103 protein-coding genes, 3 tRNA genes and 4 pseudogenes (2 of these 110 only partly in view) are annotated in these 113,690 nt (G+C 64.3%); 41 read left to right on the top strand and 69 right to left on the bottom strand.

Annotation, left to right across the window (positions count from 1 at the left end; genetic code table 11):
* Positions 1-410: the 5' portion of a histidine phosphatase family protein gene (locus tag MTX23_RS14420; protein ID WP_280977332.1), read on the bottom strand. Its footprint begins 298 nt before the window's first position; 410 of the gene's 708 nt are visible here — the first part of the coding sequence; its start codon is at positions 408-410; its stop codon lies beyond the left edge, outside the window.
* Positions 411-546: 136 nt separating this feature from the next.
* On the opposite strand from MTX23_RS14420, the gene MTX23_RS14415 reads away from it, so the two are divergent.
* Positions 547-1,332 carry an SDR family oxidoreductase gene (locus tag MTX23_RS14415; RefSeq protein WP_280977331.1) on the top strand — a complete coding sequence of 262 codons (786 nt, stop codon included), beginning with the start codon at positions 547-549 and terminating at the stop codon, positions 1,330-1,332.
* An 883-nt stretch (positions 1,333-2,215) separates the two neighbouring features.
* On the top strand, positions 2,216-3,388 hold the full coding sequence (gene argE, locus MTX23_RS14410) for an acetylornithine deacetylase (RefSeq protein ID WP_280977330.1): 1,173 nt from the start codon (positions 2,216-2,218) through the stop codon (positions 3,386-3,388).
* Positions 3,389-3,403: 15 nt separating this feature from the next.
* Here argE and MTX23_RS14405 read toward each other — a convergent pair whose 3' ends face one another.
* The 3 genes from MTX23_RS14405 to MTX23_RS14395 all read right to left on the bottom strand — a co-directional run bounded on the left by MTX23_RS14405 (position 3,404) and on the right by MTX23_RS14395 (position 7,147).
* Positions 3,404-4,318 (bottom strand): DMT family transporter, encoded by a 915-nt coding sequence (locus tag MTX23_RS14405; RefSeq protein WP_280977328.1) that lies wholly within the window; start codon positions 4,316-4,318, stop codon positions 3,404-3,406.
* Between the two features lie 320 nt (positions 4,319-4,638).
* Positions 4,639-5,697 carry a phosphotransferase family protein gene (locus MTX23_RS14400; RefSeq protein WP_280977326.1) on the bottom strand — a complete coding sequence of 353 codons (1,059 nt, stop codon included), beginning with the start codon at positions 5,695-5,697 and terminating at the stop codon, positions 4,639-4,641.
* 217 nt (positions 5,698-5,914) lie between these two features.
* The gene (locus MTX23_RS14395; protein ID WP_280977325.1) at positions 5,915-7,147 is read right to left on the bottom strand and encodes an acyl-CoA dehydrogenase family protein; all 1,233 of its coding nucleotides are present in this window, start codon (positions 7,145-7,147) and stop codon (positions 5,915-5,917) included.
* 298 nt (positions 7,148-7,445) lie between these two features.
* On the opposite strand from MTX23_RS14395, the gene MTX23_RS14390 reads away from it, so the two are divergent.
* On the top strand, positions 7,446-8,138 hold the full coding sequence (locus tag MTX23_RS14390; RefSeq protein WP_280977324.1) for a TetR/AcrR family transcriptional regulator: 693 nt from the start codon (positions 7,446-7,448) through the stop codon (positions 8,136-8,138).
* Between the two features lie 434 nt (positions 8,139-8,572).
* Here MTX23_RS14390 and MTX23_RS14385 read toward each other — a convergent pair whose 3' ends face one another.
* On the bottom strand, positions 8,573-9,799 hold the full coding sequence (locus tag MTX23_RS14385) for a CaiB/BaiF CoA-transferase family protein (protein ID WP_280977323.1): 1,227 nt from the start codon (positions 9,797-9,799) through the stop codon (positions 8,573-8,575).
* A gap of 279 nt (positions 9,800-10,078) precedes the next feature.
* On the opposite strand from MTX23_RS14385, the gene MTX23_RS14380 reads away from it, so the two are divergent.
* Complete coding sequence (locus MTX23_RS14380; RefSeq protein ID WP_280977322.1) at positions 10,079-10,336, top strand: hypothetical protein; 258 nt, start codon at positions 10,079-10,081, stop codon at positions 10,334-10,336.
* A 2-nt stretch (positions 10,337-10,338) separates the two neighbouring features.
* On the opposite strand, the gene MTX23_RS14375 is transcribed toward MTX23_RS14380, so the two are convergent.
* Genes MTX23_RS14375 through nirB form a run of 3 tightly spaced genes read right to left on the bottom strand, consistent with a single transcriptional unit; the run spans position 10,339 to position 15,798 of the window.
* Positions 10,339-13,002, bottom strand: coding sequence for a nitrate reductase (locus MTX23_RS14375; RefSeq protein ID WP_280977321.1), 2,664 nt, complete (start codon positions 13,000-13,002; stop codon positions 10,339-10,341).
* Positions 13,003-13,012: 10 nt separating this feature from the next.
* The gene (nirD, locus tag MTX23_RS14370; RefSeq protein ID WP_280977320.1) at positions 13,013-13,342 is read right to left on the bottom strand and encodes a nitrite reductase small subunit NirD; all 330 of its coding nucleotides are present in this window, start codon (positions 13,340-13,342) and stop codon (positions 13,013-13,015) included.
* Complete coding sequence (gene nirB, locus MTX23_RS14365) at positions 13,339-15,798, bottom strand: nitrite reductase large subunit NirB (RefSeq protein ID WP_280977319.1); 2,460 nt, start codon at positions 15,796-15,798, stop codon at positions 13,339-13,341. Before nirB ends, nirD begins: the two co-directional genes overlap by 4 nt.
* 627 nt (positions 15,799-16,425) lie before the next feature.
* Between nirB and MTX23_RS14360 the strand changes: the two genes are divergently transcribed.
* A complete protein-coding gene (locus MTX23_RS14360; RefSeq protein WP_280977318.1) occupies positions 16,426-17,685 on the top strand; it encodes an MFS transporter in 1,260 nt (419 codons plus the stop codon).
* Positions 17,686-17,868: 183 nt separating this feature from the next.
* On the top strand, positions 17,869-19,635 hold the full coding sequence (locus tag MTX23_RS14355; protein WP_280977317.1) for a bifunctional protein-serine/threonine kinase/phosphatase: 1,767 nt from the start codon (positions 17,869-17,871) through the stop codon (positions 19,633-19,635).
* A 48-nt stretch (positions 19,636-19,683) separates the two neighbouring features.
* On the opposite strand, the gene MTX23_RS14350 is transcribed toward MTX23_RS14355, so the two are convergent.
* The 8 genes from MTX23_RS14350 to MTX23_RS14315 form a co-directional block, all read right to left on the bottom strand.
* Positions 19,684-20,310 (bottom strand): hypothetical protein, encoded by a 627-nt coding sequence (locus MTX23_RS14350; RefSeq protein ID WP_280977316.1) that lies wholly within the window; start codon positions 20,308-20,310, stop codon positions 19,684-19,686.
* Positions 20,307-20,849: a c-type cytochrome gene (locus MTX23_RS14345; protein ID WP_280977315.1), complete on the bottom strand. Its 543-nt coding sequence runs from the start codon at positions 20,847-20,849 to the stop codon at positions 20,307-20,309. Before MTX23_RS14345 ends, MTX23_RS14350 begins: the two co-directional genes overlap by 4 nt.
* Positions 20,850-21,015: 166 nt before the next feature.
* Complete coding sequence (locus MTX23_RS14340) at positions 21,016-22,758, bottom strand: PQQ-dependent dehydrogenase, methanol/ethanol family (RefSeq protein ID WP_280978081.1); 1,743 nt, start codon at positions 22,756-22,758, stop codon at positions 21,016-21,018.
* A gap of 137 nt (positions 22,759-22,895) precedes the next feature.
* On the bottom strand, positions 22,896-23,507 hold the full coding sequence (locus MTX23_RS14335) for a copper chaperone PCu(A)C (protein WP_280977314.1): 612 nt from the start codon (positions 23,505-23,507) through the stop codon (positions 22,896-22,898).
* Positions 23,508-23,698: 191 nt separating this feature from the next.
* Positions 23,699-23,890 (bottom strand): hypothetical protein, encoded by a 192-nt coding sequence (locus MTX23_RS14330; protein WP_280977313.1) that lies wholly within the window; start codon positions 23,888-23,890, stop codon positions 23,699-23,701.
* 101 nt (positions 23,891-23,991) lie between these two features.
* The gene (locus MTX23_RS14325) at positions 23,992-24,447 is read right to left on the bottom strand and encodes a cupin domain-containing protein (protein WP_280977311.1); all 456 of its coding nucleotides are present in this window, start codon (positions 24,445-24,447) and stop codon (positions 23,992-23,994) included.
* Positions 24,448-24,536: 89 nt separating this feature from the next.
* Positions 24,537-24,923, bottom strand: coding sequence for a GNAT family N-acetyltransferase (locus tag MTX23_RS14320; RefSeq protein ID WP_280977310.1), 387 nt, complete (start codon positions 24,921-24,923; stop codon positions 24,537-24,539).
* Positions 24,924-25,121: 198 nt separating this feature from the next.
* Positions 25,122-25,195, bottom strand: a tRNA-Gly gene (locus MTX23_RS14315).
* Positions 25,196-25,637: 442 nt separating this feature from the next.
* Here MTX23_RS14315 and MTX23_RS14310 point away from each other — a divergent pair.
* On the top strand, positions 25,638-26,024 hold the full coding sequence (locus MTX23_RS14310; protein WP_280977309.1) for a YciI family protein: 387 nt from the start codon (positions 25,638-25,640) through the stop codon (positions 26,022-26,024).
* A 22-nt stretch (positions 26,025-26,046) separates the two neighbouring features.
* Here MTX23_RS14310 and MTX23_RS14305 read toward each other — a convergent pair whose 3' ends face one another.
* The 4 genes and pseudogenes from MTX23_RS14305 to MTX23_RS14290 all read right to left on the bottom strand — a co-directional run bounded on the left by MTX23_RS14305 (position 26,047) and on the right by MTX23_RS14290 (position 30,185).
* A complete protein-coding gene (locus MTX23_RS14305; protein ID WP_280977308.1) occupies positions 26,047-26,454 on the bottom strand; it encodes a hypothetical protein in 408 nt (135 codons plus the stop codon).
* A gap of 83 nt (positions 26,455-26,537) precedes the next feature.
* A complete protein-coding gene (locus MTX23_RS14300) occupies positions 26,538-27,341 on the bottom strand; it encodes a lytic murein transglycosylase (RefSeq protein ID WP_280977307.1) in 804 nt (267 codons plus the stop codon).
* A 328-nt stretch (positions 27,342-27,669) separates the two neighbouring features.
* Positions 27,670-28,424 (bottom strand): annotated as a pseudogene (locus tag MTX23_RS14295) (IS5 family transposase).
* A gap of 234 nt (positions 28,425-28,658) precedes the next feature.
* Positions 28,659-30,185, bottom strand: coding sequence for an FAD-dependent oxidoreductase (locus MTX23_RS14290; protein ID WP_280977306.1), 1,527 nt, complete (start codon positions 30,183-30,185; stop codon positions 28,659-28,661).
* A 264-nt stretch (positions 30,186-30,449) separates the two neighbouring features.
* Between MTX23_RS14290 and MTX23_RS14285 the strand changes: the two genes are divergently transcribed.
* The gene (locus tag MTX23_RS14285; protein ID WP_280977304.1) at positions 30,450-30,731 is read left to right on the top strand and encodes a hypothetical protein; all 282 of its coding nucleotides are present in this window, start codon (positions 30,450-30,452) and stop codon (positions 30,729-30,731) included.
* Positions 30,732-30,812: 81 nt separating this feature from the next.
* On the opposite strand, the gene MTX23_RS14280 is transcribed toward MTX23_RS14285, so the two are convergent.
* The 5 genes from MTX23_RS14280 to MTX23_RS14255 form a co-directional block, all read right to left on the bottom strand.
* Positions 30,813-31,028, bottom strand: coding sequence for a hypothetical protein (locus tag MTX23_RS14280; protein ID WP_280977302.1), 216 nt, complete (start codon positions 31,026-31,028; stop codon positions 30,813-30,815).
* Positions 31,029-31,117: 89 nt separating this feature from the next.
* Positions 31,118-31,327: a hypothetical protein gene (locus MTX23_RS14275; RefSeq protein WP_280977301.1), complete on the bottom strand. Its 210-nt coding sequence runs from the start codon at positions 31,325-31,327 to the stop codon at positions 31,118-31,120.
* Positions 31,328-31,479: 152 nt separating this feature from the next.
* On the bottom strand, positions 31,480-31,776 hold the full coding sequence (locus tag MTX23_RS14265; RefSeq protein ID WP_280977299.1) for a hypothetical protein: 297 nt from the start codon (positions 31,774-31,776) through the stop codon (positions 31,480-31,482).
* A 154-nt stretch (positions 31,777-31,930) separates the two neighbouring features.
* The gene (gene glk / locus MTX23_RS14260; protein WP_280977298.1) at positions 31,931-32,914 is read right to left on the bottom strand and encodes a glucokinase; all 984 of its coding nucleotides are present in this window, start codon (positions 32,912-32,914) and stop codon (positions 31,931-31,933) included.
* Between the two features lie 344 nt (positions 32,915-33,258).
* A tRNA-Tyr gene (locus MTX23_RS14255) sits at positions 33,259-33,344 on the bottom strand.
* Positions 33,345-33,539: 195 nt separating this feature from the next.
* On the opposite strand from MTX23_RS14255, the gene rlmB reads away from it, so the two are divergent.
* Positions 33,540-34,364: a 23S rRNA (guanosine(2251)-2'-O)-methyltransferase RlmB gene (gene rlmB, locus MTX23_RS14250; RefSeq protein WP_280977297.1), complete on the top strand. Its 825-nt coding sequence runs from the start codon at positions 33,540-33,542 to the stop codon at positions 34,362-34,364.
* Positions 34,365-34,421: 57 nt separating this feature from the next.
* On the opposite strand, the gene MTX23_RS14245 is transcribed toward rlmB, so the two are convergent.
* Together MTX23_RS14245 and MTX23_RS14240 are read right to left on the bottom strand one after the other, a co-directional pair.
* Positions 34,422-34,937 carry a hypothetical protein gene (locus MTX23_RS14245; protein WP_280977296.1) on the bottom strand — a complete coding sequence of 172 codons (516 nt, stop codon included), beginning with the start codon at positions 34,935-34,937 and terminating at the stop codon, positions 34,422-34,424.
* 45 nt (positions 34,938-34,982) lie between these two features.
* Positions 34,983-35,453: a hypothetical protein gene (locus MTX23_RS14240; RefSeq protein WP_280977295.1), complete on the bottom strand. Its 471-nt coding sequence runs from the start codon at positions 35,451-35,453 to the stop codon at positions 34,983-34,985.
* A 423-nt stretch (positions 35,454-35,876) separates the two neighbouring features.
* Between MTX23_RS14240 and MTX23_RS14235 the strand changes: the two genes are divergently transcribed.
* The 5 genes from MTX23_RS14235 (at position 35,877) to MTX23_RS14215 (ending at position 37,343) form a co-directional block, all read left to right on the top strand.
* Positions 35,877-35,951, top strand: a tRNA-Thr gene (locus MTX23_RS14235).
* A gap of 125 nt (positions 35,952-36,076) precedes the next feature.
* Complete coding sequence (locus tag MTX23_RS14230) at positions 36,077-36,259, top strand: hypothetical protein (RefSeq protein ID WP_280990755.1); 183 nt, start codon at positions 36,077-36,079, stop codon at positions 36,257-36,259.
* A 41-nt stretch (positions 36,260-36,300) separates the two neighbouring features.
* Complete coding sequence (locus MTX23_RS14225; protein WP_280977293.1) at positions 36,301-36,480, top strand: hypothetical protein; 180 nt, start codon at positions 36,301-36,303, stop codon at positions 36,478-36,480.
* A gap of 41 nt (positions 36,481-36,521) precedes the next feature.
* Positions 36,522-36,722 (top strand): hypothetical protein, encoded by a 201-nt coding sequence (locus MTX23_RS14220; RefSeq protein ID WP_280977292.1) that lies wholly within the window; start codon positions 36,522-36,524, stop codon positions 36,720-36,722.
* Positions 36,723-36,857: 135 nt separating this feature from the next.
* Positions 36,858-37,343 (top strand): hypothetical protein, encoded by a 486-nt coding sequence (locus MTX23_RS14215; protein ID WP_280977290.1) that lies wholly within the window; start codon positions 36,858-36,860, stop codon positions 37,341-37,343.
* Between the two features lie 164 nt (positions 37,344-37,507).
* Here the strand turns inward: MTX23_RS14215 and MTX23_RS14210 are convergent, their stop codons facing one another.
* Together MTX23_RS14210 and MTX23_RS14205 are read right to left on the bottom strand one after the other, a co-directional pair.
* Positions 37,508-38,356 (bottom strand): alpha/beta hydrolase, encoded by an 849-nt coding sequence (locus MTX23_RS14210; protein WP_280977289.1) that lies wholly within the window; start codon positions 38,354-38,356, stop codon positions 37,508-37,510.
* Positions 38,353-38,721, bottom strand: a complete 369-nt coding sequence (locus MTX23_RS14205; RefSeq protein WP_280977288.1) for a hypothetical protein — start codon at positions 38,719-38,721, stop codon at positions 38,353-38,355. Before MTX23_RS14205 ends, MTX23_RS14210 begins: the two co-directional genes overlap by 4 nt.
* A 529-nt stretch (positions 38,722-39,250) precedes the next feature.
* Between MTX23_RS14205 and MTX23_RS14200 the strand changes: the two genes are divergently transcribed.
* Positions 39,251-39,502, top strand: a complete 252-nt coding sequence (locus tag MTX23_RS14200; protein ID WP_280977287.1) for a hypothetical protein — start codon at positions 39,251-39,253, stop codon at positions 39,500-39,502.
* Positions 39,503-39,566: 64 nt separating this feature from the next.
* Here the strand turns inward: MTX23_RS14200 and MTX23_RS14195 are convergent, their stop codons facing one another.
* The 4 genes from MTX23_RS14195 to MTX23_RS14180 form a co-directional block, all read right to left on the bottom strand.
* Positions 39,567-39,764, bottom strand: a complete 198-nt coding sequence (locus tag MTX23_RS14195) for a DUF6719 family protein (RefSeq protein WP_280977286.1) — start codon at positions 39,762-39,764, stop codon at positions 39,567-39,569.
* Between the two features lie 222 nt (positions 39,765-39,986).
* Positions 39,987-40,706: an outer membrane beta-barrel protein gene (locus MTX23_RS14190; protein ID WP_280977285.1), complete on the bottom strand. Its 720-nt coding sequence runs from the start codon at positions 40,704-40,706 to the stop codon at positions 39,987-39,989.
* A 266-nt stretch (positions 40,707-40,972) separates the two neighbouring features.
* Positions 40,973-41,368 (bottom strand): hypothetical protein, encoded by a 396-nt coding sequence (locus MTX23_RS14185; RefSeq protein WP_280977284.1) that lies wholly within the window; start codon positions 41,366-41,368, stop codon positions 40,973-40,975.
* Positions 41,369-41,612: 244 nt separating this feature from the next.
* A complete protein-coding gene (locus tag MTX23_RS14180; protein ID WP_280977283.1) occupies positions 41,613-41,936 on the bottom strand; it encodes a hypothetical protein in 324 nt (107 codons plus the stop codon).
* A 277-nt stretch (positions 41,937-42,213) separates the two neighbouring features.
* Between MTX23_RS14180 and MTX23_RS14175 the strand changes: the two genes are divergently transcribed.
* Entirely contained in the window at positions 42,214-42,759 is a 546-nt protein-coding gene (locus MTX23_RS14175) for a tetratricopeptide repeat protein (protein ID WP_280977282.1), read from the top strand.
* 262 nt (positions 42,760-43,021) lie between these two features.
* On the opposite strand, the gene MTX23_RS14170 is transcribed toward MTX23_RS14175, so the two are convergent.
* The 8 genes from MTX23_RS14170 to MTX23_RS14135 form a co-directional block, all read right to left on the bottom strand.
* Positions 43,022-43,306 carry a hypothetical protein gene (locus tag MTX23_RS14170; RefSeq protein ID WP_280977281.1) on the bottom strand — a complete coding sequence of 95 codons (285 nt, stop codon included), beginning with the start codon at positions 43,304-43,306 and terminating at the stop codon, positions 43,022-43,024.
* Between the two features lie 78 nt (positions 43,307-43,384).
* Positions 43,385-44,134: a cation transporter gene (locus MTX23_RS14165; protein WP_280977280.1), complete on the bottom strand. Its 750-nt coding sequence runs from the start codon at positions 44,132-44,134 to the stop codon at positions 43,385-43,387.
* A 115-nt stretch (positions 44,135-44,249) separates the two neighbouring features.
* The gene (locus MTX23_RS14160) at positions 44,250-44,915 is read right to left on the bottom strand and encodes a cytochrome c family protein (RefSeq protein ID WP_280978080.1); all 666 of its coding nucleotides are present in this window, start codon (positions 44,913-44,915) and stop codon (positions 44,250-44,252) included.
* A 212-nt stretch (positions 44,916-45,127) separates the two neighbouring features.
* Positions 45,128-48,313, bottom strand: a complete 3,186-nt coding sequence (locus tag MTX23_RS14155) for an efflux RND transporter permease subunit (RefSeq protein WP_280977279.1) — start codon at positions 48,311-48,313, stop codon at positions 45,128-45,130.
* The gene (locus MTX23_RS14150) at positions 48,310-49,749 is read right to left on the bottom strand and encodes an efflux RND transporter periplasmic adaptor subunit (protein ID WP_280977278.1); all 1,440 of its coding nucleotides are present in this window, start codon (positions 49,747-49,749) and stop codon (positions 48,310-48,312) included. The genes MTX23_RS14155 and MTX23_RS14150 overlap by 4 nt, the downstream gene beginning before the upstream one ends.
* The gene (locus MTX23_RS14145; protein WP_280977277.1) at positions 49,746-50,153 is read right to left on the bottom strand and encodes a FixH family protein; all 408 of its coding nucleotides are present in this window, start codon (positions 50,151-50,153) and stop codon (positions 49,746-49,748) included. Before MTX23_RS14145 ends, MTX23_RS14150 begins: the two co-directional genes overlap by 4 nt.
* Before the next feature lie 97 nt (positions 50,154-50,250).
* Positions 50,251-50,622, bottom strand: a complete 372-nt coding sequence (locus tag MTX23_RS14140) for a hypothetical protein (RefSeq protein WP_280977276.1) — start codon at positions 50,620-50,622, stop codon at positions 50,251-50,253.
* Positions 50,623-51,416: 794 nt separating this feature from the next.
* A complete protein-coding gene (locus MTX23_RS14135; protein WP_280977275.1) occupies positions 51,417-52,991 on the bottom strand; it encodes a peptidase S10 in 1,575 nt (524 codons plus the stop codon).
* 257 nt (positions 52,992-53,248) lie between these two features.
* Between MTX23_RS14135 and MTX23_RS14130 the strand changes: the two genes are divergently transcribed.
* The 3 genes from MTX23_RS14130 (at position 53,249) to MTX23_RS14120 (ending at position 55,273) form a co-directional block, all read left to right on the top strand.
* Positions 53,249-54,028: an NAD kinase gene (locus MTX23_RS14130; protein WP_280977274.1), complete on the top strand. Its 780-nt coding sequence runs from the start codon at positions 53,249-53,251 to the stop codon at positions 54,026-54,028.
* Positions 54,029-54,130: 102 nt separating this feature from the next.
* Positions 54,131-54,676: a response regulator gene (locus MTX23_RS14125; RefSeq protein WP_280977273.1), complete on the top strand. Its 546-nt coding sequence runs from the start codon at positions 54,131-54,133 to the stop codon at positions 54,674-54,676.
* An 18-nt stretch (positions 54,677-54,694) separates the two neighbouring features.
* Positions 54,695-55,273 carry an Hpt domain-containing protein gene (locus tag MTX23_RS14120; RefSeq protein ID WP_280977272.1) on the top strand — a complete coding sequence of 193 codons (579 nt, stop codon included), beginning with the start codon at positions 54,695-54,697 and terminating at the stop codon, positions 55,271-55,273.
* Positions 55,274-55,344: 71 nt separating this feature from the next.
* Here the strand turns inward: MTX23_RS14120 and MTX23_RS14115 are convergent, their stop codons facing one another.
* The 4 genes from MTX23_RS14115 to folE form a co-directional block, all read right to left on the bottom strand.
* Positions 55,345-56,526 carry a DUF2336 domain-containing protein gene (locus MTX23_RS14115; protein ID WP_280977271.1) on the bottom strand — a complete coding sequence of 394 codons (1,182 nt, stop codon included), beginning with the start codon at positions 56,524-56,526 and terminating at the stop codon, positions 55,345-55,347.
* Positions 56,527-56,693: 167 nt separating this feature from the next.
* The gene (locus MTX23_RS14110; protein WP_280977270.1) at positions 56,694-57,701 is read right to left on the bottom strand and encodes a transglycosylase SLT domain-containing protein; all 1,008 of its coding nucleotides are present in this window, start codon (positions 57,699-57,701) and stop codon (positions 56,694-56,696) included.
* A gap of 116 nt (positions 57,702-57,817) precedes the next feature.
* Positions 57,818-58,246 (bottom strand): phosphoribosyl-AMP cyclohydrolase, encoded by a 429-nt coding sequence (hisI, locus tag MTX23_RS14105; protein ID WP_280977269.1) that lies wholly within the window; start codon positions 58,244-58,246, stop codon positions 57,818-57,820.
* A gap of 27 nt (positions 58,247-58,273) precedes the next feature.
* The gene (gene folE, locus MTX23_RS14100; protein WP_280977268.1) at positions 58,274-58,954 is read right to left on the bottom strand and encodes a GTP cyclohydrolase I FolE; all 681 of its coding nucleotides are present in this window, start codon (positions 58,952-58,954) and stop codon (positions 58,274-58,276) included.
* Positions 58,955-59,199: 245 nt separating this feature from the next.
* Here folE and MTX23_RS14095 point away from each other — a divergent pair, with 245 nt between their 5' ends.
* Positions 59,200-59,646: an iron-sulfur cluster assembly scaffold protein gene (locus MTX23_RS14095; RefSeq protein WP_280977267.1), complete on the top strand. Its 447-nt coding sequence runs from the start codon at positions 59,200-59,202 to the stop codon at positions 59,644-59,646.
* Between the two features lie 173 nt (positions 59,647-59,819).
* Here MTX23_RS14095 and MTX23_RS14090 read toward each other — a convergent pair whose 3' ends face one another.
* Positions 59,820-60,737: a hypothetical protein gene (locus MTX23_RS14090; protein ID WP_280977266.1), complete on the bottom strand. Its 918-nt coding sequence runs from the start codon at positions 60,735-60,737 to the stop codon at positions 59,820-59,822.
* A 298-nt stretch (positions 60,738-61,035) separates the two neighbouring features.
* Between MTX23_RS14090 and yidD the strand changes: the two genes are divergently transcribed.
* Entirely contained in the window at positions 61,036-61,329 is a 294-nt protein-coding gene (yidD, locus tag MTX23_RS14085) for a membrane protein insertion efficiency factor YidD (protein WP_280977264.1), read from the top strand.
* A 102-nt stretch (positions 61,330-61,431) separates the two neighbouring features.
* Complete coding sequence (locus tag MTX23_RS14080) at positions 61,432-61,599, top strand: hypothetical protein (RefSeq protein WP_280977263.1); 168 nt, start codon at positions 61,432-61,434, stop codon at positions 61,597-61,599.
* 88 nt (positions 61,600-61,687) lie between these two features.
* On the opposite strand, the gene MTX23_RS14075 is transcribed toward MTX23_RS14080, so the two are convergent.
* Both MTX23_RS14075 and MTX23_RS14070 read right to left on the bottom strand, forming a co-directional pair.
* Positions 61,688-62,899 carry a hypothetical protein gene (locus MTX23_RS14075; protein ID WP_280978079.1) on the bottom strand — a complete coding sequence of 404 codons (1,212 nt, stop codon included), beginning with the start codon at positions 62,897-62,899 and terminating at the stop codon, positions 61,688-61,690.
* 2 nt (positions 62,900-62,901) lie between these two features.
* On the bottom strand, positions 62,902-64,272 hold the full coding sequence (locus MTX23_RS14070) for an amino acid permease (protein WP_280977261.1): 1,371 nt from the start codon (positions 64,270-64,272) through the stop codon (positions 62,902-62,904).
* Between the two features lie 476 nt (positions 64,273-64,748).
* Between MTX23_RS14070 and MTX23_RS14065 the strand changes: the two genes are divergently transcribed.
* A complete protein-coding gene (locus tag MTX23_RS14065; RefSeq protein ID WP_348637570.1) occupies positions 64,749-65,876 on the top strand; it encodes an alpha/beta hydrolase in 1,128 nt (375 codons plus the stop codon).
* A gap of 123 nt (positions 65,877-65,999) precedes the next feature.
* Here MTX23_RS14065 and MTX23_RS14060 read toward each other — a convergent pair whose 3' ends face one another.
* Positions 66,000-67,139, bottom strand: a complete 1,140-nt coding sequence (locus MTX23_RS14060; RefSeq protein ID WP_280978076.1) for an MFS transporter — start codon at positions 67,137-67,139, stop codon at positions 66,000-66,002.
* 107 nt (positions 67,140-67,246) lie between these two features.
* Positions 67,247-68,509: a hypothetical protein gene (locus MTX23_RS14055; protein ID WP_280977260.1), complete on the bottom strand. Its 1,263-nt coding sequence runs from the start codon at positions 68,507-68,509 to the stop codon at positions 67,247-67,249.
* 255 nt (positions 68,510-68,764) lie between these two features.
* Between MTX23_RS14055 and thrS the strand changes: the two genes are divergently transcribed.
* Together thrS and MTX23_RS14045 are read left to right on the top strand one after the other, a co-directional pair.
* A complete protein-coding gene (thrS, locus tag MTX23_RS14050; protein WP_280977259.1) occupies positions 68,765-70,807 on the top strand; it encodes a threonine--tRNA ligase in 2,043 nt (680 codons plus the stop codon).
* A gap of 84 nt (positions 70,808-70,891) precedes the next feature.
* Positions 70,892-71,455, top strand: a complete 564-nt coding sequence (locus MTX23_RS14045) for a nitroreductase (protein WP_280977258.1) — start codon at positions 70,892-70,894, stop codon at positions 71,453-71,455.
* Between the two features lie 108 nt (positions 71,456-71,563).
* On the opposite strand, the gene MTX23_RS14040 is transcribed toward MTX23_RS14045, so the two are convergent.
* Positions 71,564-74,047 carry an EAL domain-containing protein gene (locus MTX23_RS14040; protein WP_280977257.1) on the bottom strand — a complete coding sequence of 828 codons (2,484 nt, stop codon included), beginning with the start codon at positions 74,045-74,047 and terminating at the stop codon, positions 71,564-71,566.
* A 181-nt stretch (positions 74,048-74,228) separates the two neighbouring features.
* Positions 74,229-75,299, bottom strand: coding sequence for a hypothetical protein (locus MTX23_RS14035; RefSeq protein WP_280978075.1), 1,071 nt, complete (start codon positions 75,297-75,299; stop codon positions 74,229-74,231).
* 224 nt (positions 75,300-75,523) lie between these two features.
* On the opposite strand from MTX23_RS14035, the gene MTX23_RS14030 reads away from it, so the two are divergent.
* Entirely contained in the window at positions 75,524-76,570 is a 1,047-nt protein-coding gene (locus MTX23_RS14030; RefSeq protein ID WP_280977255.1) for a patatin-like phospholipase family protein, read from the top strand.
* A gap of 4 nt (positions 76,571-76,574) precedes the next feature.
* Here MTX23_RS14030 and MTX23_RS14025 read toward each other — a convergent pair whose 3' ends face one another.
* The gene (locus MTX23_RS14025; protein WP_280977254.1) at positions 76,575-77,003 is read right to left on the bottom strand and encodes a CBS domain-containing protein; all 429 of its coding nucleotides are present in this window, start codon (positions 77,001-77,003) and stop codon (positions 76,575-76,577) included.
* Between the two features lie 188 nt (positions 77,004-77,191).
* A complete protein-coding gene (locus MTX23_RS14020) occupies positions 77,192-77,995 on the bottom strand; it encodes a rhomboid family intramembrane serine protease (RefSeq protein ID WP_280978074.1) in 804 nt (267 codons plus the stop codon).
* Positions 77,996-78,507: 512 nt separating this feature from the next.
* Here MTX23_RS14020 and MTX23_RS14015 point away from each other — a divergent pair.
* On the top strand, positions 78,508-79,062 hold the full coding sequence (locus tag MTX23_RS14015) for a PAS domain-containing protein (RefSeq protein WP_280977253.1): 555 nt from the start codon (positions 78,508-78,510) through the stop codon (positions 79,060-79,062).
* A gap of 872 nt (positions 79,063-79,934) precedes the next feature.
* Entirely contained in the window at positions 79,935-81,668 is a 1,734-nt protein-coding gene (locus MTX23_RS14010; protein WP_280977252.1) for an adenylate/guanylate cyclase domain-containing protein, read from the top strand.
* A 121-nt stretch (positions 81,669-81,789) separates the two neighbouring features.
* Here the strand turns inward: MTX23_RS14010 and MTX23_RS14005 are convergent.
* Both MTX23_RS14005 and MTX23_RS14000 read right to left on the bottom strand, forming a co-directional pair.
* A pseudogene (locus MTX23_RS14005) lies at positions 81,790-83,628 on the bottom strand (potassium transporter Kup); the annotation flags it as partial.
* Positions 83,629-83,777: 149 nt separating this feature from the next.
* Entirely contained in the window at positions 83,778-84,242 is a 465-nt protein-coding gene (locus MTX23_RS14000) for a hypothetical protein (protein WP_280977251.1), read from the bottom strand.
* A gap of 402 nt (positions 84,243-84,644) precedes the next feature.
* On the opposite strand from MTX23_RS14000, the pseudogene MTX23_RS13995 reads away from it, so the two are divergent.
* The 3 genes and pseudogenes from MTX23_RS13995 to MTX23_RS13985 form a co-directional block, all read left to right on the top strand.
* Positions 84,645-86,093: pseudogene (locus MTX23_RS13995) on the top strand (DUF4118 domain-containing protein); the annotation flags it as partial.
* The gene (locus MTX23_RS13990) at positions 86,090-86,779 is read left to right on the top strand and encodes a response regulator transcription factor (RefSeq protein WP_280977250.1); all 690 of its coding nucleotides are present in this window, start codon (positions 86,090-86,092) and stop codon (positions 86,777-86,779) included. The pseudogene MTX23_RS13995 and the gene MTX23_RS13990, both read left to right, overlap by 4 nt.
* Before the next feature lie 159 nt (positions 86,780-86,938).
* The gene (locus tag MTX23_RS13985; protein ID WP_280977249.1) at positions 86,939-87,211 is read left to right on the top strand and encodes a hypothetical protein; all 273 of its coding nucleotides are present in this window, start codon (positions 86,939-86,941) and stop codon (positions 87,209-87,211) included.
* A gap of 266 nt (positions 87,212-87,477) precedes the next feature.
* Here MTX23_RS13985 and MTX23_RS13980 read toward each other — a convergent pair whose 3' ends face one another.
* From MTX23_RS13980 to MTX23_RS13960, 5 genes are all read right to left on the bottom strand, one after another.
* On the bottom strand, positions 87,478-88,176 hold the full coding sequence (locus MTX23_RS13980; RefSeq protein ID WP_280977248.1) for an ABC transporter ATP-binding protein: 699 nt from the start codon (positions 88,174-88,176) through the stop codon (positions 87,478-87,480).
* Between the two features lie 11 nt (positions 88,177-88,187).
* On the bottom strand, positions 88,188-90,026 hold the full coding sequence (locus tag MTX23_RS13975; protein ID WP_280977247.1) for a branched-chain amino acid ABC transporter ATP-binding protein/permease: 1,839 nt from the start codon (positions 90,024-90,026) through the stop codon (positions 88,188-88,190).
* Positions 90,026-90,901, bottom strand: coding sequence for a branched-chain amino acid ABC transporter permease (locus MTX23_RS13970; protein ID WP_280977246.1), 876 nt, complete (start codon positions 90,899-90,901; stop codon positions 90,026-90,028). Before MTX23_RS13970 ends, MTX23_RS13975 begins: the two co-directional genes overlap by 1 nt.
* Before the next feature lie 59 nt (positions 90,902-90,960).
* Positions 90,961-92,268, bottom strand: coding sequence for an ABC transporter substrate-binding protein (locus MTX23_RS13965; RefSeq protein WP_280977245.1), 1,308 nt, complete (start codon positions 92,266-92,268; stop codon positions 90,961-90,963).
* 605 nt (positions 92,269-92,873) lie between these two features.
* The gene (locus tag MTX23_RS13960) at positions 92,874-93,260 is read right to left on the bottom strand and encodes an ester cyclase (RefSeq protein ID WP_280977244.1); all 387 of its coding nucleotides are present in this window, start codon (positions 93,258-93,260) and stop codon (positions 92,874-92,876) included.
* Positions 93,261-93,640: 380 nt separating this feature from the next.
* Between MTX23_RS13960 and MTX23_RS13955 the strand changes: the two genes are divergently transcribed.
* The 5 genes from MTX23_RS13955 (at position 93,641) to MTX23_RS13935 (ending at position 98,285) form a co-directional block, all read left to right on the top strand.
* Complete coding sequence (locus MTX23_RS13955; protein ID WP_280977243.1) at positions 93,641-93,844, top strand: DUF3311 domain-containing protein; 204 nt, start codon at positions 93,641-93,643, stop codon at positions 93,842-93,844.
* Between the two features lie 80 nt (positions 93,845-93,924).
* The gene (locus tag MTX23_RS13950; protein WP_280977242.1) at positions 93,925-95,475 is read left to right on the top strand and encodes a sodium:solute symporter; all 1,551 of its coding nucleotides are present in this window, start codon (positions 93,925-93,927) and stop codon (positions 95,473-95,475) included.
* Positions 95,476-95,818: 343 nt separating this feature from the next.
* On the top strand, positions 95,819-96,427 hold the full coding sequence (locus MTX23_RS13945) for a tetratricopeptide repeat protein (protein WP_280977241.1): 609 nt from the start codon (positions 95,819-95,821) through the stop codon (positions 96,425-96,427).
* Between the two features lie 223 nt (positions 96,428-96,650).
* Positions 96,651-97,790, top strand: a complete 1,140-nt coding sequence (locus MTX23_RS13940) for a DJ-1/PfpI family protein (protein ID WP_280977240.1) — start codon at positions 96,651-96,653, stop codon at positions 97,788-97,790.
* A gap of 72 nt (positions 97,791-97,862) precedes the next feature.
* Positions 97,863-98,285 carry a cupin domain-containing protein gene (locus MTX23_RS13935; RefSeq protein WP_280977239.1) on the top strand — a complete coding sequence of 141 codons (423 nt, stop codon included), beginning with the start codon at positions 97,863-97,865 and terminating at the stop codon, positions 98,283-98,285.
* Between the two features lie 15 nt (positions 98,286-98,300).
* On the opposite strand, the gene MTX23_RS13930 is transcribed toward MTX23_RS13935, so the two are convergent.
* Positions 98,301-99,458, bottom strand: a complete 1,158-nt coding sequence (locus MTX23_RS13930) for an acyl-CoA dehydrogenase family protein (RefSeq protein ID WP_280977238.1) — start codon at positions 99,456-99,458, stop codon at positions 98,301-98,303.
* Positions 99,459-99,823: 365 nt separating this feature from the next.
* On the opposite strand from MTX23_RS13930, the gene MTX23_RS13925 reads away from it, so the two are divergent.
* Positions 99,824-102,181: an Orn/Lys/Arg decarboxylase N-terminal domain-containing protein gene (locus tag MTX23_RS13925; protein ID WP_280977237.1), complete on the top strand. Its 2,358-nt coding sequence runs from the start codon at positions 99,824-99,826 to the stop codon at positions 102,179-102,181.
* Between the two features lie 18 nt (positions 102,182-102,199).
* Positions 102,200-102,760, top strand: a complete 561-nt coding sequence (locus tag MTX23_RS13920) for a GNAT family N-acetyltransferase (RefSeq protein WP_280977236.1) — start codon at positions 102,200-102,202, stop codon at positions 102,758-102,760.
* A 203-nt stretch (positions 102,761-102,963) separates the two neighbouring features.
* On the opposite strand, the gene MTX23_RS13915 is transcribed toward MTX23_RS13920, so the two are convergent.
* On the bottom strand, positions 102,964-103,185 hold the full coding sequence (locus tag MTX23_RS13915) for a dodecin (RefSeq protein ID WP_280977234.1): 222 nt from the start codon (positions 103,183-103,185) through the stop codon (positions 102,964-102,966).
* Between the two features lie 251 nt (positions 103,186-103,436).
* On the opposite strand from MTX23_RS13915, the gene MTX23_RS13910 reads away from it, so the two are divergent.
* Together MTX23_RS13910 and MTX23_RS13905 are read left to right on the top strand one after the other, a co-directional pair.
* Positions 103,437-104,009 (top strand): HdeD family acid-resistance protein, encoded by a 573-nt coding sequence (locus tag MTX23_RS13910; protein WP_280977232.1) that lies wholly within the window; start codon positions 103,437-103,439, stop codon positions 104,007-104,009.
* A gap of 225 nt (positions 104,010-104,234) precedes the next feature.
* Positions 104,235-105,179, top strand: coding sequence for a dehydrogenase (locus MTX23_RS13905; RefSeq protein WP_280977231.1), 945 nt, complete (start codon positions 104,235-104,237; stop codon positions 105,177-105,179).
* 107 nt (positions 105,180-105,286) lie between these two features.
* Here MTX23_RS13905 and MTX23_RS13900 read toward each other — a convergent pair whose 3' ends face one another.
* The 3 genes from MTX23_RS13900 to MTX23_RS13890 are packed head-to-tail and all read right to left on the bottom strand — an operon-like array spanning position 105,287 to position 108,928.
* Entirely contained in the window at positions 105,287-107,584 is a 2,298-nt protein-coding gene (locus MTX23_RS13900; RefSeq protein WP_280977230.1) for a xanthine dehydrogenase family protein molybdopterin-binding subunit, read from the bottom strand.
* Positions 107,581-108,063: a (2Fe-2S)-binding protein gene (locus MTX23_RS13895; RefSeq protein WP_280977229.1), complete on the bottom strand. Its 483-nt coding sequence runs from the start codon at positions 108,061-108,063 to the stop codon at positions 107,581-107,583. Before MTX23_RS13895 ends, MTX23_RS13900 begins: the two co-directional genes overlap by 4 nt.
* Positions 108,064-108,067: 4 nt before the next feature.
* Positions 108,068-108,928 (bottom strand): xanthine dehydrogenase family protein subunit M, encoded by an 861-nt coding sequence (locus tag MTX23_RS13890; protein ID WP_280978073.1) that lies wholly within the window; start codon positions 108,926-108,928, stop codon positions 108,068-108,070.
* A 498-nt stretch (positions 108,929-109,426) separates the two neighbouring features.
* On the opposite strand from MTX23_RS13890, the gene MTX23_RS13885 reads away from it, so the two are divergent.
* Positions 109,427-110,911, top strand: coding sequence for an ABC transporter substrate-binding protein (locus MTX23_RS13885; protein ID WP_280978072.1), 1,485 nt, complete (start codon positions 109,427-109,429; stop codon positions 110,909-110,911).
* A gap of 355 nt (positions 110,912-111,266) precedes the next feature.
* On the opposite strand, the pseudogene MTX23_RS13880 reads toward MTX23_RS13885, so the two are convergent.
* From MTX23_RS13880 to MTX23_RS13870, 3 genes and pseudogenes are all read right to left on the bottom strand, one after another.
* Positions 111,267-112,030, bottom strand: a pseudogene (locus MTX23_RS13880) (glucose 1-dehydrogenase).
* Positions 112,031-112,052: 22 nt separating this feature from the next.
* The gene (locus MTX23_RS13875; protein WP_280977228.1) at positions 112,053-112,820 is read right to left on the bottom strand and encodes an SDR family oxidoreductase; all 768 of its coding nucleotides are present in this window, start codon (positions 112,818-112,820) and stop codon (positions 112,053-112,055) included.
* Between the two features lie 624 nt (positions 112,821-113,444).
* A protein-coding gene (locus MTX23_RS13870) for an amidohydrolase/deacetylase family metallohydrolase (RefSeq protein ID WP_280977227.1) crosses the window boundary here: on the bottom strand, positions 113,445-113,690 show its final stretch. It continues 894 nt past the right edge of the window; the window shows 246 of its 1,140 coding nt (coding positions 895-1,140); the start codon falls outside the window, past its right edge — the gene reads right to left on this strand; the stop codon is at positions 113,445-113,447.

Here is a 113,690-nt window from a genome sequence, read left to right as displayed (position 1 = left end):
ACGCGGGTGTAGAGGTCCATGTAACTCTCGCCGCCGGGCGCGGGTTCGTTGACATCCGCGAACCAGGTGCTGCCGACCGGGCGGCTGGCAAGGAACGCGGCGCGGTTCATGCCCTGCCATTGCCCGAGATGCTGCTCGGCGAAGTCGCGCTCCTGCGTCATGCTTGCCGGCTTAGGAAAGCCGGCGGCCCAGATCGCTTCCGCGGTCTCGTGCGTGCGCTTCAGATTGCTCGAGTACCATACCGCGTTGCGCGGCAGGATCTTGGCGACCGCCTCGAACACTTCGCTGTCGCCGGTGTCGCAGTCGATATCTTCCTGGCCGTAGATGTTGCCGCCGTCGCTGCGCACCGGTGCGTGGCGAACCCACCACCACCGCGTCGTGATCACCTTTGCTTGCTCTGGGTTGGACATCGAATGAGCCCTTCAATAGTGTCCCACGTCGCTGTACGTCACGCCGCACATCGTCTCAAGTGCTTCGGACGTTTGAAATCTTGTTTGAATTCCGTCGCGCGGCAGGTGCCGCGGATCACGCCACAGGGAGAAACTCATGGGCCGCCTCGAAGGCAAATCCGTCATCATCACCGGCGCTGGAAGCGGCATCGGCCGCGCGGCCTCGCTGCTGTTCACCAAGGAAGGCGCCAAGTTGATCGCGGTCGATCGCACCGACGGCGTCAATGAAACCGCAAAGCTCGTGCGCGATGCCGGCGGCACCGTTGAAGCTGTTATGGCCGATGCAAGCTCCGAAGCTGACGTCAAAGCCTTCATCGACAAAGCGGTCGCAAAATACGGCAAGCTCGATGCGATCTGGGCCAACGCTGGCGTCAGCGGCGGCCTAGTGCCGCTCGCCGACCAGACCGTGGAGCATTGGCAGGAAGTGCTGCGCGTCAATCTGATCGGCCCGTTCCTCGCGATCAAGCATTCAATTCCGCACATGACCAGGCAGGGCTTCGGGTCGATCATCTGTACCGCCTCCGTCGCAGGCCTGAAGGCCGGCGCCAGCGGCCATCCTTACGGCGCCAGCAAGGCCGGCGTCATCAGCCTGGTGCAGACCACCGCCTACTCGCTCTCCGGCACCGGCGTGCGCATCAACGCGGTCTGCCCGGGCCTGATCGAAACCGGAATGACAAAGCCCGTGTTCGACCGCGCCAAGGAGCGCGGCACTTCCGACAAGATCGGCCAGCTCAATCCGTTGAAGCGCGCCGGCCAGCCGCATGAACTCGCGGCGATGGGATTGTTCCTGGCGAGCGACGAAGCGTCCTACGTCAACGGCCAGGCAATCCCGGTCGACGGCGGCCTCACCGCCTCGATGCCGTATACGGGCAAGCCAGTTTAGCAAAGGCTCTCTCGTTTCACTGTCCTGGGCCGGATGGCTCCACATTCACCACTGTCGTCCTGGCGCCACGCCCCCTGCTGTCGTCTCGCCTGCGCGGGGACGACGCTGGGGATCGCTTTCGCTCGATGTCTCAACATCGTCATTGCGAGAAGCTCGCGACAAAATTGCAAAGCAATTTTGCGCTGAAGCGACGACTCGTCCGCCGAAGCCTTGGCGAGGGCGGACGCAATCGATCGCTCCGCCGTCATACCCGCGCATGCGGGGTATCCAGTACGCTGCGGCCTCTCGGATCAATCACTGCTGCCTCTGGAATACTGGATCGCCCGCCTTCGCGGGCGATGACAGGCGTGGAGATACGGCTTTACGTTCTCGCGACATGAATTGTCCGAGGCTTACCTCTCGGCCCGCCCTCATCGAACAGAGGGCGCAGGGAAAGCCGGGTGCCGATCGCACCCATGGGTCCCGTGCGTGGAAAGCACGGGAGGTAGGACCACAGGTGAAACCGGAGCAATCCCGGCTTTCCCTGCGCGATGGTTTACGGCTTATACGTGCTCTCCCCGGCGAGACTGGGCTTGTTTGTCACCGTCATCCGCGAGACGCTTCCGCGTCCTGGGAGTCGACACCTGCCACTAGGGCGTCGGAACCACACGACTTCACCGTCCGCCTCGCGTGTGCTCGTCAGTCACACGCTCGGCGTCCACCGCATCCCGACCCAACACTCGTGACGATCGCGAAGCGCCCCTCAGGCGGGTGAGACGGGCCATTCATACACTGAGTTGAACTTCTGGAAAACAGAAATATTTTTGTGCGAGGGGCTTGCGCCGTCGGGCAAATCAGTGCCTTCAAAGTGGTACAATCTCAGTTTCTGCGAATGAGCCGCACCATGCCAAGCCAACGCCCCAACCGTATCCGCAAGCTGCTGGCCGATCTGGTCGCCTTCGACACCGTCAGCGACCGCTCGAACCTGTCCCTGATCGCCTATATCGAGAGCTACCTCGCCTCGCTTGGCGTCAGCGGAGAGCAGATCGTGGACGAAACCGGGCAGAAGGCCTCGTTGTGGGTCACCATCGGCCCCGACGACAAGCCCGGCCTGGTGCTGTCGGGACATACCGATGTCGTGCCGGTTGCGGGACAGAACTGGACGCACAATCCGTTCGAGCTCGTCGAGCGCGACGGACGGTTCTACGGCCGCGGCACCACCGACATGAAGGGCTTTGTCGCGGTCTGTCTTGCCATGGTCCCGGAGATGCTTGACGCCGGACTCAAGACGCCGATCCATCTTGCGATCTCCTATGACGAGGAGATCGGCTGCGTCGGCGTGCGGCCGATGCTGCGCGAGGTGAGCCGCAAGATGGTCAAACCGCTGGGCTGCTTCGTCGGCGAGCCGACCCAGATGCAGGTGATCATCGGGCACAAGGGCAAGCATGGCGTTCGCGCCACGTTCCGCGGGCTCGCCCGCCACTCCTCGATTGCCCCCGACGGCGTGAACGCCATCGAATACGCAGCCGAGCTCATCACCGAGATCCGCCGTCGCGCCGAACGGCTGGCCACGGAAGGCGGCCGCGACGAGCTTTACGACGTCCCCCACACTACCCTGCTCACCAGCATCGTGCATGGCGGCGCGGCGCTGAACATCGTGCCGGATCAGTGCACGGTGGAATTCGAATGCCGCGGCCTGGGCGTCAGCGAGTCCAGGCAGGTGACGGATGCAATCGTCGCCTGGGCCAGGGCCGAGATCGAACCCGCCATGCGCAAGCGCCATCCGGAGTGCGGCATCGATTTCGAGGAGATCCTCGACTACCCCGCGCTCGATACGCCAACGGACGATCCCGTCGTCACGCTCGCCAAGCAGCTCGCCGGCCGCAACGACCACGCCAAGGTGGCCTTCGGCACCGAGGCCGGCCTGTTCGTCAGCATGGCGGATGTGCCGTCGGTGGTGGTCGGCCCGGGCTCGATCGCGCAGGCGCACACGCCGGATGAATTCGTCGAGATGTCGCAGCTCATGAGCTGCGCTGATTTCGTCGAGCGGCTGATCGCGCATTGCGCGAAGTCTTAGTGTGATTTCCCTCTCTCACAGCCCGTCCGGTGGCTGGCCCGGCCCGGTCGCGGCGGGACGCAGTTTGTCGCGCTTGCGCTCGCGATAGAACGCGTAGAGACCTGATGTCACGATGATCGCGGCGCCAGCGAGCATCGGACCGTCGGGCTTGTGGCCGAATACGAGATAGCCTGTCAGCATCGCCCACAGCAGCGCGAGATAGCGGAACGGCGCCACCGCCGAGATGTCGCCGGTGCGCAGCGACACGATGATGCATTGATAGCCGATCAGGATCAGCACCGCGGCGAGCGCCAGAAGGCCTGTTGCGTGGCCGGAGGGTGCCTTCCAGCCGCCGAGCGGAAACAGGATCACGGCGCCTGCCGTGCTGACCGTCACGGTGGTCAGCAGCGTGATGAACAGGGTCGGCAACTGCTTCGGGATGCGGCGCGTCGCAAGATCGCGCACCGCGCAGAAGCCGACCGAGGCCAGCGCCAGCAATGAGGCCTGGCTAAATCCCTCCGCGCCCGGCCGGACGATGACCAGGACGCCAATGAAGCCGGCCGCGATCGCGAGCCAGCGCCGCCAGCTGATCGGCTCGCCGAACACCAGCGCCGCACCGAGCGTGATGACGAGCGGCAGCGCCTGGAAGATCGCCGAGGCATTCGCAAGCGGGATCTGCGAGATCGCCGCGAGATAGGTCAGCGTGCCGCCGATCTCGCCGACAACGCGCAAACCGACCGGCCAGATCAACAGCGCACGGAAGCTGCACAACGCCTTGCGATGGGAGGCGAGCGCCGTGACCAGCACGATCGCGAACCCGCCGCGGACAACGAGGATCTCCCCGATGTTGAGCTCCGACGACACCGCCTTGGTGATGGTGTCATTCATCGTGAAGCTGGCCATGGCCGCGGCCATGAACAGGCTGCCGCGAAGGTTGGAGGAGACGGTCAATTCAATGTCCAGGGGAACGCGTTTGCCAGCCGGCGCGCGACTTCAGCGAGAGGCAACCTGTTCAGAGCGAGTCGCCAGAGCGGCGGGACCAAGCTCCCTCGCCCCGCTCTTCGCGGGGTCGAGACGAGCGAAGCTCGCTCTTAGAGGGTTGGGGTGAGGGGCTGTCGCCGCATTAACAGCAACAGATAAGTTCGCGGAGGCTCCCCCTCACCCGGATCGCATCTAACGATGCGATCCGACCTCTCCCCGCAAGCGAGGCGAGGTGAAGGGCGAGCAGAAGCGGCGCGACCCGGTCCAAGGATCGCGCCGCATTTTCCGCATCAGGTCGCACCGGCCTTCTGCGCGTATTCCCATGACGCCTTCGACAGCGGCACGGTGCGCTTGGCCGACTCGAGGGCCTTGGCGTTCGACGCGGTGCCGTCGCGCACGCGGCCGGCAATACCCTGCGTGATGCCCGCGAGACGAAACAGATTGTAGGAGAAATACCAGTTGAGGTCCGGCACCGGGATGCCGGTCACGTTGCAGTAGATCTCGGCGGCCTCGTCCTGGCTCGGAATGTTCAACGCCTTGAGATCGGCGCCAGCGAGGCCCGGCATGGTCCACTGCATCAACAAATAGGTGAAGTCGGCCATGGGATCGCCGAGCGTCGACAGCTCCCAGTCGAGCACGGCCTGCACGCGCGGCTCGGTGGCATGGAAGATCATGTTGTCGAGGCGATAGTCGCCATGCACAATCGAGACGCGCTGCTGCACCGGTACGGTCTTCGGCAGCCATTCGGCGAGCTTCTCGAATTCCTCGATATATTGCGTCTCGGACGCCCGGTATTGCTTGGTCCAGCGATCGACCTGCCGCGCGAAATAATTTCCCGGCTTGCCGAAATCGGCGAGCCCGATCTCTTCCGGATTGAACAAATGAAGCTTCGCCAGCGTCTCGATCTTGCTGGTGAAGATCTTCCGGCGCGCCTCCGGCGGCTGGCTCGGCAGTGTCGGATCCCAGAACACCCGGCCCTCTTCCATCGACATGATGTAGAAGGCCGCGCCGATCACGGCATCGTCGGTGCACAGCGCATAGGCTTTCGCGACCGGGAAGTTCTGCTTGCCGAGCGCCGCGATGACGCGGAACTCGCGATCGACCGCATGCGCGGACGGCAATAATTTACCGAACGGCTTGCGGCGCATCACGTAGTTGCGGCCGGGGGTCTCAAGCTTGTAGGTCGGGTTGGACTGTCCGCCCTTGAACTGCAGGACCTTGAGCGGGCCCTGATAACCTTCGACGTTTTCCTTCATCCAGGCGTCGAGATTCGCCTCGTTGATACGATGACGCTCCTCGACTTCCCTTGTGCCGGAAAATTCCTCGTCCTTCCTGACGCCGTCCGCCACGGTGACGCTCCCTCAACTGTTCTTGGAGAGCGCCAGCAGGCGCTCCCGTTGGTTCACTCCGTCATCCCCTCGTGGTGAGGAGCGCGGAACGCGCTCCGGACGATGCTTCGCATCGCCTTGAGAACCATGAGGCCCCGTCTGTGGCCTACATCCTTCGAGAGGCCCGCTGTTCGCGGGCTCCTCAGGATGAGGGGTAAGCATTTACGACGCAGCAATCTTAGTGCGACGTGTTTGCATACTTCCGAAGCTCAAGTCTGGCAATGGCGCGATTGTGCACCTCGTCCGGACCGTCGGCGAGACGCAGCGTACGGATATGCGCATAGGCGCGCGCCAGCCCGGCGTCGTCGGAGACGCCGCCGCCACCGAAGGCCTGGATCGCCTGGTCGATGATCTTGAGCGCCATATTGGGGGCTGCGACCTTGATCATCGCGATCTCGAGCTGCGCGGTCTTGTTGCCGACCTTGTCCATCATGTCGGCGGCCTTGAGGCACAGCAGGCGATTCATCTCGATGTCGGTGCGGGCCTCGCCGATGCGCTGCTCCCAGACCGAGTGCTCGATGATCTTCTTGCCGAACGCGGTGCGCGAGGCGAGCCGCTTCACCATCTTCTCCAGCGCCTCCTCGGCCTGGCCGATGGTGCGCATGCAGTGATGGATGCGGCCCGGGCCGAGGCGGCCCTGCGCGATCTCGAAGCCGCGGCCTTCACCGAGCAGGATGTTTTCCTTCGGGACACGGACGTTCTCGAGCAGCACCTGGGCGTGACCGTGCGGCGCATCGTCGAAGCCGAACACCGGCAGCATCTTCTCGACCTTGATGCCGGGGGTGTCGAGCGGCACCAGGATCTGCGACTGCTGCTGGTGCTTGGCGGCGCTCGGATCGGTCTTGCCCATCAGGATCGCGATCTTGCAGCGCGGATCGCCGACGCCGGACGACCACCATTTGCGGCCGTTGATCACGTAGTGATCGCCGTCCTTCTCGATGCGGGTTTCGATGTTGGTGGCGTCAGACGACGCCACGGCGGGCTCGGTCATCAGGAAGGCGGAGCGGATCTCGCCGTCCATCAGCGGGCGCAGCCATTTGCGCTTCTGCTCCTTGGTGCCGTAGCGAATGAACACTTCCATGTTGCCGGTATCGGGTGCCGAGCAGTTGAACACTTCGGACGCCCAGGAGATGCGGCCCATCTCCTCCGACAGCAGCGCGTATTCGAGGTTGGTCAATCCCGCGCCGTGGAATTCATCGTCCTCGTGGGAGGACGGCGGCATGAACATGTTCCAGAGGCCTTCGGCCTTCGCCTTCTTCTTCAACTCCTCGAGGATCGGGATCACCTTCCAGCGCGGGCCTTCGGCATCCTGCTTCTCGTAGATCGGCACAGCGGGACGGACATGGTCCTTCATGAAGGCCTGAACGCGCTCGAGCCATTCCTTCTGCTTGGCCGACATCGTGAAATCCATGGGACGCTCCTCGTTGTTCCTAGACTTTGGGCCGCACTGTCCACCTCGCGCCGCGAGCCTGCAAGGGCGTTCGCGGGATCGCGATCGTGGCGCGCCAGAACGCCGCCCGCGACATCAGCGGATTGACATTTCCGGCTCTTCAAACGATAGTTTCATACAAATGTTTGAAATGCAACTCCCTGCCGTCTTCGTCATTCCGGGGCGGCGCACCAGCGCCGAACCCGGAATCCAGAAGTTGCGGCGCGAGATTCCGAGTTCGCGTCTACGACGCGCCCCGGAATGACCGGAGGATGAGGCCATGGCCAGCGATCAGACCCGATCCGCCATTCTCGCTGCCGCCGAACGGCTCTATGCCGACCGCGGCTTCGGCGACGTCACGCTGCGCGACATCGTCGCGGAAGCGAACGTCAACCTCGCGGCAGTGAATTACCATTTCGGTTCCAAGGACGAATTGATCGCGGAGCTGTTCGTCACCCGCAGCATCCAGACTAACCGCGAACGTCTCAATGAACTGAAGGCGGCGGAGGAGAAAGGCGGCGGCCGCGCAGCGATCGAAGACATCATGCGCGCCCTCGTCGGCCCCACCCTGCGCGGCTGCCTGGGGCCGGATCGCGAGGGCTCGACGGCCGCGCGCTTCATGATCCGGGCGTCGATTGAATCAGTGCCGCCGATCCGCCGCATCAAGAACCGCGAGGTCGATCACTTGCGCAAATTCGCCGCAGCGATGCGCCGCGCGATGCCCGGCCGCGACGACACCGAGCTCTATTGGGGCCTGCACTTCGCACTGGCGATGGCCCATCACACGATCCGCGAGAAGGAGCGCCTGCTACGACTCTCCGAAGGCAAATGCGATCTCGACGACGTGCAGGCCATCATCGACCGCGTGGTCGCCGTCACCGTGATGGCGCTGTCGATGGGCGAAGCCCACGCCAGCAAGCCGCTGCCGCGGCCGGCGGTCGTGCACGGACGGCTGACGCGGCAGGATTTGTGAAGCGCTCGCGCGCACACGGTACGCGCTGATTGACGCGCCCTCGCCGCGAGCTCGTCACCTCTCCCATCGGGAGAGGTCGATTTGCGCAGCAAATCGGGTGAGGGGTTACAGTCCATCGAGAGTGAAAGGCCCCTCACCCGGATTGCTTCGCAATCCGACCTCTCCCCGATGGGGAGAGGTGAAGCGAGCGGCACGCCGAGTTCAAGCAGCGCCGTCACATCATCGCGTGCAGTCGATCTCGACGTCGAACGGCCCGGTCTATTCCGGAATGCAGACGAAGATCCGCGCTGGCAAATCGCGCGAATAGATCGCGTTGAATTCCGCGTCTCGAAGCATGCACGGCCCGGCTGGTGGGCGTTGACCCTTCGAGACGGCCGCGTTGCGGCCTCCTCAGGATGACGGGACACGCACCGCGCAGGTTCAAGGATTTGGATCTAGATGATCCCCTGCGCCTTCAGCTTCTCCACCTTGGCTGCGTCATAGCCGATCGTCGCCAGCACCTCGTCGGTGTTGGCCCCGAGCAGCGGCGGGGCGCGGTATTCGGTGATCGGCGTGCCCGAGAAGGTCAGCGCGTTGCGGATCAGCGACAGGTCGTGCTCGAACGGATGATCGACCTTGACGCGCATGCCGCGCGACTGGACGTGGGGATCGTTGAACACCTGCGAGAAGTCGTTGATCGGACCCGACGGCACACCCGCCTTCTCCAGCTCCTCGAGCCAGTACGCGACCGGCTTCTTCAGGAACAGGCCGGCGAAGATCGCCATGATCTCCTTGCCGTGCACGACGCGGTCGTTGTTCTTGATGAAGCGCTTGTCGTTGGCGAGCTCGGGTTCGCCGAGCACGGCGCAGGTGCGCTGGAACTGGCCGTCATTGCCGACCACCAGCATCAATTCGCCGTCGGCGCAGCGGAACACGCCGGCCGGCATACCGCCATTGCCCCAAGTGCCGCGGCGCGGCGGGGTCTTGCCATTGACCAGGAAAATCTGTGCGTAGTGCGACAGCGCGGCGATCACGGTGTCGAACAGGCAGACATCGACATGCTGCCCCTCCCCGCCGTTGACTTTGCGGTGATAGAGCGCGGCGAGAATGCCGATCGAGGAGTTCATGCCGGTCATGTAGTCGACGATCGAGGGGCCGACCTTCATCGGGCCTGCGCCGGGTTCGCCATCGATATGGCCGGTGACGCTCATCAGCCCGCCCATCGCCTGGAGGATCGCGTCATAGCCGGCGCGCGTGGAGTAAGGGCCGGTCTGACCGAAGCCGGTGACCGAGCAGTAGATAATGCCGGGGTTGATTGTCTTGATCGTCTCGTAGTCGAGGCCGTAGCGCTTGAGATCGCCGACCTTGTAGTTCTCCATCATCACGTCGACCGACTTGGCCAGCTCGCGGATGATCTCCTGCCCTTCGGGCTTGGCGATGTTGACGGTGACGGACTTCTTGTTGCGGTTGGCGCAGAGGTAGAACGAGTTGTTGTTGTTCTGCTTGCCTTCGGGATCGGTGAGGTAGGGCGGGCCGAAGGCGCGGGCATCGTCGCCGCCGCCGGGCCGCTCGATCTTGATCACCTCGGCGCCGAGATCCGCCAGCATCTGGGCCGACAACGGGCCCGCGAGCACCCGCGTCAGGTCGAGAATCTTGATGCCCGAGAGTGGCAGAGCCGACATAAACTTTCCTCCAATATCGTGATTGTGCGGCACCGGACCTCTGTCCGTGCGCGCTGAGCCTGCCGATACACCATTTTGGCGAAGCGAGCACTGCATTGTCGGCATGAAGCCATCCGCCTGCGGCCTATGTGGTGGAAGCCGGGGGCGGTCTCCCTCGGGAACCGGCCATGAGCGCTTCGTCCCGCCACAGCCGATTGCCGCCGCGCGAAATTGTGAAAAGGGCCGACATCGTTTTGACGCCTTTTCCAACGGTATTTTGGCGCCGCAAGGAGGCGGGATATGCGAACGATCACCACGATGGGGCTGTTTCTGACCGTGCTGGCGGTCTCCATGGCGGCGGCCGACGCGCGCGGCGGCGGCCATGGGTTCGGACATGGCGGGCGCCATGTGCACGGCGTGCATGGGGGCGGCGCAAGCGGCGCCGGGGCGTTTGCCGCCGATAAGCGCCACGCCGACGATCCCTACATCAAGGCGGCCTCGGACGAGGAGGACCGCCTGCTCAACAGTAAGCTGAAGAGCATCTGCCGCGGCTGCTAGACCTACGACGCGATCGCCTGCCGCGGCTGCGCGCCTAAGCCGATCAGCTTGCTGATCTCGGGCTTGCAGCCGCCGCAATTGGTGCCGGCCTTCAGGCTGCGGCCGACGGCCTCGACGCTGTCGGCGCCCTTGCGGATCTCGGCGGTGATCTGGTGCTGCCCGACGCTGAAGCACGAGCAGACGATCGGCCCCTTGTCCTCGTCTGCCCCGAACGGCCGTCCGGCCAGCAGCGACATCCGCGCGTTGGCCGACAATTGCGTCTCCGCGAACAGCCCCGCCAGCCACGCCCGCGACGGCAGCGTGTGATCGGGCGCGATGAATACGCAACCTTCCAGCCGGCCGTCGCGCACCGCCGCGTAGCGGAAACGTCCCGCCGCCGGATCGCGGTAGGCGATCCATTCGATCTCGACCTGCTCCAAGCCGAGCTGCGCCCGCGCCCAGTCGCGCCAGCTCTCGGGGCGCGCATCGCCGGTCAGTTCCAGCCGCCAGCAATCGCCGGCCTTGCCGTGAACCCAGTAGCCGGTCTCAGGACGCCTGATCGCGTTGCGGCTCAGGATGAACGCATGCCATTTCGGCGCGTAAGGGTCGGCCTTGACCGGCGTGTGCTTGGATTCCGGCTGACCCGACAACGGATCGACCACCGGGTTGACCAGCGCGTTGACGCGCCCTGCTCCGGCGAATTCCTCGTTCCAGTGCATCGGCACGAACACGCAGCCGCGGCGCTGGTCGGCGCTGACCACGACGCGCGCGATCATCTCGCCCCACGGGCTCGTCAGCCGCGTGAGCCCCTCGTGCTGCAGGCCGACGACACGCGCGTCCTCGGGATGGAATTCGGCATAGGGCTCGAAGACGTGCGACAGCAGCCGCGCCGTCTTTCCGGTCCGTGTCATGGTGTGCCACTGATCTCTGACACGGCCGGTGTTGAGCACCAGCGGATAGTCACGGCTGGTCGCGTTGCCCGCCGGGCGCGGTGCGACCGGGATGAAGCGGGCCTTGCCGTCGGGCGTGAAGAATGTCTGGGTCCCGAACATCCGCGCCGTACCGGCCGGATGGTCTGATGTCACCGGCCACTGCACCGGCGCCAGCGCGTCGTAGGCGCTGTCATCGAGCGTCGACAGCGCCGAGATGTCGAAATCCCGCGTCCCTTCGTTCTCGAACCCGGACAGCGCAGCATGCTCGCGGAACACGTCGGCGACGGAGACGTAGTCAAAGCCGGAATACCCCATCCGGCTGGCGACGTCGCAAATGATGCGCCAGTCGGCGCGGGCCTCTCCCGGCGCGGCGAGGAACGGGCGCTGCCGCGAGATCCGGCGCTCGGAGTTGGTGACGGTGCCGTCCTTCTCGCCCCACGCCAGCGCTGGCAGCAGCACGTCGGCATGGCGCGTGGTGTCGGTGTCGCGGATGCAGTCGGATACCACAACCAGCTCGCACGCCCCGAGCGCGGCACGCACGCGATCCGCATCGGGCAGGCTCACGACCGGGTTGGTCGAGATGATCCAGACCGCCTTGATGCGTTTGTCGGCGATGGCGTCGAACATGTCGACCGCCTTCAGCCCGCCCTTCTCCGCGATGACAGGCGCGCGCCAGAACCGCTGCACCCGGTCGCGGTGCTCGGGCTTCTCGAGCTCCATATGCGCGGCAAGCTGGTTGGCAAGCCCGCCGACCTCGCGGCCGCCCATCGCGTTGGGCTGGCCGGTGAGCGAGAACGGTCCCATGCCGGGACGGCCGATGCGCCCGGTCAGGAGATGGCAGTTGATGATGGCGTTGACCTTGTCGACGCCGCTGCTCGACTGGTTGACCCCTTGCGAATAGAGCGTGACGACGCGCTCGGTCCTGGTGAACCAGTCGAAGAACAGCCCCACGGCGCCTTCGGTCAGGCCGCAGGTCGCGGCGGTCTGCGCCAGGGTCTGGCCGGCCACCTGCTTGAGGGCGTCGACGATGCCCGTCGTGCAATTGCCGACAAAGGCGCGATCGACCGCATTGCTGCCGGCGAGGAACGCAAACAGCCCGTTGAACAGCACGGAGTCGCTGCCCGAACGCAGCGGCAGATGCAGATCGGCGCCCTCGCAGGTCGCGGTGCGGCGCGGATCGATCACCACGATCTTGCAGGCCGGGTTCTTCTCCCTGGCCGCCAGCACGCGCTGATACAGGATCGGATGGCACCACGCCGCGTTGGAGCCGACCAGCACCAAGAGATCGGCCTGCTCGAGATCCTCGTAACAGCCCGGCACGGTGTCGCTGCCGAACGCGCGCTTGTGCCCGGCGACGCTCGAGGCCATGCAGAGCCGCGAATTGGTGTCGATGTTGGCGGTGCCGACAAAACCCTTCGCGAGCTTGTTGATGACGTAATAGTCCTCGGTCAGGAGCTGACCCGAGACGTAGAACGCCACCGCATCGGGCCCGTGCTCCCGGATGATCCGGCTGAAGCCGTCGGCGACATGGTCGAGCGCATCGTCCCAGTGGGCCGGCGCGCCGCCAATCATCGGCTCAAGCAGCCGTCCCTCAAGACCGATGGTCTCGGCAAGCGCCGAGCCCTTGCTGCAGAGGCGGCCGAAATTCGCCGGATGCTGCCGGTCCCCCTCGACGCGGACGCTGCCGTCCGCATCCTTGCTCGCGACGACGCCACAGCCGGCGCCGCAATAGGGGCACGTGGTCTTGACCGACATCGCCTGTCGCTCAGCTCACCGGCACCGTCTGCCGAACCGACAGCCACACCACGCCGTTCTCGACCTTGGCCGGATGCGTGTGCGTGCAGCCCTCGTCGGGTGCGACCGCCTGACCGCTCGCCAGCTCGATGACGAAATTGTGCAGCGGACAGGTCACCCGCTTGTTGTGCACGATACCCTGCGACAGCGGCCCGCCCTTGTGCGGGCAGCGGTCGTCGAGTGCGAACACCTCGTCGCTCTCGGTGCGAAACACCGCGATGTTGCCGTGGGGCGTGCGGACCACGCGCGAGCCGAGCCGCGGAATCTCGTCCAGCGCGCCGATTTCAATCCAGCCGGTCATGCGATCTCCAATTCGGCAAGCGGTGCGAATTCGTTGCGGTCGACGCCGCGGCTGGCGCGCTCGGCCCACGGGTCGGTCTGGGCGAACTGCTGCGAGTAGGCAAAGCGTCCGAACAGCGCCTTGCGGTTCGTGACGTCGTCGACGACGCGCTTCCTGATCTGCTCGAGCCCGACGCGGTCGCACCATTTGTACATCCGCTCGAGATACCAGCCCTCCTCGCGGTAGAGCTGGGTCAGGGCCACGATCACCTCGAGCGCCTCGTCCTCGGTCTCGACCTTGGTCAGGAACTCGGTGCCCTTGATGTGCAGTCCGGCGGCGCCGGCGAAGTGGATCTCGTAACCGGAATCGACACAGACCACGCCGACGTCCTTGCAGGTCGCCTCCGCGCAGTTGCGCGGACAGCCGGAGACCGCGAGCTTGACCTTGGCCGGAGTCCAGGAGCCCCACATGAACTTCTCGAGCTTGATGCCGAGGCCGGTGGAGTCCTGGGTGCCGAAGCGGCACCATTCGGAGCCGACGCAGGTCTTCACCGTGCGCAGCCCCTTGGCGTAGGCGTGGCCGGACACCATGCCGGCGTCGTTGAGATCAGCCCACACCGCCGGCAGATCCTCCTTCTTGACGCCGAGCAGGTCGATGCGCTGGCCGCCGGTGACCTTCACCGTCGGGATGTTGAACTTCTCGGCGACGTCGGCGATGGCGCGCAGCTCGCTCGGCGTGGTGACGCCGCCCCACATCCGCGGCACCACCGAATAGGTGCCGTCCTTCTGGATGTTGGCGTGGACGCGCTCGTTGATGAAGCGCGACTGCTGGTCGTCGCGATACTCGCCGGGCCAGGTCGCGAGCAGATAGTAGTTCAGCGCCGGGCGGCAGGAATGGCAGCCGTTCAGCGTCTTCCACTCCATGAAGCGCATCACGGCGGGAATGGTCTTGAGCTGCTGCTCGACGATGACGCGGCGAACATCGTCGTGGCTGTGATCGGTGCATTTGCACAACGGCTTGACCTTCGGCGCCGCCGAGTAATCGCCGCCCAGCGTGAATGCCAGCACCTGCTCGACCAGGCCGGTGCAGGAGCCGCACGACGACGATGCCTTGGTATGGGCGCGGACGTCGTCGAGCGTGAACAGCTTCTTTTCGGTGATCGCCTTGACGATCGCGCCCTTGCAGACGCCGTTGCAGCCGCAGATCTCGGTCTCGTCGCTCATCGCGGCAACCGAGCTCTGGCCGCTGACGCCGCCGTCGCCGAGATTGGCGGCGCCGAACACCAGGCGCTCGCGCATATGCGAGACGTCGGTGCCGTCGCGCAGATGCTGGAAGTACCAGGGACCGTCGATGGTGTCGCCATAGAGCACGGCGCCGACGATCTTCTTGTCCTTCAGGATGATGCGCTTGTAAACGCCGCGATTGGCGTCCTGCAGCACGATCTCCTCCTTGTCCGGCCCCGGCGCGAAGTCGCCGGCCGAGAACAGGTCGATGCCGGTGACCTTCAGCTTGGTCGAGGTCACCGAGCCGTCATAGGTGGCAAAGCCCTTCATCGCGAGGTGGTTGGCGCAGACCTTGGCCTGGTCGAACAGCGGCGCCACGAGACCATAGGTCTGGCGGCGGTGCTGCACACATTCGCCGACCGCATAGATGCGGCCGTCATAGGTCTGCATGGTGTCGGAGACGACGATGCCCCGCTCGCAATAGAGTCCAGCCTTCTTCGCCAGCTCGAAATTCGGACGGATGCCGACCGCCATTACCACGAGATCAGCCGGCAGCTCGGTGCCGTCGGCGAAGCAAACACCGGTGACGCGGTCCTCACCGAGAATCGCCTGCGTCTGCGCCGGCATCTTGAACACCATGCCGCGCTCCTCCAGCGACTTGCGCAGCAGTCCGCCGGCCACCGGATCGAGCTGGCGCTCCATCAGCGTGTCGAGCAGATGCACGACCGTGACATTCATGCCGCGCTTCATCAGCCCGTTGGCGGCTTCGAGGCCGAGCAGGCCGCCGCCGATCACGACCGCGTTTTGATAGGTGGTCGAAGCCTTGATCATGCGATCGACATCATAGATGTCGCGGAAGCCGATCACGCCCGGCAGATCCTTGCCCGGCAACGGCAGCATGATCGGATTTGAGCCCGTCGCGATCAGCAAGCGGTCATAGGGAACGCGATCCCCGGCCTCCGTGACCACCTCGCAGGTGCGACGATCAATCATGGCGACCGTCTCGCCCTTGCGCAGCGTGATGTTGTTGTCCTCGTACCAGTCGACGGTGTTGAGCATGATGTCGTCGACGGTCTTCTCGCCGGCGAGCACCGGAGACAGCAGGATGCGGTTGTAGTTGCCGTACGGTTCCGAACCGAACACCGTGATGTCGTACAGATCGGGCGCGCGTTCGAGCAGCGCCTCCACGGTGCGGATGCCGGCCATCCCGTTGCCGATCACAACCAGCTTTTGCTTTGTCACCTTGTCGAGCATGGTCTGCCTTTCAATTCCGACGACACTGCGCAGCGACGCGGCGCGTCGTCGATCAACGTCGATTGAGATTGGGATGGTTCGGAAGCCCAGCCGCGGGCGCAGACCGTCGTCGCTGACGATCGATGTTCCTTTGCCGACTGATATTCAAAACGCGTGCCAATTCGGCGCGGCCGAATCCGACAGCGAAATCAACGCGTTTCCGCCCTGCCCCGAAAATCCCTGGACGAGTGCGAGGCGGATCACCGGCCGATTTTTTAGCCACGCCGATGATCTATTGTGCAGGACAGCATAGGGAATGTTCGGGCGGTCGCCGACGCGAGTCTCACGCGCCATAGCGCGTGCTCCGCACGGCGCTCAAAAAAGCACCACCATGCGCGTTTGCGCGGCGGCACCTGCCGCGAGCGGCAGCAATCAGGAGAGCCACAGGCGAATCCGGGACATCTCGGCAACGCCTTGCTGACGAAGCACCGCGGTCGATTTCGATGGCACGGTTATTGCTGAAGCCCTTGCTGATCGGGAACGTCTCAACGACGAGCGCTCTCGTCCTTCACTCCATTCTGTCCGTTTGCGCCAAGGCCGGTCGCGACTGCGCGGCTGCCTTCGCCGCAGCACCGCGAGGCTTTGCAAATGAAGTTTGCTGAATTCAGGAAGGCGGGTCACTGGCCGACGCTGCTGGCCGCTTTCCTGTACTTCGATATCAGTTTCATGGCGTGGGTCTCGCTCGGCCCGCTGATCGTCTATATCGCGCACGACATGCACCTGGCCGTGAACGAGAAGTTCACGCTGGTTGCGATTCCCGTGCTGGCCGGCGCGCTGCTCCGGGTGCCGATGGGCCTGCTCGCCGACGTCATCGGCGCCAAGCGCACCGGCATCATCGCCCAGCTCGTCGTGATTGCCGCGACGATTGCGGTTTGGCAGTTCGGCTTGACCAGCAAGCCGGCGATCGAGCTGTTCGGCGTGGTGCTCGGCATCGGCGGCGCCTCGTTTGCCGTCGCCCTGCCCCAGGCCAGCCGCTGGTATCCGCCGCAATACCAGGGCGTCGTGATGGGCATCGCCGGCGCCGGCAATATGGGTGTCGTGCTCGACACGCTGCTCGCACCGAGCATTGCCGAACATTGGGGCTGGCAGGCCGTGTTCGGCTGCCTTCTGATCCCGATGCTGATGGTGCTTGCCTATTACGTCGCCGCCGCCAGGGACGCGCCGGGCGAGCGCAAACCGATCTCGCTGAAGGCCTATGGCGCGTTGCTCAAAGATTCCGACAGCCGGTGGTTCATGTTCTTCTACTTCATCACCTTCGGCGGCTTCGTCGGGCTGGCCAACGCGCTGCCGCTCTATTTCACGGTGCAATATCATGTCTCCGGCGTCGCGGCGGGCCTGCTGGTGGCCTTGATCGTCGCCTTCGGATCAGGCTTCCGTCCCGTCGGTGGCCTGATCGCCGACCGCATCGGCGGCATCCGCGCGCTGTCGATCCTGTTCGGCGTCGTGGTCGCCGCCTATCTCGTGATCGCCTTCATGCCGGAAGGCCCGACGGCGCCGGCACAGCGCGGCTGGGCGCTGACCGAGATGCCGCGCATCGCCTGGATCTCGGTTCTCCTGTTCTCGATCGGGGTGCTGGCGCTCGGCATGGGCAACGGTGCGGTGTTCCAGCTGATCCCGCTGCGCTTCCGTCACGAGATCGGCCTGATGACCGGCCTCGTCGGCTGTGCCGGCGGCGTCGGCGGCTACTTCCTGGCGCAGACGCTCGGCACCGCCAAGGCCATGACCGGCGGGTTCGGCGCCGGCTTCCTATTCTTCGGTGTCCTGGCGTTGCTTGGCTTCATCGGACTTGCCATGGTCAAGGTCCGCTGGCGCACCACCTGGGGCGCCGTATCCGGAGCACGCGTCTGAACCAGCCGCGCCCCCGAGGGGTAAGAGCATGAGGTTAGGCCGAGTTGCTGCCGCGCGACTTCGTCACCTCTCCCCATCGGGGAGAGGTCGGATCGCATCGCCAGATGCGATCCGGGTGAGGGGTTACGCCCTCGAGTGGGACCCGAGCCCCCTCACCCGCGCCTTTGGCGCGACCTCTCCCCGATGGGGAGAGATGACGCGTGCCGAGCGGCCCTCGCGGCCAACAAGCATTTGCGCCTGATCGTCGTGGCGAACGGTTCGCAACGGGATCTCGGAGTTCGCGTCGGTTTCGCCAGCGAGACCGGCAGGCGCGCCGCCAATGAGGACTATGTCGCGGCCTGCCTCGGCCGGTCGGGCGGCATCAGTGCCGACGTGGTCGCGGCCGTGGCCGACGGCGTCGGCGGCCACAAGGGTGGACGCGAGGCCGCCGAGGTCGCCGTCCGCAGCTTCATCGACGCCTACTATTCCCTGCCGGAGACGCTCGGCGTCCGCCGACGCGCCGCACGCGCGCTGGAGGCCGCGAACGGTTGGATCTACAGCCAGGGCCGCGTCGATGCCGCGCGCAGCGGCATGGCCTGCGCTTTTTCGTCGATCGTGCTGTCGCGGCGGCAATGTCACATCATTCATATCGGCGACACCCGCGCCTACCGTTTGAGCGAGGGGCGGCTGGAGCGGCTGACGCAGGATCACATCGCCGGCCGCGGCGATCTCGCGCACATGCTCAGCCGCGCCATCGGCTTCGAGGAATTCGCGCGGTTCGACTACTTGACCGTGGGGCTCCGGCAGCATGACCGGCTCGTCATCTGCAGCGATGGCGTGCACGGCGCGCTCGGCGATGTCAGCATCCAGCAATTGCTCGAGCAACGCACACCGCCGGAAGAGTCGGCACGCGCCATTGTCGAGGCCGCGCTCGCCGCTGATGGCAGCGACAACGCCACCGCGCTGGTGCTCGACGTCGTCGACCTGCCGCCGGCGGACCGCGACGAACTCACCCATGCGATCGCCGCGCTGCCGATCCTCGACCTGCCCGCGTCAGGCGACGTCATCGACGATTTCGTGCTCGGCGATGTGCTGTCCGACGGACGCTACAGCCGCCTGTTCAGGGCCGTCGACAAGCGGGCCGGCCGCGAAGTCGTGCTGAAATTTCCGCACCCGCGCGTTGCCGGCGAAGGCTCCTACCGTCTCGCCTTCGTGCGCGAGGCCTGGGTCGCCGCGCGGGTGCGCAGCCTGTGGATCGGCGAGATCATCGAACTGCCGGCGGAGCGGCAGACGCGACTCTATTCGGCGATGCCGCTCTATGACGGCGAGACGCTGGAGCAGCGCCTCAAGCGCGCGCCGCGACTATCGCTCGCCGAAGGGATCGGGATTGCGACCAAGCTCGTGCGTGCGGTCACGGCGCTGCACCGCGCCGGCATCATCCATCGCGACATCAAGCCCGACAATGTGATCCTGCTGAAGGACGGCGGCTTGCGCCTCGTCGACCTCGGGGTTGCGCGCGTGCCTCTGCTCGAGGATTTTCCGGCCGAGGACATCCCGGGCACCGCGAGCTACATGGCCCCCGAACTGTTCGGCGGCACGGCGGGCAACGAAGCGTCCGATCTGTTTGCGCTCGGCGTCACCGTCTACCGGATGTTCACGGCGAATTATCCGTTCGGCGAGATCGAGCCGTTCTCGCGGCCGCGCTTCGGCAAGCCGGCGCCCCTGTCGCGCTACCGCCCGGACCTGCCGGCCTGGCTCGACGCGGTAATCGGCAAGGCGATCAGCGTCGAGCCCGCGCAACGCTACGGCGATGCCATCGAGTTTGCCCATGAGCTGGAAAACGGCGCCACCTGGGCCGGCCCCGCGGTGCCAGGCCGCAAATCGCTGCACGACCGCGATCCCGTGACGTTCTGGAAGGTGCTGTGTGCGATTCTCGCCGTGATCGTCGTGGTGCTTCTGGCGCGGCATTAGCCGAGGATGAGTTTAGGTCGAATAGACCCGCCGCAGACTAGCTTCCCCTCAGGACGCGGCGCGACGAATTGTAATCCGGGTCTCGTCGGTGAAATCCTTGAGCTCCTTGTTCGGCTCGCGATAGAGGTGCCGCTCGATCTCGATCGATCGGCCCTCGGTCGTCTTGCTGCAATGCTCGTCGACAAAGCTGCCACCGATGGCCTGCTTGTCGCCGGCCGGTTGCGCTTCCGAGCAGGTCCACCCGTCCGCGCCATAACGGGACTTGGCCTGCAGCCCGAGCAGGAACGCCTTCTTGCGCAGATAAAGTCGCGCCTTCGGATCGGTCTCGATCGTCAGAGCCGCGACCTTGGCGTCGTGATCGATCATGACGGTGAGGATGGCCGGATGGCCACCCACCAACGTGCCTTCCCGCGACGTCGCAGGGTCGTACTCAAAGTGGATCGCGCGCAGCTGGTCCGCCCCGGCCGGACAATCCGACCACTGCGTCCAGCCCGACAGCTTGTGCGCCTTGTCCCCGGCGCAGGTGAGGTTGACATACCCCGAGTTGGGCGCGCTGGTGATCGCCATGCCGACGCTGATGTCGCGCAAATCTCCCGCGGTCGCCATCGCCGGCACGGCCGCCGTGACGGTGGCCGCAAAGACCAGGCCATGAATTGCTGATCGCTGCCTGCTCATGGTTTTGCCTTGTCGCTCTGACTGGACGGCGCGGCGGCGTGCCCGGCCTCCTTGTAGATGTTGCAAACGCGCGAGCCCTCGCCGAAGAACGCGATGCATTGGTCATAGGTCGGCTCGCCCTTGCCCTTGACATGAGCCAGCACATAGTCGGCGACGGCCTCGATCTCGTTGGGCCGCAGGAAGACGTTGGCCTCCGGCGGCATGCGATCGCCGACATCCTGACGCGTCATCTCGTAGCATTTCGTGGTGTCGTAGGCGCCGCGCACGAAGAATGGCATGCCGGTGCCCGGCCGGCCGCAGCTGACCGTCTCGATGATCTGCTCGCGCGTCAGCTCGGTTTTTCGAAGTGACAGCGCGTCGCCGCCATAGCCGCCGCCACCGTTGCCGTGCCACTTGTGGCAACCCACGCAGTTTGCCCGCTTGAACACCGCCTTGCCCGCATCGGTCGGATCGCTTGCCGCCTGCGCATGCGCGGCCCCCACAAATCCCATAACGAGCGCGCAGCCAAGCCACGCGCCAACCAGCCATGTTTGCTTCATTTGTCTTGTTTCTCTCGGCGAGAGCCTCCTTCGTTCCGATGAAATCGGAACGAGTCTCCCGATTCTTGTTTGACGCGTTTTCTTCACGCGAACCGGTATCCACTTCGCTCGAAAACGCTGCGGTCGACGCGGGAGGCTTCGGGCGAAGCCTCCCGCGCTTGCGACGTCAAAGGGCGAACACGTAGAGCATCGAGCCGGGCTGCATCTTCTTCAGCTCGGGCGTGGCGTCGATGAACCACTTGTCCCAGGCTCCGCCGAGACCGACCAGGATCGCGACGTACTGCTTGCCGTCGACCGAGAAGGTCATCGGCGGCGCGTTGACACCGCCGCCGGTGTTGAACTCCCAGAGCTTCTGCAAGGACTTCGCGTCATAGGCGATCACCTCGCCAGACGGCTGTCCGGAGAACACGAGGTCAGGCGTCGCCAAGATGCCGCCGAGGTTCGGGAACTGCGTCTCCGCCTTCCCCGCCACCTTGCCGGTGGTGACGTCGATCGCGGTCACGCTGCCGGTGATCTTGACCGGCTGGCTCGGTCCGCCGCCCGTGAAGAACTCGCGCGGCTTGAACTTGGCCGGCGTCATCTCCTCGACCGTGATCCGGTTGCAGCTCTCGATGACGGGGATGTACCAGAGCTTCAGGTTCGGATTGTACGCGGTCGGCGGCCAGTTCTTGCCACCCATGTTGCCGGGGCAGATGTCCGTCACCTTGTTCGTGCGGCTCGGCGTGACCGACACGTTATAGCGCTGCACGCCCTGCTTCGCATCGTACTCCACCGGCTTGCCCGACTCCGGATCGAGGCCCTTGGTCCAGGTCACCTTCTTCACGAACGGCAGGCCCCAGATGAACTTGCCGGTGGTGCGGTCGATCGCATAGGCGAAGCCGTTGCGATCGGCCTCGAGCGCGAGCTTCAGCGTCGTGTTGTTCGGACCGGGAACATCGGCCAGCACGTTTTCCGCCACGCTGTCATAGTCGTAGGGATCGTTCGGCGTGTGCTGGTAATGCCACTTGATCTTGCCGGTGTCGGCATCGAGCGCGAGCGAGCTGTCGGTGTAGAGGTTGTCGCCGGGCCGGTATTCATTATCCCAGTCCGGGCCGGGATTGCCGACGCCCCAGATGATCGTGTTGGTCGACGGGTCGTAGCTGCCGGTGACCCAGGTCGATCCACCGCCGGTTGCGGCGGCGCTCTTGTCGTCCTTCCAGGTCTCGTGGCCGGGATCGTCCTTGCCCGGGATCGTGTGCGTGCGCCAGACTTCCTTCTGGGTCTTCAGGTCGGTCGCAGCGATCCAGCCGCGAATGCCGTATTCGGCGCCGGCCACGCCCGTGATCGCCATATCCTTGACGATCAGCGGCGCGCCGGTGATGACCTCACCCTTGTCGGGATCGGCGACCTGACGCTGCCAGGCGACCTGCCCGGTCTCCTTGTTGGTTGCGATCAGGCGGCCGTCGAGCGTGTGCGAGATGACGAGGTTGCTCCACAGCGCGACGCCGCGGTTGTCGACGCCGCAGCAGGCGACTGCGCCGGCCCAGTCGTGGTCGGTCTTGGGATCCATCTTCCAGAGCAGCACGCCTTTGCCGCCATGGGCATCGATCTTGTAGACCGAGCCCCAGCCGTCGGTGACGTACATGAATCCGTTTTCGACGATCGGCGTCCCTTCCAGTCCGCCATGCGACCAGATTCCGCCGCCCTCGACGCCGCCGAGCGCCATGGTCCAGGCGACCTTCAGGTTCTTGACGTTGTCATGATTGATCTCGTTCAGGGTCGAGAACCGGTTGGCCGCGTAATCTTTGTGGTGGTGCAGCCAGTTACCGGCTTCCTTGTCAGCGTTGAGCAGACGCTCCTGGCTGACGTCTTCCGCGAACGCGAAAGAGCCGGCGATGGTCGCAGCGGATGCTACCGCCGCTGCGAGCATGTGGGATTTAACCCGTTTCAACCTCGTCATAGCTGTTTCCTCCGGATCTAGCATCTTCATTGATCGATTGCCCGTCACATACGGGCGTTCGGGTGAGAAGCCTTGAGTCCCGGCGGGTGACCCGCCGCCTTCCGTGGTCACTTCTGGACCATCACCTCCGTCTCGATTGTTCCTGCTTTCTGAAAAACAATTGCGCATTTGAACGTCTCGCCGGGAGCGAGCGTCTGACGCAACTGAAGCAGCATGACGTGGTAGCCATCGCGCTTCAGCTCGAGCGTTCCCCTGGCGGGGACCGGGATGTTCGGGATCGAACGCATGGCGGGCGCGCCTTCGCCGCGGTCGACGGTATGACGCTCGGAAAAATTCGCGACCGGACAGCGGACGCGAAGCAGTGCGTCGGCGCTGTCGGCCTCGTTCCTGATCGTCATCGTCAAGGGAAGGTCCCCACCCTCTTTGTCGGCCGCCGGCACGCGCGCGTCCACGATCTGCAAGGATTCGCTCGCGGCCGCGCCATGCACAATTCCGAACGCGCTCATCAGGCAGAATAATGGCAGCGCGATCGTTGTTGTTCTGCACGCAACCGCGCACTGCAGCATCCGCGTCGCTGACATCAGCTTACTCCCACTGCCACCACCGACAAGCACTGTTTCATGCTTCGTCGCGCGCTGCCAGCGATTGATCATCCGGAACCCGAAGAGTCTCAACGTGTGACTTCGATACACGCGATGGTCGTGCCAGCCTTCGTGCATGGACCATCGATATACGTCCGCCAGTCGAGCGCGATGCCGCGCATGCCGCACTGCATGAGGTTATTGGCGCGCGAGCAGCCACGTTCTCGGAAAGATGTTCCTTGCCTCGTTCCTTACTGAGGTCGCGACGCCCGGCTTCGGGGACCGAAGCGTCGCGGAGCGCGAGGGACGGCTCGCGACAACGGCGCCGTTCAGTGGGGAATGGGGTGCAGCCTTGCCAGCTGGTCGAGCGGCAGGTCGGCCTCCCGGTCGGTCAACGGAAAGCGGACAATGATGTCCTGGCGGCCGAGCTGCCCCCACAGCCCCTCCGACGACCATTTCTGCGGCTCGGGTCCGCGCGGACCATCGATCCAAACGAAGTACCACTCCGTCATCAGAATCATCCGAACATCAGCACACCCTGAAAATTGGTGCTGCGCCGACAATCCTGCAACGCCCGATTTGACGTCGCGGCGGCTGCCTCTGTTGTCCGCTGGCTCGGGATCTAGCCGTAGGGCGTGCCGTCCTTGTGCAGGAACCGGCCATCGGAGCTCGGACTCATCATGTCGATGTCGGAGCAGGTGATGACGTCGTTCGGCGATCGCGAGCCAACCTCGAGATAGATCGCTGTCGTCCCCGACCGGTTGATCAAATGATGCCCGTTGCCGGAGTTCTTTGCAAACGCCGCGCAATCGCCGGCGCGCAGCACCGTCTCGCCGCCGTCCTCGATCAGTGTCAGCTCGCCCGCGAGCACGTAGACGAACTCGTCTTCGTCCGAATGCCAGTGGCGCTGGCTCGACCAGCCTCCCGGCGGCAGGCGCATGAGATTGACGCCGAAGTCGGTGAGCCCACACGCGTCGCCGAGCCGCTGCCGCACCCGCTCGGCGCACGGCGCGGCGAACTCTGCCGGATAACCGGATCCCTTGCGCTCCGGCACACGAGCGATCTCGACCTTGGGCATGGCACCCCTTCAAGCGATGATGACGCGATGATCGCATCGCCTGGCACAATCGCTCGCCGAAAGTGTGTCGGCGCGCGGGCGATCCGGTCTCAGGCCCCAACCAGATCCTTCGCCATCAGGATGTCATCGTAATAGCGGCCGTCGATCTTCAGCGCGTGTCGCTCAAGCCCGTACTCCACGAAGCCGGCGCTCTGGTACAGCCGAAGCGCCGGTTCGTTACCCTTCACCACGCTGAGCTGAATCAGCTCGACGGATTGCGCCGCGAGATCGAGCGCGGCATCGACCAGCCGGCGGCCGACACCACTGCGCCGTGCCGCGGGCCGCACATACATTCCCACCGGCATGCCCTTGTGCTGCCGTTTCGGCCCATCGGCTGTCAGGAATCCGAGGGTGCCGACGAGGTCGCTCCCCCAAAACGCCCCGAGCATCACCGCACCGCCCGCGAGCCGTTCCGCACCAGCCGACGGGACGGACACTTTCGGTCTCGAACGCGCTGCCGAACGCCTCAGGGTTCGATTGCAACGCCTCGAGGCGGATGCCGCGATAGATTGCGGCGTCTGCAGCCGTCAGACGCCGGATCGCGATGTGGGGGGCATTCATTCGATGTCTTCCAGTAGTGCCAAGCGGACACGACGAATAATGCGCGTCGCTCTTCTCGTCACTCATTGAAAGATTGGAGCGGGTGAAGGGAATCGAACCCTCGTATTCAGCTTGGAAGGCTGCTGCTCTACCATTGAGCTACACCCGCGTTGCGCGATCACCTAACACGGCCGGGCGGCCGCCTCAACTGCTCCGGCGTCTTCGGCCTCTGTGGACGGCCTTTATTTGCGCACAATTCGTCCTGTTCCCGCGCGAGGCTCCCGGCGGGCACCGCCTTAACAGCGGCGGATTCGCTGCCTATATCTGCAGTCCCATCAACAACGAAAGGAGGTGATCCAGTGCCTTATCGCAAGCGCTGTCACCTCGCTGGGATCGCCCGCTAGGCCTTGACCAATGGGCCTGGCATCGGGGCGCTCTCAGCCCTGGACCAGCGAGACAACAAACCGGGGGCGCGGCGGGATTAATCCCGCCGCGCCTTTTGCTGTGCGGGCCGGTTGATTCGCGGCTGGGCTCCCCCGCCAAAAAATTGTCGGTTCGGGCCGTGCCGATACGTCCTTTGTCCAGACGCAGCAAAATGAGGAGAGCTACCGATGCTTTATGCCATCCTGGCCTACCATGTCGAAGCCGAGGTCAAGTCATGGACCGCGGCAGAGGACGCGTCCGTGATGGCCGGCCTGCGCGAGGTCCATGAACGGCTCAAGGGCCGGCTCGGTCCCGCGGCACGGCTCGGCGACACCGACAAGGCGCGCACCCTGCGCGGGCCGGGCCAGGGGATGGTGATCGATGGCCCGTTCGCCGAGACCAAGGAGCAGCTGCTCGGGCTCTACATGATCGACTGCGCCGACGAGGACGCGGCCATCGCGGCCGCGCGGGACTTGCGCCGGGCGAATCCAACCGCAGTCTACGAGATCCGCCCGGTCAGGCTCTATCTGCCGGGCGCGCCTTTTCCGGAGACCGCGAGCCCGACCGACGCCTGAAGCGCGGATCGCCAAGACGCGATCAGCGATGGCTGGAACGGCTCGGGAGCTTGCTCGCATCGAACTTCGGCGCGGGCGTGGGAGCGTTCGCTTTGGGCTCGGCTGGCATGCCCTCGCTCGGGATCAATGTCGCCTCGAACGGCACACCAGGCACCTGGTCGGCGGTCCCGGTACAGGTCGCAATCGCGCCGGCCGACAAGCCTTCGAGCCTCAACACAAGATCATCGACGCCGAACACCGTCGCATGGCCCTCGGTATGCCGCTTGGTGGTGACGATGGCAGAGAAGCGATCGCCCGCGACCTCGTACGTGCCGCTGTAAAGCATGATGCTGTCACGGCCCCACAGCTTGCCGTCGGCAAAATGAACGATGCCAGTGCCTTCGCCAAGCGGCGTCCTGAACCAGGCCGCGTAGGTGCCGTCCTTGAGCACGGAGTTGTCTCCACTCTCGCGCGTTCGCAGCACCGATCTGGCCACCCTTGCGTTAACAAGAGGTGAAGGGCCATGAAACCGGCTCACCGCCCGTCTATCTGCCGTCCCATGATGGCGATCGACTTCTGATAGACCTGTGCACCGTTCCAGGCCTCGATCGCTGCGAAATTGGGTTCTCCGGGCTGATAGCCCCCTCCCGCGCGCCAGCCATGGGCGCGCAGAAAGTTCGCCGTCGAGCTCAGCGCGTTGGCGGCGACGTCAAGATTACCGACGCCGTAGTTGAGGATATTTTTCGGCATGAACTGGGTCTGGCCGACCTCGCCATGCATCGAGCCGCGCTGGTTCGGCGAGATCGCGCCGCGGTCGATCAGCTTCAGCGCGGCATAGAGCTGGTCGGTGAAGAACTCCGGACGCCGGCAGTCATAGGCGAGCGTTGCGATCGACGACAGCATGTTCTGGTTGCCACGTTGGCTGCCGAAGCCGGTCTCCATGCCCCAGATCGCGATCAGCGGCCCGGGCGGCACGCCGTAGCGCTGCTCGATCTGCGCGAACATCGCGGCATGCGATTGCTTGAGCGAACGGCCACGCGCCACGATGGTCGCGGCGCCGCGCTTGGCCATGAACTGCTCAAGCGACAGGCCGAAGCTGCGCTGGCCGCGGTCGGCGGTAATGGTCGCACTGGCGTAGTTCGTCTGCATCAGCGCGCCAACCGCGGTGGGGCCGACGCCCTTGGCCCTCGCCTCCTCGGCAAACTCGCGCTTCCAGTTCTCGAAGCCGCCCGGCCCGTTGCCGCACTGGGCAGCATTGGCCTGCGCGCCCAGCGACGCCACGATCGCGATGGCGATGGCGACGAGCGCCAACGTCACAAGCTGGCTGCCCCTGATCATTCAAAACTCCTCCATATCGTGGCCCTTGGCCTCCGGCCGGCATAGACGATGGCCGAAGATACATGACCGGCCGATGAACGGCCGGCCGCCGCAGGCGCCCAGCCGCGCAGGATCGTACGATATGGCGGGGCGGCGGGATTGACCATCCCGGTCACGGGCGCGTTGCCGAGGCTTTGGCCCCGGCGCCGGGATGCGGACGGCACTATCGCCTGGAGCGTTTTCGGGCGAAGTGGACACCGGTTCGCGTGAAGAAACGCGTCAAAACAAGAATCTGGAGATTCGGTTCTGATTCAATCAGAACCGAAAATGCTCTAAGGTCCGGACTCAATCAGGTCCACCAAATGATAGCGGCAGCAAGATTGACGGCCGAGAGGAAGTTTCTGGCGAGCTTGTCATAGCGGGTTGCAATGCGCCGCCAGTCCTTGAGCCTGCAAAACATGCGCTCGACGAGGTTGCGCCGCTTGTATGCGGCGCGGTCGAACGGATGGAAGCGTTTTCGGGTGGGATTGTTTGGGATGACCGGGGTTGTTCCCCGTTCGATGAGGAATTGCCGCAGTTCGTTCGCGTCATAGGCCGTGTCGGCCGCACAGCAACGCGGTGGTGGCAGAGAGCTGAGCAGGGGCAGCGCCGCGCGGATGTCACCACGCTGACCTGGCGTTACTTCGAGCGCGATGGCGCGTCCGAGACTGTCGCAGACGGCGTGGATCTTGGTGGTCCTGCCACCGCGGGAACGACCGATGGCCTGAGCCTCCGCCCCCCTTTTCCACCGGCCGCCGCACGGTGCGCCTTGGCGGTCGTGGAATCGATGGCCTGGAAGTCGTCATCGGGCGACAGGCCCCGAAGTGCTTCGAACAGATTGCGCCAGACCTCGCGCCGCGACCAGCGGTTCCAGCGATTGTAGACGGTCGTGTAAGGGCCGAACACTGCCGGGCAATCGCGCCAGCGGCAGCCGGACTTCAACACATGGATGATGCCACTGATCACGCGGCGATCATCGACTCGACGAGCGCCGGGCTGATTTTGCGGCAGCAAGGGCTCGATTGCTGCCCACTGCCGATCATTCAACCAAAACTCGCCCGCCATGATCCAAGCCCCGCAAATGCAGAGCTTGAATCATATCTCCACGTAAAATTATACATCTGATTGAGTACAAACCTTAGTCGGGAGAGACGAGCAGCCAAGCCAGGTATCCGTAGTAAGCGGTCACGACCAACGCCAGCGCAACGGCGCAGCCGGCGATGAGATCCGCCATCATGCGAGACTTCGCGTCGTTCACGACACCAACCCGTTTGTTTTCGCGACGTTGGGATGCGGCGCTCAGACCGTCTCGCCCTGCTCCATCGCGAGTTCGGCCCGCAGATTGTCCAGGTCGCGATAGACCGACGCGACAGCGAGCACGCGTCCTCTGCTCTTGTAGCGCAGCAGGCAGTCCCTGCCTTTGATGTCGCCGTCGACCGCGATCTCGTCCCACTTCTCCGCGTGCCCGACATAATTGATCGGCACGTCATAGTGTTGGCTCCAGAAGAACGGCACTGCATCGAAGACTTCCTTCCGGCCGAGCATGTTGCGAGCGGCGGTCTGTCCCTGTCGCTCGGCGACCACCCAGTGCTCGACACGGATGCTCTCGCCGGAATGGGCATCGGGCCAGCGCGCGATATCGCCGGCGGCGTAGATGCCGGGCACGCTGGTCTCAAGATGCGCATTCACGGTGACGCCGCGATCGAGCTTGAGCCCCGCCTGCTCGGCCAGCGTCAGTCGCGGCCGCACGCCGACGCCGACCACGACCAGTTCGGCCTCCAGCGTCCCGCCGCTTTTCAGGCTGGCGCGATGCCCGTCGATCGCGGTGACGGTGTCGCCGAGATGGAAGATCACGCCGTGCTCCTCGTGCAGGGCCCGTACGAAGTCGCCCATCTCGGGCCCAAGGATCCGCTCCATCGGGCGTGCTTCGGGCGCCACGACGTGAACCTCGAGACCGCGGGTGCGCAATGCGGCGGCGGCCTCCAGCCCGATGAAGCTTGCACCGATCACGATCACGCGCCGCGCGGTCTTAGCCGCCGCGATGATGGCGCGGCTGTCGGTGAGCGTGCGCAGGGTATGGACGTGGGGCTGATCGGCGCCCGGGATCGGCAGCCGCACCGGCTCCGCACCAGTCGCGAGCAGCAACCGATCGTAGGGCACGGCCTTGCCGTCGCCGAGCAAAACCCGGCTCGCTTTGCTGTCGATCGCGGCCACCTCGGTCTTGAGCTGAAGCTCGATCCTGGCCTCAGGATAGAAATCGTCCGGCCGCAACGGCACCCAGTCCTCGGGCGCACTGCCTGCGAGATAGTCCTTGGACAGGTTTGGCCGGTCGACCGGCGGCGCCGTGTCATTGCTCAGCATCGTGATCGCGCCGTCAAACCCTTCGCGCCTCAGCATCTCCGCCGCGGCGAAGCCGGCAGCACCGCCCCCGACAATCACGATCCGCTTCGGCGCGTCGGCCGGAAGCTTCTGAGGAGCCTTGTGTGGCTCCTGCCTTGTGCGGACGACGACACGGTCGCCGTCCCGCTCGACCTTCCAGACCGACAGCGCGGATAATGCGGGCGCACGGGTCGCCTCGCCGCTGCGCAGGTCGAAGCAGGCGTGATGCCAGGGGCAGCGGACGCTGTCGCCGACCACCAGCCCGTCTGCAAGAGGGCCATGATAGTGACTGCAATGCGCATCGATCGCGAGGATCTGCCCGTCCCTTCGCACTAGCAAAATCTCGTCTTCGCCGACATGGCCGACCAGCATGTCGTTCTTGAACGCACCAAGGGCGACGCCCTGCGTGAGGTCCGGGCCAGTGAGTCCGTTGCTCTGTTCGGCCATCCGTGCGTCCTCCGTGACGAGAATCGAAATCAAAGCGCGCGGGCGCGATTGGTTCCATCGAGCCAGCGCTGGCATCACGCCTGACATTGACATCAGTGGTAAGGTGCACGAGGCCTTGCGCCGTCGGTCAAATCAGTGGCAGCCGCGGCTCCGCAACGTCGCCACCGTGTGTTGTCGCGAAGCTGCGCACGCTTGAGCCGCACGTCTCGCGAAGGCGATAGAACGAACCGCGTGACTCGCGCCTAGCCCTCTCAGGAGGACCACATGGCACGATCAACATGGAAGCGGCCTGGATCACCGATCGGCAGGAAAGGGGCGCGCGAGGCAAACCCGAGATACAAGCGTCGCTCCCGTCAGCCCTGGAGCGACAAGGAAGTGAAGCAGCTTCGCGCACTGGCGAAGGCAAACACCCCGACGGGCGTGATCAGCCTGAAGATGCAACGGCCGCCGGCATCGATCGCGAGCAAGGCGCAGCGCGAGGGCATCTCGCTGAGACCGATCAACCGTTCACCCTATAATCGTCGGAAGAAAGCAGTTCGCCGCTAATCGTGGCCGGCGGGGTCTCGCTGAGCGCTCCGCCCACGCCGGCCCCCGTCCAGGCCGCATGATCCACGCCGTTGAGATGCATCACGATGCCAGAACCAGCGGCTCGTATCTCAGCCGGTACGCATCGATTGCGGCGTTGGACAGCAGCAGGCGGCGCCGCTCGCCTCCGAGCATCATGCGATCGATCGTGGCCAACAGAAAATGGGCCGCCGCGAAGGGGTCGCCGAGATCGCCGGACCGCTCGAGGACGTTCCAGGCGATCTCGAAGGATTGTTCACGTAACTCGCTGTCAGTCATGTGAACTAACGCCCCCGCGAGGCCGGCGTTCCTGCGTACACGCTCCGTCGCGGTTCGTCCTGCGTCAGCCAATTTGGAGGGGCAAGTCGTCAGCGCGGACCGATGGTTTGCGGCCGGTTGAGGAAGAACTCGCGATTGCCGAGCGCGGCCTCCGCATATTGATCGATCGCCACGATGATCGCCTGGACGTGCTGGAAGCACCAGCCTTCGCGCGTCGCCCGATGGCGAACCTCGGCCAGCGCCTTGATCCAGGGCGAGTGTTCATCGCTGTCGTGGAAGTAACGAAGCGGCTCTTTCATGTTTCCTCCGGCTGATCATGTCGTCCAGTTGAGCGCGCTTGCGCGACAGCAGGAGCTGCGCGGCCGCGCTGTCGAGTCCAGCCTGCCTGAGCTGATCCACGGTCGAGCCCAGCTCGCGCAGTTGCGCGCGAAGCCTCAGCAGCTCGAGCGCCTCATCGCGCACGCTGTTCGCCGAAGACCAGATGACGCTTCGGGAGCGGCACGACAACGGACTTCCGCGCGCGAGGCTGGCGCGACGCGAAGCTGACCAGGATCGGCTCGTGATCGCCCAGGACGGTGCGCTCCTCGACCAGGCGGCTCATGACTACCCGCATCCTCAGGATGTCCCCGGCCACGAAGGCGCAATCCTCGTCCCGCTTGATCTGCTCACGCATTATCTCCTCGGCCTCGAGCATGCTGATCCTCAAGGCCCTGATCTGTCTGCGAATTTCGTTGATGCGGTTGTCCATGGCGGTGTCTCCTCCGGGAACGCCACCATAAGAACAAATCATGAACATCTAGTCAATCAGCCGGAGGCTGAATCTCGCCGCTGCCACCCGGCGAACGCGCGCCGGAGGTCGAGAGTTCAACGGCAGGATGGCACGACGAAAACGATATCTATCGTCACTGCGCCGGTGCGAGCGGGCGATCGGATGCCGACACGTTCATCTCGAAGAACGTCTTGAGCCCGGCAAAAGCGGTATCCGGCGTGACGATGATGTTGACCGGCACGCGTCTGAGATAGGCCCCGAACCGTCCCTTGCCTTCGAAGCGGTTGCGAAACTCCGATCGCGCCAGATAGTCGACGAAGCGCGGCAGGATGCCGCCGGCGAGATAGAGGCCGCCGGACGCGGAGAACGTCAGCGTCAGGTTTCCGCAGACATTGCCCAGGAAACAGCAGAACATGTCGAGCGCCGCGCGGCTGGTGCCGCAGCGCTCGGAGGCGGCCGCGTGCACGATCGAGGCCGCATCGCGCGCGGGCGCGCCAGCGCCATCGATGGCATTGATGGCGCGATAGAGGTTCTCCAGTCCGGACCCCGACAGCGCCCGCTCGATCGAGACGTGGCCGAACTGGCTGCGCATGCGCGCGATCACCTGCTCTTCCCGCTCCGACGTGGCCGGCAGAGTGGCGTGGCCGGCTTCGGTGACGATCGCCAGCGACGAGGCGCCGCGCGGCATCAGGCAGGACGCGCCGAAGCCGGTCCCCGGACCGACCACCAGCATCGGCCCGCCGGCGACCGGATCCTGCCCGCCGAGCTTGACCAAATCATGCGCGGTCAGCGCCGGCAGCGACCACGCCATGGCCTCGAAATCATTGAGAAGATGCACGGCGCGGAAGCCGAACAGGCGTTGCAGCTCGGCGGCGTCGAACGTCCACCGGCTATTGGTCAGGGTGACGCGTTGGTTCTCGATTGGCCCGGCGACATCCATGATGGCGAAGCCAGTGGTGGCGCGCGCTCCCTGTCGATCCAGGAAGGCCGCCATGGCCTCGGCCGGCGTCTCGTAGTCGGCCACCTTCATATGCGTGGTCGGACCAATCGTGCCCTGATCGAGGAGCGCGAACCGCGCATTGGTGCCGCCGATATCGGCGAGCAAGACTTGATCCATCCCCGTCATTCGCGATCCGCCGTCCCTCGTGCTCGGCCCGCCTTGTCTCACAGCGCGAGCCATCTCGATACCATCGCCGGACAACGACCAGAGCAGCGCCGGTCGGCCCTCGCCTTTCCGCAACACCGCCGACCTGCCTACGGTTCCATCGACCTATAGCGCTCCTGCGCCGCAACATCGGGATCGAAGACACATTGCCGCGTCGGCCCTGTGGTGAGAAGCCGCGATGCGGCAACCGCGGCGCCGAACAGGTCAGGATTGGGATGCAGTGTGGATGCCGGTGGACAGCGCCCGCTTCGCTACGATTCATCCTGCTGGCTTGCCTAGCCGAAGCTCGCGAAGGCTGGTGGGGGAGGTAGGACTCGAACCTACGAAGTCATAAGACGGCTGATTTACAGTCAGCTCCCTTTGCCACTCGGGACACTCCCCCGTCCAACAGCGCCAGACCGGCCGCACGAGTGGCGGCGGACCGGGTCATCGAAATGACGCTGATAACCGCGCAGGCCTGGTTCGGGCGCGCGGTCGGGCGCCGTTATGGGCGAAGGGACCGGTCAAAGTCAACCAAGCCTGCGCGCAATTTGCCGGTTAAATTGCCAATATTCGGGAGCCGTGACACAAGCCTCACATGAGCGATCGCGACCGCAAACCCAATTTCCGAAGCAAGGGCGGTAAACCCTTCCAAAAAGGGCAGAAATTTGCCCGCTCCCCGGCCTGGCGGGAGCGCGAATCGGGTTCCGACGGGCCGGTGATTCTCTACGGCTGGCACACGGTGTCGGCGGCGCTTGCCAACCCGGACCGCCATATCCGCAAGCTTTACCTCACCGAGAATGCCGCCAGGCGGCTCGCGGAGGAGAATATTGACACCCGCGTGACGCCGGAAATCGTCCGTCCCAGCGCGCTCGACCAGCGGCTCACCCCCGATGCCGTGCACCAGGGCCTGCTTGCGGAGGCCGATCCCCTGCCCTCGCCCGACATCGACACGCTGGCGCAGGAGGGCATCGTGCTGGTGCTCGACCAGATCACCGATCCGCACAATGTCGGCGCCATCATGCGCTCGGCCGCGGCCTTCGCGGTAAAGGCGATCGTCACCACCGCCCGCCACAGCCCGGAGGCCACCGGGGTGCTGGCGAAATCCGCCTCTGGCGCGCTCGAGCTGGTGCCGCTGGTCACCGTGCAGAACCTGGCACGTGCGCTGAACGAGCTGAACGAGCGCGGCTTCCAGACCGTCGGGCTCGACAGCCAGGGCGCGGAAGATCTCGGCAAGGTGGAGTTGCAGCAGCCCTTAGCGCTGGTGCTCGGCGCCGAAGGCAAAGGCCTGCGGCAATTGACGCGCGAGACCTGCCGCGTCGTTGCCCGGCTCGACATGCCCGGCGAGATCAAGAGTCTCAACGTATCGAACGCCGCCGTGCTCGCGCTCTATATCGGCGCGAGCCGGCTCGGGCTGATATAGCAAAACGCCCGCTCGCAACATGCGAACGGGCGCTGATCTCTTTGGGAGATCGCCGGATCAGTAGTAGCGGCGCAGCACGCGATGGCCGTAGTGATACGGCGCGTAGGCATGACGCGGCGCGTGGCCGTAGCGATAGCCGTAGTGCGGACGGTGATACCACGGGCGATAGTGGTGGTACCTGCGGTAGCCGTAGCCATAGTGGCGATAGCCGTAATACGGCCGGCCATAGCCCTCGCGATAGTACGGCAGCGGCGCCCAGTTGCCCGGACCGGTGTAGGTCGGGCCCTGGTTCACGTAGTAGTACTGCTGCGCCGTGCCGGGATAGACCGCATCCGGGTCCGGCAGACGTTCGACAGCGCCCCAGCCGCCGTAATAACCGCCATAGCCAGCGTAGCCGCCGCAGGGGTTACAGCCGGAATAGCTGTAACCATAGCCGTTACCGTAACCGTAGCCGTAGGTCACGACCGGCGCGGAATAGACCGGCGCGGCGCACGGGCTGAAGCCGCATGCCATCGCGGGCGCAGCGGCCATGACCGCCACGGCCGCGATCATTCCTGTAATCATTTGACGCATGAATCTCTCCTGTAGGTGTTTTTCGTTGCTATGGCTTCGTGAAGGCTATTGTGGGCCTCGGGGACGCGGCGGCCGCGGGATCGGATCCGGGCGCGTCCCGCTGAACTGCGGCGCGTAGATCACCGGCGGCGGATCGACGGGGATGCTGGACTGCGCCGGCAGCGGGGCCGATTGCGCGGACCATGACTGGTGATAGCTCTCGGCCGGTTGCGGCAGGCGCCGGTTCGCCGGCGGCTCGATCTCGAGGCGGCCGTAGCCGGGCGCATGGCCGAGGCTTGGATAATAGTGGCCGACATTCGGCACCGGATCGATCGGGCGGCCGCCATAGACCGTCGGCACCATCGACTCGTTGCGGGCGAGACCCATGGCGCTCTCGACCACGGCGTAGGAGGCGTCGACCCCATTGATGATGATGGGCACGCCGGGGCGGTTGGGCACGACGATGTCGAAGCCGCCGCCGGCCGATGCCCCTGAGGTCATTCCGGCCAGTATCGCCAGTGCTATGCCGATGCGCATGCCACGCAGAGTCCCGCTTGTTCGACGCGCAACCTAAAGCAACGCGCACGCGCAAGGGTTAAGACCGCGGGTCGAACTGCCGGTAAGCCTAACGCGTAAGCATCCGCGCCCGCTCAATTATGAAGAAACAGCATCAGGAATCGTTAACGCACATGTCCTGGTGCGTCGGCGCGCGCCAGGCCAGCATGTCGCCGAACAGGCCACATCGCCGCCGCTCAGATCGGTAGCGCGGTATACCGTGCACCTGGTTCCACAGCGCGAGTGGCCGCAGGCTCCCTGCCATAGCGCATCCGCCGAATCAGGCGGCCGCAAGAGCCCCCTTTAGTCGTCCGGCTTGGGCGCGAGCCGACGGGGCACGGGCATTTCTGGTTCTGGCTCTCGGCCGCCAAGTCTGCTATGCGAGCCCCGCAAATCCTTCCATTCGCCGGCTTAGCTCAGCGGTAGAGCAGCAGTTTTGTAAACTGAAGGTCGGGGGTTCAATCCCCTCAGCCGGCACCAGCTCTCGCGCCCCGTGACCCTGGCAGGATTCGTGGGGACATTCCCGTAGGACCACGCAACATCCAGATTGCTTCTGCCCTTGCCGTCCAAAACGGTGTATGCAGGTCAAAAAGGGGGGCTCGGCGATGACCTATTTGATCCTTGCCCGGGATGGCACCAGTCGAATCGTGTTGAAGCGCAGCAACGAGGACGCGGCCGAGAAGAAGGCGCGCGAGCTCAAGGAGATGGGCTGGTTCGAGGTCGAGGTCCGCGAAGACACGGCAGCGGACATTGCACAGCCGGCGGATCATAAGCAAACGCTGCAATGAACCTTTGGGAAGCGGTCCCTTACATACGTGTGAGGTGCCACATGTCCGACTCAGCGCATTACCGTTTCCAGTCCGATCAGGCGAAACGGCTGGCCCGCCAGGTCACCGACGCCGCGGTGCGCGAGAAGCTGCTCGAAATGGCCGAGGAGTATGGCCGCTATGCTGACCTGATCGAGGCCCGCGCGGCCGAACACCTCACGGTCGAGGCAGCGGCTCACTAGCTTCTTAGGAACGTGACGCGGCCTCTCGCGGTTTTCACCGCATGAGAGTGCGCGAAGACAATCGCAACATGGTCCTGCTGGTCGCCCTCACGCTGCTGAGCGTGGCGGCCGCGGGAATCATCGCGATGCTGAATCCGTCGCCTGCTCCAGCCAGTAGCCAATCCCGCAAGCTCGCCGATCTGCCCCCGGTGCGGATCGTCGGTACCCCGTTCGTCCCCAATACCAATCCTCGCGCGCGATAAGGGCCTCGCGCGCTGAAGTGGTGTCACACTTTTGTCACCTCGCGTGCAAAACGAACGTCTTTGTCAACCATCATCATGGTGAACGCTTGATTCCGCCAGGTTGCTTTGGTGCAATCCGCGCGTTCAAGGTGCGCCATGAAGTGGATGGAAGAACGCGATCTCCTGATCGCGCAGACAATGGCCTTCGTACAGTCGGTGACCGGCAAGCGCCCGGACGCCGAGGCGATGAGGCTTGCTCCGCAGACGGCTGCTCCACAGGCCGTTGTCCTGGTGACCGGGACGGAAACGCAGGAAGCGCCGACGCAGGCCGTCGCACCGATGCCGCTGCCGGTGCCGACCGTGTTTGAGGTGCCCCCTGCCGCGGCGCCCGCTCCGCCCGCCCCCTTGGCCGTCACCGAAGCCGCGACCGTAACCGCCTCCGCGACACAAGTGCAGATGCCGCATTTCGCTAGACTCGATATCGACGGCGATTTCGGGTCGGAGGTGCGGGCGCGCGTCGCGAACTTCCGTGCAAACCAGCAGCGCTTCCTGCGCGAGCGCGAGGAATACTGCACCTCCACCATGGCCAAGGTGCGCGCCGCGATCCGCGACAACAGCGAGCTGCCGCGCTCCGGCAAGTAGGCGGGTGCTTCGCTCGTCCGCCTGCGGACCGAGCGCGGCAGGGCTCATTTCCCGTTCTTGAAGACTGGCATTCGGTTGAAGTCCTATCAGCATCGTCATGCCCGGGCTTGGCCTGGACGAGCCCGGCCATGACGGCGGCAGCACCGACGCCGTTGCGCATCGCCTCACCGTGCGGCGATCTTCTCCAGCACCAGCAGCAGGTGCTTCAGGAACGCGCCGGGGTCCTCGCTCATCGGGAAATGGCCGAGGCCCTTCATGATGGTGGCCTCAGCTCCGGGAATGCTGTTCGCCACCGCCAGCGTCTCCTCCGGCGTGCAGGAATAGTCGTATTCGCCGGACAACAGGAACAGCGGGCAGCGACTGGTGTCGATCTCGGCGACGCGGGCGCGGATATCGCCGTCGATCTTGTAGAAATAGAGGTCGCCCTTGAACACGCCGGGGCCGCCCTGCATGTAATGCCACAGCGTCTCCCACTTCTCCTTGTCGGGCGCGTCGGGCCCGACCAGGCCAGAGACGATGGCAGCGGCCACCTCGCCGCCATGCACGTCCGGCCGGTGCAGGAAATTCAGATCGTAATAGGGATCGACATGCGCGCCGGCCTGCAGGCCGATGATGGCGCGGAAGCGTTCGGGATGCTCGAGCGCGAGATGCAGCGCGATCCGTCCGCCGATCGAGCAACCGATCACGATCGGCTTGTCGAGCTCGAGCGCATCGATCACGGCCAGGATCATCCTCGTGTATTGCGCCGAGGTGAGCTGGTACTCCTCGTCGTGCCAGCCTTCAGGCGGCGACGACTTGCCGTGCCAGGGCATGTCGAAGGCGATGACGCGGTGATTGCGCGTGACGTGCGGATCGTTCATCAGGCCGCGATATTGCCGGCCGTCGCTGCCGGCGGTGTGCAGGCAAAGCAGCGGCGTGCCCTCGCCCGCCTCCTCGATATAGATGCGGTGCGGCCGGCCGAACAATTCGAGATGCATGTAGCGGCCGACGATCGGTTCGAACCTTGCGCTCATGCGGCAACTCCCTCGCGACGCAGCTTGCCGAGCGTGTCCTTGAAGTAGCGCAGGTTTGCCATGAACACCTGAAGATCGCCCTCGGCGCTCAGCACGCGCCGCTTGATCAGCGCCATCAGGTCGTTCGAGCCCGGCGGCGGCCGGTGCTCGCAGAACTTGTCCCACTCAGCCTCGGAGGTGCGCAGCGCAAAACACGACGACGGCATCACGAACGGCCCCCTCGTCACCGACGTGATGCGGCCCTCATGGATCGCAATCAGCCACGCCGTGCTACCGATCTCCAGCAGGAAGGTCGTCGTGAGAAACCGGCCGCGGCGGACCAGCCCCGCGTCGCGGTTGACCCGTTCCTTCAGCGTTTCGATCATGGTCTCTCCACCCCGCAATGGCCCATCCGCCGATCGTGCGAAGGGCGCTTGTTGTCGCTTGCGATGATGGAGGGAATAAGCGGACCGTCAATCGTTCCGGACGTCGGGCGGCCTCGGCGTTTTCGCGTGGCTGGCACGTTTTCAAGCGAACTGAACGCCGGTTGTCGCGGAAAAACGCGTCAGAACCAAAATCTAGAGCCACGCCCAGGCCAGCGCCACGTTCGCGGCGCAAGCTGCCAGCAGCGTTACCGCCAGCGCGAACAGCACGCGTTCATTCGGGGTCTGCAGGATCGCTCTCATGGGGCGGAGCATCCGGCGATTCTACCCGGAGAGTCCCGGGGATTCTTTTTTGCCGGGTTTACCACCCGTTAAAGACTCAGATCATCCTCGCGGAAAGGGCCGAAATGGCTCCACATTTTCAATAGCTTGATAACAAGCTCCTCACGGTTCCGTGATCGGAACGGGGGCATGCCTTACTGAAACCACTTAACTGGTGCCTGCGTTGTCAGCTTTTTCGGGGGGACACCGAATGCCTTACGCGCTGTTCTATCAGGACGCCAAGCTCAGCAAGACCTATCCGACGGAAGCCGACGTCTGGAGTCTGGCCAGGAAATCCGGCCTGGTAGTCGATGCCGTCACTGACGAGAAAAAGCGCTCGCCCCGCCCGGTGCTGGACAATGACTATGAGATCCGCTCGTGCCAACCCGATCCGAACGAGGATCCGGACAAGAACAAGGCCGAGGCCGATCGAGAAGCGCGCATGGAGCCGCGGTTGCATTAGCGACGTCTGCACTCCCCGGGGCGCGTGCGCGGACCGGGCCTTGCAAATGCGGTACTGCGCGGCCTTACGGCGTCGCTGTCGCCAGCGAAGCCTCCTCGGAGGCGAGCGAAATGCAGACCTTCCGCCGATGGAGACCCCGGATCGCACCGGTGACCTTGAGAACCTTGCCGGGCGGGCAGGACGCGTCCTGCACGAGCACGACCTCATAGGGTGCAAGGATCAGGGGTTCGGATTTGAGGACGGTCTGGGCAAGGCACGGCATGGAGACCGCAGAGAGAATAAGCCCTAACGCAACGTTACGCATATCTGTTTGTCCACCAACTCCGGCAGCCGCATAATAACGCATGACGATGAAAGTTCCGTGCAATGCAGGAATTATTTTTTGCATTGCACGACTGCGGCCGAAGCGCGCGAGGCACGAGCGATCGCGCCAAACAAAAAGGCCGGCGGGAAGCCGACCTTTCGTAATCAAGCGAACTGACGGTCAGTAGTTGCTGCCCACCGGGCCGCCCCAACCGAAGCGATAGTTGATGCCCAGCTTGACGGTGTGTTCGTCGTTGCGGAAGCTCGTGCCGACAATGTCGGCCGGGCCGCTCGTGAACGTGGTCTTCCCGAAATTATAGTACTGGTACTCGACCTTGGCCGACCAGTTCGGGGCGAACATGTATTCGAGGCCCCCGCCGACCGTGTAACCGTCCTTGTGGTTGCCGTCGGTGGTGAAGGCCGCCGGCACGCCGCCGACCGTGGCGGTGATGTTGTTGTTGTCACGCCAGGCATAACCGCCCTTGGCGTAGAGCAGTGCCGGACCCCAGGTGTAGCCGAGGCGGCCGGTCGCCGAACCGATCTGGTTGGTATTGCCGGTCACGAGCGTACCCGCCGGAAACAGCACGCCATTGTTCGACGAACTCGGCAGCCAGCTATACTGCGCCTCGACACCCATCACCCAGTTGGGCGCGAACTGGTAGTCGAAACCGCCCTGCACGCCACCCATGAAGCGCGCGTTGCTGCCCATCAGGTTGGTGCCGTCGGTGAACGCGCCGCCGACATGGCCGCCGATGTAGAAACCGGTCCAGTTGTAGACGAGCGCAGGCGCGGTCACGGGAGGCGGCGGTGCCTTGGTATAGGTGCGTGCCGGCATGTCAGCCGCAAGCGCCGGGCTCGCAAGAGCGGCCAGGGCGACGGTGCCGAGCAGAAACTTCTTCATTTGTGGTCCCCATTACTAGCGTTGCGCTATCAACCCAAACAACGTGACCTCAATTAGGTTGCTGTGGGGCAATGCCGCAGCCGTGATGGTCCCGAACTGTGATGGAGCGGCAACAGCGGCCGTTTGTTCCTGATCACAGAAGGTTTTTTATCGGTTAAGTGATCACGCCATCGCCTTACGGAAGTCGCAAATACCTAAGCCAAGGTTCAGCACTCCCCGAAAAGTGATCGGTTCAGGCTAACCGTCTGATGATCATGCCGACCGCGCTACCGCGACATATTGCCCAGCTCGGCAAACGGCCCGTAGGAGACGCCGGCACAGGGCTCGGCGGCGTTCTCCATGATGCGGTCGAGCCGGCCGTCGACGAACACGATGCCGCGTTCGCGGGCCGGACGGTAATTGCCATCCGTGTCCTTTGCGCTGTAGCGCACGCACACCACGTAGCGCAGCCGGCCGCCTACCGTACGCTGCACGGGCTCGGCAATGGCGCCATCGTGCACGCCAACCGGATTGTTCAGGTAGGTCCGCATGAACGCCAGGATCTCGGCGCGATAGCTGGTTGGAAACGGCTGTTCGGTCACGCCGCGATCGGACGTGAAGGAGATTGGACCGCCGTCGCCGCCGCCGGCACAGCCGGCGAGCCCGATCGACAGCAGCAGCATCGCCGCCAGTTTAGCTGAAGTCCCCAAGTGTCGCCGCAAGTGTCGCAGTTCCATGATCCCCGTGACGGTCTCTTAAACCGCCCGGCGCCGGAATGGAATTCGCAACTCGGTTATCGTGCGGGGCCTGAGGCCCCGACAGCACACCGGCCCGCCGCCATTGGGGAAGCAATGGCGAACGGGCCGGGTCTGACATCCGTCGGCGCGGCGGGGCAATGTGGATCGAAACCACGCCGGCGGATCAGTTTCAGCCGCGCTTGACCGGCGCGACGTGCTTGATCGCGACCTTCGCCTTGACGTGCTTGCTGGCGTGCTTCGCCGCCTTCTTCACCTTCAACAGGCCCATGTGCTTGTGGTGGCGATGATGGCGATACTGATGACGGTCCATCTTCGCGTTGGCGTTCAGGGCCTTCGACGGCTCCTGCTCGCTCTTGATCACGGGTGCGGGTTTGGTCGCCGGCGCGGGCGTGGTCACAGGCGCCGGGGTGGCGGTCTTGGGCTGCTCGGCGGCGAGTGCCGGGCCAGCGATCACGGACATGGCGAGCAGCGCTGCGGAAATCGACTTCAACATGGTGGTCTCCTCTTCCACGGGATCGAGAGGTACCCGGCCGGATGGTCGGCCTCGCCGATCAATGGAGGCGACCTTAGAGAGCCCGCACTGAACCCGTCCTGAAGGACGCTGACGGTCTTCATTCATGTGAATGACATCTTTGTCATGTGCCGGCGCAGCAGGGATCACGGGGATTCGCGCGGCGGCTGGGAATGTTCTGGTGCCCTAGGTGTTCAAGTCGACAGGCTTCGGTGTAGGATTATCGAGCGCGATCAGGAACGACAGGGAGCGACGAAGAATGAGCAGGACAGCAAGGTTTTTGACTCTCGCGGTGCTCTCGATGGCGCTAGCGGGCGGTCCCGTCATCAAGGCCTACGCGGCGGGCAGCGACGAGCCCTCCCCGCCCGCCTCCGACAGCGGCAAGGGCAAGAAGGCGACCAAGAAGGACAGGAGATCGTCGATCGACGATCCGAAGTTCCTGGCCGGCTATCACGCAGCGTACGCCACGATCTATGATCGCCACGACTATGCCGCCGCGATCGAGCAATTGAAGGCGCTGGGTCAGGACGATCGCGCCGACGTCGCCAATCTGATCGGCTACTCCTATCGCAAGCTCGGCGACTACAAGGTGTCGCAGATCTGGTACGAGCGCGCGCTCAAGGCCGACCCCAACCATGTGCGCACCTGGCAGTATTACGGCCTGTGGCAGCTCGAGCAGGGCAACCGCGACCAGGCGGAATACCATCTGAACCGCATCGCGCAGCTCGCCGGCACCAACGGCGAGGAATACCGCTCGCTGGCCGCGGCACTGGAGAAGCCGCCGGGCACCGGCCTCGTCTACTGAGCAGATGACATCGAAGCATCCCGCCGGTGCGGTCGATACGACCGCGCCGGCTTTTTCATTATGACGTGGTGGCGGTTATTCCGATCATGCGCCGGCGGCGACCGAGAATGCGCAGCATCAAAAGCGCGTCGGCCCAGCCAGAACCGGCAGCGCCGCCGCCGAGATCCGGTTCAGCGGCAGCGCAATGATCAAGGGCGACGATATCTCGACCATGGAACGGCCGCACCCGCTCCCGGTCGACGGGATCGCAGCGGTTGCGGCCCTATGGATAGTGCTCGTTGCGCCGGTCGGTCTTGGACCTGCGGTTCACGCCGACCGTATTGCTGGCGGCGCCCGCGTCCGGCTTCGCTTGACGCGCCGCCTTGTCGATCGGCGGGCCGCTGTCGCCGGTCTTCTTGGCGCTGTTCAGCGCCTGGCCCGTCGTCGTGACATTGGCGGCCTGTCCACCGCCGGCGGGGCCGCCGGCCGACGGGCCGGAGCTCTGCGCCAGCACGGTTCCCGACAGCATGAGTGTAGCTATCAGCATGACCGCGGCGTGGACTTTCATGGAGAGGCCTCTCTGTGCGCTGGAATGCACAGCAACGCACCAATGCCGATCGCGTTCCAGCACCCGCGTGTGGCTCGATCAGCCATGCGCCGCCGTCGGACTGCGTAGCGCCGCTGCCCCGCGATGCTCGGCCCACGCCTGCCGCAGAATCTGCACCGACGAGGTCAGGAATATCACCGCCATGACGGCGGCGACTGCGAGATCGGGCCATCGCGTGGCTGTTCCCCAAACGCCTAGGGCGGCCACCATCACGATGAGGTTTCCCATCGCGTCGTTGCGCGAGCAGAGCCAGACCGAGCGGACATTGGCGTCGCCGTCCTTGTACGGCAGCAAGAGCAGAACGGACGCCAAGTTCGCAGCGAGCGCCAAGGTGCCTATTGCACCCATCACCTCGGCTTTCGGAACACCGAGAATGAGGGTCTGATAAACGGTCGAGCCGAACACCCACAGCGCCATCAGGCTCAGCGAAATGCCCTTCAACAGCGCCGCGAAGGCACGCGTTCGCAGGCTGGCGCCGATCACGGCAAGGCTCAGTCCATAGGTGACCGTATCGGCAAGGAAGTCGAGCGCATCCGCCTTGAGCGCCTGCGATCCGGCCAGCTGACCCGCGATCATCTCGGTCAGGAACATTGCGCCGTTGATGCCGATGACTGTCCAGAGAACGCGCTTGTAGCGCGGATTGAGACCGTCAAAGACCGGAACGCCGCCCGAGCAGCACGCGTCAGCCGCGCGATGGCGCTCCACTGTCGGCACGCCAACGTTCTTCAGCAGCGTCAGCGGCGGTGGTGCACAGCATTCGGATGTCTTCCGCTCGCAGCAATCGCTCATTGGCCTTCTTTCCAGAGACAGGATACGGCTGCCTATGCAGCTGGTTCAAGTTCATCCACGCGGAACTGCGCCAATCCGGGCATTGCGCTCCGCGCTCAACGCGACGATTCGGAAATCAGCACCGTCCTTCGATAGTCCTGCTGATCTCCTCTGGAGTCGCGAAGATCACGTCGGCACGGTCGCCCATCATTCCTGCGGGGACAATTGCTGGCGCTCCCCTCTGCGGGCCCTCTTGGCTGGAATCCGTCTTCAGACGCAGATTGCGTTCCCAGAAATGGCGCGTCTTACCGTCGGCGGTGATCACGCGATAGGTCTCGCGGCAGTGCGTGATGCCTGTCACGCGCTGTCCGGGCTCCAGGGTCTTCAGATTGGGAGCGCGATTGCCGCCCATCATACCTCCCATCATGCCGCCCATCCCCTTCATGCGATTTTCGGCGGTTCGGTCCGGCGCGGCCCCGGGTTTGGTGGCCTGCTTGAGGAACGTCAACAGGTCCGAGCGAACGCGTGAATCCTTGATCCCTTCGAACGGCATCTCATTGTCCGGCACCATGCGTTGCGGATCGGTCAACCAGGCGTCCAGCGAGCGGTCGTCCCAAATGATCCCCGAAGCTTTTAGCGCGTCGGAGTAACGGTCGAAGCTCGGCAGGCTTCCCGCCTTGCGCCCCCAGAGGTTTGCGAGGCTCGGCCCGGTCATGTTGCGGTCAGGTTCAAGCGAGTGACACGGCACGCAAGCCTGAAAATCCTGTCGCCCACGTGACGGATCGCCGTTCTGGGCCAACACCGGCGACACGAAAGCGAGAGTCGCGAGCACCGCAATTCGACAGGGCTTCATTCTGGCCTCCTCGGCTTCAGGAACGAAGATATTTGACCAAAGCCGCGGCCGCCAGAATCAGGACCACGACGACGAGTACACCAATCAGGCTCATGCCCCACATCATTCCCGGCATCATGTCGTGCATCATGGATCACCTCATCCGGCCGGCTCCGGCTCTCTCACTCGGCTGGCTCCGGCTCTCTCACTTTCGCTACAATCGATTTCGTCTTTGCCGGCGGTCGTGATTTGCCCGCAGGAGGCAAACGGAACCCTTTGACCAGCCCAAAGATCGCGGGAATCACGATCAGCGTCAGCAGGGTCGACGACATCATGCCGCCGATCATCGGCACCGCGATGCGCTGCATGATCTCGGACCCCGTGCCCGTGCTCCACATGATCGGCAACAGCCCCGCCATGACGGCGACCACCGTCATCATCTTCGGCCGGACGCGCTCAACCGCGCCCTCCATAATGGCCTCGCGTAGATCGGTCTGGCTCAACGCCTCCCCCTCGGCGGCGCGGCGCTGCCTGACTTCCGCGAGCGCTTGATTGAGGTAGATCAGCATCACGACGCCGGTTTCAGCAGCGACGCCAGCGAGCGCAATGAAGCCGACAGCAACGGCGACCGAGAGATTGAACCCCAGCCACCACATCAGCCAGAGCCCGCCGACCAGCGCGAACGGCAGCGACAGCATGACGATCATAGTCTCGGTGATCGACCTGAAATTGAGATAGAGCAGCAGAAAGATGATCAGCAACGTCGCCGGCACGACGATCTTCAGGCGTGCCATTGCACGCTGCAGATATTCGTACTGTCCGCTCCAGACCACGTAGGTCCCCGGCGGAAACTGGATGCTTGCCTGCACCGCATGCTGCGCGTCGGCGACATAGCCGCCGAGATCGCGGTCCCGGATGTCGACATAGACGTAAGTCGCGAGCTGCCCATTCTCGGTCCTGATCGAGGTCGGCCCACGCGCCGGCGTGACGTCGGCGACTTCGCCGAGCGGAACCGCTCCGCCTGCCGGCATCGGCACCAGGATGTCGCTCGCGATGGCTTGCGGATTGTCGCGCAGATCGCGCGGATAGCGCATGTTGACGGTGAAGCGCTGGCGTCCCTCGACGGTCGTGGTCACGCTCTGGCCGCCCAGTGCGGTCGCGATCGTATCCTGCACATCCTGCACCGCAATGCCGTAGCGCGACAGCGCCTCGCGGTTCGGCGTGATCTCGAGATAGTAGCCGCCGAGGCTGCGCTCGGCATAGGCCGACGAGGTGCCGGGAACGGTTTTCAAAACCTGCTCGATTTGTTTGGCGAGCTTGTCGATCCCGGCAAGGTCGGTGCCGATGACCTTGACGCCAACTGGCGTGCGGATACCAGTCGAGAGCATGTCGATGCGCGCCTTGATCGGCATCGTCCAGGCATTCGAGACGCCGGGAAATTGCAGGGCCTTGTCCATCTCGGCGATCAGGCTGTCGATGGTCATCCCTGCCGGCCATTGCTCCTTCGGCTTGAGGTTGATAACGGTCTCGAACATCTCCGGCGGCGCCGGATCCGTTGCCGTCGTTGCACGGCCGGCCTTGCCATAGACCGAGGCGACCTCCGGGAAGCTCTTGATGATCCGGTCCTGGGTCTGCATCAGTTCGGATGCCTTGGTCACGGAGATCCCGGGCAGCGTCGTCGGCATGTAAAGCAGCGTGCCCTCGTTGAGATCAGGCATGAACTCGGTGCCCAGTTGCCGGGCCGGCCAGACCGAGACGGCGAGCGCGCCGAGCGCCAGCAGGATCACCAGCGCCTTGGCGCGCAACACGCCCTGGATCACCGGGCGATAGATCCAGATCAGGAAGCGGTTGACCGGGTTCCTGTGCTCGGGAACGATCCTGCCGCGGACGAAGATCACCATCAGCGCCGGCACCAGCGTGACCGACAACAAGGCCGCCGCCGCCATCGCAAACGTCTTGGTGAAGGCGAGCGGGCTGAACAGCCGCCCTTCCTGCGACTCCAGCGTGAAGATCGGCATGAACGACACGGTGATGACGAGGAGGCTGAAGAACAGCGCCGGGCCGACCTCAGCGGCGGCCTCGATCAGGATCGCGACGCGCGACCGGCCGGGCGCGGCGCGCTCCAGATGCTTGTGCGCGTTCTCGATCATCACGATCGCCGCGTCGATCATCGCCCCGATCGCGATCGCGATGCCGCCGAGACTCATGATGTTGGAGCCGATCCCGAGCAGTTTCATGGCGCCGAACGCCATCAGCACGCCGACCGGCAGCATCAGGATCGCGACCAGCGCGCTGCGGACATGCAGCAGGAACAGGATGCACACCAGCGCGACGATGGCACTCTCCTCGATCAGCGTGCGCTTGAGCGTGTCGATCGCCGCGTAGATCAGGTTCGAGCGGTCATAGACCGGCACGATCTCGACCGACTTCGGCAGACTGGTTGCGATCTCGCTGAACCGCTTCTTGACGTTCTCGATCACCTCGAGCGCATTCATCCCGAAGCGTTGCAGCACGATGCCGCTCGCCACCTCGCCCGCGCCATTCAGTTCGGCGATCCCGCGGCGCTCGTCAGGGCCGAGTTCGACGCGCGCGACGTCGCGCAGCAGCACCGGCGTGCCATTGTCGATCTTGAGCACGATGTTGCCGAGGTCGTTGATGCTCTTCAGATAGCCCTTGCCGCGGATCACATATTCGAACTCGGAGAGCTCGACCGTGCGGCCGCCGACATCGGCGTTGCTGGCGCGGATCGCCTCGCGCATCCGCTGCATGGTGATGCCCCGGTCGCGCATCCGCTGCGGGTCGAGAATGACATTGTACTGCTTGACGAAGCCGCCGACGCTTGCGACCTCGGCGACGCCTTCGGCCTTGGCAAGCGCAAATTTCAGATTCCAGTCCTGGATGGTGCGCGTATCGGCGAGGTTCAACTCCTTGGACATCACGGCATATTGGTAGACCCAGCCGACGCCCGTCGCATCCGGTCCGATCGTCGGGGATACGCCTGCCGGCAGCCGCGACGCCGCACCATTCAGGAACTCGAGCACGCGCGAGCGCGCCCAGTAGATGTCGGTGCCGTCCTCGAAAATGACGTAGACGAAGGACACGCCGAAGAACGAGAAGCCACGAACGACCTTCGATTTCGGGACCGTCAGCATCGCCGTGGCCAAGGGATAGGTAACTTGATCCTCAATCACCTGCGGCGCCTGGCCTGGATATTCGGTGTAGACTATCACCTGCGTATCGGAGAGATCGGGAATCGCGTCGAGCGGCAGATGGACGAGTGCGTAGAGGCCGGCAGCCGCCGCAAAGCCGGTGCCGAACAGCACGAGCAGCAGATTGCGCGCCGACCAGGCGATGACGCGGGCGATCATGGGCGCGTCGCCGTGCTTGGGGCCGCCGCCTCGGTCGATTTCGGACCGCTCGCCTCAGCAAAGCCCTTCAATGCCGCCTTCAGATTGCTCTCGGCATCGATCAGGAAGTTGGCCGAGGTTACGACTCGATCGCCTTCGGTGACGCCTTCGGCGATCTCGACATAGCCTCCGCCGCGCCCGCCGAGCTTGACCCCACGCGGCTCGAAACGCCCGTCTCCCTTGTCGATCAGGACCTCCTGTCGCGTGCCGTCGTCGAGGACGGCGCTCTCCGGGACGGCCAGAACCGGATCCGGCGAGCCGGACTCAATCTCCGCGTCGATGTACATCTCAGGCCGCAGCAATTCGTCCGGATTGGGAAGCTCGACGCGCAGTCGTGCCGTGCGGGTCTGAGCGTTCAGGTGCGGGTAGATAAGCGCCACGGTCCCGGTGAAAATCCTGCCGCCTAGTCCTCGCGGCCTGATCGTCACCTTCGTTCCAACCGAGACCTGACTGAGATCGCGTTCCGCAACGTCGATGACCACCCAGACAAGGCGATGATCGGCGATCCTGAACAGCACGTCGCCGGGGGCCGCCCGCATTCCGTTGACGGCATTCCGCGCGACGATCTCACCGTCGCGCGGCGCGAGCCAGGGAATGGACAGTGAGATATCCCGGGTGCGTTCCAGCTCCTTGATCGCGGGCTCCGGGGTATCCAGGTTCTCCAATCTCCGGCGCGCTCCCTTCAACTCCTTTCCGGTTGCGCCAGCGTTGATGGCGGAAAGATACTCGGCGGCAGCACTGGAAAGTGCCGGGCTGTACACGTTCATGAGCACCTGCCCTTTGTGAACGTGATCCCCGGTCGTGACATTGGCGACGCTTTCGACAAATCCCTCAAAGCGCAGTGCAACGACTGACACCCGCCGCTCGTCCTCCTGGACGGTGCCCGGAGCACGGATGATCGAAGTGATGGGTCGCCGCACCACCGGCTCGGACTTCGCGCCGGTGCGCTGTATTTTGCCCGGTGAGAGCTTCACGGCTCCATCGTCGCTGTCCTCGCCCTCGTAGACCGGAATGTAGTCCATCCCCATCGAGTCCTTCTTTGGCACCGGCGAGGTGTCCGGCAGCCCCATGGGGTTGCGGTAGTATTTGATCTTGCGCTCGGCCTTGGCATCCGCCGGCGCCATGTCCGCGGATTGCTCGGGGTCCTCGAAGCTGATGTCGGCACCCGCCGGCACCGGGCGATAATCCCGCCCGTCGGACGTCGTCTTCGGCGTCAGCGAGTAGAACGGCTTGCCGTCGGGGTCGCGGTAATAAATCGGTGCGCTGGCCTCCGCCGCATGCGCGGTGGGCGCAATGGCAGTGGCCATCGGTCGCGGCGGCAGGCCGCGACCGATGAATGCAACGCCTGCCGCTGCGGCGATCGCAGCGGCAGCGCCGGCCAAGACGAGGCGGCTCATTTCTGGGCCGTAACGACGAGCTTGTTGTCGACCGATCTGGACTCGCCCTGCACCTTCGCGCCGAGCGACAACTGCCAGCGTCCGGCCATGCTGAAGGTGGCCTTGAACCGGTACGTGCCGGACTCGGTCCCTGGCATCGGCGTCACCTTGGTGACCATTTCCTGCATGCCGTCGGGCGCCATGTCGAGCCGTGTCGCGAAGATGACCGCGTCGGGGACGGATTTTCCGGTCGCCTTGTCGACCAGCCGCACCGTGACGATGCGATCGGCTCCGACCTGAACGGTCGGCTGCACCAGCTGGAATTCGTAGTTCTTGATCTCGGCACGAGCGGGCAGCGCAACGCCCGTGATGGCAATGCCGATCAGCGCGGCCACGGTGGCCCGCGCCAGCTTGGAAGTCTTCATGGTTATGATCCTCGATACGTCTGGTTCACCGCGCGAGCGGCAGAAAGCGGCGCGCGCCATCGGCGCGCGCGTCAGCGATCAGGCGCGTGCGCGCCCCTCAGACGTTGGTTCGAGGTGGATGGTCGGGAGGCTTGGCGCGGAAGCCGTCCAGCAAACGATCGTCATGCGCCATGAACCGGCTTCGCTGCGGATCACGCACGATCAGTGACGCCGTCCCGTCAGGGACCGGCAGCGAGATGCTCAGCATGCAAAGCGCGAGGAACGGACAACCGTCGCAGGTCTGCTGCTTGGTCTGGTCCGGACAGCACGGCATTTCGTCGGCCATGGCGTGATCGTCCGATGCCGTCGGCATGGCGGCTGCAAAGGCAGTCGGCATCGTCGTGGCAAACGCTGGCGCCACGGGCGCGAGCAGCAGCCCGGCCGCGACAAGAACCAGAATCCAGAGATTGGCGAACCGCCCAAAATGCATGCCCGCTTGTCGCATGACTCGGCGCAACCTGCAAATCCGCCCCACATCACGATCGCGCCAGCTCCGGCCGACCGACGGATGTAGTCACCCCCTGTCGGGGCTGATCACTGATTTGCCCGACGGCGCAAGGCCTCGCAGCGAAAATATTTCTGTTTTCCGGAAATGCAACTCAGTGTATGAATAACCCGTCTCACCCGCCTGAGGGGCGCTTCGCGATCGTCACGAGTGTTGGGTGGAGATGCGGTGGACGCCGCTGTCACGGCTGACGAGCGTGGCAGATAGCGGACGGTGAAGTCGTGCAGGCCTGACGCCCTAGTGGCAGGTGTCTCCTTGCAAAGCGCGAAGCGCTTTTGCAAAGACGGTGACAACAAAGCCCAGTCTCGCCGGGGCGAGCACGTATAAGCCGTAAAGCCATCGCGCAGGGAAAGCCGGGATTGCTCCGGTTTCACCTGTGGTCCTACCTCCCGTGCTTTCCATTTGCACGGGACCCATGGGTGCGATCGGCACCCGGCTTTCCCTGCGCCCTCTGATCCTCAGAGTGGCGAAGACGGCAGAAAACCTCGGGCGCATCGCGCCGCGAGAATGCGAATGTATGACTCGCGATCTCTCAACACCCTCAACGTCGTCCGGGCGAAGGCCGGGACCCACAACCACCAATGTTGATTATCGCGCGATGCTGGAACGACGAGTCCCGTTCACAACACAAGCCGCGGCGTATGGGTCCCGGCCTCCGCCCGGACGACGCAGCCATGTCCATATCACGGCAGGCGATGCAATCCACGTTGCTACACCTCTCACTTCACCAGCGCCTCGACCTCCTTGCGGAACGCCTCGCGCGCGCCGTCGCGGAAGTAGAACATGTGGCCGCCCGGATAGACCACGAGCTTGGTGCGGTCTCCCCCCGCGAAGGCCGGCAACTGGTCGAGGATAATTCGCGATGCGAAATACGGCGTGGCGAGATCGAACAGGCCGTGGCCGATCAGGAGCTTCAGCTTCGGGTCGAGCGCCAGCGCCTGGCGAAGCTGTGTCACCGACTCGGGCGGACTGACGCCGTGACCGAAATCCCAGGCCTTGTTCACGCTCCCGCTGAGCAGATGATAGGAGCCGTCCGGCCGCCAGTTCAGCTTGCGCGTGGTGAGGTCGACGGCCGCGCTGGTCAGCGGCGCCATCAGGGGATCGCTCGACGGGTCGTGGAAATGGAAGTTGCTGGAGTCTGGATAGGGATCGAAGCCTTCGACCGAAGCGTCGTAGCGGCCCGTCACCTTGCCGTTCTTGCGGTCGAACTCGCGACGGAACTCACCGATATCGAAACGGCCGGCGAGCCTGCGGCTCACCGCCTGATCGATGCCGGTGAGGCTCGCAACCCTGTCTGCAAGGCGCGTCGTGGCGTCGGTGTCGGCTTGGCCCTTGACGAGGTCGATCAGGAAATCGCTGCGCGCGTAGCGCTCGACGTCGGCGAGATCGTCGCGCGTCACCGGCCCCTTGGCCTGTCGCGCAACCGCCGCCATGGTCGGCAGGCTCGCCACGTACTGCAAAATGCTCGAGCCGGAATACTCCCGGAAATCGAGCACGGGCGAGATCAGGATCAGGCCGCGCACGCCGACGCCCTGCTGCATTTGCAGATTGTGCACAACCTTGGGCCCGCGAATGCCGCCATAGCTTTCGCCGACGACGTATTTCGGCGACAGCAGCCGGTTGTGCTTCTCCAGCCAGCGGCGGATCACCAGCGCGATCGCGTTGGCGTCGCCATCGACGGAGAAGAAGCGTTTGTGCGCGTCCTGCGACGTTGTGACGAAGCGGCTGTAACCGGTGCCGACGGGATCGATGAAGACGAGATCGGTGAACTCGAGCCAGGTGTCGGCATTCGGAATCAGATCGGGCGACGCCGACGACGCCATGCCATCGCCGTCGAACGAGAGGCGCCACGGTCCGACGTTGCCGAATTGCAGCCAGGCCGACGCAGCGCCTGGACCGCCGTTGAACAAGAACGTCACCGGCCGGCTCGCCCTGTCGGCGCCGTCGAGCTGGTAGGAGGTGTAGGCGATGTCGGCCAGCGGCTCGCCCTTGTCGTCAAACACGCGAATCGAGCCGGCGGTCGCGGTGAAGGCGAGTGTACGGCCGGGCAGCACGACCGACTGCTTGGTGGTCGAGTCCGGCGGCAGGCGATGCTGTTCGGCAGTGGATGCGTTGGTGGAGGCGTTGGCATTGGGACCAGCCTCGCCGCGCCCTGCCCGTCCCTTCTGGCCGGTCGGCGCCTGCGCGCTCGGCGATGGCTGCGGCTGCGGCGCCTCATCCTCGGCGCGCGCCGCGGTCAGAAGGCAGGCTGCGAGCAGCGCCGCTGCGAGCCGTGTCGCAAAACTGTTAGCCATACCGCGCACTCCCTGCGCCCATATTTACCGATAGCAAAGCGTTTTCAAGCGAAGTGGACGCCGGTTCGCGTGCAGAAAACGCGTCAAAATCAGAGTCCAGAGCCCGGTTCATCAGAACCGGGCGCCAGGGCCGCAAGCCGCGACAGCCTGGCGGCATCAGCAAGGCGCGGCACCACCATCACAGGACCATCTCGACAAGGCCGCCCGGGATGTATAGACGAGCCCGGCGTGTTCCGTGGCAAACGAGTTCGTGAGCGATGAAAAGCTCCAAGCGGTATGACAAGATCGCCTTCGTCGCCAGCGCGAGCGCGGAAGCGCAGTCCGCGCTCGAGCAGCTCACCGCAATGTACGGCAACCGCCCGATCGACGACGCCGACGTCGTGGTCGCGCTCGGCGGTGACGGCTTGATGTTGCAGACGCTGCACGCCCATATGCGGACCGGCAAGCCGATCTACGGCATGCATCGCGGCACGGTCGGCTTCCTGATGAACGAATACTCGACGCACGACCTGCGCGAACGGCTGGCGGCGGCGCGGGAGTCGCTGATCAATCCGCTGCTGATGCGCGCGACCGACATCCACGGCGCCGTGCACCTGCATCACGCCATCAACGAGGTCGCGCTGTTCCGCCAGACCTACCAGGTGGCGAAACTGCGCATCCTGATCGACGAGCATGAACGGATGCCGGAGCTGATGGCTGACGGCATCCTGGTGGCGACGCCGGCCGGTTCAACCGCTTACAACCTCTCCGCCCAGGGGCCGATCCTGCCGATCAACGCGGCGCTGCTCGCGCTGACGCCGATCAGTGCGTTCCGGCCACGGCGCTGGCGCGGCGCGCTGCTGCCGAACTCCGCCTTCGTGGTGATCGAGGTGATCGAGGGCGAGAAGCGGCCGGTCGCCGCGGTCGCCGACCATGACGAGGTCCGCGACGTGCGCCGCGTCGAGGTGCTCTCCGACAAGACGTTCGCGATGCGGATGCTGTTCGACCCCGGCCACTCGCTGGAGGAGCGGATCCTGCGCGAGCAGTTCGGCTATTGAGAGCGGCGCCCCTCCCCGGCAACCAATCATTAACCGCAGCCGGGATATGGTTAATTTCGGGTAATACCGCGCCTGTCCGGTATGCCCGCTCGGGGCCGGACCATGTATCGCATCGACTTCAACAAGCTGCGATTTCTGATTTGCGACGACAATCCGCACATGCGCCGCATCCTGCGGACGCTGCTGCATTCGTTCGGCGCGCGCGAGGTCTACGAGGCCGAGGACGGCGCCACCGCGCTCGAAATGTACACCCATTACGTGCCCGACATCGTCATCACCGACTGGTCGATGCCGATCTTCGACGGGCTCGAGCTCGCGCAGATGATCCGGCAGCCGGAATCCAAGGGTAACCCGTACGCGCCGATCATCATGCTGACCGGACATTCCGAAAAGCGCCGCGTCACCGTGGCGCGCGACGCCGGTGTCACCGAATTCCTGGCCAAGCCGATCTCGGCCAAGGGCCTCTACCAGCGGATCATGAACGTGGTCGCCAATCCGCGTCCGTTCATCAAGACCAAGACCTATTTCGGCCCCGACCGCCGCCGCAACACCACCAACACCTATATCGGCCCCGAGCGTCGCGGCAGCGGCGAGGTGGAAGTGATGCAGCAGCCGTCGCTGCTCGAGAAGGCGCGCTCGAGCATATAGCCGGTCAAGGACACCGCCATGGCAAAGGACAAACCCGGGACGATCGAGGTCAAGAGCTTCGGCACCCACCATGTGATCACGCAGCCCAACCCGCTGCGCAAGGTGCTGTTGCGCGTGCCCGAGAGCGATCTCGACGATCCGGTCGGGCGCGCGGAGAAGGCGCTGGCCGGCCTCTCCAGCGAGTTCAAGACCTGGATGACGGTCGAGGCCGACCGCCTCTCCGCCGCATATGACGCGGTGAAGCGCGAGGGCTTCAACGACCGCACCCGCGAGGAGCTGTTCCGCGCCGCGCACGACATCAAGGGCGACGCCGCGACGTTCGGCTATCCGTCGGCGGCCGCGGCGGCCGAAAGCCTGTGCCGCATCATCGAGCACGCGCCGGATCTCGATGCGGTGCCGCCGCAGCTGATCGCCCACCACATCAATGCCGTGCAGGCGATCGTGCGCGAGCGCACCAAGCTCGACACCGCTGTTGTGGCCGGCGTGCTGAGCAAGCAGCTGCGCGGCATTGCCGACGAATTCCTGACCCACGCCAACCGCGACCGGCCGGAGCATCTCGAGGCGATCCTCGCACCGAGCATCGCGCCGAACGAATAGCGGCAAGCCGTCAGCCGCCGCTGACGCGGCGGTTGTCCGAACTTCAACTCTTCTTAAGGACGCGGTCTGGACTAGGCCGCGATGAGGTCGTCGTCGTAGGGCAGCGGCGCGATCGCGTCTTCCGCGACGAGCTCTTCGCAGAACATGCGGGCATCTTCCCGCGCCGATTCCGTCGCGAAGCGGCGTAACAGGATCAACAGCGGTTCGGCCGCGGAGTGGTTGGTCTCGCAATGGGTCAGCACGCGTTCCACCATGCGGCGATGCAGCCGCGCGGCGCCGTCCCCGGTATCGACATAGCCGATCTCGTGGCTGGCCTCGAGCGCGACGCGGAACGCCGCGAAGGTGGACTCCGGCAGGCCGGCGCGGATCAGGAGCGCCTGCAGGCCGTTGCCGCCGCGATCGTTGAGCAGCGCCGAGACGCGGCCATAGGGCAGCCCTGACAGTTCGGAGAGCGCGGCACCGAACAGGTCGAGATTGCCCGACAGCAGCGCACGCAGGATCAGTCCGGCGGTGAGCTGGCCGGTGGCGCGCAGATGGGTGATCAGGCCGCGCATGTCCTCGCCGAAGGAGCGCGCCGCGATGTTCACCGTGGAGCGTTCGCGCGCTTCATCGGCGATCCGCCCTGCCCGGTCGGCGCCGAGCCAGTTCCGTGCGACCACGAATTGCGTCAGCGTGTCCGACAGCTTGGCGACCAGCGCCAGCCGCGTCGCGGACGGCAGGTCCTCCAGCTGCAGCATCGATTCCCTGATGGCCGCGAGATGGCCGTGGCGCTCGACGATGCGGTCCCAGGAGAACGGCGCAAGCTCGGCGTAGGGATTCTCGATGAGCTCGAGCGCCGCCGCCGCCGAGCCGACCTCGGCGATCGCCGCGGAAACCGAGGGCGGCAGGTTGATGCGGCGCGCGATCGCGCACTGCATCTCGTCGCTCCCGGTCGCGACGATGTCGACGAGATCGGCGTCGATCAGAAGCGGAGAATGTTCCAGCACTGGCAGCGCGATCGAGGGCTGGTCGACCGACAAGGCCTGCACGATCGCTGCCGGCGCCTCCGTGCTGCGCGCGAACACCTCGGCCATCGCCTGGCGCACCAGCGGCGACGGGTCGTCGAGCAGCATCAGCAGCGCGCCTTCGGCCGCCGTGCGATCGTCGTCGCTGAGATCCGAAATGAGCCAGGCCCGCGCCAGCGCTCGGGTCGCTTCCGCCCGCTCGCCTGCCGGAGCGGTCCTAATCCAACTAATAAACTGCCGAACGATCATGGTCCTGCCGGCTTACGCGACGAAACGGCATCAGTATGCGACGCCACTACAAGGAAAAATAAACCACGACGCTTAACAAAGCGTTCACCATAAACATTTGGGATCATTGACGTTTCGTTAAGATGACGGCGATGCCCGGAAGGCTCGCACTGCGCCGCGGCAAGCGGCTAGCCGCTGCTGTAGGTGCCGTTGGGATCGCTGAACAGATCGAGCCGGCCGCGGGCGCGAACCGTTGGCGTCGCCGCCGCGGTCAATGACGACGAACTGCCCCACAATTCCTGCACCGCCGGCGAGATCGGCTGCGTGCGGTCGCCGCCCTGGTACAGCGAGCGGAATACCGGCGACTGCTGCGCGGACGCCGCGGTCTGCGACGTCGCCCCCACCGCCGCGACCGCGCGGGCGTCGGGGAAGGTCGAGAGATAGGCCGCCGTGTCCATGGTCAGCGCAGACGTCGGCGCTGAGCTGGCGACTGCGTAGGGACTCATCGTGCCGCCGCCCGCCGCGGCAAAGGCCGTGCGGGTATCCTTCGAATTCGCAGCGGCGGCATAGCGCGTGGTGAGGACCGAATAGACCTGCGAGACGCTACGCGCGTTGCCCGACCTGTCGTAGAAAATCGACTGGTTGGCGGCGGCGGCCATCGGGAACATCGCCGCGGCATTGGCGGCCGGGCTGTCCTCTGCGGCGGAGATCAGCTTGCCGGCGCCGCCGACCCCCATGAAGTGCGCCATGTACAGCTCGGCGTCGGTCGGACGCCGGCCGAGCTTGCCGGTGAGCTTGAAGCTGTTGGATTGGGTCAGCACCGCTGCCATCGATGACGCCGCATCGGGATTATCCCGCAACTTCATGATTGCGTTGCGCGCGGAGGGATCGCCGACCGAATAGCTGCCGTCGGAATTCCTGGTGATGGCGTCGGCGTATTTACCGTAACCGAGCTGGCTTCCCGCCTCCTTGACGGTGCCGAGCCAGGTCTGGTCAATGAATTGATAGAGCCCGTGCGCTGACGAAGTCGAGGCGCCGGCCTGCGGATCGAAATTGGACTCCATTTTTGCGGTCGTGAGCAGGTATTCGAAGCTCACGCCGGTGGTCGAGGCCGCCTGCTTGATCGAGCTTGCGATCTGCAGGCGTGAGGGATCGACACCTGCCGCAGCCGGGGCAATGAATGTGTCGACCGCCATCTGTCCGGTGCCTTGCCGGGCGCCGGCAATCGGCACCCATGTCCCGTCAGCTTGCCGCAATTATGGTTAACGGCGAGTTAAACTGCTCGGCCGGCGGGAGGACGGAGCGGACGCCGCTACTCGCGATAGACCTGTGCCGGATCGAACAGCCGCTCGGCATCGACGAAGGATAGGCTGACATCGTCCCCCTCGCCCTTGACCTTGCGATAGAAGCACGAGCGCCGTCCGGTGTGGCAGGCCGCGCCGATCTGCTCGACCTTGATCCACACCGCGTCCTGATCGCAGTCCATCCGCATCTCGACCACGCGCTGCGTGTGGCCTGAGCTTTCCCCCTTGCGCCACAGCGCGTTGCGCGAGCGGCTGAAGTACCAGGCTTCGCCGGTCGCGATGGTCTTGCGCAGGGCTTCGTCGTTCATGTGCGCGACCATCAGCACGTCACCGGTCGCGACATCGGTCGCGACGCAGGTCACGAGACCTGCCGCGTCGAATTTGGGCTGAAAGCCGAGCCCTTCCTCGCGGTCGTGATCGTGGGTCGATGCGGACACGGCAAACCTCGCAATTGAAACGCGAGGTTACCGGGTCGGTCCTCGCACCAGGGACAGGAAACGTTGCTGCTCCGCCGGATTGTCGCGGAACATGCCGGTGAAGCGGCTGGTAAAGGTCGATGCACCGTGCTTGGCGACGCCGCGCACCGACATGCAGGTATGCTCCGCCTCGATCAGCACCGCAACGCCGCGGGGCTTCAGGATCTCGTCGATCGCAGCCGCGATCTGCGCCGTGAGATGCTCCTGGGTCTGCAGCCGACGCGCGAAGATGTCGGTCAGCCGTGCCAGCTTGGACAAGCCCACGACCCGCTCCACCGGAGTGTAGGCGATATGCGCCCTGCCGTAGAACGGCATCATGTGATGCTCGCACTGCGAGGTGAACTCGATGTCGCGGACCAGCACGAAATCATCGTAGCCGGCGGTCTCGCCAAAGGTGCGGTTCAGCACTTCGGCCGGGCACTGATGATAGCCCTGATAGAGCTCGTCATAGGCCTCGACCACGCGCCGCGGCGTGTCGAGCAGGCCCTCCCGGTCCGGATCCTCGCCGATATAGCTGAGCAGTGTCTTCACGGCGAGTTCGGCCTCGGCCCGCGATGGGCGCGGCTGGTCTGCCCGGACGGCCGCAGCCAGGAACTCTGAAGGGTCCAGCTCGGTGGTCTTGACGTCGGTCGGCTTGTTTGGGCGGATCGATTTGATTAAGGCGTCCATGTCTTCTCCGTTCGACCGGCCCAGGCATTTACCCTTGGGCCGGATGTGTCACCGGGCAGACGGGGCGGATCTTCGACCCGCCGGGCGCCTGAGTCCCATCTTCTCTCGCACCGCGGCGGCGGAGGTGGGCCGCAGCGGCCGCATGGCCGGACTGACTATATTTCCGCAAATGCCGTTCATATATAGGACGGTGAAACCCAGCCGCCAAGAGCGCCCGGCAATGCCGGAACCAGGCACCTGCCCTCATGCTGAACGACATTTACAATAAGCGGATCATCGAGTTGGCTGGCAATATTCCGCGCCTCGGCAGACTGGCCGACCCGGACGCCAGCGCCACCGCCCACTCGAAACTGTGCGGTTCGACCGTAAAGGTCGATCTCAAGATGGACGGTCCCGTGGTGACGGACTTTGCCCATGACGTGAAGGCCTGCGCGCTCGGCCAGGCCTCGTCCTCGATCATGGCAAGCCATGTCGTCGGCTCGACCGCGGACGAGCTGCGCGAGTTGCGCGAGACTGTTCGCAAGATGTTGAAGGAGAATGGCAAGCCTCCGGAGGGAGGCAAATGGGCCGACATCGCGCTGCTCGAACCGGTGCGCGACTACAAGGCCCGCCACGCCTCGACCATGCTGACCTTCGATGCCGTGGTCGATGCAATCGGCCAGATCGAGGCCAAGGCGAGGCAGCTGGCGTAGGCACCCGGTCGGGCCTCGTGCTTCGAGACGCCGCTTCGCGGCTCCTCATCATGAGGATTTGGCAGTCGTCCCTGGACGAAAGTGCGCTCCCGCACGCCCCTTTCGCTCCTCATTCTGAGGAGCGCTACGCGTGCGTCTCGAAGGATGAGGCCGTTTCAGAAAGACGCACCCGCCTACTGCGTGGGCTGAACCGGCGCGGGAGCCGCGGTGCTACCGGTCGGCACCGCCGCCTCGGCGGTCTTGGTCGCCTTCGCGGCTTGCGGCTGTGCCTCACCCTCCATGGCGCTGCTTACGAAGCGATCGGTGTTCTTGGGCTTGGCTTCGGCGACCGGGACAGCATCGTCCTGCCGCGGCAGCACGTCGGCAACCGTATCGGTCGTAACCAGATTGGTCAGACGCAATTCCGCCGGCGACAATTCGTGGAGTTCCTCCCACGGCGGCACGCTGAGCGCCAGCGACAGCAGTTCGCCCGCCCCACCCATGTCGAAGGTGTATTTGGCGAGACGGCCAAGGTCGCGCTCGACGATCATCAGGTCCTGCGCCGTGTAGCTTGCGGCCTTGGCATCATCGGCCCGGTCGCCCATCCAGATCTGGTGGACGCGGACATGGGCGGCCGGCGGGACATAACGCGTCTTGCCGGACAGCAGCAGGAACACGCACATCGACTCGCAATAGGCGTCCGGCAGCACGCTGGCGCGGTTGCCCTGCCCTGTCTTGCTGATGACGCTGGTGCCGACCGTTGTCAGCGCACCCAGGTTGCGGAAGCGGCGACCAAGCGCGATCGCGTCGTTGACCGAACCGCCGCTGGAGTCGAGCACGATCGTGGCACCATTGAGCTGGCGCCCGCGGGCAAACGCATCAAAATCCTTCGGGCTGTCGGCCGTGATGATGCCGACCGCGGATACCCAGCCCCTGCAATTCGGCTGGCACGCGATCCAGCTGAACTTCATCGGCAGCTTGCGCTCTTCGAGGGTCGAACTCGCATGCGCCGATTCGGCCAGCATGGTGACGGTGCCGGAAACGGCGATGCCAAGACTGACAACGCCGACAAGCGCCCAGCCGCGCAATGAAAGCGACTTCACGAATCTCAATTTGGTTCCTTCCCCCGTACCCCTGGTGCGAGCGGTGGCAACGGCCCCATATCGACGCCCCATGATTCCGTCATCGGAGCGTTATCGAAACGGTATCCTTGCTGCTCCTGAGCGTCCATAGGAGCGCTGCAGCAGTGCCTTTCGCGCAGTGCGATAATTGCGAACTGTGGCGTAAATATCTGCAACAACGTAGTTCCTTGGCTTGGAACCCCCGCAAGACTACGTACATAGTCCAGTGATGCCGTCGACAGACCATCCAACGTCACACCCTGAGCGATGCATAGCGTGTGCCAACAACATGCGCCGTTTGCCGCGCAATCTTGGCCGCGCGCTGATCTGGATCTACCGGCACACGCTGTCGCCGCTCGTCGGCTACAACTGCCGGCATCTGCCGACCTGCTCGGTCTATGGCGACGAGGCGATCGAGCGCTTCGGACTGTGGGCCGGCGGCTGGATGACGCTGGCGCGGCTGTTGCGCTGCCAGCCGTGGGGCACCTCAGGAATCGATAACGTGCCGCTCGCGGCGCCGCCCGGTGCGCGCTGGTACCTGCCCTGGCGCTACGGACGCTGGCGCGGCGTCAACAACAATTGACGGGTTGCTGCAGCGCGTTCAATCGCGGAACGCATTGCCGGCCCATGGAACTGCCGCAGAGTTGCCGCATTGTCTCTTCGCCCCCTTGGGGAGGAAACAACAATGCGCTGGAAAATCAGCCACAACGGTCATGATCCTCGGCAGATCGATTTGCTGGCCGTCCTCGCCTTGCTCGTTCTGATCGGTGCCGCCTACGGCTACTTCACCCACAAGCCTCACACCCAGAATACGACGGCGTTCATTGTGCCAAGCCAGAGCGTGAGGTGGTGACGCACCGAGTGCCTGCACGAAGATCACGCTCAATCAACGCGTTAAAGTGCGATGATGAGACGCTGATTGATTCCGATCGGATTGCGCTTTAGCGCCAGAACCAGAAAAAATCCTGCGGCGGTGGCAGCGGCGCCACTGGCCGCGGTGTGTGCGGCCGCGGCTTTGGCGGCGGCAGCTCTTCGACCGGCGGCGTCGCCTCCGCCGTGCCGCCCGTGCCGTCATCGGGCAGTTTCACCGACAGCAGCAGATTGGACTCGTGCGGGCGCCAACGATAGCCGATGCCGAAATCGATCGGCTGCGCGCGGCTGAACAGCTCCGCATAGGATTCCTGGAAGCGACCGGGAAACTTCTCGATCGGACCGAGATAGCGGCCGAACGGGAAGAAGCGCCACCGCTTCGGATTGTAATAGGCGAGCGGGATTCCGGAATCGTCCTGGATGATTGTCGCGCTGTTGGCCAGGATGAAGTTGCGCACCGTGGAGAAATTGCCGGCGTACATCAGGTACGACGCGCTCTTGATCAGGCTGTTGCCGGGCGCGAATGTCGCGCAGAATTTCAGGAAACCGCTCGCCTTCACACCCGAATTGGAGAGATCGGTCGAGAAATAATACAGCGTCTTCTGGATACCGTCCGAGCCCGCAAAGGTGATCCGAACGCCATGCACGACGTTCCGCGCCGGCCCAGCGGGGCCCACGCTGAGCGTCCCGGCTTCGTCGATCGTGACCGGCTTGACGTCGCGGATCGTCTTGCCCGAGCGCGCGAGGAACACATAGAGGATCGGCAAGGTGCCGCCGAGCTCACCGGCGTGCAAGTCGGTCTTCATCTGCTTGGTGATGAAGAAAGAGAAGCTCAGGACCGATCCGAGCGAGCGCTCGACATTGTAGAGCGCCGTACCGACTCCGCCCGGCAGCCGGGTCAGGTCGGGCACCGCGCCGGGCGGCTCCAGCGCACTCAGCACATAGGTCGTCGCCTTGGCGTAGAACGCGTTGGCATAGAGGAAGTCCGGGCCCGAGAACATGTAGAACATGGTCGGCTTCGGCGCGGCGAGGTTGACGTCCGACCATGCGCGGATCTTCGACAATTGCCGCTGTTCGAGCTGTGCAAACGCCCCATCGAAGAACTTGGCGTGGCGCTGCCACGCGGGATCCCTGGTCAGCGGCATCAATGGCGAACCGGCCGACGGCTGCATGCCGGCGAGGAAGCGCGCGGTATCGTCCGCCGTCACGTCCGCGGCACGCACCGAAGGCGCAACGAGCAGCAAGGCCGCAGCCAGCGTCAACAGCCTCACGGAGAACAGCATTTTCATTCGCGGCCCGAGCGCTCGGTCGCGGGACGATCGGCCCGCTTGCGGAAGATCGCGTAGATCAAAAGGCCCGAAATCATGATCAAGATACCAAGTGCCGACTGCAGCGGGCGCTGCGTCAGCAGATAATACATCATGAAGCCGGTCACGAGCAGGAAAACCAGCGGCGTGATCGGGTATCCCCAGGCCCGGTAGGGACGCGGCAGTTCGGGGTGCGTGATGCGCAGCTTGATTACACCGGCGACTGCGAAGAACGAGCAGAACAGAAGCGCGAACTGGATGAAGTCGAGCACCGCCTCGAAGCTGCGCGTCAGCAGCATCAGGCTCGCCACGGCAAGTTGGAACAGGATGGCATAGGCCGGCGCGCCGCGGCTCGACCGGCGCGCGAACACCCGCAGCGCCGGGATGTCCTCCCCCATCGTCATCGTCACGCGCGGGCCGATCCACATCATCGCGCTGATCGAAGAGATCAGCCCGACGCAGATCATCGCGCCGACGACGCGGCCGCCGATCTCGCCGAAGATGTAGCTGCCGGAGATGCGGGCGACGTCGAGCTGGCCGCCGAGCTTGCCGATCGGCGCAGTGTGCAGAAACACCGCGTTGAGCGCGACATAGAGCACCAGCACGATCAGCGTACCTGACAACATCGCGCGCGGCAGGTTGCGCTCCGGGAACCGCATCTCGCCGATGATGTAGGTCGCAGCGTTCCAGCCCGAGAAGGAGTACATCACGAACACCAGGCTGATGGCGAACGGCGCGCTCAGCACATAGGCTGGATCGGCCGACGACGGCGCAAACGACACCGGTTGCGGTGTTGCGATCACGAAGCCAGTGACCAGGAAGGCCGTGATCAGCACCACTTTGAGAACGGTCGCGATCAGCTGGAACGTCGAGGAATGCTTCACCCCGGTAAGTTGCACGATCGACACCAGCCACACCACGCCGATGGCAAGCGCCAACGGCGGCGCGTCCGGCAGGATCGCGCGGCCATACTCCCCGAACGCCATCGCCGCCAGCGCAACCGGCGCGGCAAAGCCGACGGTCGCCGATACCCAGCCGGCGAGAAAACCGAACGCCGGGTGATAGGTGCGGCCCAGGAAATTGTATTCGCCGCTCGAGCGCGGGAACATGGCGCCGAGCTCGCCATAGGAAAACACGCCGCAAAGCGCGACGATGCCGCCGACGGTCCACAACAGGAGGATCGAGAAACCGGACGGGATGTCCTTGACCTGGAAGCCGAGGCTGGTGAACACGCCGACGCCCACCATGTCGGCCACGACGATTGCGGTCGCCGTCAGAACCGAAACGGTCGACCCAGTGCCGGGACGCGGGCCGCGCAGTGCCGCGCTTCCCGTGGGTAATGCCGCCATCTCGACCGTACCTTCAAGCCGCCGCCCGCCTGAGCGCCGCCATGCTGCAGGTTCGCGCCATGCAATTCAAGCAGCGTTAACAATGGCTTAAACTCAAAACGGTACTTTAGCACCCTTAGATCAAACTTGCCATGACCGGGCAACTGCCGGAATCCGAAAGCGGAAGGCCTCCCACAATCAAGACACGATTGGATGGTCTCATCACGGCTTCCGGATGTGGGGAAATGCTCCGGGAGCTTAACGGGACCTAAACACCGACAAGCTCAAATACGTCGTTTGCCGGTGGGGTCGGGGCAACGGATGGGATGGTCGGGGCGCAGCCGAGATTCGACAAACGTGATCGTGCGTGCCGGGTGATGCCACCCTGCGCGGTGCGTCACGCGCGGTCGCCCCGCAGCACCCGCATCGCGGCGGCCTTGATCCTCATCCCGTTTGCGCTGCTCCTCACGCAGTGCGGCAAGGCGCCGAACGCCGACATGCTGGCCGCCAACACGCAGGCAACCGGTGACACGTTCGAGGATCGCTTCCCGGCACCCCAGTTCAAGGATCGTTTCCCGACCGAGAAGGAAAGCTTCGTTCCCTACCAGCGGACCGCGGCCGCCGCTCCCGCACCGACCCAGGTTCCGCAGAAACCGGCGCCACCGCCCGTCCGCGTCGCCTCGATCTCGCCGACACTGACGCTGCCGCGTCCGACCGAGCGCGAGAAGCTGACCACGCTGGTCAGCATGAAGTCCTCGGCTTTCCCCTATTTCGGCAACAACCCGCGCACCGACGCGCCGTTCCTCAACGTCGGCAGCGGCGACCGCCGCGGGCACCGCAGCCTCAGCGGCCGCGTCTACTGGCAAAACGAAACCTACAACGACAACCGCGTGCTGGTGCACGTGCCGGAGACCTTCGACGCCAACAAGCCCGGCGTGATCGTGGTGTTCTTCCACGGCAACGGCGCGACGCTGGAGCGCGACGTGCGCGACCGCCAGCTCGTGCCGCAGCAGATCACCGACTCCGGGGCCAACGCGGTGCTCCTTGCGCCACAAATGGCCGTGGATGCCGCCGACTCCAGCGCCGGCAAGTTCTGGCAACCGGGCGGCTTCAAGCGGTTCCTCGACGAGTCCGCGCACCACCTCGCCCGCCTCTACGGCGACCCGAAATCCGAGCAGGTGTTTGCCAACATGCCGGTCGTGATCATCGGCTACAGCGGCGGCTTCCTGCCGACGGCCTGGAGCCTCGAGGTCGGCGGCGCCACCGGTCGCGTCCGCGGCGTGTTGCTGCTCGACGCCGTCTACGGCGAGCTCGACAAGTTTGCATCCTGGATCGAGAAGAACCGCACCGGCTTCTTCATCTCCTCCTATACCCACTACACCAAGCCGCACGACCGCGAGCTGATGTCGATGCTGCGCGACAAGGGCATTCCGGTCAGCGAAAGCATGGAGGGGCCGCTGCGTCCAGGGAGCGTTGTGTTCGTGCAGACCCGCGACGGCATCACCCACCGAAGCTACGTGACGCAGGCCTGGACCGAGTTCCCGATCAAGGAAGTGCTCAGCAAGATGGCCGCGACGCCGGCGCTGACGCGCATGGCGAGCGCCCCGGCATCCGCGAGCCGTTGATGTCGGCGTCCCACGCACCGCGGTCTCGTTCTCCTGGGCGTGAACTTCAAGGCGACCCTGACGCGGATCGCCGACTACAGCGCTTTCGCGCGGCTCCGATTCGATCAGAACCGACGCTTGGACTCACTCGGCCGCAGCGGCATGCGCGGCGGCCCGGCGCGGCCGCGTGACGATCACCACCGCAAACGCCACCGCCACGAAGGCGGTCGCGACATAGCCGGCGCTGTGGAGCCACTCGCGCGCAAACAGCAGTCCGCCGATCGCGGAGCCGATGGCCTGACCGATATAGAGCACCGAGGTGTTGAGCGAGACCGACGCCGACGCGAGCGCCGGCGCCGCGCCCACCAGGCGCACCTGCTGCATCGAATTGGTCGACGCAAAGCCGAGCCCCCACAGCGCCACCGAGCCGGCCATCAGCGCATAGGCGCCGGCGCTCAGCGCCCAGCCGGCGACGCCGGCGAGCAGCAGCCCGGTGAACAGCAGCGAGGTCTTCCACGCGCCCCAGGAATCCACGACGCGCGTCGCCACGACGATACCGATGAACCCGCAGATCCCGTAGAGCGCGAACACGATCCCAATGGCATCGGGGCTTGCGCCGGTGAGTTTGGCCAGCAGCGGCCCCATGAAGGTGAAGACCACGAACTGGCCGGACATCTGCAGCGTCGTGATCGAGAGCAGCAGGACGATCATCGGGTTGCGGCCGAGATCGACCCAGGTTCTCAAGTCGACCGGCGCGCCGCGCAATCCGCCGGGCAAGCGCCACCACAGGAACACGAAGCTCGCGAGCCCTGTCAGCGCGATCGCGCCATAGGTTGCGCGAAAACCGTAGCGGCTTGCGATGAAGGTGATCAGCGGCAGCCCGATTGCGGCTGCGAGCGACCAGCCGAGGAAGACATAGGCGATCGTGCTGCCGCGCTTCTCCGCGGGCACAATGAGCGCCGCGGTGCCCGCCGCCTGCGGCGTATAGAGCACGCCGACCGCGAGCATCACCAGACGGATAATCAGCAGACTGTCATAGTCAGGCGCAATCGCGGACGCCGCATTGGTCAGCGCGAGGACCAGCAGCGTCGTCGTCAGCAGCACGCGCCGTTCGATCCGGCTGGTCAGCCACGCCGTCACCGGCGAGCCCAGGCACAGCACGATCGCGCCGAAGGTGATCAGCAGGCCGGCTGTGCGGATCGTGACGCCGAGGCCTTGGGACAATTCTGCGAGCATGCCCGCCGGCGCCAGCACCGAACAGCCGGTGACGAGATTTCCTAGCATCAACGCGGTGGGGGCGAACCGTTTCACGCCGCGTTATTTAGCAGATGTCGATTTCAATGCAACTGCATCTAAATGCATGGCCCGTGATCGATTGCCCCCCTTGCGCTTCATGGCGACGGTGATGTTGGAGGCGCTGCGTTGACGTTCGGCGACGCGGCTGCCGGCAACGGGCTCGCCGGTTTGGCAGTGGTTGTCACCGCCGGGCAGGACGCCTGAAGCTGCGTCCAGGCCGGCTCCAGGCCGGTCGTGTCGATATCGAACGTCGTGACATCCGCCTTGCCATCGGGCGTCGACGCCGTTTCACCAACTTGCAGATGCGGGGCCGCCAGCACCGCCTTCAGCGCATCGGGCGCGATCGCATCGCTCCAGACCTCATATTTGCCGATCCGCGCCGGAGATTTCCCGAATGTCACGGACTGGTTGGCGCCCGCCGTCATCACCACCGTCTTCTTGCCAGCAGCAGTCTCGTCGACTTCCCGCACGTACATCAGCCGCGCGCGATCCCTGTGCTCGCAGAACAGCCGCCACTCCATCAGCCGGAACGCGGCGCCGTCGCGCTTCTTCTCCAGCGCGATCTTGCGGATATAGGGGCGCACGTCCTTCTCCAGCGTCCACAGCGTTTCGGGCCGCGGCCGCGTGTCGATCCCGAAACGATAGAGCTCTGCGCGCGTCAGCGCGTGCACGTTCTCGAATTTCACCGTCCTGATCAGATCGTTGAACTCGCGCTTGATTCCCATCGCCGCGACGAATGCCGCGCGATCGCGATCGGCGGACACCATCTGGCGCTGCCTGTATTCCGCGACCGCCTGCGGTGGCGGATGCCCATGGATCACGAATGTCAGCCGCGAACTATGCACCGCCATCGCCGCATCGGGCGCCACCTCGCGGGTCGTCGCCCCCAGGAACACGTAGGCGCAGGCCGAGTTGCACATCGCATTGTGGGTGGTGAGTTCGGCCTCGACCTCACCGCGCGCAGCCTTGATCTTCAGGCACGCGGCATCGAGCTGCGCACCGCTACACGCCGGCACGATCGTCCGGCCGACGCGGGCGGTCGCCTTGCGGGCGCGTAACAATCGCGCGATTGCGTAGGATTGTTCCACGTTACCCCCGGGCGAATGCAGGTAGATCGGACGCTGCATGTCCTTGACACCGGCGAGGAAACGGCGCACGCGCGCGGCCGCATCCCGATCGATCTCGCCTTCGATGGCAATCCAGCGGTCGCAGCCGGCACCGCATGCGTTCGCCGGGCCCTTGGCCAGGTAGATCGTGAGCTTCGGCGCATAGCCGGCCTTCTCGGCTGGCGTTTCTTCCGCCTGCAATGCACCGGCAATCGACAGCGAGGCCAAAAGGAACAGGATTCGGATAAGCATGAAATATGCTGGATTGCGCGGTGGAAATTGAATTTCGACGTTAAACGAGGAGCGGCGCGGTCGCAACGTTCGGTCGCCTGCGATGCTGGGAAGATCTTTCCTGCGCGGCAATGCCGCGACCTCGCTTCATCCCTGCGACAATGCCGAGATGCGGATTTCTTGATATTGCCCGATTGCAGACGCCAAATCCCCTGCTATACCGCTGCTTTCCGCTTACCTGCGCTCGTTCGCAGGAGTGAGCCACAGGAGACTTGAATGGCAGACACGCCCAAATCCGAATCCGGATTCCAGTACAGCCTCTCGAACCTCAAGCCCGCCGAACCCGTGCACAAGATCGCCCTCACCTTCCCCGATGGAGCGAGGCGCGAATTCGCCAAGGGCACCACCGGCCTCGACATCGCCAAGGGCATCTCGCCCTCGCTCGCCAAGCGCACCGTCGCGATGGCGCTCGACGGAACGCTTGCCGACCTCAACGATCCTATCGAAGTGGATGCGAGGATCGAGCTGATCAGCCGCGACGATCCCCGCGCGCTGGAGCTGATCCGGCACGATGCCGCGCATGTGCTGGCCGAAGCCGTGCAATCGCTGTGGCCGGGCACCCAGGTCACGATCGGCCCGGTGATCGAGAACGGCTTCTACTACGACTTCTTCCGCAACGAGCCGTTCACGCCGGAGGATTTTGCCGCGATCGAGAAGCGGATGCGCGAGATCATCGCGCGCGACCAGCCGTTCACCAAGCAAGTCTGGGATCGCGAGAAGACCAAGCAGGTGTTCCGCGACAAGGGCGAGGCCTTCAAGGTCGAGCTGGTCGACGCCATTCCCGGCAACGAGCCGATCAAGATCTATTTCCAGGGCGACTGGTTCGATCTCTGCCGCGGTCCGCACATGACCTCGACCGGCAAGGTCGGCAACGCGTTCAAGCTGATGAAGGTCGCGGGCGCCTACTGGCGCGGCGATTCCAACAATCCGATGCTGACGCGCATCTACGGTACGGCCTTCGCCAAGCAGGAGGACCTCGACGCCTATCTCAAGCAGATCGAGGAAGCCGAGAAGCGCGACCATCGCAAGCTCGGCCGCGAGCTCGACCTGTTCCACTTCCAGGAGGAAGGCCCGGGCGTCGTGTTCTGGCACCCCAAGGGCTGGACCATCTTCCAGCAGCTGATCGCCTATATGCGGCGGCGACTGACCGGAGATTACAACGAGGTCAATGCGCCGCAGATCCTCGACAAGGTACTGTGGGAGACCTCCGGTCACTGGGATTGGTATCGCGAGAACATGTTCGCGGCGCAGTCGGCCGGCGACGAGGCCGAGGACAAGCGCTGGTTCGCGCTGAAGCCGATGAACTGCCCGGGCCACGTGCAGATTTTCAAGCACGGCCTGAAGAGCTACCGTGACCTGCCCTTGCGTCTTGCCGAATTCGGCGTCGTGCATCGCTACGAGCCGTCGGGCGCCATGCACGGCTTGATGCGCGTGCGCGGCTTCACCCAGGACGACGCGCACGTGTTCTGCACCGAACAGCAGCTCGCCGACGAGTGCCTGAAGATCAACGACCTGATCCTGTCGACCTACGCCGATTTCGGCTTCACCGGTGAGCTCACGGTCAAACTCTCGACCCGGCCCGAAAAACGCGTCGGCACCGACGAGATGTGGGAGCATGCCGAGCGGGTGATGGCGACGGTCTTGCGGGAAATCCAGGCGAAGAACAACAATATCAAGACCGAGATCAATCCGGGCGAAGGCGCGTTCTACGGGCCGAAGTTCGAATATGTGCTGCGCGACGCCATCGGCCGCGACTGGCAGTGCGGCACGACCCAGGTCGACTTCAACCTGCCGGAGCGGTTCGGCGCGTTCTACATCGATCATGACGGCTCCAAGAAGGTGCCGGTCATGGTACACCGCGCGATCTGCGGCTCGATGGAGCGCTTCATCGGCATCCTGATCGAGCACTATGCCGGCAACTTCCCGCTCTGGCTCGCGCCGACGCAAGTGGTGGTCACGACCATCACCTCCGAGGGCGACGACTACGCCAAGGTGGTGGCGGCGGCGGCGCGCCGCGCCGGCCTGCGCGTCGAGATCGACCTGCGCAACGAGAAGATCAACTACAAGGTCCGCGAGCATTCGCTGGCCAAGATCCCGGCCCTGCTCGTCGTCGGCAAGAAGGAGGCCGAGACGCATTCGGTCTCGGTCCGCCGCCTCGGCAGCGAGCGGCAGACCGTGATGCCGACGAACGAGGCGATCGCCGCCTTGGTGGATGAGGCGACCCCGCCGGACGTCAGGCGGGCGCAATCGGCGGCGTGATCTTCACAATCGGTCTAAATTGACTTTCATCGGCCTGGTCGTGTCCCCATCTTGGGGGCACGACTTCACTTGAAGGACATGTCCGTGCCCGATGCCATCGAACTCCTGAAGACCCGCCGCTCGATCAAGCCTCGCGAGATGATCGGGCCCGGCCCGTCGCCCGCCGAGCTCGAGACCATCCTGACGATCGGCGCGCGCGTTCCCGACCACGGCAAGCTCGCGCCCTGGCGTTTCATCGTGTTCGAAGGCGATGCCCGCGTGCGCGCCGGCGACGTGATCGCCAAGGTTTTTGCCAAGAAGAATCCCGGCGCGCCTGCCTCCGACATCGAGATCGAGAAGAAGCGCCTGACCGATGCCCCGCTGGTGATCGGGATCGTGAGCTTCACCAAGCCGCACCCGAAGGTGCCGCCGTGGGAGCAGGAACTGTCGGCGGGCGCGAGCGCGATGAACATCGTCACCGCGGCGACCGCGCTCGGCTACGGCGCCTGCTGGTTGACCGGCTGGTTCGTCTTCGACCGCGACGTGCTCGACGGTCTTGGCCTGAAGCCCGACGAAAAGCTCGCCGGCCTGATCCATATCGGCAAGCCGACCAAGCCGAGCGAAGACCGCCCGCGCCCCGCGCTGTCGGACATCGTCACGCGGTTCTGAGGTTGCATTCGCGGCGTCATTGTCGAGCTTGACCCGGCAATCCATCCAACAAGAGTCCTTGAAGGATGGATACCCGGGTCGCCCCGGGAATAACGACCCAAAAACTTGCTACGCCGCCTTCGACGCGCGCTCGGCAAAGCCGGTCAGCAACGCCCCGATCTCGCTCGCCGGCCTGGCGGCGCTGAACAGAAAGCCCTGCACCTCGTTACAGCCTTCCGCGCGCAGCCAGTCGAGCTGATCGATGGTTTCGACACCTTCCGCGGTCGTAGTGATCTTGAGACTGCGGCCGAGCCCCGAGATCGCACGCACGATCGCCAGGCAATCGGAGCGCCGAGCGAGGTCCTTCACGAACGAGCGGTCGATCTTGATCTTGTCGAACGGGAAGCTGCGCAGATAGCTCAGGCTGGAATATCCGGTGCCGAAATCGTCCATCGAGATGCTGACGCCGAGCTCACGCAACTGGTGGAGGATCGCGAGGTTGGCTTCGGTTTCCGCCAGGAACACCGTCTCGGTGATTTCGAGTTCGAGGCGACGCGCCGACAGGCCGGAATGCGCGAGTGCCGAGATCACCGCCTGGACGAGATTGCGGCTGCGGAACTGCACCGGCGACAGGTTGACGGCAACCTTGACATCGGCCGGCCACTTCGTCGCTTCCGAGCAGGCCTCGCGCAACACCCATTCGCCGAGCGCGACAATCAGGCCGATGTCTTCCGCGACCGGGATGAACTCCGCCGGCGAGACCATCCCCTTCTGCGGGTGCCGCCACCGCAGCAGCGACTCGAAGCCGCTGATGCGGTCAGCCGCGATATCGACCAGCGGCTGGTAATGCAGCTCGAACTCGCCGTTAGCGAAGGCGGCGCGCAGATCGCGCTCCATGTCGCGGCGCTTCTGCGCCTGCAGGTCCATCTCGGGTTCGAAGAAATGGTGCACGCCGCCCCCCTCGGACTTGGCGCGATACAGCGCCATGTCGGCGTTGCGCATCAGCTCTTCCGACGTCGTGCCGTCGCCTGGCGAAAGCGCGATCCCGATGCTGGCGCCGACCACCACCTCGAGCCCGTCGATGTCGTAGGGCGCACTCAGGACCTCGATCAATCGTTCGGCAAATGCGCTCGCATCGTTCGGCGAAACGTCGGCGCCGAGCACGATCGCGAACTCGTCGCCGCCGAGACGCGCAGCCATGTTGTCACCGTGCACCTCCGATCTCAGCCGCTCCGCCACCAGCTTGAGCAGCCGGTCGCCCATCGGATGACCGAAGGAGTCGTTGACGTTCTTGAACAGGTCGAGGTCGACGCACATCACCGCGACGCGCCGGTTGCCTGAGCGACTGCGCTCCAGCGCCTCGCGCAGGCGTTCCTGGTAGAAGTCGCGGTTCGGCAGGTTTGTGAGCCCATCATGGTGCGCCATGTGAGCGATCCGCGCCTCGGCGGCGCGGCGTTCCGTGATGTCGACGATCGCGACCAGATAGCCATCGCGGCCATCGAATGTGACCTTGCGTCCGAACGTCAGCACATGAATCTCGCTGCCGTCGGCCTTGATGTGGCGCCAGTCGCGGTTGGATTGATAGACATCGCCGACCTCGCGCAACGCTTCGCTGTGGACGGCCCACTCGTCCTCCGGCCAGATCTCGCGCAGCGTCATGCGGAGGAATTTCTCGCGGCTGTATCCATAGTGCTGAACGGCCGCGTCGTTGACGCTCAGGAATTCCATCTTGTCGGCGTCGAACACCCACATCGGCATCGGGTTGTTCTCGAACAACAAGCGGAATGAAACCTCGCGCCGCTTCAGCGCCGTGACATCGGAGACCGTCAGCGACAGCATGTCGCCGAACGCCGTGACGCCGAGCCGAACGCACCGGTCGCCGCTGTCGATCTCGAACTGCCCACCGTGGCCCCCTGCGACCAACGCGCGGAGCCGTCCGATCACCTCCGGCGCGGCAAGCGGATTGCCCCCGGCGGAAAGCCTGCGCCATAGCAGATCGGTCGCGGGCTGCATCAAGAGCCTTGCGGCGCCCTGGTTGAGATGCACGACCTGGAAGTCGGCTGGTTCGCCGTGCGCATTGCGGATCGCGGCAAGCGACAGCACGCCCTCGTCGGTGGCGGAGAAAATCGTGTCCAGCAGATTGTACTGCGCATTGCGCTCATTGACGTAGACGCCGACCAGCATGCCGCCCCAGCGCGACCGCGTCGGCAGCGCCAGCACGTCATAGGTCCGCACCAGACCGTCGCGCACGCAATGCGCCGATGCGAGATAAGGGCGACTGTTCTCGCGTGCGTTCGCCGCGGCTTCGGCCAACGCGGTCGCACAGTCCGGCGGCAACGCACTCAAGAGGATGTCCCAGCGGTCGTCGTTCAGCCACGCCTGGATGTACCGGCCGGGGTGGGAGACGCGCAGCACGCCATCGTCGTTACGCAGCAGCACGATGTGATCTGCGAGCCGGCCGAGGCTGCCGAGCATGACGTCTTCATAATGCGGCAGCTTCTCGCCCGGACGGACGGCCGCCTGCCACTTGCGCTGCAGAACCGGAACGTCGGCGAACATCTCGGTGTTGAATTTGGCCGATGTCTTTGCTGATTTCTTGTTGGCCACGACCATGGCACGCCCCGTTCACGCAAACGCTTGTCCCCGCCGGCATCCAATTCATCCGCGCTTAACGCCATGTAAAAAATGCGGAGACGGCGCACCGCCCGGGCGATTATGACAGTTTTAAGTCGCGCGATGGTTAGTTGGCGTTAGAGACTATGACAGTTGCATGAAATGCAACCTGCGCCCCGCGTTAGCGGGCGATGACCTCGACCTCGCCATCGACGCCGTTGACGACGTTGAAGGGACGCTCGAACACCTTGCCTTCGTTCTTGGCAATCGCACGATACTCGCCCTCGGAGAGCACCACGCGCGGGAACGCGCCGATCGATTCCTTGATCACGTCGCCGCCCGGCGTGATCACCGACCATGCGGTGTTGGCAAGCGCCTCGCCGCCCTTCTCGCTGACGAGCTTGAGGGTGATGACGGCGGCGCGATGGGTGACGGTCACGTCGGTCAGCTTGCCGGCCTGGACGCGGATATCGGAGCGCACCACCGAGTTGGCGTCGCCGTAGTTGGAGACGATGTAGTAGGTCCCCTCCGGCAACAGCGCGACGTCGCCGGCGGCGACGTTGGGGATCAGCGGATTGCGATCCGAACCGTCGAACTGGCTGCCCTTGTAGATCGCGAACGAAATCTGGTTGGCCGGGATCTTGCTGGTGCCGACCCGGCCCTCGATCCGCAGGCCTCCGGCCGGCAGCACGAAGGACTCGCGGTCGGTCTCCGACTTGAGACTGACGGCACGGACCGCGCTGACGAGACCAAGCGCAACATGCACGACATAGTTGCCCGGCGGCAGCACGATGTTCGGCGTCGCGCCGCGCTCCTCGCGGACCAGCTTGAAGGTCCCGTTCTCGTCCGGCTTGTCGGCGAACACCCGCCACACCAGCCCGCCGTTGATGACCGGCATGTCCTTGCCGTATCGCGCTGTCAACGCGAGCACCGCCTGCCCCGCGGTCGAGACGCCCGGCGGCGGCGCCACGGGCGGCATGGTCGCAATCGATGGCTGGACGATCGTCGGCTGGGTGAGCGGCGACGGCAAAGTGGGCCCTGAACCGGCTCCCGAAGGTGGCGCCAGATTGAGCGCCGGGCCGGAAGGGGCGTCCGGGACCGAGGCCGGTGGGATCGGCGGCGGCCGATCGCTGAATAATTGGGCCGACGCGAAATCGGGGAGCAGGGCGATCAAGATAGCCGCAAGCGCGATCACCGGAAGGAGCCGCCTGCCCCGCCCGCGTCCGCCGATGCCATTACCCCACGAAGTCATCGCCATGCTTTTCAACGAAAACGCGGCAAATTCAAGCCTTGGCGGCGGCCCGGAGGCCTTGATCCCCATTTGGAACAGATCGATCAAGCCGATGTTAGTCCTAGCGTCGCGGTCCAGTCACAATCCCTGCCTAGGCCGAGCTGGCTGGACATAAACCATGCATGTGGACGATTCTGGCGGAGCGGCGCTGCGAGGCATAAGCTCGCGCCGGCAGGAGATGTGTCGTGTTGGACAGCTGGATGGGCCGAGGCCACAAGAGCTCCGACGGCCCCGACAAGGTCGGACTGGGAACGGTTCGCCGTCCCGTGATCGGGCTTGCCCTCGGCGGCGGGGCCGCCCGGGGCTTTGCCCATATCGGTATCGTCAAGACCCTGCTCGCCCACGGCATCGTCCCCAATGTGGTGGTCGGCACCTCGATCGGCGCCGTGGTCGGCGGCGCCTATGCCGCCGGTCATATCGAGACGCTTGAGCAATGGGCTCGCGGCCTGCAGCCGCGCAGCGTCCTCGGCTACCTCGACATCCGCCTCAGCGGCTCCGGCCTGATCGGCGGCAGCAAGCTGGCTGCCGAACTCGAGGCGGCGCTGGGGCAGTCCGCGATCGAGGACCTCCCGGTCAAGTTCGCCAGCGTCGCGACCGAAGTGCGCACCGGCCACGAGATCTGGCTGACCCACGGCCGCGTGGTCGACGCCATGCGCGCCTCCTACGCCCTGCCCGGCATCTTCGCTCCCGTCCTGATCGGCGATCGCTGGCTGGTCGACGGCGCGCTGGTCAACCCGGTGCCGGTGTCGGCTGCGCGCGCGCTCGGCGCCGAGATCGTGATCGCAGCCAACCTCTCCAGCGACGTGTTCGCGCACTCGACCACGATCTACAATCACGGTCAGTCCGCCGCGCCCGAGATGACGGTGGCGGTGACCGCCGAGCCGATGCTCGAGCCCGAGCCGCCGAAGCGCCGCTTCGGCCGCTTCTTCTCGGCCGAACGTACCGTGAAGCGCGAATTCTTCGGCAGCGCGAGCCGGCCGGGCATTTCGAGCGTCATGGTGGACGCCTTCAACATCATGCAGGACCGCATCACCCGGGCGCGCCTCGCCGGCGATCCGCCCGACATGCTGATCTCGCCGCGGGTCGGTCAGATCGGCTGGTTCGACTTCCACCGCGCCGACGACCTGATCGCGCACGGCATCCGCGCGGCCGAGCGCGCCATCGGCGCGATCGAGGAAGCGATCGACATCCTGGCGCCGCCGTCGACCGGCGCCGGCACCGCGGGCAAATAGCGCCTCAAGCCGTCTTGATGTAGTCGCGCAACGCCTCCTGCTCGTGCTCGTATTCCTGCACGCGCCGCTTGACGATGTCGCCGATCGAGATCAGCCCGACCACCCTGCCGTCCTCGAGCACGGGCAGATGGCGGAACTTGCCCGTCGTCATCATCTCCATGATCCCGGCGACAGTGTCGGACTGCAGGCAGCTGACGACCTTCTTCGTCATCACCGCGCTCACCGGCTCCTCCAGCACGCCCGCGCCGCGCTGACCGAGCACACGCACGATGTCGCGCTCCGACAGGATGCCCTCCATCCGGCCCTGATCCATCACCAGCACAGCGCCGATCTTGCGTTCGCCGAGCAGCTTGATCGCAGCCGTCAGCTTCGCGCCCGGCTCGACGCTGACGATTTGATGGCCTTTTGCATCGAGAATGGAACGTACCGTCATTGTCGCCTCCCTGCATCCGTTCGCCTCCCCTTGAGCGGGGATCGATCTGTTCGCCAGAGCCTTCAATCAACAGTTCCGCGCCGATTTCGGTTCCGGGGCGCGGTCAACAGCGGCGCTGCATTTGTCAGCCCGCTTCATCTTGCGTTGCAAAGATGATGGATGAATTCGACCCGAGCCGCAAGCGGCGATCAGACGCGCCCCGACTCGTCCGCCGATGACGCATCTGCAGCATCGCCTTTGGCGCGCGGGACCGGATCGAACAGTGAGAACAGCACCAGCCCGGCCAGGAAGCCGCCGATATGGGCCTGCCAGGCGACGCTGACATCGTCGCCTCCAACCGCGATCGAGCCTACGCCGAACACGATGTTGACGCCGAACCAGACCGCCAGGAAGCCCAGCACGCGCCCGTCGCGCAGCGCCCGCAACAAGGACAGCGCCGGCACCTTGGCCGCCGCCTCGCCGTCGCCCCGGCTGAACGAGAGGAAACTGCCCTTCACGAAGGCAAAGCGGATCGCCGCCGCCATCGTCCCCGACACCGACGCCGATGCACCGATCATCGGCGCGATCGCATGTTCGTGGGTCAACAGATGCGCGAGCGCGCCGGCAGCCGCCGTCACGGCCATGAACACGAAGAAGCGCAGCGCGCCGAAACGCCGCGCGAGCGCGCTGCCGAACGGCAGCAGCCACAGCACGTTGAAACCGATATGGGTGAGATTGGCGTGCAGCAGCGAATAGGTGACGAAGGTCCAGACCTTGGCGCCCGCCCCGCCCGGAAAGGTGATGTCGAGCAGCGTCGAATCGTAGCGCTTGGGGATGAAGCCGAAGACGTCGATCGTCCAGTTTTCCATCTCCGGCGGCAGCAGCACCCGCAAATGGATCACCGCGAGCAGCAGGATGTAGGCGGTGAGCGCCGGCGGCAACGTCAGGATCGGCTCGCGCGGCGCTTCCGGTGGCGGCGGTTGCTCGAGCTGAGCTTCGGGATGGGAGTCCAAGGGATCGACGACCTGGAAAGCGGCGGTGAATCCCAGATAGGCGGCTTTCGCCGCGCTGTGCAAGTGCACAATCCCGAAATCGGTCAACCTGCTGTCCCGAGATGCGACACAGCGCCGACGCGGGCAGGCGCGGCAAAGCAAAAGGGAGGGCGCTGAGAACACCCTCCCCTGTTTCCGCTGGTCTTCTCACGCCCCAGAGTGATCGGGAACGCATCCCCACCCCTCCCCGCGCGACGACCAAACTGTTTGACGCCACCTGTATGCGCACGCCGCCGGCCCTTGGAGCCAACCGGCGCGAACGGGAATGCGGGGACCCTAAGTCGGGTTCCGGCTGCCGCCAAGCGTATAGTTAAATTTACGTTAACGACGCAAAGTTGCCGATAAGCCGCCGAAAACGCGGCCGCGGCATGGACGCTGCACAGCCTTCCCTGCACAACAGAAAAGGGCAAGCGCCTGCACGAAACCGGGACAGATGTGTCCCGCCAAGGCAAGCGCCCGGCAAGGTTCTTTAGATGAAACACAGCTCCAGCCGCGAATTCTTCGCTTACTGGAATGCGAAACGCGGCGATGCACGCGCACCTGACCGGAGCGAGTTCGAGCCGTCCGCGGTGCGCGAGTTGCTGGCCGACATCTTCGTGCTGTCCTATGACGGCGAGGCCGGCTATCCCTTCCGTGTCGCGGGCACAAGGATTTCGGCCCTGCTCGGCCGCGATCTTAAGGACCGCAGCTTTTCCGCGCTGTTCGCGAGAGAAAGCCGCGGCGAGATCGAAGAGATCATCACCTGCGTTGCCGAGGAGACGCTGCCCGCCATCGCCGGCATCACCGCAACCACCGGGACCAGAACACGAGCGCATCTCGAATTGCTCCTCCTCCCCTTCTCCGCCCGCGTGCATAGGCCGGCGAGCCTCACCGGGCTGCTCGCGCCCTTCGAGGATAACACAACCACGCTGCACGATCTGGTGCTGACCTCCTGGCGCTATCTGCATCCTCCGGAACGGCTGGTGCCGCGTGCCCTGCGAAAGCTCGCGATCGCGCGCGGCATGATGGTGTACGAGGGCCTGCGGTAGTCGCGAAGGTTTCGCTGCCGTTCGCGGTCGTCCCTGCGAAAGCCGGGTCCAGGGGACCATGACCGTCATTGCGAGGAGTTCGCGACAAAATTGCAAAACAATTTTGCGCTGAAGCGACGACTGTCCGCCGAAGCCTCGGCGAAGGCGGAAGCAATCCATCTCTCCGCCGTCATACCCCGCGCATGCGGGGTATCCAGTACGCTGCGGCCTCTCGGGTCAATCACTGCTGCCTCTGGAATATTGGATCGCCCGCTTTCGCGGGCGATGACAGTCGTGGAGATATGCCTTCGCGTTCTCGCGGCGCGTTGCGTCCGAGCTTTGTCTTTCGTTTCGCCCTTTCTTGAGCAGAGGGCGCAGGGAAAGCCGGGTGTTGATCGCACCCATGGGTCCCGAGCAAATGGAAAGCTCGGGAGGTAGGACCACAGGTGAAACCGGAGCAATCCCGGCTTTCCCCGCGCGATGGTTTACGGCTTATACGTGCTCTCCCCGGCGAGACTGGGCTTTGTTGTCACCGTCATCAGTGAAAGCTCTTGCCCCCACTGATGAGACACCTGCCACCAGGGCGTCAGGCCTGCACGACTTCACCGTCCGCTATCTGCCACGCTCGTCAGCCGTGACTTCGGCGTCCACCGCATCTCGACCCAACACTCGTGACGATCGCGAAGCGCCCCTCAGGCGGATGAGACGGCCGGATTCGTGCCACTGATTTGCCCGACGACGGAAGCGGAATATTTTTCGCATCAGGACTGGACAGCCCCAATCGCGTTGAAATATCTGGCAAAATTCGCGCCTGCGCGCACGGGTGAACTTGCGCCGCGGGCGCCGGAACTCTATTAGCTGTACGGCGCGACCAGGGGCGCCAAGCGCAGGGCATGTTTCGCAAATCGATCAGGCAGAAGATCGTCGGCATCGCCGCGGGGCTGATCATCCTCGCGGTGGTCACATCGCTGTTGTCGATGGTGATGGCGAGCCGGGTCGGCCATCTGCTCGGAGAGCTCACCAATCGCTACATTCCCGCCTACGCCCATCTCGCCCGTATCAATGTCCGCTCGCTCGAACGCTCGCTCGCGATGCGGCGGATGATGATGGCGAAGATGCAGGGGCCGGCGGAAGACGAGACCTACGCCGCCGCGCGCAAAACCTTCGATGCGATCAATCCGGTGATCACCCAGGAGGCCAATGCCGCACGCAAGTTGATCGACGCGATCATCGAGGATCCATCTACCCCCTCCGACAACGCCGCGCTTGGACGCATCGACGACCGGATCGACAATGCGCTCAACGACCTGCTCGTCCGGCTGAACACGGAAAACCAGGCGCTGCTCGATGAGCTCGACGCCAAGGACTTCGCCGACGCGCGGAAGACGATGCTCCGCGCGGAAGCGCTGCGCGACGAATTCAACAACAGGATCGAAGGCATTCGCGCCGACATGCTGACCCAGGTCGGCCGCAGCGCAAGGATCGTGATGAGCTCCCAGCAGCGCGCCATCATCGTCTCGGCCGTCGTCACCGCGATCGCCGCCGTGCTCGGCTTCGTGTTCGCGATGCTGGTCGGCAGCGGGATCACGCGCCCGGTCATGCGGCTGCTGGAGGGCACCCGGGAGGTCGAGGCCGGCCGTCTCGACGGCACCATCACCATCACGACGCAGGACGAGATCGGCCAGCTCTCGGCCGCCTTCAATCGCATGATCGAGACGCTGCGCCACAACCAGCGCATCCGCGAAACCTTCGGCCGCTACATCAATCCGCGGATCGCCGAAGGCCTGCTCGAACAGCCGGCGATCGCCGCCACCGAAGGGCAGCGCCGCGTCATGACGGTGATGTTCTGCGACATGAAGGGCTTTACCACCCTGAGCGAGGGCGTGACGCCGCGCGGGCTGGTCAAGATCATGAACCTCTATCTCTCGACCATGTCCGCGCCAGTCCACGCACATCGCGGCATCATCGACAAATATATCGGCGATGCCATCATGGCTTATTGGGGCGCGCCCTTCGTCGAGGAGACCGAGCAGACGCAGCTCGCGGCGCTCGCCGCGCTGGACATGATTGGCCACGTTGCACAGCTGCGCAAGGAATTGCCCGAACTGCTTGGGGTCCGCGCGATCCCGACCGACTGCGACATCCGCATCGGGATTGCCACCGGCGAAGCGCTGGTCGGCAGCATCGGCTCCGAATTCATGATGAGCTACACCGTACTCGGCGACACCGTGAACCTCGCTTCGCGGCTGGAAGGCGCCAACAAGGTCTACGGCAGCCGCAGCCTGATCTCGGAAACGACCGCCGCCGCTTGCACGGCAACCGTCGAGCTGCGCGAGATCGACCGGCTGGTCGTGGTCGGCCAGAGCCAGCCGCAGACCGTGTTCGAGATCATAGGCAGGAAGGACGAGCTCACGCCGGCGCAGACGCTGCTGCGGCAGCATTATGCGGAAGGTCTCGCGGCCTATCGGGAACGGCGCTGGGACGACGCCGAGCGCGCCCTCGCCGTCGCGCTTGAAGCGGTGCCCGGCGATGGCCCGGCGGCGGCCTTGAAAGCGCGCGTCGAGGGCTTCCGGCAAAGCCCGCCTGCCGCGGACTGGGACGGCGCCTGGCACCTGGAGCACAAGTAGCGCCGCCGCGCGCTAAGGGGGTGTACTCATAAAAGTCCAAAGTCCGCTTCTGAGGGCGAAGCGGTAGTTGCTTGGCTCGACGGTCATCGACGGCTTTGACCCAAAGCGGACCTGAGGCAGCCTAAATCGCCACCTGCGCGCCGATCTCCACGACACGGCCAGTCGGAATCCGGAAATAGTCAGTCGCATCGCTCGCGCCGGAGGCGAGCGTGATGAACAGGCGATCCTGCCAGCGCGGCATTTCCGAGTGGGCAGCGATCCTGAGCGAGCGCCGCGACACATAGAACGAGGTCGACATGATCTCGAACTGCCACCCCGCCTTGCGTGCCAATGCGAGGGCTTCCGGGATATTCGGCACGTCCATGAAGCCGAAGCGCAGCTTGACACGAAGGAAGCCGTCACCCAGCGGCTCAATGCGAACGCGCTCTTCCTCGGTGACACGCGGCGTCTCGGCATATTCGACTGTCAGCACGACGTTGCGCTCGTGCAGCACCTTGTTGTGCTTGAGATTGTGCAGCAGCGCGGTCGGCGCATGGTCAGGGTTGCCGGTCAGGAAAACGGCGGTGCCGGACGCGCGATGCGGCGGCGATCGTTCCAACATCCCGACCAGAGTAGCCAGCGGGACTTGCAGCTTTGCGGTCTTTGCCGCCAGCACCGACGTCCCGCAGCGCCAGGTATACATCGCCGTCACCATGGCAGCGCCCAGCATCAGAGGCATCCAGCCGCCTTCCATGACCTTCAGCAGGTTGGCGCCGAGGAAGGTGAGATCCAGCAGCAGGAACGGCGCCACCAGCGCGCCGGCCGCGATCGCGGACCAATTCCACACTTTCCAGATCACCACGAAGGCGAGCATCGCTGTCACCACCATCGTGCCAGTGACGGCGATGCCATACGCCGAAGCCAGCGCGTTCGAGGAGCGGAACATGAACACCAGCACCAGTACGCCAACCAGCAGGAATCCGTTGACGCGCGGCATGTAGATCTGTCCGACGAGCGCCTCGGAAGTGTGCCGGATCTCCAGCCGCGGCAGCAGGCCGAGCTGGATCGCCTGTTGGGTCAACGAATAGGCGCCCGTGATCACCGCCTGACTGGCGATGACGGTGGCAGCGGTGGCGAGCACCACCATCGGAATCAAGGCCCATTGCGGGTAGAGCAGGAAGAGCGGATTTTCGATCGCTGCCGGATTGGCCAGGATCAGTGCGCCTTGGCCAAGATAATTGATAACGAGCGCCGGCAAGGCCACGAACAGCCATGCGGTCCGGATCGGCCCGCGGCCAAAATGGCCGAGATCGGCATAGAGCGCCTCCGAGCCGGTGACGACCAGGAACACCGCGCCTAACGTCAAAAACCCGATCATGCCGTGTTCGAGCAGGAAGCGCACGCCGTGCAGCGGATTGAAGGCGAGCAGCACCGACGGATTGTCCAAGATATGCCACAGGCCCGCCAGCGCAAGCGCGACGAACCACACCAGCGTGATCGGGCCAAAGAACGCGGCGACCCGCGCCGTTCCCCGCGATTGCACCGCGAACAGCCCGAGCAGGATCGCTGCGGTTATCGGAACCACGTAGGGATCGAAGGCCGGAGTGATGATCTTGATGCCTTCGACGGCCGAGAGCACGGAAAGCGAGGGAGTGATGATCGCGTCGCCAAAAAACAGGCCGCCGCTGATGATGCCCAACAGCATGATCATCGGCGCGCGTCCGCTCACGGCCTTGTTGGCGAGCGCCATCAACGCGAGTGTGCCGCCCTCGCCATGGTTGTCCGCGCGCAGCAGGATGACGACGTATTTCAGAGTGACGACGAGCAACAGCGCCCAGATGATCAGCGACAGGATGCCGAGCACGACCTCGTAGCTCGCCGGATTACCGGAGCCTACCGCGGCCAGTACGGATTCTTTCACGGCATAGAGCGGGCTCGTCCCGATATCGCCATAGACGACGCCGATGGCACCGAGAGTGAGTCCCCAGAAGCCGGCATGACGCCGACCGTCGACGGTCTGCGGGCCAGCGAGTTCGCCTCCGGCCTGATCGGCGCTGTTGATCGTCGTCATCTTTTTCACATGTCCCTGTTGCTGAATGCGCGCCGGGGCCCGGCACGCGTTCGGGTTCTTCATCCAAAATTGTCGCAGCAGAACGCGTATGCGGCCGCGCTGGGTGCGACCTGCGGCACGGACGATGCGCTGGCTTGTTCAGTTGTCGTGAGAAGCCGCTTCGCCTCGACGAAGGACAGCAGGATTGCAATCGCCTGCACTTCATGCCGCCCGTCAGCTGTGTCGTCGAATTCGAAGGGAGCCTCGGGATGACGGGACAGCGAACACACCCATTCGCCGCCGTCGTAGATCAGCCGGCAAGGACGCCACATCGGAAGCTCCAACTCGATCAGTGCGAGCACCGCGTCGATCCAGGATTCTGCGTGCACCAGCCGGTCCAGGCGCGCGGCCCTGCCCGCCCGCGCCATGCTTGGCAACCGCGTGCAGGCATCCGTGACGACCCTGGAGATCAGGTGCGGCGTGAGCCCCGGCGTCAGGCGAAGCTCGTCGACTAGCCGATCCAAGCGTTCCGTCATCGCATCCACCGGGTAACACCGTTCACCCTTGGAAAAACGATCGCCACATGCGACCGCGCCCGGAAAATGGGTGCAAACGCCATAGGGAAACCAGAGCGACCTAGAACTCGCGGCATAGGAATTTCATAGGAATTAACGTTCTCGATATAAGTGACCAGCCGGCGCCTTGATCGCAGGAATTGATTGTGTCATCGCATGGCGAACTGGGCTCGCCGACATGCGAACTCGAACGAGCACACGCCGATGCCGAAGGGCGCCAAAGACTCGCGGGAAGACAGTGCTTCAACACGGGAGAGGCTTCTCTTCGGCGGCGTTGGCGATTGGACGCTATCGGATTCACTCGTTCGTCCCGATTGGCGCGCGCTTGGTCTTGCGGCTGTGGCCGTGACATGCGCGGTCGGCATCGGCTTCCTGCTTTGGCCATGGATCGGCCAGGAGAACATCAGCCTCATCTTCCTGACCGCCATCGTGGCCATTGCGGCGAGGTTCGGGCTTTGGCCCTCCTTGTTTGCAACCGCCCTGTCCTCGCTCTGCTACAACTTCTTTTTCACCGCGCCCTATTTCACCCTCGCCATTGATGACCCCGCGAACATTGTCGCGGTGGTCGTGTTTACGGTCGTTGCGGTCATCGTCTCGAATGTCGCTGCCCGAGCCCGGGTAGAGGCGGTTGCCGCTATGGGGCGAGCGCGCACGACGGAGTTGCTCTACGCATTCAGCCGCAAGCTGGCCGGCACCGGTACGCTCGATGACGTCCTCTGGGCCATAGCGCACCAGACCGCCTTGATGTTGAACGTGAGGGTAGTGCTTCTGCTGCCGGAGAACGGCACCATCGCGGTCAAGGCTGGGTATCCGCCGGAAGACCAGCTGGAAGAAGCCGATCTCGCCGCCGCGCAATGGGCCTGGCAACAGGATGTTCCGGCAGGGCACGACTCCGGCGTTCGGGCCGAAGCGAAACGTTTATTCCTGCCGATGCGGACTGGCCGTGGCGTCATCGGCGTAGTCGGCATCGACAGCGACAGGGAGGATCCACTGCCGACCGCGGGCGAGCGGCGTCTACTCGAAGCCCTGATCGATCAGAGCGCGCTCGCCATCGAGCGTGTCTATCTCGTCGAGGACATGGAGCGGGTAAGACGCACCCTCGAGACTGAACGCCTGCGCTCGGCGCTGCTCACCTCGATATCGCACGACCTCAAGACCCCGCTGGCCGGGGTGCTCGGTGCAGCCGGAACTCTGCGCGATCTGGCAAGCAAGCTGAACCAGGATCAGAAGGACGAACTTCTCGCGACGATCATCGATGAATCGGAGCGGCTGAACCGCTTCATCGCCAATCTGCTCGACATGACGAGGCTGGAATCGGGAGCAATCACCCCGAACACCGCCCGCCACGATCTGCATGAAATCGTCGGCAGCGTGCTTCGCCGTGCCGGAAAGATTCTGCGACCACACCGAATCGAGCTCGATTTGGCCGGCGATCTGCCGATGCTTGAACTGGACGCCGTGCTGTTCGAGCAGGTGCTGTTCAACATTCTCGACAATGCCTCGAAATATGCACCCCCCGGCACCGCGATCACCATCCGAAGCAGACGAGAGTCTGGCGAGATGATCTCGCTGCAGGTCATGGATGAAGGCGACGGCATTCCCGCCTCCGAGCTCGGCCAAATCTTCGAGAAGTTCTACCGGGTACGAAAGGGCGACCGGGTCCGCGCCGGCACGGGACTTGGGCTTGCGATCTCCCGCGGGTTTATCGAGGCGATGCACGGCACGATTTCGGCGGCAAATCGCAGCGACCGCAGCGGTGCTGTTTTCACCATCCGCCTGCCGATCCCGGCAGCACCGCCGCGCATGGGCGAAGTCGCATGAGCACCGGGGCGCTAAAGGTTCTGGTCATCGACGACGAGCCGCCGATCCGGAAACTGCTCCGGATGGGATTGGTCACCCAGGGCTATGACATTCTTGAAGCCCCGAACGGGAAAGCCGCGTTGGAGCTGCTATCCCAGTCCCCGGACCTCATCATTCTCGATCTTGGCCTGCCCGACATGCAGGGGCTCGACCTGCTCAGGATGCTGCGAGCCCAGAACGAGCGAGTCGCCATCGTCGTGCTATCGAGCCGCAGCGATGAAACCGGCAAGGTCGAGGCGCTGGATGGCGGCGCGGACGATTATGTCACCAAGCCGTTCGGCATGAATGAGCTGCTCGCGCGCACGCGGGCAGCACTCCGTCACCGGCTGCAGGTGCAGGGCGAGCGCCCGGTCTTTCGGGTCGGCGATCTCTCCATCGATCTGGTCCGGCGCATTGTCAAAGTGCGCGATGCCGAGGTGAAGCTTTCGCCGAAGGAGTACGATCTGTTGCGGCTCCTGGTGCAGCACGCCGGCAAGGTGCTGACACACAAGTTCCTGCTCGGCGAGCTGTGGGATCAAAATACGGATGCGCAATACCTTCGCGTCTATGTTCGTCAGTTAAGACAAAAGATCGAAGCTGATCCAGAGCGTCCCGAATACGTCCTTACCGAGACCGGTATCGGCTACCGACTTCGCGCGCCGGATTGAGTAGAGTTACCGGCGGCCATGTCCGCTAATGGACCCCAACCGGTCCTCGGCTGGCTTCTGATAAGAACGCATATTTTGACACGCGCGCTTGCTGTTTGTTCCGAGTTTAGGAACCTCGCTGCGCGACTTCGCATTATCCTTAAAGTAGGAGGATCAGCAATGGCGAAAAAGGCGAAAAAGCAGACCGCCCGAGGCCGCAAGCAGGTCCGGCGCCTCGTGCGCTATCCGCCGAAGAAGGCGCGTCGTTCGGCCGGCGCCGTAAAGCGTGCGGCCAAGTACTCGGCTGGAGCTGCAACTGGAGCCGTAAAGCGTGCTGCCAAGAAAGCGGCCGGCGCCGTAAAGCGTGCGGCAGAAGCTTCAAAGCGCGCCGCCAAGAAAGCGGCCGGCGCAGTGAAGCGTACCGCCAGGAAAGTAGAGACAAGCCTAGCCTAGAAGGTTGAACCCAGGACTTTGATTCATCTACCAAGCTTGTGATTTGCCGATGCCCTGGCGCAAAGCTGGGCGACATTGGGACGTAAGCCATGTGTCGGCTTGTAGGCCCGTAGCGGAATGTCCCCTTGGCCATCGGTACGTCGGCTGGCCGGCGATGAGCGGACATCGCTCAGCTCGGCCGCCATCGGCAGCTTTTGACCCCACTCGGACCCGGCCGTCTCTGGGGACGGGTATGCGCCAACAACCGCACCGGCGCTGCAGCTGACTCAGACGCCGAGGTAGCGATCCATCACGTCCGGCGAAGCTTGCAGTTCCTCGGCCGATCCCCCGAAAACGATCCTGCCCTTGTCAAGCACATAGGCCCGGCGGGCGAGACTGAGTGCCGCACGCACGTTCTGTTCGACGATCACGATCGTCTGTCCTTGGGCCACCAGCTCGCGGCATACCTCGAGCAGGCCCTGCACGATAGTGACAGCCAGCCCCTCGAATGGCTCGTCCAGCAGCAAGAGCCGGGGGCGCCGGATCAGGGCGCGGGCGATCGCGAGCATCTGCTGCTCACCGCCGGAAAGCGACCGGCCGTAACTGCTCCGCCGCTCGCGCAAGCGCGGGAACATCACGAAAATGTCGGCGAGCGGCAAACGCTGCGCCGCCGATAGAGCAGCAAGTTCAAGATTCTCCTCCACAGTCAATCCGCCGAAGATCCGCCGCTCTTCCGGAACGAGTTGCAGCCCAAGGCTCGCAATCCGGTGAGTGGGCAACAGTTCGATGGATTCACCTTCGAACCGTATCGCGCCGGAGCGCGGATGGAGCACGCCAGCGAGCGTCTTGAGCGTTGTGCTCTTGCCGGCGCCATTGCGGCCAAGCAACGCAACGACCTCCTGTCCGCGCACGTCCATTGATACGTCGAACAGAACATGAGAATCTCCATAATAGCTGTTGATCCGCTCCACCTCGATCATGTTCATTCCGATCGTTCTCAGGCAGCAATTCCTCCGAGATAGGCTTCTCTCACTCGCCGATCACCGGAAATTTCCTGCGGTGTGCCTTCAGCGAGCTTGCGTCCCTCGTGCAACACCGTGATGCGCTCCGCGAGCTCGAAAACCGCATCCATGTCGTGCTCGACGAGGACGATCGTGCGTCCTCTGCGCAGGTCTTGGATCAGATGCTTGATCCCCTCGCGCTCGCCGGGACTCAAACCTGCAAGCGGCTCGTCGAGCAGCAGCACCGAGGGGCGGGATGCCAACGCGAGCCCGAGCTCGAGCCGGCGCTTTTCGCCATAGGCAAGCGAACTGACGCGGACGTCAGCGCTCGCAGTGAGGCCGAGACGTTCGAGCAAGGCGGACATCATCAATTCGATTTTGTCGAAACCATCTGCGGAACGAAAGACGTCGAGCCGCAATGCGCCGCGCACGTGACTGAGCGCGCCAATGCGCAGGTTCTGCCGTACCGTAAGCTGCGGGAACAGCTGGTTGATCTGGAAGCTCTTTGCCAGCCCATGTTGATGGGCTCGGGTAACGTCTGCTGCCGTAACATCGATTCCATTCAGGAGAATGCGGCCCGAGTCCGGTCTTTCCTCGCAGTTGAGCAGCCTGAGGAATGTGCTTTTGCCCGCGCCATTGGGGCCAATGATGGCGTGGAATCGACCGGCGGGCAGCTCGAGCGAAACTCCCTCGACGGCATGAATGCCGCCATAGGCTTTGCTGACATTGCGGACCTCGAGCGCCAGCTCAGCAGGCTTGCCAGCGCGCGCGCCGGCCGTGGGCAACGGGGCAAGGAGCGCCTGACCTGCAGCCGCTTTCTCGCCCGGGACCGCACTTGCGACCACGGGCTCCGGCCTGACCAAGCGAAGACTCAATCCGAGCCGGGCTGCGGCACCGACAATCCCTTTCGGCAGCAGAGTGACCAACGCAACGAACACCAATCCCAGAATGAACAACCAGAGATCGCCGATTGCCGGCACCTGTTGCAGGAGCTGGCGCAAGATCAACCAGATTGCCGCGCCGATCGTTGGGCCAATCAGCGTCCCTGCGCCCCCTATGACGGTCTGAATCACGAGCTGACCAGAGGTTTCCAGCTCGAAAGCATTTGGCGGCATATAACCCTGGAATATGCCAAGCAACGCGCCGCTGCAGCCTGCAAAAATCGCGGCAAGCACGAAAACTGAAAGCTTGTAAGCATGGACATTATGACCGAGCGCCGCGGTCCGCAGCGGATTCTGGCGAATGGCGGTCAGCACGGCGCCCACCGGCGATCTCACGACGAACCGAGCAAACACGAAACCGACGAAGAAGAATGCCGCGATGAGCTCGTAGCTCGCCCAGGAGCCAGAGAAGCTGTAAGCGAATTGGCCAACTTGCAGGCGTGGGGCCGGCACGCCCGGCAATCCATTCTCGCCGCCGGTCCATCGGGCCAGCGGCGAATTTTCCAGGAAATAGGCCAGCTCGCCGAACGCCAGCGTGATCATCGCGAAGTAGATTCCGACACGGCGCAGCGCCAGAAGTCCGACAATGACGCTGAACGCTGCCGCAACGGCGACACCAGCCGCGATCGCAAGCCAACCGTTGCGGATATCACCGCTCGTCAAAAGATAGGCAGTCACAAATCCTCCGCAGCCATAGAACGCCGCCTGGCCGAAGGACAGAAGTCCGGTGAAGCCGAACAGCAGGTCGAAGCCCAGTCCGAAAATCCCCCAAATCAGGATGCGAGTCAGGAGATCCACCGAGCCGAGCAAAGCACTGCATAGAAGTGGCAGCGCCACCAGCGCGAGTGCCATAAGCAGTTCGGGCAGCCAGCGATGCAATCGCCGCACATCCATCACGCGCGTCCCATGGTGCCGAACAGCCCGCGCGGTCTCACGATCAGCACCAGTGTCATCACGGCATAGATCGCCGCTTGCGCATAGGCCGGATTGAACAGCGTCGTGAGGGAGAGGATCTCGCCGACAACCAGGCCGCCGACAATGGCGCCCGGAAACGAGCCAAGTCCCCCGATCACGACGACCACGAAGCATTGAACCAGGAATTGTTCGCCCATATTCGGGATGATCGCGGCGAGCGGTGCATAGATAACGCCCGCGATTCCCGCGGCCATGGCGCCAATTGAAAACACCGCCATGAAAGCGCGGCGCACGTGGGTACCCAAGAGCTCCACCATGAGTGGATCCTCGATCCCGGCGCGCACCACGAGGCCGATCCGGGTGCGATACAACAACAGATAAAATCCGAGCAGGATCAATCCGGCGATGCCGATCGCTTCCACGCGATAGAGCGGATAGTAGAAGAAGTGGAGGTTCACGATGCCCTGTCCCCAGGACGGAACAGGCACCCGCTGGCTCTCGCCGCCGAACACGTAGTGGACTGCTTCGATCATCATGATGGCCAGCCCGAACGTGACGAGGATCTGATCCTCGTGCGGCCGATCATAGTAGAGCCGGATCAATCCACGCTCGAGTGCGAAACCGAAAGCAAGAAGGGACAACGCGCCGAGCACCAGGGCAGCCGCAAATGAATCGAGGTGGCCGAGCACGATGAAAGCCACGTAGGCGCCGAACATGAACATCGCGCCGTGGGCGAAATTGAGAACGCCGAGCGTGCCGAGAATGATCGTCAGCCCGCACGCAATCAGCGCCAGCAGGCTTCCCAGCGCTATGCCGTTGAAAGCCTGCGACAGAAATTGCGCTAGCGTCGGCATCAGATGACGCTCTTTGATCAACATCCGGAGTGCGGCGGGCGGCTTGTAGACGCCCGTAGCTAGGTTTCGTAGGGCTGCAAGTGACACCCGGTCTCGTTCAGCGGCGGCAGTACCTGTTCGCCGGAAACGAGATCGACGATGCGATAATAATCTTCCGGTCCCTTCATCTCGTTCGGCTTCTTGCCGATCATGATCGGGACCGGCCGAACCATTTGATGGTCGCCGGCGCGGTAATACACCTCACCATAGATCGAGTTCACCTTCTGCCCACTCTCCAACGCCTTGATCACCTCGATGGGATAGAACGTGCCCGCACGCTCGACGGCATCGGCCCAGACGAGCATCTGCAGATAGACTTCGCTTGCGCCCCAGCGAGGCTTGTAGTGGTTCTTCTTCTCGAAATCCTCGACAAAGAATTTTGCCAGGGGATAAGTATCCTGCTCCGTCCACCACCACGGCTGCGAGCCATAGGAGCCGCCCATGATCTCGGCACCCAGCTCCTTGGCCTGAAACTGCGAAATATCGGGCACCACATATTTCATTCTGGGTAGGATACCGAACTGCTGTGCCTGCTTGGTCGAGGCGACAGCATCCGCGCCAAATGCCAGGTTGACGAAGACATCGGCGCCGCTATTGGCGATGTTCAGCAGGTAGGAGCTGAAATCGGTCGTACCGAGCGGCGCGAGTTGTTCGATCGACGTCTTCCAGCCCTGGGCTTCCGTGAACTGCTTCATCGAGGCAAAGATGGTGTGGCCAAAGGTGTAATCCGGGACCAGGTAACCAGCCTTGCGGTCCTTGCCCAGTTCCTTGGCCAGCACTGGCGCCAACGCCTTCGAGGCCATGTAGGCAGAATCCTGCGAGCGGAAACCGTATCTCTGGCAATCCTTGCCCGTAGTGTCGTTGGAACTGCTGTTGCCGATCATGACGATCGTGTGCTCGCGCTGCCCGAGCTCCTCGAGAGCGACAGCCACCGCGCTGCTCACGGCTCCGGTCAGCATGATGGCCTTGTTTTCGCGAACGTAGCGCGTGGCGGCCTGGACCGCCGGGTCCGGCTTTGTTTCGGCGTCGGCGACCTGGAATTCGATCTTCTTGCCGAGCACGCCCTTGCCCTTCTTCAGTGTCGGGATCTGTTCAGTCACGCGGCTGCCGTTGTTCAGATGTTCGACCGCAAGCTCAAAGCCAAGTCGCATGTCCTTTCCAGACGCGGAATAGGGACCAGTCAGCGGCACAAGGCAGCCGACAAAAATGCTGCTGCCGTTCGTCCCGGCCGGGAAGGTGCCAAGCGCAGGGTAGTCCTTGGCCCAGGCCGGAGAGGTCGCATAAGGCAGGAAAAAGCCGGCAACGCTTGCTCCGATGCCAGCTCTCATGAGACTCCGTCGCGTGAGCGATATGTCGGCAGCTTCGCGGTAGCTGTGTGGATATTGGGGCATGGCGCGTGCTCCTCTGCTGCGCCCGATCAAGCAGGCTCGGCCCCTTCAGTTAACGGTTCTTTCGCGGACCGTGTTCCAAACAGCTGGCGCGATCGATGTACGCATAAAGTCTCATTCAGCGGGGCTTGCCCAGTCGAATAGGAGTTGCTTTTGGCGGAGGATACCACCGGGCGACGATCAGGTACGTGCCGCCTAGTGAAGACCGCATTGGAGGCCGGTGCAAGATAGGTGAGCGAGGTTCAACCAAGCGGAAGCTGCCGTAGTCTTCGGCAATCATTTCGCTCGCAAGCCGTCGCGCACGATCGTGTTCGAGTTGAACGGGTATCGCGTGCGGAACGGCCCATCACTGGTCGACCAAGTCTCGCATTGGCCCGGTTGGTGCCAGATCCCGCGAGGACACCGACAGTCGATCAAATCGCAGCTTGCAGCAATATGGCTGCTCTGCCGACGTCTCGTTCTGGCCCAAGGCGAACGTGCATTCCGATCGCCTTCCATGTCGCCTTTTGAGGCTTAAGCGGACGCGGCGCTCATGGATACACACCCTAAAGCTGGGCCTCGATCGCCGCCTTGTCGATCACCGACCAGACCCGCACGATCTTGCCGTCCCGGAATTCATAGAACACGTTCTCGGCAAAAGCGACGCGCTTTCCATTGATATCGAGGCCGAGAAACTTTTCCTTCGGCGAACAATCGAAGGCCAGACGGCTCGCAACGTGCGCCGCATCGGCAATCAGCAGCTCGATGTCGAAATGTAGGTCCGGGATGTCGCGAAAGTCCCCTTCCAACATCTCGCGGTAGCCTGACAAGCCGATCCGCCGGCCGTTGTGGCACACGTCATCGTCCACGAACTGTCCCAGCAGCGACCAGTCCTGTCGGTTGAGGCAGGCAATGTAGTCGCGATAGATGTCGGAGAGGTCAATCTTGCTCATGGCCTCGTTTCCGTTCTCCGCCGATGGTGCCGTCAACCGGCACGCCAGAACCATGTGAGCGCGGCAACGTGCCGCCACAACATGCGGGACGATGCTGCACTTGCGAGAGAACATAGGGCTAGGTTCTGACTCGCGAAATGACGTGGATTAGGAACCAAAGTTTCGCGCGAGAGTGATATATCTGGATTGCTGCAGCGTGCTGCCGCGGGTCGCTTTCCGGGTCGTGGATGCTGCAAGGAGTTAATCGGCTCGCAGCAACCTGGACGAGCCCGTCGTTCGCCGCATGAGGCAACGACATTGGTGATCGACCACCGAGCCGCCAGCGAGCTGAATGGCGAGCGTAACGTCAGCAGGAGTCCGGCTTCCTCCGAGGAGGAAACATGAGCCAACATATCCGACGCACAGGATGGAGCCCGTGGTACCTGCTCCTTCTCATTCAATTCATCGCAGTGCTCTGGCCGCCCTTCTACAACAGGGCCGAGCCATCCTTGATCGGCATGCCGTTCTTCTACTGGTACCAGCTGCTTTGGATCATCATCGGAGCCGTCCTGACCGCAATTGTCTACTTTGCAACCGAGGACTAGCGCCGAAGCAACGCCGGGCCGGACTGCCGAGATGAGGAGGAAGCGACGAGGAAACGCGGAGGGCTAACCGGGAGGGTGCCGTGCAGAGTGTGAACTGGACCGCCTTGATCATTTTCCTGGCGCTGTTTGCCTTCATTACCTGGTTGGGCTTTGCCGCAGCCCATTGGCGCAAAGGCGACCTCGATCTCTTGCATGAATGGGGGCTCGGAGGACGTCGCTTCGGCACCATCGTCACCTGGTTTTTGATCGGCGGCGACCTCTACACGGCCTACACGTTCATTGCCGTTCCGGCGCTCGCCTTCGGGGCCGGTGCAATTGCGTTTTTCGCGGTCCCTTACACGATCGTCGCCTACCCCATTCTCTTCCTTGCCTTTCCGCGGCTTTGGTACGTCTGTCACAAGCACAATTACATCACCGCCGGCGACTTCGTGCGCGGGCGCTTCGGCAACCGCTGGCTTGCGCTGGCAGTCGCGGTGACCGGCATCGTCGCGACGATGCCGTACATCGCGCTGCAACTCGTCGGGCTGCAGGTCGTGATCGGAGGCTTGGGCATTTCCGGAACCGGTTATGCCGGCGATCTGCCGCTCGTCATCGCATTCATCATTCTCGCGGCCTTCACCTATTCGAGCGGGCTGCGAGCCCCCGCCTCGATCGCCATTGTCAAGGACCTCCTCATCTATCTGACGGCGTTCGCCGCGATCGTCATCGTTCCGATACAGTTGGGAGGCTTCGAGAAGATCTTTGCGGCCGTGCCGGCCTCGAAGCTGCTGCTGGCTGTCCCCGGCGACAACACTACCGGCGCGTATGGAGCTTATGCGACACTGGCGCTTGGATCGGCGCTTGCGCTCTTCCTGTATCCGCACTCCATCACCGGGATCCTCGCCGCAAGCAGCGGTCGCGCCATCCGTCGCAACGCGGCATTACTGCCGGGCTATTCGTTCATGCTCGGTCTGCTTGCGCTCATCGGCTTCTTCGCGATCGCGGCAGGCGTCAGCACGCTTCCCCAGTACGCCGCGGGCTTCAAGCAATTCGGCAACAACTTTGCAGTGCCGGCCCTGTTCCTCCATAGCTTCCCGTCGTGGTTCGTGGGGATCGCTTTCGCGGCCGTCGGGATCGGAGCGCTCGTCCCGGCAGCGATCATGTCGATTGCTGCGGCCAACCTCTACACACGCAACATTCATCGCGAGTTCATCAATCGACAGCCGACCGACAGGCAGGAAGCGCAGATGGCGAAGTGGGTATCGCTGATCGTCAAGTTCGGCGCGCTCGCCTTCATCATCTTCCTGCCTTCCAAGTTTGCGATCTACCTGCAACTCCTCGGTGGCATCTGGATCATCCAGACGCTGCCCTCCGTGATGCTGGGCGTCTATACCCGCTGGTTCAACGATTGGGCATTGCTGATCGGTTGGGCCGGCGGAATCGCCACTGGGACCGCGATGTTCATCGCAGCAAAACTTGCGCCGACCTACGCGCTCGCGATCGGCACCTTCACGTTTCCGGGCTATGCGGCGCTTTACGCGGTCATCGTCAACCTGGGTCTGACGGTTGTCCTCACTCTGCTGCTCACCTCGCTGGGCGCCGCTTCGACCGACGAAACCGTCGCAACCGAATATCACGCGCCGACGGCATGACCCGTGGCCTCGCCGCTCCCGGCGAGCGCCCTGCCACGGATATGCAAGCCATTCCGTCGAATGATGCTCGGCCATATGCGGGAAGGCAGGAACGCGACAGGTCGCCGTCGCCTTGCGCAAGGCAGCAGCCGCACTCCATCACGCCCCGCAGCTAACACGAATGTTAGTTTCTGACTGCAGCGACCGTGACACGGCGTGCGCAGCGTGCGGCAGCGCGCCTGCATCGGAAGGACAGTGCGATTGCCGGATTCGTTGCCGCAACATTTTTTTGTAGCGAACAGGGAATGTCACCTGTCACCCGGAGTTGTTGCTTCAGGTCAACGACTGTCCTCGGGAGGTGTGCATGATCAAGTCACCGATGAAGCTCGCAACGCTTGCGGCATTCCTGACAGTGCCGCTCACCCTCTTCCCGCCGCAGGCAACCATGGCGGCCGGAGGTGGAGGCGGTGGTGGCGGCGGCGGAGGCGGAGGTGGAGATCCCTACGGATCGCACTACGACACGCCGGCCTATCCGCAGCAAAAGGGCAAGAAGACCACGCACACCAAGAAACCCACCAAGCAATCCGGCTTCGAGGATCCGGCATTTCGCGAGGGCTACCGCGCCGCCTATGCGACGATCTACGAACGCAACGACTATGCCGCCGCGATCGATCAACTCCATGCACTCGGTCATGACGATCATCCGAACGTCGCCAATCTGATCGGCTACTCCTATCGCAAGCTCGGCGATTACAAGCAGTCGCAGGTCTGGTACGAACGCGCGCTGAAGGCCGATCCGAACCACGTGCTGACGTGGAATTACTACGGCCTCTGGCAGATCGAACAGGGCAACCGCGACCAGGCGGAATACCATCTGCGCCGTATCGCCGAAATCTGCGGTACCGATTGCGCGGAGTATCGCTCGCTCGCAGCGGCGCTCGAGCAGCCACCGGGCACGAATCTTGTTTACTGACCTGCGCCGCCGATTCTGAGACAGCCTGTAGCCCGCATGAGCGGAGCGACATGCGGGAAAGCCGTCCCCGGATGCCGCTGGCGCTCATCCGGGCGACGCGTCGACACAGACCTCAGCCGCCGGCATCGGCGTGTCCGTTTTTGCGGGAAATACGCCATTTCGATCGACACTCTCGCCGGATAGTTTGCGCCCAGACGCAACAGATCCGTTGAGACATATCCTCATGAACTGGCGGCTTCTTGCATGGGGCGGTCTTGCCGTTGCCGCGCTGGTTCCAATCCTTGGTGGCGGCTGGCTGCTCACCCTCCCCGCCGCTTCGGCGTTCAAGGCGCCGCCGCCGATCGCGAAGGAGGAACATAATGCAACGCTCGCCGCTTTGAAGCCGCCGAAGCGGCAACGCCCGCTGATCGCGATCGTCGGCATCAACGATATGACCGAGACCACCGACTATCTGATGCCCTATGGCATCCTCAAGCGTGCCGATGTCGCCGACGTCGTCACGTTGGCGACGGGGCCCGGACCGGTGACGCTATTTCCGGTGCTGAAAGTCGAGCCGGACGCAACGATCGCTGCGTTCGATGCCGCGCATCCCGACGGCGCGGACTATGTGATCGTGCCCGCGATGAGCCGCGACGACGATCCGGCCGTGGTGCAGTGGATCCGCCGCCAGGCGGAGAACGGCGCCATGATCGTCGGCGTCTGCGCCGGCGGCAAGGTCTTGGCCTCCGCCGGCCTGCTCGATGGCCGGCAGGCGACCACGCACTGGTTCTACGTCAAGGACTGGCGCGACAAGCATCCTGAAATCCGCTACGTCGCGAACCGCAGGATCGTGGTCGACCGCGGCGTTGCAACGACTACCGGGATTTCGGCGTCGATGCCGATGTCGCTCACCCTGGTCGAGGCGATCGCGGGCCGCGCCAAGGCCGAAGCGGTCGCCCGCGAGATCGGCGTCGGCGCCTGGGACGCGCGTCATGACAGTGGCGCGTTCAAGTTCACGCGCCCGTTCGCGCTGACCGCGATCGCGAACACGCTGGCGTTCTGGAGCAGCGAGCAACTCGGCCTTGCCCTGACGCCTGGCATCGACGAGGTCTCGCTGGCGCTGGTCGCAGATAGTTGGTCGCGCACCTATCGCTCGCACGCGGTGACGTTTGCCGCGACTGGCGCTCCGCAGACAACCCGCAACGGCTTGCGTATCTATCCACAACAGGTCGCGACCGATTGGCCTGCGGCGCACCTGCTTCCGGCGGTTGGAACGACGCCGCCCGCTCAGGCGCTGGACCAGGCGCTCAAGGGAATCGAGACGCGCTACGGCGCGGGCACGGCGGACTTCGTCGCCATGCAGCTCGAATATCCGCGGCGCTGAATCCAAGCAATGCCCATTGCCCTCGTCGTGCGCCGTCCGCTATCGTGGCGACAAACCACGCGCGAGACGACCATGCCCGAACTGATCGAGATCGGCGCGCTGCAGCTCAAATTCCTGCAGAGCAAGGAGACCACCGGCGGCAGCATCGACCTGTTCGAGATGACGCTGCAGCCGAATGCGCGGATGCCGATCCCGCATTACCACGAGAGCTGGGACGAGACGATCTACGGCCTGTCGGGCATCTCGACCTGGCGCGTCGACGGCAAGGACATCGACCTCGCGCCCGGTGAGACCGTGTTCATCAAGCGCGGCATCGTGCACGGCTTCACCAACCGCTCGAACGGTCCGGCGGCCTGCCTGTGCATGCTGAGCCCCGGCGTGCTCGGGCCAAAGTACTTCAAGGAAATGGCGGCGCTGCTGGCCGGCGGCGCGCCCGATCCGGCGCAGATGAAGGAGACGATGCTGCGCTACGGGCTGGTGCCGGTTGCGCCCTGACGACGCGGATCGCCCTCAGAACCGCCAGGTGCCGGGGTCGAGGCCGAGCCTCACGCGTCCGGCGAGCGCATAGCTGTTCGGGCTCATCGCGATATGCTTGATCGCCGCGTCGACGTCGCGGACCGATCGTTCCAGCGTGCCGGTCTCGAAGATCGCGGCTGTCCCGGCACTGGCCGCAATCATGCCGACGACGCGCGCGGCGTTTTCCGCGGCATTGGCACAGGCAACCCGCAAGAACGCCCGTGCCTGAATGAGCCGGCCGCCTCCGACGTCGGTTGCTTCCATCAGTTCCGTCATGGCTTCGACGAGCAAGGCTCGCGCAGAGCGCAGGGCAGCCTCGGCGCGGCCGACCATGGCCTGAACCAGTTCGCCGTCGCGCAATTGACCGGCACCCCCCGGGCGCGGCTTGCGGCTCGCGAGCGCGATGAAGGCGTCAAGCGCACCGCGCGCGATTCCGAGCGGCACAACCGAGATGGTCCAGGAGAACGCCGAGATACCCGGCAACCGATACAGAATGCCCGCCTGTGTCGGCTGGAAATCGATCAGCAAATGGGTGTGACTGACCGGAACGAAGCTGTCGCGAACCTCGAAATCGCAGCTACCTGTGCCGCGCAGTCCCGAGACGAACCAGGTGTCGTCCACGCAGACGTCCGACCTGTCGAAATAGCAGCAAAGCGGCGCACCGTCCTTGCCGTCCGGCCGCTTCGCTCTGGCAAGCCCCATGAACCGCGTCGCGTGATGTGAGCCGCTGCCGAACGGCCAGCGTCCGCTGACGCGATAGCCGCCCTCGACCTCCACCGCCGTTCCGACCGCGCCGGTCGCGCTCACCACGAACGCGAGCGGATCGGCGAACCAGTTCCGCACCACGTCTTCCGGCAGATAGCCGCCGATCCGGCTCATGCCCGCACCATTCCCGACCAGCCAGCCGACCGAACCGTCGAGCGCCGAGGCGGCCTCGACGATCGTCATGAAGTCGAGCGGCGAGAATTCCGGGCCGCCGAGCGACCGCGGCAGATAGAGCCGAAACAATCCGGCCTCGGCGAGCGCGTTGAAGACCGCATCGGGAAGCCTGCGGTCGCGGTCGAAATGCTGGCGTTCCGCCGCAATCAGCAGCGCCAGCCGATCGATGGCGGCGAGATAGTCCACAACACTGGCTTGGGTCGGTACGAGCATGGCAGCCTCCGGACCGGTAACGCGCCCAGTGTTGGGCATCATGCCGCACCAGGCAAACGCGAAGAATTCAGCTGCGGGTGAACTGAATTCATCTACACTCCCCGTCATGCGCAAGCTGCCGCCGGTGACCGAACTCCGTGCCTTCGAAGCGGTTTCAAGGCGGCTGCCGCGGAGTTGCAGGTGCGCCGACCGCCGTCAGCCGCCAGATCAACCTGCGGGAACGTCACTGCGGCCAATCGCTGTTCCGGCGGCGGCCGCGTCCGCTGACGCTCACCATTCCGCCTTGATCGTCGAGCGCGCACCACCTGTCATCTGCCTGTCATGAATTGTGCCGACACGTCAGCGGACACAGTTCGAGGACACGCATGGACTATTTCAAACGGTTCAACTTCCTGTTCGCCGCGCCGGTGTTCGAGGCCGACGACCTCGAGGGCATCCGCTTCAACCAGATCATCACCGAAATCGAGCGGTCCGGCTTCGAAGTGGTGCGCGCCCGCAAGCTGGAGGATGCCGAGATCGCGGTGCAGACCGATGCCGCGATCGGCTGCATGGTGGTCGACTGGGGCAAGAAGGGACTTGAAGGCAAGACCGCGGCGCTGATCAATTTGATGCGCCGGCGCGGCCTCGACTTCCCGATCATCCTGCTGATTCGCCGCAAGCGCTTCGAGGACCTGCCGGTCGAGGTGCTGGATTTCATCGACGGCTACGTGTTCCTGTCCGAGGAGACGCCGCCCTTCATCGCGAAAAATCTGATCAGCCGGCTCAAGCAATATGCCGAGACGTTGAAGACGCCGTTCTTCGGCGCGCTGGTCGACTATGCTGAGGAAGGCAACCAGCTCTGGACCTGCCCCGGCCACAATGGCGGCGTATTCTACAGCCGCAGCCCGATCGGCCGGGTGTTCGTCGAGCATCTCGGCGAAGCCGTGTTCCGCGATGATCTCGACAACTCCGTGCTCGACCTCGGCGACCTCCTCACCCATGAGGGGCCGGCGCTGCGGGCGCAGAAGGAGGCGGCGCGGATCTTCGGCGCCGAGAAGACCTATTTCGTGCTCAACGGCACCTCGACCTCAAACAAGGTCGCGCTCGGCTCGCTGGTCACCGACGGCGACCTCGTGCTGTTCGACCGCAACAACCACAAGGCCGCGCATCACGGCGCGCTCTTGATCGGCGGCGGCATCCCGGTCTATGTGCCGACCGTGCGCAACGCCTGGGGCCTGATCGGCCCGATGCGCTGGGACCTGCTCGACGAAGCGACCTTGCGCGATCACATCCGCAAGCACCCGCTGGTCAGGGACGAGGGTGCCTGGAACAAGCCCCGCCCCTTCCGCGTCGCGGTGGTCGAGCAGTGCACCTATGACGGCACCATCCACAGCGCCGAGATGATCCTCAAGCGCATCGGCCATCTCTGCGATTACATCCTGTTCGATGAGGCCTGGGCCGGCTTCATGAAATTCCACCCGATCTATGCCGGCCGCTTCGCGATGGGGCTGTCCGACCTTGGCCCTGAGGCGCCCGGCATCATCGCGACCCAATCGACCCACAAGCAGCTCGCGAGCTTCTCGCAGGCCTCGCAGATCCACATCCGCGACCGCCACATCAAGGGCCAGAAGCGTCGCGTCGAGCACCGCCGCTTCAACGAAAGCTTCATGCAGCACGCCTCGACCTCGCCGTTCTATCCGCTGTTCGCCTCGCTCGACGTCGGCGCGCAGATGACGAAGGGCCGCTCCGGCGAAGTGTTGTGGGACGACACGATCCGGCTCGGCATCGAGCTGCGCAAGAAGATCCGCGCGGTCAAGCGTGAGTTCGAGGAGAACGAGACGCGGCCCGATCGGCGCTGGTTCTTCGAGCCGTTCGTGCCGGATCGCGTGATGATCCCGGACGTCGCGCGCGAAGGCGGCGTGCACAACGTGGCCTGGGAGACGATCTCGACCGACCAACTCGCGACCAACCCGTCCTACTGGCAGCTCAAGCCCGGCGAGAGCTGGCACGGCTTCCCGGACGTGACGGCGGGTTTCGCCATGACCGACCCCAACAAGCTGACCCTGCTGACGCCGGGCTTCGATCATGCGACCGGCGCCTATGCCGACCATGGCATTCCCGCACCCGTGGTGGCACAATATCTGCGCGAGAACCGCATCGTCGCCGAGAAGAACGACCTCAATTCCCTGCTCTTCCTGCTGACGCCGGGTGTCGAGGCCAGCAAGGCCGGCACGCTGGTGAGCGGGCTCGTCGCCTTCAAGAAGCTGCACGACGACAACGCGCTGCTCGAGGACGTCATCCCGGAGTTCTACCGCCGCCGGCCGAACCGCTATGCCGGGGTGCGGCTGCGCGATCTCTGCGGCGACATGCATCGCTTCTTCCGCGACGCCGGGGTCAGCGCGCTACAGGCGAAACAGTTCCTGCCCGAGCACCTGCCCGAGATCGCGATGTCACCGCGCGAGGCCTCGCGCTACCTGGTGGGCAACGACGTCGACTATCTGCCCATCGACGAGATCTTCGGACGCATCGCCGCGACGCCGTTCGTGGTCTACCCGCCCGGCATCGCCACCATCGTGCCCGGCGAGCGGCTGTCGGAACGCAGCAAGCCGATGATCGACTATCTCAGGATGTTCGAGGCGAGCTTCAACGCGTTTCCCGGCTTCGAGGTCGAGATCCAGGGCGTCTACAAGGAGATCGATGCGTCAGGACGCGTCCGCTTCTATACCTACGTCGTAGCGGAATAAGCGGACGGACTGCACGCAATGGAGAATGACAACAAGATCATCGTGCGCGCCTCGCGCGACAGCGACGTCGACGCCATGCTGTCGATCTACCGCCGCCACATCCGCCGCGGCGTCGAGGAGAGCGTCGACGACAGCGGCACGCCGGAACCCGACGATCTGCGCGAGCGCCGCAAGAACCTGCGCAACACCCGCCTGCCGCATCTGGTGGCCGTCTGCAACGGCGACGTGGTCGGCTACGCCTATGTCGTGATGTTCCGCAAGCGCCCCGCCTATCGCTACACGGTGAAGCACTCGATCTACGTGCATCACCAATATGTCGGCCAAGGCGTCGGGCGAAAGCTGCTGCAGGAATTGATCGACACCTGCGCCGCGGCCGGCTTCCGCCAGATGATCGGCTATATCGACAGCGACAACGCCGCGTCGCTGGCGCTGCACAACCGGTTCGGCTTCGCGCGTGTCGGGCACCTGCCCGGCGTCGCCTATCGCTACGGCCACTGGTCGGACAGTGTGATGGTGCAGCGCTCGCTCGGCCCTGGCGCGACCGAGCCGCCCCCGCCCGCGCCGCTGTCGCGGCGGTGAGGCTCTCACGGCCGTCATTGCGAGGAGCTCGCGACAAAATTGCAAAGCAATTTTGCGCTGAAGCGACGAATCAATCCACGATTCCGCACGCGGTGCAATGGATTGCTTCGCGGAGCCTGTCATCGGGCGGCGCTTTGCGCCGACCCGTTGGCTCGCAATGACGGGTAGAGGGCGCGAAAGCACCCTCGTTTTCCGGGAGCGTCCTATTCCAGCGTGAAGCCGACCCGCAAAGTCACCTGATAGTGGCGGACCTTGCCGGCTTCGATATGGCCTCTGGTCTGCACGACCTCGAACCATTTCATCTCGCGGATCGTCTTCGACGCGCGGCCGACGGCGTTCTCGATCGCCGCTTCGACGCTGTTCTCCGATGATCCAACGAGTTCCAGGATCTTGTAGACGTGATCCTTGTCGTGACTTGCGGGCATGTCGACCTCCTTGCGATGGATCGGAGAACGGGACAAGTGAATGCGCGAACCGGACAATTTGTCCTCTGCAATCCGGACAGTGTGTCCTCCGATCTGGACCAGATGTTGTCGCGTGGACGAATGCTGCGCGGCAGCACACCAGACGAAATTGAATCAACGTGTCGCGCTGCGTTCGGTGCCACTGGCACCCGCCCTTGTCGGCGTGTCCACCTATGGTAGCATGGTTTGATCCAGTTTACGGGAGCGATACAATGTCGACCATGTCCAGCTCACACGCCCATAGTCTCGGATCCGGCCTGTCCAGCCTTCGCTCGAAGTGGGGCTGGATCGTCGCGCTTGGCGTGATCTATCTGATCGCCGGCATGCTCGCGTTCGGCAGCGTGTTCTTCGCAACCGTCGTCAGCGTGCTGTTCGTCGGCGCCATGATGATCGTCTCGGGCGTCGCCGAGATCATCAACGCATTCCAGGTCAAGTCGTGGGGCAAGTTCCTGTTCTGGGTCCTGCTCGGCGCGCTCTACGTTGTCGCGGGCTTCATCACGTTCGAGAATCCCCTGCTCGCGGCGGCAACGTTGACGCTGTTCCTCGGCGTCGCGCTGGTCGTGTCGGGGATCGTCCGCATCTTCCTCGCCTTCGGCATGAACGCCGCGGCGCCGTGGGGCTTGGTCGCGCTCTCGGGCCTCATTACGCTCGTGCTCGGCGCCATCATCCTTGCGCACTGGCCGATCTCGAGCCTCTATGCGCTCGGCATATTCCTCAGCGTCGACCTGATCTGCGCAGGCGTAAGCTGGATCGGCATGGGGATGGCGTTACGGCGCCGGGCGTAGTCCCGGTCGCAGGGTGGGTTAGCGAGCGAGCCCGCAGTGCTTCTCGTGCGCGGAGCGCGGCGGATTGCGTTCGCGGCTCCGCCGCCGGGCGCGCATGTCCGGTTGACTGGCCTTTACCGCGCGCTATCCATCCCCGACCAAGCCCGGGGCCGCGTTCGGTCGAGCCCAGCCAGGAGCGCGAGAGCGCTGCAGAGGAGAGCGCAAGCGCGCTCAGAGGAGAACGACGTGCATTTTGTCGACGACAGCGAGGTCAATCGCGTCCTGACCTTTCCGATCCTGATCGAGGCGATCGAGGCGGCGCACCGGCGGCCGAAGATCGCGGTGCACGACGGCTATCTCGGCGACGGCAAGGGGCAGCAGCTCGTGACGCGCAGCGCGGTCGATGCCGGCCGCTTCATGATGACCAAATTGTACACCAGCTTTCCGGGCAATCTCGCGCACGGCATACTGCCCGCCGTGCAGGCAGTCTGCGTGCTGTTCGACGGCAACAGCGGGAGGCCGCTCGCGGTGATGGATGCGTCCGAGATCACCCATTGGAAGACGGCCGCGGACTCCGCGCTCGGCGCCAAGCAGCTCGCGCGGCCGGACGTCGAAACGCTGCTGGTGGTCGGTGCCGGTGAGATGGCGCGCTGGCTGGTGCGCGGGCACCGCACGGTGCGACCGTCGTTGCGCCGCGTGCTGATCTGGAACCGGACCGCGGAGCGCGCCGAAGTGCTCGCCACGCAGCTCGCGGGCGACGGCGTTGCCGCCGAGGTCGCCACCGATCTCGATGCCGCTACGCGCGAGGCTGACGTGATCACCACCTGCACGCGCTCGCGTGAGCCGCTGGTCAAGGGCGCGAACCTGAAGCCCGGCACTCATCTCGACCTGGTCGGCGGCTTCACGCCGGAGACCCGCGAGGCCGATGACGAGGCGGCGCGGCGCGCACGCGTGTTCGTCGACCGCCGCGAATCCGCCTTCGACGGCGTCGGCGACATCCTGCAGCCGATCGAAAGCGGCGCCATCCGCGAGCGCGACGTGCTCGGCGACCACTACGACCTCGCCAGCGGCAAGGTCGCCGGCCGGCTGTCGCCCGACGACATCACCTTCTTCAAGAACGCCGGCGGCGGACATCTCGATTTGATGACCTGCGAGACGGTGTTTGCGCGGTTGGGGAAGGAACTGCGCTGAACGTCGACGCTTGCCAAAAAAGTAGGGCGGGTTAGCGAAGCCTAACCCGCCGCGACTCGATGTGCAGAAGCATTGGTGGGTTACGGCTTCCGCCTTCGTTCGCTGAGCTACGGCGGACGCCGTCGCCTAACCCACTCTGGGCTTCCCTGCTCCGCCGCCTGCTGCGTCGGCGAGTCCAGCTCCGCCGAGACCTTCGGAGGCGACATCGGCAGGCTGTAGAACCGCTTGCCCAACGCGTTGTGGACGGCGTTTGCCACCGCGGCCATGACAGGCACCAGCGGCACTTCGCCGACGCCCTTGACGCCCTGCGGATGCTTCGGGTTCGGCACCTCAACCAGTGCACAATCGATCATCGGCAGGTCGGAGCACACCGGCATGCGATAATCGAGGAAGCCGGGATTATCGACCTTGCCATCCCTGTTGTAGATGTACTCCTCGTTCAGCGCCCAGCCGATGCCCTGCGCGACGCCGCCCTGGAGCTGGCCCTCGACGTAGCTCGGATGGATAGCGCGGCCGACGTCCTGCACGGCGGTGTAGCGGATGACTCTCACGATCCCGAGCTCGACGTCGACCTCGACGTCGCAGATATGCGTGCCGAAGCCGCCTTCGGCGCCTTGCGTGTTGAGCTGCACGCTGGCGCCGATCGGGCCGCCCTGCGACGGCGCCTTCTCGGCGAGATCGGCAAGCGTCAGCGGCTTGAACTCGCCGGCATTCGGGCTCACCGGATGCGCGGCGCCGTTCTCCCACTTCACCGCTTCAGGATCGATCTCCCAGATCTTGGCCGCGCGCTCGCGCAAGGTTGATATCACCTTGTCGGCCGCCTGCGTCACCACCATCGAGGAAGCGAACAGCACGCGGCTGCCGCCGGTCAGATTGGAGAAGCCGACGGTCTGCGTATCGCCGATGATGACGGAGACGCGCTTGTAGTCGATGCCGAGCAGCTCGGCACAGATGTTGGCGATGCCGGCGCGCGAGCCGCCGATGTCAGGGTGACCCGTGGTGACGACGACGTTGCCGTCCTCGGTGATGTTGACCTGCGCGGACGATTCCCCGCCGGCGTTGAACCAGAAGCCGGACGCGACGCCCCGCCCCTGCAGCTTGCCGAGCGGCGCCTGATAGTGCGGATGGTTCTTCGCGACCTCGAGCGTCTCGACATAGCCGATGCGCGGAAACACCGGGCCGTGCGCCGCCTTGGTGCCCTGCTTCGCCGCGTTCTTCAGGCGCAGCTCCAGCGGATCCATCTGCAGGGCTTCCGCGAGTTCGTCGAGCACGCACTCGACAGCATAAGCGCCGATCGGCGCACCGGGCGCGCGGTAGGCCGCGACCTTGGAGCGGTTGGAGCAGACGTCAAAACCCTCCGACAGCACATGGGGAATGTCGTAGGGCGCAAAGCTGCAACCGACCGCGCCGCGGATCGGCGAGCCCGGAAAGGCGCCGGCCTGCAGATAGAAGGCGCCGTGGGCGGCGACGATGGTGCCGTCCTTCTTCGCGCCGATCTTGACCGTGCTCTTCGAGCCCGACGTCGGCCCGGTGGCGCGCATCACCTCCTCGCGCGTCATCACCATCTTCACCGGGCGGCCGGATTTCTTTGCGAGCAGCGTCGCGAGCGGCTCGAGATAGACGATGGTCTTGCCGCCGAAGCCGCCGCCGATCTCGGCGGGAATGGCGCGGATGTCGCTCTGCGGGATGCCCGTCAGCATCGATGTCATCGCGCGCACCATGAACTGGCCCTGGCTCGAGCTCCAGATCGTGGTCTTGCCGTCGGCCGCCACCGAGATCAGGCAGGCATGCGGCTCGATGTAACCCTGGTGCACCGGACGCGTGGTGAAGGAGCGCTCGATGACGACCTCGGCCTCCTTGAAGCCTTGCGCGATGTCGCCCTTCTTCGATTCGAGCCGGCCCACGATGTTCGACGGCTTGCCGTCGACCCTATTCCATTCATGCAGGATCGGCGCATCCGGCTTCAGCGCGTCGTCGATCTCGATCGCCCAGGGCAGCACCTCGTAATCGACCTCGATCAGCTTGCAGGCTTCTGCCGCGATCGCTTCCGTGGTCGCAGCCACCGCCGCCACGGGATGGCCGGGGAACAGCGCCTTGTCGCGCGCCATCACGTTGCGGCACATCCAGCGCATGTCCTGGATGCCGAGCATCACCGCACCCTTCTCGACCGTAAAGTCGACGATGTCGCGCGAAGTGACCACCGCCTTGACGCCGGGCAGCGCCTCGGCCTTCGCGGTGTTGATCGACTTGATGCGCGCATGCGGATGCGGGCTGCGCAGGATCTTGCCCCAGATCATGCCGGGCATGGTGGTGTCGGCGGCGAACGCCGCGCGGCCCGTCACCTTGTCGACGCCATCGGGCCTGATGGTGCGCTGGCCGATCCATTTGTTGTTGACAACGTTCATTGGGCAGCCTCCCGCATTTCGGCAGCGGTCTCCATTACCGCGCGGACAATCTTGTCGTAACCGGTGCACCGGCAGAGATTGCCGGCGAGCCAGAAGCGGACTTCCTCTTCGGTGGGATTCGAATTTCTTGCCAGCAGCGCCTCGGACGCGACCAGCATGCCCGAGGTGCAGATGCCGCATTGAAGCGCGGCGTGTTCGAGGAACTTCTGCTGCAGCGGGTGCAGCCGGTCGCCCCTGGCCATGCCCTCGATGGTCCTGATCTCATGCCCTTCGGCTTCGGCCGCGAGCATCAGGCAGGAGCAGACCAGACGACCGTCGAGCGTGATCGAGCACGCGCCGCAATCGCCCGACGAACAGCCCTCCTTGGAGCCGGTGAGGCCAAGCTGCCCGCGCAGCGCGTCGAGCATCGTGTCATAGGGTTCGCAGAGGAACTCCATCGGCTCGTCGTTGACAGTGGTGGTGACGTGCAGTTTCGCCATGATGCTAATTCCCTCCGGCGCGCGTGGCGGCGATGGCTGCGACGCGCTTGAGCAGCACGCCGGCGGTTTTGGTGCGATAGGCGATGGTGCCCCGCTTGTCGTCGATCGGACGGCAGGCGGCGCGGCACGCCGCGGCGGCCGCTTCCAGCGCTGTTGCATCGAGCCTGGAGCCGATCAGCGCCTTCGCCGCCGGTTCGACCAGGAGCGCGGTCGGAGCCACCGCGCCGAGACCGACGCGAGCCGCGGTGCAGACGCCGCCTTTCAGCGTCAGATTGACGCCGAGACCAACCACCGCGATGTCCATCTCGGTGCGCGGGATCATGCGCAGATAAGCATCGCCCGAGCCCGCGGGGCGCGGCGGCAATGCAAAGCTGACGAGGATTTCGCCCGGCTTGAGGTTGGTGCGGCCCGGACCGGCCGGCACGTCCTCGACCTTGATCTCGCGACGGCCATTCGGGCCCTGCACGGTGACGACCGCGCCGGCCGCGATCATCGCGGGAACGCTGTCGCCTGCGGGCGAGCCGTTGCAGAGATTGCCGCCGGCGGACGCCCGGCCCTGCACCTGCTTGGAGCCGATCAGGTTCACGGCCTCGAGCACGCCGGGCCAGACCTTACCGAAGCGCTTGTGCTCGGCGAGCGCCATGCCGGAGACGGCGGCGCCGACGCGGAAGCCGCCGTCGGCAGTCTCCTGAATCTCAGTCATCTCGCCGATCTTCTTGATGTCGACGATCAGTCCCGGCCGCACCAGGCCGGAGCGCATTTGCACCAATAAGTCGGTGCCGCCTGCCATAATGCGGGCGGCACTTCCGGCGGCAGCGAATGCGCCAATCGCTTCATCAAGCGTGCGCGGTGCTACGTATCGGATGTCGGTCATGGCTGTTGTTTGGTTCTCCCTCGCCTGCCGCTCCCTTGTGGACGGTCGTTGGCCTTGCTGGCTTGGCCGGCAGGAGCGACAGCCTACACGGCGAAGCGGAGCCGGAACAGCCTCCGAGGTGCGGTGGAAAGCGGCAGGCTCCTATGCAGGATGCGGACTTGTGCGGCCCTGTCGGCGCATTGCGCGCCGTCGTCACTGATCTCATGAGAATCGAGGGCCGCGGACTCGGCTGCACCGCCCTTGCTTGCCTGAGGCGCCGGATTAGGGAAACATGCCCATCGCCGCAGCATGTGTGCCGGGCCAAACGACACACGGATCGATGCGCGCCACCGATTCCGCCTGCGCCACATCGGGAGACAGCGAATGCCCCATTTTTCGCGCCGGACCCTCCTCAAGCTTGCCGCCGGCCTGCCGCCGGCGATCACCGCGCCTGCTACATGGACGTCACGGGCCACCGCCGCGGGTAAGGGCAAGACCATCACCGCGGTGATGCATTCGGACCTGCGCATCATCGATCCCGGGTTCACGACCGCCTACATCACCCGCGACCACGGCTACATGGTCTACGACACGCTGCTCGGGATCGATTCCACATTCAAGGTCCAGCCGCAGATGGCTGACTGGATGATCTCCGACGACAAGCTGACCTACACCTTCACGCTGCGCGACGGATTGAAATGGCACGACGGCGCGCCGGTGACTGCGGAGGACTGCGTCGCCTCGCTCAAGCGCTGGGGCGCGGTCGACGGGATGGCGCAGAAGCTGGCCGAGTTCACGGCAACCCTTGAGGCCACCGGACCGAACACGATCGTGCTCAAGCTCAAGGAGCCATACGGCCTCGTGCTGGAGACGATCGCGAAGCCCTCCTCCTATGTCGCCTTCATGATGCCGAAGCGGCTCGCGGAAACGCCGCCGGGCAAGCAGATTGCCGAACAGATCGGCTCCGGCCCGTTCAAATTCGTGAGCGCCGAATTCCAGCCGGGCGTCAAGGCGGTCTATGAGCGGAATGCCGACTATGTCCCGCGCAAGGAAAAGCCGGCATGGACCTCCGGCGGCAAGGTGGCAAAGGTCGATCGCGTCGAATGGGTGACGATGCCCGATGCGCAGACTGCGATCAACGCGCTGCAATCCAGCGAGATCGATTTCCTGGAGCAGCCGTCGATCGACATGCTGCCGGTGCTGGAAGCCAATCCCGATCTGACCGTTGCCGTGCTGAACAAGTTCGGCTTCCAGATCGAAGGCCGCATGAATTTCCTGTACCCGCCGTTCGACAACGTCAAGATCCGGCGCGCCGCGCTGCTGGCAATGAACCAGAAGGACGTGCTCGACGCCACCGTCGGCAATCCCAAATTTTACGAGATCTGCGGCGCCTATTTCGCCTGCGGCACGCCGCTTGCCAGCGACGTCGGCGCGGAGACCCTGATCAAGGGCAACGGCATGGCGGAAGCCAAGAAGGCACTCGCCGCATCGGGCTACGACGGCACGCCGGTCGTGATCATGGTGCCCGGCGACGTCCAGACGCTGAAGGGGCCGCCGACCGTTGCGGCGCAGCTCCTGCGCGAGGCCGGCTTCAATGTCGATGCCCAGGTGACCGATTGGCAGACCGTGGTTAGCCGCCGCGCCAGCCAGAAGCCGCCAAAGGAAGGCGGCTGGAATATGTTCTTCACCTTCACGGGCGCGACCGAAACGATGAACCCGATCGTCAACAATCAGATCGTCGCCAACGGCAAGCGCGCCTGGTTCGGCTGGCCGGAGGATGCCAGGCTGGAGCAGATGCGCGACGCCTTCGCGCGCGCGACCTCAGCCGAGGAACAGAAGAAGCTCGCGATCGACATCCAGAAGGAAGCCTATGAGCAGGTGATCTATATCCCGCTCGGCCAGTTCCGCGCGTCGAGCGCCTGGCGCAAATCGCTAACCGGCGTGCTCGAAGGCCCAGCGCCGCCGGTGTTCTGGAACGTCGACAAGACCGAGTGAGATCGGCGCCGCGAGCGACGCGTGCCGCCGATCAACTTTGGGGCCAGCCCAGGCACGGGCTGCAAAATATCGAAAACAACCCCATGCAAAGGAGCCGGCGGCCATCGACGTTCGACCCGGGCAACTTGACATGTCGGGCAAATCACGAATATATTTCCAATATTCCGAAATCGCACCCCTCGCCCGACGATTGCATCTGCGCCGCCTCGTTCAGCGCGCGCTCTTGCTCGCGAAAGATTTGCGAGATGACTGGCCGTGGACTCACAAAGTCGGCTCTTGGGGGAAGCAGTAGTTGCCAGGATCGGTCGTCATCGACGGCTTTTGACCCGAAAGAAGACATTTTCTGCTCCGGCGGCTAGGCCAAAATACCTCCATCGACCGTTAAGGCATGGCCGACCACAAAGCTTGCCGCTGAGCCGCATAACCATAGAACAGCAGCAGCGATTTCTTCAGGTTCGCCAAGGCGTCCGATCGGTTCGGCTGCTACGAACGTCTTGACGATCTCTGGATCATTGTTCTTTGTTACCCGCTTCGCCATGGGCGTATTACCGATAATGCCCGGGCATACTGCGTTGATACGAATGCCCTTCTCGGCATAATCGAGTGCGGAGGCGCGCGTGAGACCTATCACTCCGAATTTGCTGGCGGAATAAGCGGCGCGCCCTTTGGAGCCCCTCATCCCGCCGTTGACGAGCAGTTGACGATTGTGCCGCTTCTTTGTGCGGTCATGTGGCGAAGCTCCGCCTTCATGCAGTTCCACACACCCCGCAGATTGACATCGATGATGTTGTCAAATTCGGTATCTTCCGTTTCAACCAATGGCGCACCATCGCAGTTTATGCCCGCATTGTTGAAAGCTGCATCGAGCTTCCCGTAAGTCTCGATCGCCTGCTCGATCATTGCGTTCACTTGGCCCCGATCCGTTACATCGCAGCCGATGGCAAGGACCTCATGACCCGCGGATCGCAGTTCATCAGCGGCAGCTTCGAGCAACGCTGTGTTGCTGTCTGCAACGACCACGGATGCGCCTGCAACACCAAATGCCCTAGCCGTCGCCAGACCAATGCCACCAGCGGCGCCAGTAACAAGCGCAACCTTTCCTTCGAAGCTGTCTACCATGCTGCACCCATTGGTGGGATCCTCAGTGCGCGGTGAAGCCGCCATCGACCGGCAGGGCTACGCCGATTACAAAACTGGCGGCGGGACTACATAGCCACAACACGGCGGCCGCGACCTCCTCGGCCCGGCCGAGGCGGCCGATTGGCTGCTGCTTCATGATTTCGGCCATCGCATCGGCCTGGCCTTTGAGCATGTCGGCGACCATCGGCGTGTCGATTGTGCCGGGGCAGACCGCGTTGATGCGGATGCCGCGCGGGGCATATTCGACACCCGCGCTCTTGGTCATTCCGAGCACGGCATGTTTGGTGCCGTGATAGGCTGCGCGTTGCGGGAGGCCGACGAGACCGCCCAAAGAAGAGCAATTGACGATCGCGCCGCTCCCTTGATCACGCATCACGCGCAGCTGATGCTTCATGCAGGCCCAGACCCCCCGCTGGTTTACCGCTGTGACGCGCTCGAAATGCTCGATCGGCTCCTCGGCGGCGTCCGATGGCGGCACCTGGATGCCGGCGTTGTTGAACGCCATGTCGAGCCGTCCGTACTCTGCGACCGCGCGGCCGACGATCGCCGCCACCTGCGTCTCGTCGGCGACGTCGCACGCCAAGCCAATTGCGGTGCCGCCGTCTCGGACGATCCGCTCGGCCTCCTTTGCGGCGAGATTGCCGTCCAGGTCGGCCAGAACCACGGAGGCGCCGCTTTCGGCGAACATCCGCGCCGTTGCCAGTCCCATGCCCTTGGCGGCACCGGTGACCAGGGCCACCTCTCCTTTGAAGTCATAGATCGGGTTCATCCAACTCCTCACTTCATGTTGCGAGATCATTCGATCCATTCGGTTGTCGTTCGCGGGTCCCGGGATTGGTTTCGGCCCCCTTCGAAATCAAGGCTCCTGCTCGCTTGTTCCGATCTCAAGTTTCTCGCGATACGCCGCGAGCAAGGCATGCAGGATCATGAGCCGCCGAGATTGTTCTCGATGGCTGAATTTCGGCATGGACGAATTACGTCTTTCGCAGTGAAGGAGTGTCGATTTCAACCCTGCGGCTCGATTGTTCCTCGACCAGACACCGAACGCGCCGCGCCCCCCTCTCGTCGCGAATGCCAACGAAAGGCGTTCCTTGCCACTGCTCGTCCGGCCGACCACGCTGAACCTAAATCTTTCGGGCGCTGAAAATTAGGTGATAGAAATTGATTGGAATCATTAGTGGAGGTTATAAATGAACCGCGAGCGACCACCTCGCAATTTTGCCAGCCGCCGACTAGCCACAACTGCCTGAACCTGCGCCTGTGCTGGTTGAAGCTCTTCGGTGTCGAGGGAAGTAGGCCGCACGTCCGCTCGTGTGAATATAGCCGACGTTCATTCAAACCGGCTTCGACGGCGCCTTTGACGGAGCGGACGCAGATTTCGTAAGCGCACGCCCTATCTCGGATGCCACCAGCGGCCGCCGATCACGACGCCTTCGGAGACGATCTTGCGATCGCCGGTCAGGTGTTCGCCGACCACGTCGACATAGTCGAACTGCCCTTCCCGGACCGAGATCAGCGTGGCGTCGCCGACGCTGCCGGGCTTGAGGCTGCCGAGCTCCGGGCGGCGCAGCGCCATCGCGGCATTGACGGTCGAGGCCGCGATCACATCAGGCAGCGACATCCCCATGCAGAGGAATTT

Origin of the sequence: Bradyrhizobium sp. ISRA436 (genome assembly GCF_029910015.1) — a bacterium.
Taxonomy (GTDB): Bacteria; Pseudomonadota; Alphaproteobacteria; order Rhizobiales; family Xanthobacteraceae; genus Bradyrhizobium.
The sequence above is the reverse complement of the archived record's forward strand: the minus strand, read 5'-3'. Positions and strand labels throughout refer to the sequence as shown.

Excerpts from the sequence above, each read along its gene's own strand:
- MTX23_RS13925 (WP_280977237.1), top strand. The coding sequence starts at position 99,824 with ATGGACTATTTCAAACGGTTCAACTTCCTGTTCGCCGCGCCGGTGTTC.
- MTX23_RS13990 (WP_280977250.1), top strand. The coding sequence starts at position 86,090 with ATGAGCACCGGGGCGCTAAAGGTTCTGGTCATCGACGACGAGCCGCCG.
- MTX23_RS14040 (WP_280977257.1), bottom strand. The coding sequence starts at position 74,047 with ATGGTCGTGGCCAACAAGAAATCAGCAAAGACATCGGCCAAATTCAAC.
- MTX23_RS14175 (WP_280977282.1), top strand. The coding sequence starts at position 42,214 with ATGAGCAGGACAGCAAGGTTTTTGACTCTCGCGGTGCTCTCGATGGCG.
- MTX23_RS14095 (WP_280977267.1), top strand. The coding sequence starts at position 59,200 with ATGCTGAACGACATTTACAATAAGCGGATCATCGAGTTGGCTGGCAAT.
- MTX23_RS13975 (WP_280977247.1), bottom strand. The coding sequence starts at position 90,026 with ATGGATGTGCGGCGATTGCATCGCTGGCTGCCCGAACTGCTTATGGCA.
- MTX23_RS14110 (WP_280977270.1), bottom strand. The coding sequence starts at position 57,701 with ATGGCGGTCGACACATTCATTGCCCCGGCTGCGGCAGGTGTCGATCCC.
- MTX23_RS14140 (WP_280977276.1), bottom strand. The coding sequence starts at position 50,622 with ATGCATTTTGGGCGGTTCGCCAATCTCTGGATTCTGGTTCTTGTCGCG.
- MTX23_RS13955 (WP_280977243.1), top strand. The coding sequence starts at position 93,641 with ATGAGCCAACATATCCGACGCACAGGATGGAGCCCGTGGTACCTGCTC.
- MTX23_RS14285 (WP_280977304.1), top strand. The coding sequence starts at position 30,450 with ATGGCACGATCAACATGGAAGCGGCCTGGATCACCGATCGGCAGGAAA.
- MTX23_RS14265 (WP_280977299.1), bottom strand. The coding sequence starts at position 31,776 with ATGGACAACCGCATCAACGAAATTCGCAGACAGATCAGGGCCTTGAGG.
- MTX23_RS14010 (WP_280977252.1), top strand. The coding sequence starts at position 79,935 with ATGTTTCGCAAATCGATCAGGCAGAAGATCGTCGGCATCGCCGCGGGG.
- MTX23_RS14035 (WP_280978075.1), bottom strand. The coding sequence starts at position 75,299 with ATGACTTCGTGGGGTAATGGCATCGGCGGACGCGGGCGGGGCAGGCGG.
- MTX23_RS14015 (WP_280977253.1), top strand. The coding sequence starts at position 78,508 with ATGAAACACAGCTCCAGCCGCGAATTCTTCGCTTACTGGAATGCGAAA.
- rlmB (WP_280977297.1), top strand. The coding sequence starts at position 33,540 with ATGAGCGATCGCGACCGCAAACCCAATTTCCGAAGCAAGGGCGGTAAA.
- MTX23_RS14070 (WP_280977261.1), bottom strand. The coding sequence starts at position 64,272 with ATGGCGGCATTACCCACGGGAAGCGCGGCACTGCGCGGCCCGCGTCCC.
- MTX23_RS14165 (WP_280977280.1), bottom strand. The coding sequence starts at position 44,134 with ATGAGCGATTGCTGCGAGCGGAAGACATCCGAATGCTGTGCACCACCG.
- MTX23_RS14065 (WP_348637570.1), top strand. The coding sequence starts at position 64,749 with ATGCTGGCCGCCAACACGCAGGCAACCGGTGACACGTTCGAGGATCGC.
- MTX23_RS14390 (WP_280977324.1), top strand. The coding sequence starts at position 7,446 with ATGGCCAGCGATCAGACCCGATCCGCCATTCTCGCTGCCGCCGAACGG.
- MTX23_RS14375 (WP_280977321.1), bottom strand. The coding sequence starts at position 13,002 with ATGTCGGTCAAGACCACGTGCCCCTATTGCGGCGCCGGCTGTGGCGTC.
- MTX23_RS13930 (WP_280977238.1), bottom strand. The coding sequence starts at position 99,458 with ATGCTCGTACCGACCCAAGCCAGTGTTGTGGACTATCTCGCCGCCATC.
- MTX23_RS13895 (WP_280977229.1), bottom strand. The coding sequence starts at position 108,063 with ATGGCGAAACTGCACGTCACCACCACTGTCAACGACGAGCCGATGGAG.
- MTX23_RS13960 (WP_280977244.1), bottom strand. The coding sequence starts at position 93,260 with ATGAGCAAGATTGACCTCTCCGACATCTATCGCGACTACATTGCCTGC.
- MTX23_RS13965 (WP_280977245.1), bottom strand. The coding sequence starts at position 92,268 with ATGAGAGCTGGCATCGGAGCAAGCGTTGCCGGCTTTTTCCTGCCTTAT.
- MTX23_RS14300 (WP_280977307.1), bottom strand. The coding sequence starts at position 27,341 with ATGATCAGGGGCAGCCAGCTTGTGACGTTGGCGCTCGTCGCCATCGCC.
- MTX23_RS14145 (WP_280977277.1), bottom strand. The coding sequence starts at position 50,153 with ATGAAGACTTCCAAGCTGGCGCGGGCCACCGTGGCCGCGCTGATCGGC.
- MTX23_RS14150 (WP_280977278.1), bottom strand. The coding sequence starts at position 49,749 with ATGAGCCGCCTCGTCTTGGCCGGCGCTGCCGCTGCGATCGCCGCAGCG.
- yidD (WP_280977264.1), top strand. The coding sequence starts at position 61,036 with ATGCGCCGTTTGCCGCGCAATCTTGGCCGCGCGCTGATCTGGATCTAC.
- MTX23_RS13920 (WP_280977236.1), top strand. The coding sequence starts at position 102,200 with ATGGAGAATGACAACAAGATCATCGTGCGCGCCTCGCGCGACAGCGAC.
- MTX23_RS14220 (WP_280977292.1), top strand. The coding sequence starts at position 36,522 with ATGAGAGTGCGCGAAGACAATCGCAACATGGTCCTGCTGGTCGCCCTC.
- MTX23_RS14345 (WP_280977315.1), bottom strand. The coding sequence starts at position 20,849 with ATGAAGCAAACATGGCTGGTTGGCGCGTGGCTTGGCTGCGCGCTCGTT.
- MTX23_RS13945 (WP_280977241.1), top strand. The coding sequence starts at position 95,819 with ATGATCAAGTCACCGATGAAGCTCGCAACGCTTGCGGCATTCCTGACA.
- MTX23_RS13980 (WP_280977248.1), bottom strand. The coding sequence starts at position 88,176 with ATGAACATGATCGAGGTGGAGCGGATCAACAGCTATTATGGAGATTCT.
- MTX23_RS14155 (WP_280977279.1), bottom strand. The coding sequence starts at position 48,313 with ATGATCGCCCGCGTCATCGCCTGGTCGGCGCGCAATCTGCTGCTCGTG.
- MTX23_RS14230 (WP_280990755.1), top strand. The coding sequence starts at position 36,077 with ATGACCTATTTGATCCTTGCCCGGGATGGCACCAGTCGAATCGTGTTG.
- MTX23_RS14280 (WP_280977302.1), bottom strand. The coding sequence starts at position 31,028 with ATGACTGACAGCGAGTTACGTGAACAATCCTTCGAGATCGCCTGGAAC.
- MTX23_RS14210 (WP_280977289.1), bottom strand. The coding sequence starts at position 38,356 with ATGAGCGCAAGGTTCGAACCGATCGTCGGCCGCTACATGCATCTCGAA.
- MTX23_RS14340 (WP_280978081.1), bottom strand. The coding sequence starts at position 22,758 with ATGCTCGCAGCGGCGGTAGCATCCGCTGCGACCATCGCCGGCTCTTTC.
- MTX23_RS14025 (WP_280977254.1), bottom strand. The coding sequence starts at position 77,003 with ATGACGGTACGTTCCATTCTCGATGCAAAAGGCCATCAAATCGTCAGC.
- MTX23_RS14080 (WP_280977263.1), top strand. The coding sequence starts at position 61,432 with ATGCGCTGGAAAATCAGCCACAACGGTCATGATCCTCGGCAGATCGAT.
- MTX23_RS14275 (WP_280977301.1), bottom strand. The coding sequence starts at position 31,327 with ATGAAAGAGCCGCTTCGTTACTTCCACGACAGCGATGAACACTCGCCC.
- glk (WP_280977298.1), bottom strand. The coding sequence starts at position 32,914 with ATGGATCAAGTCTTGCTCGCCGATATCGGCGGCACCAATGCGCGGTTC.
- MTX23_RS13935 (WP_280977239.1), top strand. The coding sequence starts at position 97,863 with ATGCCCGAACTGATCGAGATCGGCGCGCTGCAGCTCAAATTCCTGCAG.
- MTX23_RS13940 (WP_280977240.1), top strand. The coding sequence starts at position 96,651 with ATGAACTGGCGGCTTCTTGCATGGGGCGGTCTTGCCGTTGCCGCGCTG.
- MTX23_RS14190 (WP_280977285.1), bottom strand. The coding sequence starts at position 40,706 with ATGAAGAAGTTTCTGCTCGGCACCGTCGCCCTGGCCGCTCTTGCGAGC.
- MTX23_RS14130 (WP_280977274.1), top strand. The coding sequence starts at position 53,249 with ATGAAAAGCTCCAAGCGGTATGACAAGATCGCCTTCGTCGCCAGCGCG.
- MTX23_RS14330 (WP_280977313.1), bottom strand. The coding sequence starts at position 23,890 with ATGATTCTGATGACGGAGTGGTACTTCGTTTGGATCGATGGTCCGCGC.
- MTX23_RS13915 (WP_280977234.1), bottom strand. The coding sequence starts at position 103,185 with ATGCCCGCAAGTCACGACAAGGATCACGTCTACAAGATCCTGGAACTC.
- MTX23_RS13885 (WP_280978072.1), top strand. The coding sequence starts at position 109,427 with ATGCATTCGGACCTGCGCATCATCGATCCCGGGTTCACGACCGCCTAC.
- MTX23_RS14170 (WP_280977281.1), bottom strand. The coding sequence starts at position 43,306 with ATGAAAGTCCACGCCGCGGTCATGCTGATAGCTACACTCATGCTGTCG.
- MTX23_RS14195 (WP_280977286.1), bottom strand. The coding sequence starts at position 39,764 with ATGCCGTGCCTTGCCCAGACCGTCCTCAAATCCGAACCCCTGATCCTT.
- folE (WP_280977268.1), bottom strand. The coding sequence starts at position 58,954 with ATGGACGCCTTAATCAAATCGATCCGCCCAAACAAGCCGACCGACGTC.
- MTX23_RS14380 (WP_280977322.1), top strand. The coding sequence starts at position 10,079 with ATGCGAACGATCACCACGATGGGGCTGTTTCTGACCGTGCTGGCGGTC.
- MTX23_RS14075 (WP_280978079.1), bottom strand. The coding sequence starts at position 62,899 with ATGCTGTTCTCCGTGAGGCTGTTGACGCTGGCTGCGGCCTTGCTGCTC.
- MTX23_RS14200 (WP_280977287.1), top strand. The coding sequence starts at position 39,251 with ATGCCTTACGCGCTGTTCTATCAGGACGCCAAGCTCAGCAAGACCTAT.
- MTX23_RS14240 (WP_280977295.1), bottom strand. The coding sequence starts at position 35,453 with ATGCGCATCGGCATAGCACTGGCGATACTGGCCGGAATGACCTCAGGG.
- MTX23_RS14245 (WP_280977296.1), bottom strand. The coding sequence starts at position 34,937 with ATGCGTCAAATGATTACAGGAATGATCGCGGCCGTGGCGGTCATGGCC.
- MTX23_RS14125 (WP_280977273.1), top strand. The coding sequence starts at position 54,131 with ATGTATCGCATCGACTTCAACAAGCTGCGATTTCTGATTTGCGACGAC.
- MTX23_RS14360 (WP_280977318.1), top strand. The coding sequence starts at position 16,426 with ATGAAGTTTGCTGAATTCAGGAAGGCGGGTCACTGGCCGACGCTGCTG.
- nirD (WP_280977320.1), bottom strand. The coding sequence starts at position 13,342 with ATGACCGGCTGGATTGAAATCGGCGCGCTGGACGAGATTCCGCGGCTC.
- MTX23_RS14225 (WP_280977293.1), top strand. The coding sequence starts at position 36,301 with ATGTCCGACTCAGCGCATTACCGTTTCCAGTCCGATCAGGCGAAACGG.
- MTX23_RS14290 (WP_280977306.1), bottom strand. The coding sequence starts at position 30,185 with ATGGCCGAACAGAGCAACGGACTCACTGGCCCGGACCTCACGCAGGGC.
- MTX23_RS14310 (WP_280977309.1), top strand. The coding sequence starts at position 25,638 with ATGCTTTATGCCATCCTGGCCTACCATGTCGAAGCCGAGGTCAAGTCA.
- MTX23_RS14415 (WP_280977331.1), top strand. The coding sequence starts at position 547 with ATGGGCCGCCTCGAAGGCAAATCCGTCATCATCACCGGCGCTGGAAGC.
- MTX23_RS13970 (WP_280977246.1), bottom strand. The coding sequence starts at position 90,901 with ATGCCGACGCTAGCGCAATTTCTGTCGCAGGCTTTCAACGGCATAGCG.
- thrS (WP_280977259.1), top strand. The coding sequence starts at position 68,765 with ATGGCAGACACGCCCAAATCCGAATCCGGATTCCAGTACAGCCTCTCG.
- MTX23_RS14180 (WP_280977283.1), bottom strand. The coding sequence starts at position 41,936 with ATGTTGAAGTCGATTTCCGCAGCGCTGCTCGCCATGTCCGTGATCGCT.
- MTX23_RS13910 (WP_280977232.1), top strand. The coding sequence starts at position 103,437 with ATGTCGACCATGTCCAGCTCACACGCCCATAGTCTCGGATCCGGCCTG.
- MTX23_RS14055 (WP_280977260.1), bottom strand. The coding sequence starts at position 68,509 with ATGCTTATCCGAATCCTGTTCCTTTTGGCCTCGCTGTCGATTGCCGGT.
- MTX23_RS14135 (WP_280977275.1), bottom strand. The coding sequence starts at position 52,991 with ATGGCTAACAGTTTTGCGACACGGCTCGCAGCGGCGCTGCTCGCAGCC.
- MTX23_RS14120 (WP_280977272.1), top strand. The coding sequence starts at position 54,695 with ATGGCAAAGGACAAACCCGGGACGATCGAGGTCAAGAGCTTCGGCACC.
- MTX23_RS14355 (WP_280977317.1), top strand. The coding sequence starts at position 17,869 with ATGGGGAGAGATGACGCGTGCCGAGCGGCCCTCGCGGCCAACAAGCAT.
- MTX23_RS13875 (WP_280977228.1), bottom strand. The coding sequence starts at position 112,820 with ATGAACCCGATCTATGACTTCAAAGGAGAGGTGGCCCTGGTCACCGGT.
- MTX23_RS14385 (WP_280977323.1), bottom strand. The coding sequence starts at position 9,799 with ATGTCGGCTCTGCCACTCTCGGGCATCAAGATTCTCGACCTGACGCGG.
- argE (WP_280977330.1), top strand. The coding sequence starts at position 2,216 with ATGCCAAGCCAACGCCCCAACCGTATCCGCAAGCTGCTGGCCGATCTG.
- MTX23_RS14060 (WP_280978076.1), bottom strand. The coding sequence starts at position 67,139 with ATGCTAGGAAATCTCGTCACCGGCTGTTCGGTGCTGGCGCCGGCGGGC.
- MTX23_RS14335 (WP_280977314.1), bottom strand. The coding sequence starts at position 23,507 with ATGCACGAAGGCTGGCACGACCATCGCGTGTATCGAAGTCACACGTTG.
- MTX23_RS14350 (WP_280977316.1), bottom strand. The coding sequence starts at position 20,310 with ATGAGCAGGCAGCGATCAGCAATTCATGGCCTGGTCTTTGCGGCCACC.
- MTX23_RS14205 (WP_280977288.1), bottom strand. The coding sequence starts at position 38,721 with ATGATCGAAACGCTGAAGGAACGGGTCAACCGCGACGCGGGGCTGGTC.
- MTX23_RS14185 (WP_280977284.1), bottom strand. The coding sequence starts at position 41,368 with ATGCTGCTGCTGTCGATCGGGCTCGCCGGCTGTGCCGGCGGCGGCGAC.
- MTX23_RS13900 (WP_280977230.1), bottom strand. The coding sequence starts at position 107,584 with ATGAACGTTGTCAACAACAAATGGATCGGCCAGCGCACCATCAGGCCC.
- nirB (WP_280977319.1), bottom strand. The coding sequence starts at position 15,798 with ATGCTCGACAAGGTGACAAAGCAAAAGCTGGTTGTGATCGGCAACGGG.
- MTX23_RS14395 (WP_280977325.1), bottom strand. The coding sequence starts at position 7,147 with ATGGATTTCACGATGTCGGCCAAGCAGAAGGAATGGCTCGAGCGCGTT.
- MTX23_RS14325 (WP_280977311.1), bottom strand. The coding sequence starts at position 24,447 with ATGCCCAAGGTCGAGATCGCTCGTGTGCCGGAGCGCAAGGGATCCGGT.
- MTX23_RS13985 (WP_280977249.1), top strand. The coding sequence starts at position 86,939 with ATGGCGAAAAAGGCGAAAAAGCAGACCGCCCGAGGCCGCAAGCAGGTC.
- MTX23_RS14215 (WP_280977290.1), top strand. The coding sequence starts at position 36,858 with ATGAAGTGGATGGAAGAACGCGATCTCCTGATCGCGCAGACAATGGCC.
- MTX23_RS14115 (WP_280977271.1), bottom strand. The coding sequence starts at position 56,526 with ATGATCGTTCGGCAGTTTATTAGTTGGATTAGGACCGCTCCGGCAGGC.